89 protein-coding genes and 2 pseudogenes (2 of these 91 only partly in view) are annotated in these 115,343 nt (G+C 73.7%); 41 read left to right on the top strand and 50 right to left on the bottom strand.

Features of this window, described 5'->3' with window-relative positions; genetic code table 11:
* Both ACWCHM_RS12605 and ACWCHM_RS12600 read right to left on the bottom strand, forming a co-directional pair.
* On the bottom strand, window positions 1-914 hold the 5' portion of the coding sequence (locus ACWCHM_RS12605) for a M14 family zinc carboxypeptidase (RefSeq protein ID WP_454222525.1). 1,906 nt of this gene lie to the left of the window's left edge; 914 of the gene's 2,820 nt are visible here — the first part of the coding sequence; its start codon is at window positions 912-914; its stop codon lies off the left edge, out of view.
* Between the two features lie 275 nt (window positions 915-1,189).
* Window positions 1,190-2,695 carry a CehA/McbA family metallohydrolase domain-containing protein gene (locus tag ACWCHM_RS12600; RefSeq protein WP_281897765.1) on the bottom strand — a complete coding sequence of 502 codons (1,506 nt, stop codon included), beginning with the start codon at window positions 2,693-2,695 and terminating at the stop codon, window positions 1,190-1,192.
* Between the two features lie 527 nt (window positions 2,696-3,222).
* Here ACWCHM_RS12600 and ACWCHM_RS12595 point away from each other — a divergent pair.
* Window positions 3,223-4,860 carry a hypothetical protein gene (locus ACWCHM_RS12595; RefSeq protein WP_454222524.1) on the top strand — a complete coding sequence of 546 codons (1,638 nt, stop codon included), beginning with the start codon at window positions 3,223-3,225 and terminating at the stop codon, window positions 4,858-4,860.
* Window positions 4,861-5,012: 152 nt separating this feature from the next.
* Here ACWCHM_RS12595 and ACWCHM_RS12590 read toward each other — a convergent pair whose 3' ends face one another.
* The 6 genes and pseudogenes from ACWCHM_RS12590 to ACWCHM_RS12565 form a co-directional block, all read right to left on the bottom strand.
* Window positions 5,013-7,832 (bottom strand): DUF5682 family protein, encoded by a 2,820-nt coding sequence (locus tag ACWCHM_RS12590; RefSeq protein WP_204960330.1) that lies wholly within the window; start codon window positions 7,830-7,832, stop codon window positions 5,013-5,015.
* A gap of 59 nt (window positions 7,833-7,891) precedes the next feature.
* Window positions 7,892-9,004 (bottom strand): ATP-binding protein, encoded by a 1,113-nt coding sequence (locus ACWCHM_RS12585; RefSeq protein WP_204959939.1) that lies wholly within the window; start codon window positions 9,002-9,004, stop codon window positions 7,892-7,894.
* 14 nt (window positions 9,005-9,018) lie between these two features.
* On the bottom strand, window positions 9,019-10,527 hold the full coding sequence (locus tag ACWCHM_RS12580) for a VWA domain-containing protein (RefSeq protein ID WP_281897759.1): 1,509 nt from the start codon (window positions 10,525-10,527) through the stop codon (window positions 9,019-9,021).
* Window positions 10,524-11,921: a hypothetical protein gene (locus tag ACWCHM_RS12575; RefSeq protein WP_454222523.1), complete on the bottom strand. Its 1,398-nt coding sequence runs from the start codon at window positions 11,919-11,921 to the stop codon at window positions 10,524-10,526. The genes ACWCHM_RS12580 and ACWCHM_RS12575 overlap by 4 nt, the downstream gene beginning before the upstream one ends.
* Window positions 11,921-12,388, bottom strand: a complete 468-nt coding sequence (locus tag ACWCHM_RS12570) for a hypothetical protein (RefSeq protein WP_204960329.1) — start codon at window positions 12,386-12,388, stop codon at window positions 11,921-11,923. Before ACWCHM_RS12570 ends, ACWCHM_RS12575 begins: the two co-directional genes overlap by 1 nt.
* Before the next feature lie 370 nt (window positions 12,389-12,758).
* Window positions 12,759-13,316, bottom strand: a pseudogene (locus ACWCHM_RS12565) (GyrI-like domain-containing protein); the annotation flags it as partial.
* Between the two features lie 135 nt (window positions 13,317-13,451).
* Between ACWCHM_RS12565 and ACWCHM_RS12560 the strand changes: the two are divergent.
* The gene (locus tag ACWCHM_RS12560) at window positions 13,452-13,949 is read left to right on the top strand and encodes a DinB family protein (protein ID WP_454222522.1); all 498 of its coding nucleotides are present in this window, start codon (window positions 13,452-13,454) and stop codon (window positions 13,947-13,949) included.
* A gap of 31 nt (window positions 13,950-13,980) precedes the next feature.
* On the opposite strand, the gene ACWCHM_RS12555 is transcribed toward ACWCHM_RS12560, so the two are convergent.
* Window positions 13,981-14,208: a hypothetical protein gene (locus ACWCHM_RS12555; RefSeq protein WP_454222521.1), complete on the bottom strand. Its 228-nt coding sequence runs from the start codon at window positions 14,206-14,208 to the stop codon at window positions 13,981-13,983.
* A gap of 338 nt (window positions 14,209-14,546) precedes the next feature.
* Between ACWCHM_RS12555 and ACWCHM_RS12550 the strand changes: the two genes are divergently transcribed.
* Window positions 14,547-15,146: a hypothetical protein gene (locus ACWCHM_RS12550; protein WP_281897749.1), complete on the top strand. Its 600-nt coding sequence runs from the start codon at window positions 14,547-14,549 to the stop codon at window positions 15,144-15,146.
* 54 nt (window positions 15,147-15,200) lie between these two features.
* Here ACWCHM_RS12550 and ACWCHM_RS12545 read toward each other — a convergent pair whose 3' ends face one another.
* Together ACWCHM_RS12545 and ACWCHM_RS12540 are read right to left on the bottom strand one after the other, a co-directional pair.
* Entirely contained in the window at window positions 15,201-15,761 is a 561-nt protein-coding gene (locus ACWCHM_RS12545; protein ID WP_454223069.1) for a GNAT family N-acetyltransferase, read from the bottom strand.
* A 6-nt stretch (window positions 15,762-15,767) separates the two neighbouring features.
* Window positions 15,768-17,813, bottom strand: a pseudogene (locus ACWCHM_RS12540) (penicillin acylase family protein); the annotation flags it as partial.
* A 106-nt stretch (window positions 17,814-17,919) separates the two neighbouring features.
* Between ACWCHM_RS12540 and ACWCHM_RS12535 the strand changes: the two are divergent.
* From ACWCHM_RS12535 to ACWCHM_RS12505, 7 genes are all read left to right on the top strand, one after another.
* On the top strand, window positions 17,920-18,630 hold the full coding sequence (locus tag ACWCHM_RS12535) for a siderophore-interacting protein (RefSeq protein WP_454222520.1): 711 nt from the start codon (window positions 17,920-17,922) through the stop codon (window positions 18,628-18,630).
* Window positions 18,627-19,871 carry an MFS transporter gene (locus tag ACWCHM_RS12530; protein ID WP_204959923.1) on the top strand — a complete coding sequence of 415 codons (1,245 nt, stop codon included), beginning with the start codon at window positions 18,627-18,629 and terminating at the stop codon, window positions 19,869-19,871. Before ACWCHM_RS12535 ends, ACWCHM_RS12530 begins: the two co-directional genes overlap by 4 nt.
* Before the next feature lie 145 nt (window positions 19,872-20,016).
* Window positions 20,017-21,546: a pyridoxal phosphate-dependent decarboxylase family protein gene (locus ACWCHM_RS12525; protein WP_454222519.1), complete on the top strand. Its 1,530-nt coding sequence runs from the start codon at window positions 20,017-20,019 to the stop codon at window positions 21,544-21,546.
* Between the two features lie 46 nt (window positions 21,547-21,592).
* The gene (locus ACWCHM_RS12520) at window positions 21,593-22,885 is read left to right on the top strand and encodes a lysine N(6)-hydroxylase/L-ornithine N(5)-oxygenase family protein (RefSeq protein WP_454222518.1); all 1,293 of its coding nucleotides are present in this window, start codon (window positions 21,593-21,595) and stop codon (window positions 22,883-22,885) included.
* Entirely contained in the window at window positions 22,882-23,457 is a 576-nt protein-coding gene (locus ACWCHM_RS12515) for a GNAT family N-acetyltransferase (protein ID WP_454222517.1), read from the top strand. Before ACWCHM_RS12520 ends, ACWCHM_RS12515 begins: the two co-directional genes overlap by 4 nt.
* Complete coding sequence (locus tag ACWCHM_RS12510; protein ID WP_421488433.1) at window positions 23,454-25,238, top strand: IucA/IucC family protein; 1,785 nt, start codon at window positions 23,454-23,456, stop codon at window positions 25,236-25,238. Before ACWCHM_RS12515 ends, ACWCHM_RS12510 begins: the two co-directional genes overlap by 4 nt.
* Complete coding sequence (locus ACWCHM_RS12505) at window positions 25,235-26,725, top strand: MFS transporter (RefSeq protein WP_204959913.1); 1,491 nt, start codon at window positions 25,235-25,237, stop codon at window positions 26,723-26,725. The genes ACWCHM_RS12510 and ACWCHM_RS12505 overlap by 4 nt, the downstream gene beginning before the upstream one ends.
* Before the next feature lie 13 nt (window positions 26,726-26,738).
* Here the strand turns inward: ACWCHM_RS12505 and ACWCHM_RS12500 are convergent, their stop codons facing one another.
* From ACWCHM_RS12500 to ACWCHM_RS12475, 6 genes are read right to left on the bottom strand one after another with little or no spacing between them, the layout of a single operon-like run.
* Window positions 26,739-27,728, bottom strand: coding sequence for an STM4011 family radical SAM protein (locus ACWCHM_RS12500; RefSeq protein ID WP_281897736.1), 990 nt, complete (start codon window positions 27,726-27,728; stop codon window positions 26,739-26,741).
* On the bottom strand, window positions 27,725-29,050 hold the full coding sequence (locus tag ACWCHM_RS12495) for an STM4012 family radical SAM protein (RefSeq protein WP_454222516.1): 1,326 nt from the start codon (window positions 29,048-29,050) through the stop codon (window positions 27,725-27,727). Before ACWCHM_RS12495 ends, ACWCHM_RS12500 begins: the two co-directional genes overlap by 4 nt.
* A complete protein-coding gene (locus ACWCHM_RS12490; protein ID WP_281897731.1) occupies window positions 29,047-29,850 on the bottom strand; it encodes an STM4013/SEN3800 family hydrolase in 804 nt (267 codons plus the stop codon). The genes ACWCHM_RS12495 and ACWCHM_RS12490 overlap by 4 nt, the downstream gene beginning before the upstream one ends.
* A complete protein-coding gene (locus ACWCHM_RS12485) occupies window positions 29,838-30,914 on the bottom strand; it encodes an STM4014 family protein (RefSeq protein ID WP_454222515.1) in 1,077 nt (358 codons plus the stop codon). The genes ACWCHM_RS12490 and ACWCHM_RS12485 overlap by 13 nt, the downstream gene beginning before the upstream one ends.
* Before the next feature lies 1 nt (window position 30,915).
* Window positions 30,916-31,866, bottom strand: coding sequence for an STM4015 family protein (locus ACWCHM_RS12480; RefSeq protein WP_454222513.1), 951 nt, complete (start codon window positions 31,864-31,866; stop codon window positions 30,916-30,918).
* A gap of 6 nt (window positions 31,867-31,872) precedes the next feature.
* Window positions 31,873-32,805, bottom strand: a complete 933-nt coding sequence (locus ACWCHM_RS12475) for an STM4015 family protein (protein ID WP_281897725.1) — start codon at window positions 32,803-32,805, stop codon at window positions 31,873-31,875.
* Between the two features lie 202 nt (window positions 32,806-33,007).
* On the opposite strand from ACWCHM_RS12475, the gene ACWCHM_RS12470 reads away from it, so the two are divergent.
* Together ACWCHM_RS12470 and ACWCHM_RS12465 are read left to right on the top strand one after the other, a co-directional pair.
* Window positions 33,008-34,468: a pectinesterase family protein gene (locus tag ACWCHM_RS12470; protein WP_454222512.1), complete on the top strand. Its 1,461-nt coding sequence runs from the start codon at window positions 33,008-33,010 to the stop codon at window positions 34,466-34,468.
* A 350-nt stretch (window positions 34,469-34,818) separates the two neighbouring features.
* Window positions 34,819-37,011 (top strand): carbohydrate-binding module family 20 domain-containing protein, encoded by a 2,193-nt coding sequence (locus ACWCHM_RS12465; protein WP_454222511.1) that lies wholly within the window; start codon window positions 34,819-34,821, stop codon window positions 37,009-37,011.
* 117 nt (window positions 37,012-37,128) lie between these two features.
* Here ACWCHM_RS12465 and ACWCHM_RS12460 read toward each other — a convergent pair whose 3' ends face one another.
* From ACWCHM_RS12460 to ACWCHM_RS12435, 6 genes are read right to left on the bottom strand one after another with little or no spacing between them, the layout of a single operon-like run.
* The gene (locus ACWCHM_RS12460) at window positions 37,129-37,749 is read right to left on the bottom strand and encodes an SET domain-containing protein (protein ID WP_372446002.1); all 621 of its coding nucleotides are present in this window, start codon (window positions 37,747-37,749) and stop codon (window positions 37,129-37,131) included.
* Between the two features lie 2 nt (window positions 37,750-37,751).
* On the bottom strand, window positions 37,752-39,026 hold the full coding sequence (locus ACWCHM_RS12455; RefSeq protein ID WP_421488426.1) for a preATP grasp domain-containing protein: 1,275 nt from the start codon (window positions 39,024-39,026) through the stop codon (window positions 37,752-37,754).
* On the bottom strand, window positions 39,019-39,753 hold the full coding sequence (locus tag ACWCHM_RS12450; RefSeq protein ID WP_421488425.1) for a class I SAM-dependent methyltransferase: 735 nt from the start codon (window positions 39,751-39,753) through the stop codon (window positions 39,019-39,021). Before ACWCHM_RS12450 ends, ACWCHM_RS12455 begins: the two co-directional genes overlap by 8 nt.
* The gene (locus ACWCHM_RS12445) at window positions 39,750-40,601 is read right to left on the bottom strand and encodes an alpha/beta fold hydrolase (protein ID WP_421488424.1); all 852 of its coding nucleotides are present in this window, start codon (window positions 40,599-40,601) and stop codon (window positions 39,750-39,752) included. The genes ACWCHM_RS12450 and ACWCHM_RS12445 overlap by 4 nt, the downstream gene beginning before the upstream one ends.
* On the bottom strand, window positions 40,598-41,857 hold the full coding sequence (locus ACWCHM_RS12440; RefSeq protein ID WP_204959888.1) for an MFS transporter: 1,260 nt from the start codon (window positions 41,855-41,857) through the stop codon (window positions 40,598-40,600). Before ACWCHM_RS12440 ends, ACWCHM_RS12445 begins: the two co-directional genes overlap by 4 nt.
* Entirely contained in the window at window positions 41,854-43,482 is a 1,629-nt protein-coding gene (locus ACWCHM_RS12435) for a hypothetical protein (RefSeq protein WP_421488423.1), read from the bottom strand. Before ACWCHM_RS12435 ends, ACWCHM_RS12440 begins: the two co-directional genes overlap by 4 nt.
* Window positions 43,483-44,162: 680 nt before the next feature.
* Here ACWCHM_RS12435 and ACWCHM_RS12430 point away from each other — a divergent pair.
* Entirely contained in the window at window positions 44,163-45,269 is a 1,107-nt protein-coding gene (locus ACWCHM_RS12430) for a GNAT family N-acetyltransferase (protein WP_421488422.1), read from the top strand.
* A gap of 61 nt (window positions 45,270-45,330) precedes the next feature.
* Here the strand turns inward: ACWCHM_RS12430 and ACWCHM_RS12425 are convergent, their stop codons facing one another.
* The 8 genes from ACWCHM_RS12425 to ACWCHM_RS12390 form a co-directional block, all read right to left on the bottom strand.
* Window positions 45,331-46,710, bottom strand: a complete 1,380-nt coding sequence (locus ACWCHM_RS12425; protein ID WP_421488421.1) for a carbohydrate-binding protein — start codon at window positions 46,708-46,710, stop codon at window positions 45,331-45,333.
* A gap of 149 nt (window positions 46,711-46,859) precedes the next feature.
* Window positions 46,860-48,536: a pectinesterase family protein gene (locus tag ACWCHM_RS12420; protein WP_421488420.1), complete on the bottom strand. Its 1,677-nt coding sequence runs from the start codon at window positions 48,534-48,536 to the stop codon at window positions 46,860-46,862.
* 91 nt (window positions 48,537-48,627) lie between these two features.
* Entirely contained in the window at window positions 48,628-48,780 is a 153-nt protein-coding gene (locus ACWCHM_RS12415; RefSeq protein ID WP_421488419.1) for a hypothetical protein, read from the bottom strand.
* Window positions 48,781-48,844: 64 nt separating this feature from the next.
* On the bottom strand, window positions 48,845-49,012 hold the full coding sequence (locus ACWCHM_RS12410) for a hypothetical protein (protein WP_204960353.1): 168 nt from the start codon (window positions 49,010-49,012) through the stop codon (window positions 48,845-48,847).
* A 145-nt stretch (window positions 49,013-49,157) separates the two neighbouring features.
* Window positions 49,158-50,723, bottom strand: coding sequence for a Na+/H+ antiporter (locus ACWCHM_RS12405; protein ID WP_421488418.1), 1,566 nt, complete (start codon window positions 50,721-50,723; stop codon window positions 49,158-49,160).
* 80 nt (window positions 50,724-50,803) lie between these two features.
* Window positions 50,804-52,057 carry a kynureninase gene (gene kynU, locus ACWCHM_RS12400; RefSeq protein ID WP_421488417.1) on the bottom strand — a complete coding sequence of 418 codons (1,254 nt, stop codon included), beginning with the start codon at window positions 52,055-52,057 and terminating at the stop codon, window positions 50,804-50,806.
* 114 nt (window positions 52,058-52,171) lie between these two features.
* Window positions 52,172-53,806 (bottom strand): copper resistance CopC/CopD family protein, encoded by a 1,635-nt coding sequence (locus tag ACWCHM_RS12395; RefSeq protein WP_421488416.1) that lies wholly within the window; start codon window positions 53,804-53,806, stop codon window positions 52,172-52,174.
* A gap of 32 nt (window positions 53,807-53,838) precedes the next feature.
* Window positions 53,839-55,083 (bottom strand): PucR family transcriptional regulator, encoded by a 1,245-nt coding sequence (locus ACWCHM_RS12390; RefSeq protein ID WP_454222510.1) that lies wholly within the window; start codon window positions 55,081-55,083, stop codon window positions 53,839-53,841.
* A gap of 96 nt (window positions 55,084-55,179) precedes the next feature.
* Between ACWCHM_RS12390 and ACWCHM_RS12385 the strand changes: the two genes are divergently transcribed.
* Both ACWCHM_RS12385 and ACWCHM_RS12380 read left to right on the top strand, forming a co-directional pair.
* Window positions 55,180-56,838 carry an FAD-binding dehydrogenase gene (locus ACWCHM_RS12385; protein WP_454222509.1) on the top strand — a complete coding sequence of 553 codons (1,659 nt, stop codon included), beginning with the start codon at window positions 55,180-55,182 and terminating at the stop codon, window positions 56,836-56,838.
* Between the two features lie 59 nt (window positions 56,839-56,897).
* Window positions 56,898-57,548, top strand: a complete 651-nt coding sequence (locus tag ACWCHM_RS12380) for a formylglycine-generating enzyme family protein (protein WP_454223068.1) — start codon at window positions 56,898-56,900, stop codon at window positions 57,546-57,548.
* 69 nt (window positions 57,549-57,617) lie between these two features.
* On the opposite strand, the gene ACWCHM_RS12375 is transcribed toward ACWCHM_RS12380, so the two are convergent.
* Window positions 57,618-58,634, bottom strand: coding sequence for a LacI family DNA-binding transcriptional regulator (locus ACWCHM_RS12375; protein ID WP_454222508.1), 1,017 nt, complete (start codon window positions 58,632-58,634; stop codon window positions 57,618-57,620).
* Window positions 58,635-58,996: 362 nt separating this feature from the next.
* Between ACWCHM_RS12375 and ACWCHM_RS12370 the strand changes: the two genes are divergently transcribed.
* The 5 genes from ACWCHM_RS12370 to ACWCHM_RS12350 all read left to right on the top strand — a co-directional run bounded on the left by ACWCHM_RS12370 (window position 58,997) and on the right by ACWCHM_RS12350 (window position 68,066).
* A complete protein-coding gene (locus tag ACWCHM_RS12370; RefSeq protein ID WP_454222507.1) occupies window positions 58,997-63,106 on the top strand; it encodes a SpoIIE family protein phosphatase in 4,110 nt (1,369 codons plus the stop codon).
* Window positions 63,103-63,402 (top strand): STAS domain-containing protein, encoded by a 300-nt coding sequence (locus ACWCHM_RS12365; protein ID WP_204959871.1) that lies wholly within the window; start codon window positions 63,103-63,105, stop codon window positions 63,400-63,402. The genes ACWCHM_RS12370 and ACWCHM_RS12365 overlap by 4 nt, the downstream gene beginning before the upstream one ends.
* A 170-nt stretch (window positions 63,403-63,572) precedes the next feature.
* Window positions 63,573-66,620, top strand: a complete 3,048-nt coding sequence (locus ACWCHM_RS12360) for a M48 family metalloprotease (RefSeq protein ID WP_454222506.1) — start codon at window positions 63,573-63,575, stop codon at window positions 66,618-66,620.
* Window positions 66,621-66,702: 82 nt separating this feature from the next.
* Window positions 66,703-67,179 (top strand): hypothetical protein, encoded by a 477-nt coding sequence (locus tag ACWCHM_RS12355; protein ID WP_454222505.1) that lies wholly within the window; start codon window positions 66,703-66,705, stop codon window positions 67,177-67,179.
* Window positions 67,176-68,066 (top strand): hypothetical protein, encoded by an 891-nt coding sequence (locus ACWCHM_RS12350; protein ID WP_454222504.1) that lies wholly within the window; start codon window positions 67,176-67,178, stop codon window positions 68,064-68,066. Before ACWCHM_RS12355 ends, ACWCHM_RS12350 begins: the two co-directional genes overlap by 4 nt.
* 29 nt (window positions 68,067-68,095) lie before the next feature.
* Here ACWCHM_RS12350 and ACWCHM_RS12345 read toward each other — a convergent pair whose 3' ends face one another.
* The 3 genes from ACWCHM_RS12345 to ACWCHM_RS12335 form a co-directional block, all read right to left on the bottom strand.
* The gene (locus tag ACWCHM_RS12345; protein WP_454222503.1) at window positions 68,096-68,803 is read right to left on the bottom strand and encodes a VOC family protein; all 708 of its coding nucleotides are present in this window, start codon (window positions 68,801-68,803) and stop codon (window positions 68,096-68,098) included.
* Between the two features lie 254 nt (window positions 68,804-69,057).
* Complete coding sequence (locus tag ACWCHM_RS12340; protein ID WP_454222502.1) at window positions 69,058-70,791, bottom strand: ABC transporter ATP-binding protein; 1,734 nt, start codon at window positions 70,789-70,791, stop codon at window positions 69,058-69,060.
* Window positions 70,788-72,530, bottom strand: a complete 1,743-nt coding sequence (locus ACWCHM_RS12335; protein WP_454222500.1) for an ABC transporter ATP-binding protein — start codon at window positions 72,528-72,530, stop codon at window positions 70,788-70,790. Before ACWCHM_RS12335 ends, ACWCHM_RS12340 begins: the two co-directional genes overlap by 4 nt.
* Window positions 72,531-72,706: 176 nt before the next feature.
* Between ACWCHM_RS12335 and ACWCHM_RS12330 the strand changes: the two genes are divergently transcribed.
* Together ACWCHM_RS12330 and ACWCHM_RS12325 are read left to right on the top strand one after the other, a co-directional pair.
* A complete protein-coding gene (locus tag ACWCHM_RS12330) occupies window positions 72,707-73,861 on the top strand; it encodes a hypothetical protein (RefSeq protein WP_454222499.1) in 1,155 nt (384 codons plus the stop codon).
* A gap of 14 nt (window positions 73,862-73,875) precedes the next feature.
* Window positions 73,876-77,085, top strand: a complete 3,210-nt coding sequence (locus tag ACWCHM_RS12325) for a BTAD domain-containing putative transcriptional regulator (protein WP_454222497.1) — start codon at window positions 73,876-73,878, stop codon at window positions 77,083-77,085.
* Here the strand turns inward: ACWCHM_RS12325 and ACWCHM_RS12320 are convergent.
* Together ACWCHM_RS12320 and ACWCHM_RS12315 are read right to left on the bottom strand one after the other, a co-directional pair.
* Complete coding sequence (locus tag ACWCHM_RS12320; protein ID WP_204959863.1) at window positions 77,045-77,872, bottom strand: ABC transporter permease; 828 nt, start codon at window positions 77,870-77,872, stop codon at window positions 77,045-77,047. The two genes, ACWCHM_RS12325 and ACWCHM_RS12320, sit on opposite strands and share 41 nt — an antisense overlap.
* Window positions 77,869-78,846, bottom strand: coding sequence for an ATP-binding cassette domain-containing protein (locus ACWCHM_RS12315; protein WP_204959862.1), 978 nt, complete (start codon window positions 78,844-78,846; stop codon window positions 77,869-77,871). Before ACWCHM_RS12315 ends, ACWCHM_RS12320 begins: the two co-directional genes overlap by 4 nt.
* Before the next feature lie 203 nt (window positions 78,847-79,049).
* On the opposite strand from ACWCHM_RS12315, the gene ACWCHM_RS12310 reads away from it, so the two are divergent.
* Entirely contained in the window at window positions 79,050-79,697 is a 648-nt protein-coding gene (locus tag ACWCHM_RS12310; RefSeq protein ID WP_454222496.1) for a DUF2238 domain-containing protein, read from the top strand.
* Window positions 79,698-79,801: 104 nt separating this feature from the next.
* Here the strand turns inward: ACWCHM_RS12310 and ACWCHM_RS12305 are convergent, their stop codons facing one another.
* Window positions 79,802-80,941: a CaiB/BaiF CoA transferase family protein gene (locus ACWCHM_RS12305; RefSeq protein WP_454222495.1), complete on the bottom strand. Its 1,140-nt coding sequence runs from the start codon at window positions 80,939-80,941 to the stop codon at window positions 79,802-79,804.
* Window positions 80,931-82,097, bottom strand: coding sequence for an acyl-CoA dehydrogenase family protein (locus ACWCHM_RS12300; RefSeq protein WP_204959859.1), 1,167 nt, complete (start codon window positions 82,095-82,097; stop codon window positions 80,931-80,933). Before ACWCHM_RS12300 ends, ACWCHM_RS12305 begins: the two co-directional genes overlap by 11 nt.
* Window positions 82,098-82,237: 140 nt before the next feature.
* On the opposite strand from ACWCHM_RS12300, the gene ACWCHM_RS12295 reads away from it, so the two are divergent.
* Window positions 82,238-82,936, top strand: coding sequence for a TetR/AcrR family transcriptional regulator (locus tag ACWCHM_RS12295; protein WP_454222494.1), 699 nt, complete (start codon window positions 82,238-82,240; stop codon window positions 82,934-82,936).
* Here the strand turns inward: ACWCHM_RS12295 and ACWCHM_RS12290 are convergent.
* Together ACWCHM_RS12290 and ACWCHM_RS12285 are read right to left on the bottom strand one after the other, a co-directional pair.
* Complete coding sequence (locus tag ACWCHM_RS12290; protein ID WP_454222493.1) at window positions 82,867-83,685, bottom strand: IclR family transcriptional regulator domain-containing protein; 819 nt, start codon at window positions 83,683-83,685, stop codon at window positions 82,867-82,869. The two genes, ACWCHM_RS12295 and ACWCHM_RS12290, sit on opposite strands and share 70 nt — an antisense overlap.
* Window positions 83,686-83,747: 62 nt before the next feature.
* Window positions 83,748-85,208: an amidohydrolase family protein gene (locus ACWCHM_RS12285; protein WP_454222491.1), complete on the bottom strand. Its 1,461-nt coding sequence runs from the start codon at window positions 85,206-85,208 to the stop codon at window positions 83,748-83,750.
* A gap of 249 nt (window positions 85,209-85,457) precedes the next feature.
* Between ACWCHM_RS12285 and ACWCHM_RS12280 the strand changes: the two genes are divergently transcribed.
* From ACWCHM_RS12280 to ACWCHM_RS12245, 8 genes are all read left to right on the top strand, one after another.
* Window positions 85,458-86,618 carry a CaiB/BaiF CoA transferase family protein gene (locus ACWCHM_RS12280; protein ID WP_204959855.1) on the top strand — a complete coding sequence of 387 codons (1,161 nt, stop codon included), beginning with the start codon at window positions 85,458-85,460 and terminating at the stop codon, window positions 86,616-86,618.
* Window positions 86,600-87,397: a citryl-CoA lyase gene (locus ACWCHM_RS12275; RefSeq protein ID WP_204959854.1), complete on the top strand. Its 798-nt coding sequence runs from the start codon at window positions 86,600-86,602 to the stop codon at window positions 87,395-87,397. Before ACWCHM_RS12280 ends, ACWCHM_RS12275 begins: the two co-directional genes overlap by 19 nt.
* 38 nt (window positions 87,398-87,435) lie before the next feature.
* Window positions 87,436-88,299 (top strand): DODA-type extradiol aromatic ring-opening family dioxygenase, encoded by an 864-nt coding sequence (locus ACWCHM_RS12270; protein ID WP_204959853.1) that lies wholly within the window; start codon window positions 87,436-87,438, stop codon window positions 88,297-88,299.
* Window positions 88,296-88,658, top strand: coding sequence for a hypothetical protein (locus ACWCHM_RS12265; RefSeq protein WP_281897661.1), 363 nt, complete (start codon window positions 88,296-88,298; stop codon window positions 88,656-88,658). The genes ACWCHM_RS12270 and ACWCHM_RS12265 overlap by 4 nt, the downstream gene beginning before the upstream one ends.
* Window positions 88,659-89,055: 397 nt before the next feature.
* Window positions 89,056-91,179 carry a transporter substrate-binding domain-containing protein gene (locus tag ACWCHM_RS12260; protein ID WP_454222490.1) on the top strand — a complete coding sequence of 708 codons (2,124 nt, stop codon included), beginning with the start codon at window positions 89,056-89,058 and terminating at the stop codon, window positions 91,177-91,179.
* A 218-nt stretch (window positions 91,180-91,397) separates the two neighbouring features.
* Entirely contained in the window at window positions 91,398-92,168 is a 771-nt protein-coding gene (locus ACWCHM_RS12255) for a lytic polysaccharide monooxygenase (RefSeq protein ID WP_454222489.1), read from the top strand.
* Window positions 92,169-92,281: 113 nt separating this feature from the next.
* On the top strand, window positions 92,282-92,821 hold the full coding sequence (locus ACWCHM_RS12250) for a DUF305 domain-containing protein (protein WP_454222488.1): 540 nt from the start codon (window positions 92,282-92,284) through the stop codon (window positions 92,819-92,821).
* Between the two features lie 177 nt (window positions 92,822-92,998).
* Window positions 92,999-95,842 carry an ATP-binding protein gene (locus tag ACWCHM_RS12245; RefSeq protein ID WP_281897649.1) on the top strand — a complete coding sequence of 948 codons (2,844 nt, stop codon included), beginning with the start codon at window positions 92,999-93,001 and terminating at the stop codon, window positions 95,840-95,842.
* 25 nt (window positions 95,843-95,867) lie between these two features.
* Here the strand turns inward: ACWCHM_RS12245 and ACWCHM_RS12240 are convergent, their stop codons facing one another.
* From ACWCHM_RS12240 to ACWCHM_RS12230, 3 genes are all read right to left on the bottom strand, one after another.
* A complete protein-coding gene (locus ACWCHM_RS12240; protein ID WP_204959847.1) occupies window positions 95,868-96,623 on the bottom strand; it encodes a MerR family transcriptional regulator in 756 nt (251 codons plus the stop codon).
* A gap of 199 nt (window positions 96,624-96,822) precedes the next feature.
* Entirely contained in the window at window positions 96,823-98,274 is a 1,452-nt protein-coding gene (locus tag ACWCHM_RS12235; protein ID WP_454222487.1) for an ATP-binding protein, read from the bottom strand.
* The gene (locus tag ACWCHM_RS12230) at window positions 98,271-99,929 is read right to left on the bottom strand and encodes an FAD-dependent oxidoreductase (RefSeq protein WP_281897644.1); all 1,659 of its coding nucleotides are present in this window, start codon (window positions 99,927-99,929) and stop codon (window positions 98,271-98,273) included. Before ACWCHM_RS12230 ends, ACWCHM_RS12235 begins: the two co-directional genes overlap by 4 nt.
* 313 nt (window positions 99,930-100,242) lie before the next feature.
* Between ACWCHM_RS12230 and ACWCHM_RS12225 the strand changes: the two genes are divergently transcribed.
* The gene (locus tag ACWCHM_RS12225; protein ID WP_204959844.1) at window positions 100,243-100,566 is read left to right on the top strand and encodes a TraR/DksA family transcriptional regulator; all 324 of its coding nucleotides are present in this window, start codon (window positions 100,243-100,245) and stop codon (window positions 100,564-100,566) included.
* Window positions 100,567-101,048: 482 nt separating this feature from the next.
* On the opposite strand, the gene ACWCHM_RS12220 is transcribed toward ACWCHM_RS12225, so the two are convergent.
* A complete protein-coding gene (locus ACWCHM_RS12220) occupies window positions 101,049-101,882 on the bottom strand; it encodes an MmyB family transcriptional regulator (protein WP_454222485.1) in 834 nt (277 codons plus the stop codon).
* 102 nt (window positions 101,883-101,984) lie between these two features.
* Between ACWCHM_RS12220 and ACWCHM_RS12215 the strand changes: the two genes are divergently transcribed.
* Window positions 101,985-102,863 (top strand): oxidoreductase, encoded by an 879-nt coding sequence (locus ACWCHM_RS12215; protein WP_421488402.1) that lies wholly within the window; start codon window positions 101,985-101,987, stop codon window positions 102,861-102,863.
* Window positions 102,864-102,947: 84 nt separating this feature from the next.
* A complete protein-coding gene (locus ACWCHM_RS12210; RefSeq protein WP_204959841.1) occupies window positions 102,948-103,874 on the top strand; it encodes a diacylglycerol kinase family protein in 927 nt (308 codons plus the stop codon).
* Here the strand turns inward: ACWCHM_RS12210 and ACWCHM_RS12205 are convergent.
* Window positions 103,837-104,754: an EamA family transporter gene (locus tag ACWCHM_RS12205; RefSeq protein WP_281897634.1), complete on the bottom strand. Its 918-nt coding sequence runs from the start codon at window positions 104,752-104,754 to the stop codon at window positions 103,837-103,839. The two genes, ACWCHM_RS12210 and ACWCHM_RS12205, sit on opposite strands and share 38 nt — an antisense overlap.
* Window positions 104,751-105,518, bottom strand: coding sequence for an HAD family hydrolase (locus tag ACWCHM_RS12200; RefSeq protein ID WP_281897632.1), 768 nt, complete (start codon window positions 105,516-105,518; stop codon window positions 104,751-104,753). The genes ACWCHM_RS12205 and ACWCHM_RS12200 overlap by 4 nt, the downstream gene beginning before the upstream one ends.
* 85 nt (window positions 105,519-105,603) lie before the next feature.
* On the opposite strand from ACWCHM_RS12200, the gene ACWCHM_RS12195 reads away from it, so the two are divergent.
* The gene (locus ACWCHM_RS12195) at window positions 105,604-108,399 is read left to right on the top strand and encodes a DEAD/DEAH box helicase (protein ID WP_281897630.1); all 2,796 of its coding nucleotides are present in this window, start codon (window positions 105,604-105,606) and stop codon (window positions 108,397-108,399) included.
* Between the two features lie 167 nt (window positions 108,400-108,566).
* Window positions 108,567-109,454 (top strand): MHYT domain-containing protein, encoded by an 888-nt coding sequence (locus tag ACWCHM_RS12190; RefSeq protein WP_204959838.1) that lies wholly within the window; start codon window positions 108,567-108,569, stop codon window positions 109,452-109,454.
* A gap of 22 nt (window positions 109,455-109,476) precedes the next feature.
* Here ACWCHM_RS12190 and ACWCHM_RS12185 read toward each other — a convergent pair whose 3' ends face one another.
* Complete coding sequence (locus ACWCHM_RS12185) at window positions 109,477-110,397, bottom strand: 5'-3' exonuclease (protein WP_204959837.1); 921 nt, start codon at window positions 110,395-110,397, stop codon at window positions 109,477-109,479.
* Between the two features lie 173 nt (window positions 110,398-110,570).
* On the opposite strand from ACWCHM_RS12185, the gene ACWCHM_RS12180 reads away from it, so the two are divergent.
* Window positions 110,571-111,641, top strand: coding sequence for a DUF4037 domain-containing protein (locus ACWCHM_RS12180; protein ID WP_454222483.1), 1,071 nt, complete (start codon window positions 110,571-110,573; stop codon window positions 111,639-111,641).
* Window positions 111,642-111,657: 16 nt separating this feature from the next.
* Here ACWCHM_RS12180 and ACWCHM_RS12175 read toward each other — a convergent pair whose 3' ends face one another.
* The gene (locus tag ACWCHM_RS12175; protein WP_454222482.1) at window positions 111,658-112,794 is read right to left on the bottom strand and encodes a glycoside hydrolase family 5 protein; all 1,137 of its coding nucleotides are present in this window, start codon (window positions 112,792-112,794) and stop codon (window positions 111,658-111,660) included.
* 187 nt (window positions 112,795-112,981) lie between these two features.
* Between ACWCHM_RS12175 and ACWCHM_RS12170 the strand changes: the two genes are divergently transcribed.
* The 3 genes from ACWCHM_RS12170 to ACWCHM_RS12160 are packed head-to-tail and all read left to right on the top strand — an operon-like array spanning window position 112,982 to window position 114,900.
* Complete coding sequence (locus ACWCHM_RS12170) at window positions 112,982-114,124, top strand: acyl-CoA dehydrogenase family protein (RefSeq protein WP_204959834.1); 1,143 nt, start codon at window positions 112,982-112,984, stop codon at window positions 114,122-114,124.
* 9 nt (window positions 114,125-114,133) lie between these two features.
* Window positions 114,134-114,349 carry a DUF433 domain-containing protein gene (locus tag ACWCHM_RS12165; RefSeq protein WP_088647100.1) on the top strand — a complete coding sequence of 72 codons (216 nt, stop codon included), beginning with the start codon at window positions 114,134-114,136 and terminating at the stop codon, window positions 114,347-114,349.
* Between the two features lie 59 nt (window positions 114,350-114,408).
* Window positions 114,409-114,900: an Lrp/AsnC family transcriptional regulator gene (locus tag ACWCHM_RS12160; RefSeq protein ID WP_204959833.1), complete on the top strand. Its 492-nt coding sequence runs from the start codon at window positions 114,409-114,411 to the stop codon at window positions 114,898-114,900.
* A 16-nt stretch (window positions 114,901-114,916) separates the two neighbouring features.
* On the opposite strand, the gene ACWCHM_RS12155 is transcribed toward ACWCHM_RS12160, so the two are convergent.
* Window positions 114,917-115,343, bottom strand: partial view of a histidine phosphatase family protein gene (locus ACWCHM_RS12155; RefSeq protein WP_454222479.1) — the 3' portion only. The gene runs 140 nt beyond the window's last position; the window shows 427 of its 567 coding nt (coding positions 141-567); its start codon lies off the right edge, out of view; the stop codon is at window positions 114,917-114,919.

Here is a 115,343-nt window from a genome sequence, read left to right as displayed (position 1 = left end):
CACTCGGTGGTCACCGTCGCGTCGCACGCGCCGTTGTAGCCGAAGCCGGCCTTGTTGGCCTCGCCGATCCGGTTGATCCAGTCGACCGCCTCGCCGGAGATCTCGTGGTGGATCGGGTCGGCGTTGGGCGGGAAGAAGTACTGCCGGCCGCCCATCTCGTGCGCGTCGATGAAGACCTGCGGCGGATACTTCCGCATCAGTTCGAGCTTGCCGTCGGTCTCCTGCTGGGTGCGGGCGAACCAGTCCCGGTTCATGTCGAAGCCGTACTCGTTCTGCCGGCGGCTGGCGTCGCGGCCGTCCGGGTTCTGCGTCGGCACGATGACGGTGATCAGGTTGTCGTTGCGCTGCTCGACCTCGCAGGAGAGCCCGGCGGCCAGCTCGTACAGGGTCTTGAGGGCGGCATCGGTGCCACTCTTCTCGCCGCCGTGCACGTTGGCCGTCACCCAGACGATGGCCGGGGCCGCCTCGGCGATCTCACCGGCCTGCTGCTGGTTGACCGTCCGGGGGTCGCGCAGCGAGCGGACGTCCTCGGCGATGCCCTTGAGCACGGCCGGCCGGACGTTGCGCTCGTTGGACACGATCGCGTACGGCAGCGGCTGGCCGAGCACGCTGGTGCCCATGACGCCGGTGACGACCCGCTTCGAGGCGGTGTCGACGGCGTCGAGGTAGCCCCGCACCTCCTCGTTGGTGACCACCCGTTCCTGGCCGGTGCCGAGCGGGAAGCCGAGGAAGCTCTCCGGGCTGGGCACCGAGGCCAGGCGGTCGGCGGGATCGGTGCTACACGTCGTCGGGGGTGCGGCGGAGGCGGACGGGCCGACCACCAGGGGGGTGATTCCGGCCAGGAGGACGATGGCGGTGGCGCTGGCCAACCGCTGGCGGGAAAGCGAGGCGGAGCGGATTATCGGCGTTCGCATGAGGCGTTTCGTTTCCCTTCCCGGGAAATGAATCAAGGGTGCCCGGAGCGTATGACCTGCGCTTTCGGGTGGTCAAGATTCACAACCCGGGGCCGGTACGCGATTCGCCAATTGCCCCACACCCGCTCGAATGCGGGCGTTTGGTGGCGAGTTCCGGCGTCCACCGTGGACCATCGTCTGCCGGGTTGGCCTTCGTCGTACCCCTGATCATATTCAACGTCGTCGACCCGGTGCGGGCGGTCCCGGCCCGCCGACGGCGGGCCGGGACCGGACGGTCAACGCACCCGGACGAACACCGGGTTGGAGTAGAACCACAGGTCGTTCCACGGGCTCTCCAGCCCGTCGGCCAGCGGCTCGGCCTCGTCGGTGCTGGTGCCGCGCACCCGCAGGTAGCTGTCGACCCCGACGTCGCGCAGGGTGTGCCGGATGACGTACTGCGCGCCCTGCTGCCGCCAGTCGCGCGGACCGAACCGGGCCACCACGGCGGTGGTGGGGTTGGTGTCGGCGTCCCGGTCGACGCTCGGACCGGTCACCCGGCCGACGATCAGGTCGACCCGGCGGACCTGCGGCCGGTCGCCGTTGGCGTTCGTGCCGGCCGGCGGCCGGAACCTGATCTCGACGTCCACGTCGGTACGGTCGCGGCGGCTGACCGTGAGGGTCTCTCCCGATCCGGCCGAGCGCCCCTGGCTGCCGACGGTGACGTCGAGCCGGGTGATCAGGTCACCGGTGGTGACGAAGATCCGCCCGTGCCGCAGCCCGTCCATGATGTCGTGGTATTCCTGTCGGGCCAGCACGTAGGTCTTGCTGTACTCACCCGGCCAGAAGTCGGTGCCGCCCCGGGTCCAGTGCACGTGTGAGTCGGAGGTCGCGGTGATCCACCAGCGTCGCCCCTCGCCGAGCAGCGCGTCCCACAGCCCGCCGACCCGGGCGGTCGCCTGGTCGTAGCCGCCGTAGGTGGGGTGGTTGCCGTAGCCGCCCCGGGCGCTGCCGTTGAGCGGCCCCGCCTGGTGGCCCGGGGCGCCCTCGAAGCCGACGTACACGTCCGGGGCCGCGTCGTTGCCGTTGCGGAACTCGTGCGGGAGGTCCTGCCCGTACACTCCGAGCCCGGTCGCCGAGCGGGAGGTGTGGTGGGCGATCACCAGCGGCTTGTGCGGCATGGTCCGGGCCACCCGGAGGAACTCCACCATCTTGGCCTCGGTGTCGCGGCCCGGGTCGGCCGGGAACGGGTCCCGCTTGGCGAACCGGCTCTCCAGCTCGAAGAGCTGCTTCGCCTCGTCGGCGTGCCGGGGGATCATCAGGGTGTGGTGGTCCATCGCCGGGGCGTCGAACTCCATCCCCCAGAACTGCAGCACCTCGGGCACCAGCCGGCGGGACCGCAGCAGATCGGGGTACGCCTGCTCCAGGTTCACCTTGGAGTGCGTCGGTCCCCCGTGGTCGGTGCACATCGCCCAGGTCAGCCCGAAGTTCTTCGCCATGATCGCATTGGTGACGATCGGGTAGACCGCGTCGGCGCCCTTGCGGAACGTCGGCGGGTTCGTCGAGGTGTCGAAGTCCCCGCTGTACTCGGAGTGGATGTGGTGGTCGCCGGCCCGCCAGCTCCGGTTGTCGGCCCGATCTGATCCGGCCGTCGCCTGATCCTGCCGGTCCGGATCGGCGTGGGCCGCCTCGACGCCCACGAACGGGCCGGCGGCGGCGAGCGTCGCGCCGACGCCCGCGTACTTCACCAGCTGGCGGCGGGACAGCTGACCGCCTGTGGCGTCCTCGGAATCCCTGTGCTGCACTGCGGAGCCCTCCACGTGATCCGGATGTCGACCGTGTCGGTGACGAAGCCTCCGCAAGGAGGGTGAACAGCCGCTGCACGGTGCACGGGGTGGGAGTGAACGACGGCCGGCCAGCGCTGCCGCGCGCCCGGCCCGGCCGGTGGCCGGGCCACCACCTGTCGTGGCCCCGGCTGCCGTCCCGGGTCGCCTCCCACGCGTGGGATATCTATGCGGTTGTATTACGGTTCATTGGTGAGAAAGAGGTCTCATTGACCGCTTGCTATGCCGCAACTAGTATTCGGTTCGCAGAAGGCCAACGGGGAGTGGTCGGCGGCATCCGCATCGAATGCTATTCCGGTGTCGTCCGGCCTGTTCGTCAAGCTTCTGGCGAATCCATTTCGGAGCCATTCCCCGCCACTTATTCCACGACCCGGTCCCGGGAAGCACCGGGCGGGTCGTCATGTCGCGTGCGCGGGGGTCACCGGGAGGTGACATCGGCTCCCGGCACGCACCGGACAGGACCGACCACGCCGAGAGGAACCCACTCCATGCGCGCTGACCCGATCCGCCGCCGCCCTGCGGGCACGGCACTGCCCCTGCTCGCCGCGGTGGCCGCGATCGTCCTGCTCCTCGCGGGGACCCCGAGCCATCTGGCCGGGGTCCACCTCGCCGCCGCGGTGGACATCACCGACACCCCCGGCACGATCACCGACCAGTGGTCGACCACCGGCGACGAGGGCATCGAGAAGGTCATCGACAACACGCCCTACCGCAAGTACTTCACCTACAGCGGTGCCGGCTGGATCCAATTCGAGGCGACCACGGCGGCCGTGGTGACCAGCTACGCCGTCACCTCCGCCAACGACTGGCCCGACCGCAACCCGCGCAACTGGGTCTTCGAGGCCTCCACCACCGGCGGCAGCTGGACGCCGCTGGACACCCAGAGCAACCAGACGTTCGTCACCGGCTTCCACCGCAACACCTACTCGTTCAGCAACACCACCGCCTACCGCTACTACCGGCTGCGGGTGACCGCCACCAACGGGTCGGTCAACATGCAGATCGGCGAGTGGCAGATCTACGGGACCACCACCGCCACCACCCCGGCACCGGCCGCACCCACCGGCCTGCTCGCCACCGCGGCCACCGACCAGATCCGGCTCACCTGGACCGACAACACCCGGTGGGAGACGGCCTACCGGCTGGAACGCTCCACCAACGGCACCACCTGGAGCACCGCGTACGTGCTGCCGGCCAGCACCACGAAGTTCCACAACCTGAAACTGCCGGCGGGCACCCACTACTACTACCGGCTGCGGGCCGAGGGGGTGGCCGGCAACTCCGGCTACGCCACCGCCGACACCACCACCCTCAGCGCCACCCCGGCCACCACCTGGACCGAGACCTGGCACGCCCCCAACGAGACGCTCACCCGCTACTACTACGACGCCAACGTGGCCGTCTACCGCGACCCGGGACTGGCCTCGACCGACCTGACCTGGGTGAAGGACTACGCCAAACAGATCTGGGAGTACGTCCAGGCCAACTACGGCAACCTCAGCGGCCAGCGGCTGTACGAGGTGCTGCACGACGACGCGGGATCGGGCGGGTTCGCGCTGAGCCAGTTCGACCCCAACACGGCATTCCGCGACGTCAACGACATGAGCGGCGGCGGCTGGGGAAACACCGACCTCAACGAGGACGTCATCTCCCACGAGATGAACCACACCGTCGAGTTCACCGCGTTCGGCGTGAACGGCTCACCCGCGTACGGCATCTGGGGCGACAGCAAGTGGGCCGAGATCTTCCAGTACGACTGCTACGTCGGCACCGGCCGGACCACCGACGCCACCCGCTGGAAGAACGCGAAGCTGCTCACCTCGGACAACTTCCCCGTCGCCAACACGTACTGGTTCCGGGACTGGTTCTACCCGATCTACCAGAACTACGGCGGCAAAGTCGTGCTCAACAAGTTCTTCCAGCTGCTGTCCCAGCACTTCCACCAGTTCGACGGCGTCTACGCCCGGGATCTGAACTGGGGGGAGTTCGTGCACTTCTGGAGCGGCGCGGCCGGCGTGAGCCTCAAGCCGCTGGCCACCACCGCATTCGGCGGCTGGCCCGCCGACTGGCAGGCGCAGTTCGTCCAGGCGCAGGCCGACTACCCGGGCGTGACGTACACGCCGTGACCCGGCCCTGACCACCCACCCCGGCGATCCGGCGACGACCCCCACCCGGTGACCCGGCCGTGGGGTGCCGCCACCACACCTGCGGTGGCGGCACCCCACGGGTGACCGGCGGGCGCCCGGGCCAGCAGCCACCTCGGCACACCCGCCGGCCCTCAGCCGAGCAGCACCGACACCGCCTCCACCGTGTCCGGATGGGCGAGCAGCAGCGTCGCCGCCGCCGACCCCGCCGGGGTGTCGACCGGCTCCGACCAGCCGCCGTCGCAGCCCAGCAGCCCGGCGACCGCGTCCACCGCCACCGGATGCGCCGTGAGCAGGGCGTGCACCTGACCCGTCGGTGCGCCCGGCCGGGTCACCGGGGCGGGCCCGGCCGGCGGTCCCATCCAGGGCGGCACCCAGGCGTCCAACTCGGGCAGCGTCCCCGGGAAGGTGCGTGCCGCCTCCCGCACCAGCAGCGGCACCAGCTCTGGGCCGTGCTCGCGCAGGGTGGTGATCAGCGTGGGCAGCCAGGGCAGCAGCACCGGGTCGGGCAACCGGGCGAACGCGGTGGACATCGTCTCCACCACGAACGGCGCGAGCCCCGGCACCGGTTCCAGCGCGTGCACGAAACCGGAGAGGTACCTCGGGAACGCCGGCACCACCAGCGGGTTACCCAGCAGGTCGGCGCAGCGCTGCCGCAACTCGGCCAGCGGCAGCAGGCCGAGCTGGTGCCGGGCCGCCCAGAGCAGGGCGACCTTGGCCGGGCTCTCCGGATGCGACTGGGCCACCGCGAGTTCGAGCTGGGACCGGTCGCAGCCCAGCGACAGCGCCAGGCTCTCCATGCTGAACAGGAAGCCGAGCATCGCCCCGACCTGCCGGACCCCGGTCTCCTCCTCGACGAACGCGGTCGGCAGCAGGGTGCAGTAGTGCGCGTACCCGGTCGTCACGAACGCCTCGCACCAGGCCGGCAGGGTCGGCGCGGTGGCCCGGTGGTGGGCCAGCAACCGGCGGATGCGCCGCAGCACCTCCGGGGCGTCGTCCACCGTGCGTTCGGTGGACAGCAGTTCCACGGCCCGCGCGCCCAACTCGTCGACCAGTCGGGGGCTGTCCAGCAACCGGATGGCGTCCTCCACCGCGGCGAGGGCGCCGGCGGCCGTCGCGTCGGGGCCCCGGACCGAGCGCCGCAGCCGCTGCTCCAGCACCTGCTCGACGGTCACTCCCTCGTAGCCCAGCTCGATCAGCGCCCGCTGGTGCCGGCCCAACGCCAGATCCCAGCTCTCCTGGATCGACCGGTGCCCCAACCGGCGCTCACCCATGATCGGGCGGACCGCGTCGGCGGGCAGCAGGTGCCGCAGCATCCACAGCAGATCCGAGCAGCCGGCCAGCGCCGGGGTGGCGTGCAGGTCGAGCAGGGCCCGTTGGATGGTGCGTTTCTCCAGGTCCAGGCCGAGGGGTTGGAGCCGGTCGAGCACGTCGCGGGCCAGCGGCGGCAGGGCGTCGTAGCCGACCTGCCCGATCCGGTCCCCGCCGAGCAGGATCTCGCAGAGCCGCCGCACGTCCCGCCGCCCCGGCACGACGTCCTTCTCGATGCAGGTCACCGCCGCGTCGGCGAAGTCGTACGGGGTGGGCCGGGCCCGGTTGCGCAACCCGGCCAGCAGGATCGAGGTCTCGAACACCGCGATCGCGTCGGCCGTGCTGGCCAGGTACCCGTTGCGGCGGGCCAACCGGACGATGTCCACGCACCACCCGCGCAGCTCCGCCTCGTCCAGCCCGTCCAGCGCCGGAGGCGCGGCGAGGAAGCCGGTGAGCCGGTCGGCGACCGGGCCGGCCGGCGCGGCGACCGGCGGGGCGGCCTTGCGCCTGCCCCGGCCGCCCTTGCCGCCCCGTTGGCCGTCGAGCCGGTACGGCGTCAGACCCGACCGGCCGACCGCCCGCGTCCAGTTGGCGGCGGCAATCGACACCGACCCCGGTGCCAGTCCGAACTGCGCCTCGATGGCCGAGTGGCTCGACGGGATCAGCCCGTACCGCCAGCGGGTGCCGGTGCGGGGGGTGATCGCGAAATCCGGGGCGGGGGAGTCCAGGCCGAACTGTTCGACCCGGCTGGCGGCGTGGAACGCGCCGCACACGTAGAGACAGTCCGCCGGGTCGGCCCCGGACGCGGCGAGGTGCTCCCGCATCCGGGTCCACATGTAGCGCTCCCGGTCCTCGTCGCGCTCGGTACGGTCCGACCCGGCCGGCCGCAGCCGGCGGAACAGGCTGCCGATCAGCACCATCACCTGCCGGTAGGTGTCGTGGTCGGCGTCGGCGAGGGGCCGTTCGACGTACTGGTCCCACCACTCCGACCAGTGCCGCACCTTGCCGTGGTGCAGCAGGTACGCCTCCAGCTCGGCGAACCGGGGCCGCAGGTCGCCGATCTCCACGCCGACCGCGTCGCCGTGCAGGGCCGTCTGCTCACCGGCCTCGCCGCCCGCCACCTCCGGCACGGTGTCGGCCGGCGCATCGGTGCCCGCCCCGGCGTCGCCGCGCGGTGACCACTGGAAGACGTGGTCGGTGGAGCGGTCCACCAGCACCAGCTCCACCCCGGGTGTCTCCAGCGCGTACGCGATCGCCTGGTACTCGGCGGACGCCTCGGTGACCGGGGCGACGACGCTCAGCGGCCCCCACTCGGCGGGGAAACCGTCCAGCTCGGAGGCGAACGCCTGCACCGCCACCGGCAGCCGGCAGTTGCGCAGCTCACCCAGGAGCGGCTGGAGATCCTCGCACAGCTCCAGGTAGATCACCTTGGGCTGCTTGTGCCGCAGCCGGCGGACCATCGCCAGCGCCGAGGCCGGCGAGTGGTGACAGACCGGGAAGATCTCCAACCGCTCGCCCAGCGCCCGGTCGACGTCGTCGACGATGCCGGCGAGGATGCCGGCCAGCGCGTCGGCGGAACCGGCGAACGTGGCCGCCGCGTCGGTGAGCTGCTCGCGCAGCGCCCCGAACGGCCCGGTGGTCACCCCGCCGGCTGCGGCCCCGGCGACGCCGGGCGGCGCGGCGGTGCCGGTGTCGGCGGTGGTCACGACAGCGAAGCGATCGCCTGGCGACCGCCGTCGAGGAAGCCGGCCCAGCCCTCGCCGTTCTTCTTGGCCCGGGGCTCCACCACGCCGTGCAGGTACTTGTTGAGGATCGCCAGGTCCTCCGGGCTGCGTCGGGCCAGCGACCCCACCAGCGAGGAGGCCAGCGTCTCCACCCGCAGGGCCCGGTCGCCGAAGAACTGGCTGTGCAGGATGGCGTCCTCCAGCACCCCGATCTGCTCGGCGGTGGACAGCGCCGACTCCAGCTTCTCGTCGTCGCTGGTCGCCGACGCGGCGGCGGCCCGCAGGTCGGCGAAGCTCTGCAACAGGATGTCCAGCAGGGTGGGCGGCACGTCCAGTTCGATGCGGTGCCGGCGCAGCAGTTCCTCGGTGCGGAACCGGACGATCTCCGCCTCGCTGCGCTTGTTGGTGACCACCGGGATGCGGACGAAGTTGAACCGGCGCTTCAACGCCGAGGACAGGTCGTTGACGCCCCGGTCGCGGCTGTTCGCGGTGGCGATGATCGAGAAACCGGGCTGGGCGAAGACGATGTTGTCGTCGTTCAGCTCGGGGATGGAGACGTACTTCTCCGACAGGATGGAGATCAGCGCGTCCTGCACGTCGCTGGTGGAACGGGTCAGCTCCTCGAAGCGGCCCACCACGCCCTGCTCCATCGCCGTCATGATCGGCGACGGAATCATCGACTCGCGGGACTGGCCCTTGGCGATGACCATCGAGACGTTCCACGAGTACTTGATGTGGTCCTCGGTGGTGCCGGCGGTGCCCTGCACCACCAGCGTCGAGTTGCGGCAGATCGCGGCGGACAGCAGCTCGGCCAGCCAGCTCTTGCCGGTGCCGGGGTCGCCGATGAGCAGCAGACCCCGGTCCGACGCCAGGGTCACGATGCTGCGTTCGACGAAACTGCGGTCACCGAACCACTTCTGCGGGATCTCCCGATCCAGCCCGTCGGCCCGTTCCGAGCCGAGGACGAACAGCCGCACCATGCGCGGGCTCAACCGCCACGAGAACGGCTTGGGGCCGGTGTCGACCGACTCCAGGTAGTCGAGTTCGTCGGCGTACTTGACCTCGGCGGGGGCACGCAACATCTCGGACATGAGGGGTGATTCTCCTAGGTGAGGAAGCTCTTGAGCTCGAAGACGAGTTTGCGGATGTGACCGGAGAGCACCGGGGTGCCCAGGTCCTTGAGGCGCTGCCGGAACCAGGGGTTGACGCTCTGCTGGCCGGAGCTGCTGACCGAGCCGACCGGGATGAACCGCACCCCGGAGCGGTGCACCGCCTCGATGCCGTCGAACAACGGCTGGGATCGGTCGAACTCGTAGAAGTCCGAGATCCACACCATGACCGTGTTGCGCGGCTCGACGATCTTGGGGCGGGCCATCGCCATCGCCACCGGCCCGTCGTTGCCGCCACCGAGCTTGGTGCGCAGCAGCACCTCGAACGGGTCGTGCACCCACGGGGTCAGGTCCAACGCCCGGGTGTCGTACGCGATCAGGTGCACGTCCACCTTGGGCAGCCCGGCGAAGATCGAGGCGAGGATGGTGCAGTTGACCATCGAGTCGACCATCGACCCGGACTGGTCCACCACCACGATCAGCCGGGACGGGGTGGTCTTGCGGGCGGTCTGCCGGTAGTAGAGCCGGTCGACGTAGAGGCGCTCGTCCTCCGGGCTCCAGTTGGTGAGGTTCTGCCAGATGGTGCGGTCGAGGTCGAGGTTGCGGTAGACCCGCTTCGGCGGCACCGACCGGTCGATCGTGCCGACGGTGGTCTGCTCGACCTGGGTCCGCAGCACCTCGGCGACCTCGTCGACGTACCGCCGGATCAGTGACTTCGCGTTCGCCAGCGCCACCCCGGACAGGTTGGACTTGTCCCGCAGCAGCTGCTCGATCAGCGACATGCTGGGGGTGAGCTGGGCGGCCAGCTTCGGATCGGCGAGCACCTCCCGCAGGTGCATCCGGCGGACCAGGTCGCCCTCCAGGCCGGTGAGGGTGGCGCCCAACCCGCCGGCCTGCCGACGCAGCTCGCCCGGAGGGCAGCCGAGCGCCTGCTCGAACCAGCCGGCGTCGGCCTGCCACCGGGCCAACTGGCCGGCGCTGACCGGTCCGGACCCGGTGCCGAAGACGTTGAGCAGCAGCTTCGACACCAGCGCGGCCCGGCGTACCTCGGCCTCACCGGGCCGGTGGCCCCCGCCGTCGGCAGGGTCACCCCCGCCCGGCGCGCCTGCGCCGTCGGTGGTCGCCTCCGTCGCCGGGACCTGCGGGACCACGGCGTCGGTGGCGGTGTCGTCGCCCGGCCGATCGTCGATGGAGCCGGCCGGTTCGGCGGGTCGGTCGCCGGCCGGGTCGGGGGCGAGCAGGCCCCGCAGTTCGTCGGCGAGCGCGGGGAAGCGCTGCACCACCGTGTCCACCGACACGGTCGGGTCCAGCAGGGCGGCGGGCAGGCCGAGGTCGTCGACCACGGCCACGCTCGCCGACTCCAGCGTGGGCTGCTCGTCGGGGTCGAAGAGCCGCCCCAGCAGCCGCCAGTAGAGCACCTGCCGGCGGTTGGCGGCGGCGAGGTCGCCCGGTGTCACGGCGTCGCCCGGTGTCACGGCATCGGTCGGCGGGATCGGCTCGCTCATCGGCGCAGCAACCGTCCCGCGCGTTCGCGCAGCACGGCCACGGCGTCGCCCGCCCTGGCCTCGGCCTTCGCCACCTTCGGGTCGGTCACCCCGTCGGCCCAGTCGCCGTTGTGCGCCTCGACCGGTCGGCGCTTGACGGTGGCCTGCACCGCCAGTGGCTGCACCAGCCACCGGCCGCCGTCGAAACGGGCCAGGCCCAGGCAGGACGACGAGGCGGCGACCAGCGCCGGGGTGAGCGGCCCACCGGCGGGCAGCCGGTCCAGGGCGACCGCGAGGCGCTGCCCGCCGAGGTCGACGGTCGACCCGGCGTCGTGCACGGTGTAACCCTCCAGCAGCACCGGCTCGGCGATCGCCGCCGGGTGCCGGTCCAGCGGCGGGGTGGCCGCCGCCGTCGCCGTGCCGAGCAGCACCCGGGCGGTGGCGAACGGGTCGGCGGGCTCGCCGGCCTGCGCCTGCTCGTCGACCCAGTGCAGGTCGCCGCCGTACGCGGGCAGGTCGGTCACGGTCAGCGCCCGCCGCTGCGCGATCGCGGTGAGCAGCACGGGGTACGCCGACAGCAGCCGCCACACCGCCGGCCCACCGATCGTGGCGACCTTGGCCGCGCCCACCGTGACCCGGACCAGCCGGGGCGTGCCGGCGTCGGCCGGTTCGAGGATCGCGTGCAGCTGCACCTGGACGGCGGTCTCGTGCTCGTGGATGTCGACCCCGAGCGGCAGCAGGCGACCGCTGACCAGGGTGGTGCCGGTTGTCGGGTCGGGGACCGGCCCGTCCTGGGCCAGCAGCACGCCACGGGACCACAGGTCCGCCCAGCGGCGTACCGGCGGCTGCGCCATGGTGGCCACCGGCATCCCGGCCCGCAGCTCGGCGGCGAGCCCGTCGAGCAGCACCGCCAGCCGGCGCGACTGCGGCTCGGCCAGCGCCGCCTCGACCGGCGTGCCGACGGCGGAGAGCAGTTCGTGGTCGATGCCCCGCCATCCGGCCAGCGCCGTCTCGTGCAGCCAGGACCGGGCGGCGGCGCGGGCGGGGGAGCCGTCGGCAGGCTCACCGGCGGGTGCCGTCCACGCCGTGCGTTCCCGCCCGAGGGCGGTGTCGAACCGGGCGGTCAGGGCGTCGTGGTTCGCGCCCAGCAGCGCCGTACGGGCTCCGGCCAGGGCGGCCAGGTGCTCCTGACCGCCGGACCCGGCGGTCACCTTGCCCACCGCCTCGGCCACCCGCTCACGAAGCGGCGTGCCCGCGACCGCGCCGGCCAGTGCGGTCAGCGCGAGGGTGTCCGCCTCACCGACCCGGGCGAAGCCCCGCAGCAGGGCCTCGTCGAATCCGGCGACCACGTCGTCGGCGTCGGCCAGCCCGGTGGGGGCGTCGCCGTGCAGCTGCGCCAGCTGTGTGCCGAGCATCAGCGACCTGCCCCGGTTGACGGGAACCAGTGCAGCTCGGGCAGTGCCGTGGCGCTGGCCGGGAGTTCGAGGTAGGCCAGGTGGCGCAGGAACCGGCTGAACACCACGGCGGCGGAGGTCGGCTCGTGCCGGGCGTCCAGCCGGGACAGCAGCTCGACCCCGGTCTGCGTACCGTCGCCGGCGTCCACCCGCAGGTAGCGGGCGACCCGGTCGACGCCGTACTGGAGGACGGCCTCGTCGGCGAGGGCCTCCAGGTGCTTGCAGGGCGCGCCGCGCAGCCCGCCGCAGGGCCGGTTGTTGTTGGTGCTGCAGTGGTAGGCGTGGTCACCGGCGGTCACCGACGAGACGTAGACCCGCTCGATGTCGGAACCGCTGGACACCACTCCCTGTAACCGCCCGTCGGCCAGCTCGACGAAGGGCACCTTGGCCAGCTTGCGGGGCCGGGCCGGCGGCACCACCGCCACCACGCTCCGCCGCCGCCGCGCGGCCTCGTCAGCGTCCGTCACCGCTCGTCCTCCCACCCGCCGGAAACCCGGCGTCGACCATGGTTGATGGCGTGCGCCGGCCGGGCCGGCGTCGCCGTGACCACAAGATCATGGCCCACGGGTACGACACTTCCACGGCCTCCCGCCGTACCGTCCCGCGGTCCGGTCCGACCGGCGGCACCGACCGGCCGTTCCGTCACTCTCCGGGGTCCGGACGCCACCCCTGGCGGCCGGCCTCGCGCACGCGCTCCCCAACGGTGTGCGCAGCCAGCACGGAAAGTGATATCGGATCCCGTCACTTTCCGTGGTTCGTGTCGGGTCGCGGACCGTGGGCGCACCCCAGGGGTCTGCGCTACCGCGTCGGCTGGCCGCTGCCGTCGGCGGTCGCTCCGCGACGCTCCCCGACGGCCCGGGTGTCGGCGGCGACCGGTTGCCGCAGGATGGTGCGCCTGCGGTCGGGCGCGACCCTACGGAAGTCGCTCAGGTAGATCTCGTGATGGGTGCCGGTCAGTCGCAGTCCGTGGGTGGGGACGAACTCGTGATGCAGGCGGGCCAGCACGGCGGTCTCGTCGTCGAAGGAACCGACGTGCAGGGTCTGCACGCACCGTCCCTCGGCCAGCCGCTCCAGCCGGACGTCGTCGAGCCGACCGGGTGGCCGCTTCGCCCCGGCCAGCGCGACGGCGGCGGTGACCATGCCCGGCGCGATCCAGTCGGGGACCATGAGCATCAGCGTCCAACGCCACCGCGACGTGTCCCGCGCGCTGGTGAAGGACGTCATGTCCTCGGCCCACCACAGGCCCTCCAGCGGCGGAACCACGTAGTCCCGCCCGAGTTCCCGCCTGCTGGCGAACTTCATCCGGTAGGCCACCGGATAGAGCGCCTCGACCGCCCCGGTGAAGGCCGGAGCGGACCGGACACCTGGTCATCTCCCGGCCCTCCTTCCGGCGGTCCTTCGGCCACCACGTGCCCGGGCGGGTCCGACCGACACTATGTCAGGAGGATTCCCGGGCAGTCGACGGCCGGCGAGTCTGGGATGCTGTCCCGCATGCCCGCCTTTCCGCCGACCTTCGCCGAAGCCGTCGTCGCCCAGCCGCTGCCTGCGCAGTTCGAGACGTTCCTCGACGAGCATCGCGCCGCGCTCGACGGCTGCCTGGAGGGGCTGACCGAGGAACAGGCCCGCCGCTCGCTGGTGGCCTCCCGGACCACGCTGCTGGGCCTGGTGAAACACGCGACCTTCGTGGAACGGGTCTGGTTCGACGAGGCCGTCACCGGCCGGTCGCGCGCCGAGCTGGGCATCCCCGTCGCGTCGGAGGAGTCGTTCGTGCTCGACGACGGCGACACGATCGCCAGCGTGCGGCACACGTACCGGGCGGTCTGCGCGGCGTCCCGCCGGGCGACCGCGACGCTGGGCCTGGACGACGTCCTGTCCGGGCACCGGATGGGACCGGTCCCGCTGCGGTGGGTGTATCTGCACGTGCTCCGCGAACTCGCCCAGCACTGCGGGCACGCCGACATCCTCCGCGAGCAGATCGTCGACGGCTGACGGTCCCGGTCCGGGACGGGTGTGCGCAGGGTCAGCGGTTCCGGTTGCGGGGGTGCCGTTTGGCGGTCCGTTCGTTGCCGTGCCGGTAGTTGCCGGTGAGGCGGGCCATCAGCTCCTGCGGGTCGTCGCTGTCCACGACGGTCAGGAACCGGGCTGCGGCGACGCCCCGCAGCACGGTGGCGAGGCGGCCGTGGTGCAGCAGTTCCACGTCCCCGTTCTTGCGTAGGCGGTAGGTGAACCCCTCGGGTGTGCCGGACATCGCCACATCGTCCCGGCCGGCCGGTCGGGACGCGACCCGATTACGCCGCGCCGTTTGGACGTCCGTCGCCGGCGGGCGTACGTGAGCCGCGTTGCCGCCCTCGACCACGGTCGAACGGTGACTACCGGTGACTTCACGGGTACCCGCGCGCCGGGTGGAGTGCCGCACTGGCACACGGTGCGGCGGGGTCAGGTGAGCTTTTGTCGCCTTCGGGACAGTTCGTGGCCTTGGTGGACATCGAAACCGGTGCTTGTATTGACCGCAGGTCGAGATTCCGGCGAATCGCCCAGCGATCGTCGGCTGTCCCGCACCTCCGAGGTCGTGCGCCGAGTCGCGGAGTGAGTGCCATGGCGTGGAGTTGGAACAGGAAGAACCTGGCGGTTGCGATCTGCGGGGTGCTGGCGACCGTCCTCTTCGGTGTGGTGGCGTGCCTGCAGTCCGAGCAGGGCGAAGGGCACGGCGACAGCCAGTCCCAGACCGGTGGCACCGGCAACAAGCAGGCGCAGAACGGTGGCCAGGCCGCCGATGTCATCAACAATGCCAACATCTTCCAGAACGGCGCCAGGGAACTCACCCGCGAAGAGGCACTGGAGCGGGCCGAGAGTTACGCGGACGTTCCGCCCCCGGCAGGTGATCTGGCACCGTACCTCGTCGTCGCTCCCGGCCACCTGTTCGTCCGCACGTCGCCGGGGCCGGAGGGCAGGCGGGCCGGTGCGGCATGGGACAAGACCCTGGTCTACGCCGGCTGTTCGACCACCTCGAGCTTCGATCCGGTCCTGGACGACGAGGTCGCGGGCGTCTGGATCAAGATCCGTTGGCCACGACTCGATCCCGGGGACGACATGCGCTCGTCCCAGTCGTCCGACCCGTTGCAGGGATGGGTATACGCGGGACGACTGGTGCCGGCCGGCCACAACGGCCGGATCCGTACGTGTTGACCTGCCTGCCTGCCCGTCCGGCACAGCCGCTCGACGGGCGGCGGGCCGGGCGGCTCAGGCCGGGACGGGGTGGTCCGCCTCGAACCGCTCCCGGGTGAGGAACGCCAACTGCGCGCGCTTGTCGGGCATGTCGATCTCGTCGGCGAAGGTGAACCCCTCGCGTTCCAGCCGGCGCAGCGCGAACCGGTTGCGCACGTCGGGTTCGACTACGATCCGCAGCCGGGTGGGGTCGCGGAACAGGAACCGGGCCAGCGCCGGGCCGACCGCGTCGGTGAGCCCGCGCGGGGGCCGCCGGCCCGGGGCGAGCAGCAGGTGCATGCCGATGTCGCCGGGGCGTACCCGGTAGCGTTCCCCGACCGGGTCGGCCTCCGGCTGGTAGGTCTGGAACAGACCCACCGGCGTGCCGTCCAACCCGACCACGTATGCGTGGTGGGTGCTCAGGCCGTCGATGAACGTGTAGACCTCGCGTACCTCCTCGACGGTGTACGACCCCATGCCCCAGAACGTCGCGCGGGGCTCGGTCACCCAGCCGTGCAGCAGCGTGGCGTGGGCGTCCGGGTCGACCACGGTGAGGGTCAGCTCACCGAAGCCGGGGATCTGCTCCTGGTAGGTCACGGGGTCCTCGTCTCGGGGTGCGGTCAGGGTGTGCCAGTCGGTGCCGACGGGGATCAGCCCACCGGTGGCCCACAGCGGCAACTGGTCGGCGAAGTGCGGGTCGTCGGGGCGGCCGGAGACGCCGAAGGGGACGATCCAGCGGCTCGCCGCCCGGTCGGTGAGGTCCCACACGTAGCGGGCGACCGGCCCGCGCCAGCACGCGTCGGAGACTCCGGGGACGCTGGAGGTGGCCAGCACGCAGTCGGTGTCACCGCCGAGCACGGTGGCCGCCTGCATCGCGGCGACCCGTTCGGTGACCGCGTCGGACACCCCGAGGTGCAGCGGGTGCAGCAGGTGCCGCCGTCCCCAGGTCCCGGCCGGCTCGTCGTCGGCGACGTCCTCCAGGGCGGCGGCGGCGAGTGGTTCGACCGCGCCGCCGAGGCGGGGCAGCCCGGCGACCACCCCCTCCACGGCGTGCCCGATGCGGGCCAGCGGGTCGGTCCATGGCGCGAAGAGGGGGTCGAAGCCGCCGGGGGAGTGCAGCGGCCCCAGCGCGGGGTGCGCGGCCAGCCGATGGACCAGCGCGGCCCGCCAGGCGGCGAACGCCCCGGCGTCGACGCTGTCGGCGGCCATCCGACCGTCCCATCCGGTCAGCCGGTCACGGAGTTGTCGGGCCGGCGCGCTCAGCGGGGCCGGGTCGAGCCGGGCGAGCAGGTCCCGCAGGACCGTCGACCCACGCCGGGTGTCCAGGTGGACGTCGGGGGCGGCGACGCCGTCGGCGAGCAGGGCACGGATGCGGCGGGCCCGGTGCGGCGGGGCGAAGTCGACACCGAGCGCGGCGGTGTCGTCGCGCCTGTCGTTGGCGCAGACCACCGGCTCGCCGACCTCGACGGGCTTGGGCATGGCGTAGTCGCCGCGCCACCGGTAGCGGGGGTCCCAGCCGGGCACCGGTTCCCGCCGGCACCTGTCGTCGCGTTCGGGCACCAGTCCGGCGACGAGCTGGTGCACCGTGCCGTGCCGGTCGGCGACGAGCACGCTGTTGACCGGTTCGACCCAGCCGCGCAGCGCGTCGGCGACGTCGTCGGCGGTGCGGGCCCGCAGCAGCGGCAGCAGCGCCTCGAAGCCGAGGTTCCCGGTCACCCGGGTCGGGGTGCGCAGGCTGAGCGCCTCGCCGGTGTGCCGGTCGTGGTCGATCACCGGCCCGCGCGGGGTCTCGATCACCTCGACGGTCTCGGTCGCGCCGCCGCGTACCTCGATCCGCTCGATGTGCCGGTGGGCCGGCACCCAGCCGTCGGCGTCGCGGACCAGCACCCGGTCGCCGTCGCGGCGCAGCTGTTCGCGGTAGAGGTCCTGGTAGTCGGCCATCGCGTTGGTGACCGCCCAGGCGACGTCACCGGCGTGCCCGAAGTGCGGCAGCCCCGGCACGCCGGGGAAGGCCAGCCCGACCACGTCGAACTCGGGGCAGGCGAGCCGGATCTGCTGGTAGATGCCGGGCAGTTCGAGCAGCCGGTGCGGGTCACCGGCGATGACCGGCGCGCGGCCGGTCACCGGGTCGGCGGGCAACGCCCAGGCGTTGCTGCCGGAGCCGCCGGGCCCCTCGACGGCGAACAGGTCGCGGGCGTGCGGGCCGAGGGTGGCGGCGACGTGGGCGTGCCACAGCTTCTGCGGGAAGGTGCCGAACAGGATGTGCTGGACCAGGAACACGCCCAGCGGCGACCAGGGTCGCCACCGGCCGGGCGTGCTGCCGGTGGCGGCGAACTCCGGGGCTGCCGCCGCGCCGGCCGGCAACGCGTCGTTGACCCCGTCGGCGTACGCGGCGACCCAGCGCCGGGTGGCCGGGGTGAGCTGTTCGAAACAGCGTCGGGCGGTGTCGTCGAGACGGGCCCGCCGGGCGAACCGGTCCCAGCCGAGCTCGCCGGGGCCGACGTGGGCGGCGAGCCGGCCCTCGGCCCGCCACCGTTCGACCTCCAGCTGCCAGCCCCGGTCGGTGGCGGTGACCCGGCCCTGCCATCGGGCCAGCTCGTCGACGGTGTCGGCCCACAGGTGCGGTACGCCCCACCGGTCGCGGTGCACGCCGGTGGCCGGACGACCGTCCGGTTCGGTGCCGGTCCCACTCTCCACAGGACTCCCCAGGTAAGTTACCCTCGCCTAACTTAGGCGGACCTTACCTGGAGGGCGTGTGAAACGGAACTGGGAGGCCCTGGTGCTCAAGGCCATGGGCGGCCGGGACTTCCGGCTGACCGTGCGCGGCACCGAGCCGGTCGGCGAGCACTACCAGCGGCTGCTGATGGACGACGGCGGCCTGCTGGCGGCGGCCAAGGTGCACCCCACCATGTGGATCCGGCTCTGGTTCGACGACGCCGGCCGCCCGCACCAGCGGGCGTACACCCTGGTCGACCCGGACCCGGCAGCCGGCCGGTTCAGCCTCGAGTTCGCCCTGCACGACGGCTGTGCGGCCCGCTGGGCGGCCGGCGCGCAGGTCGGTGACACCATCGTGGCCACCCTCCAGGGCAGCGCCTTCGCTTTGCCCGACCCGGCCCCCGCGCACCTCTACCTGGTCGGTGACGCCGCCTCGCTGCCGGCGGTGAACAGCCTGCTCGACGCCGCCGCCGACATTCCCGCCACGGTCTGGCTGGAGTACGCCCACCCCGGGGAGCAGGCGCTCACCCCGCGCGCCGGGGACCAGCACCGGGTCACCTGGGTGCCGCGCGGGCAGGACGGGCAGCAGCTCGTCGACACCGTCCGGGCGGAACTGCCGGCCACCCCGGACGCCCACTACTGGCTGGCCTGCGAGGCGGGCAGCACCCGGACGCTCACCCGGCACGTGCGGCGCACCCTCGGCGTGGGCAAGCAGCAGCTCACCGCGCTGGGTTACTGGAGCGCGCGGTGACCGGACGCCTCGGCACGCTCACCACGCTCTACGTCACGCAGTACCTCGGCATCGGGTTCATCACCGTCGGGTTGACCGCCATCCTGCGTGACGGCGGCACCTCGCTGGACACCCTGGCCCTGCTCCAGTTCGTCGGCCTGGTCTGGCCGCTGAAGTTCCTCTGGGCCCCGCTGATCGACAGGTACGGCTCACGCCGGCTCGGGCACTACCGGTCCTGGCTGCTGCCGTTGCAGGCCGGTCTGGTGCTGACCCTGCTGGCGCTGCTGCCGTTCGCCGACCCGACCCGGCAGCTCGGCCCGGTGGTGGCGATCTGCGCCGCCTACGTCTTCCTCTCCGCCACCCAGGACATCGCCGTCGACGCGGTCGCCGTCCGGGTGCTGTCGGAGGGGACCCGGGGCGCCGGCAACGGCATCCAGGTCGCCGCGAGCTACCTGGGCAACCTGCTCGGCGGCGGCGCGTGCGTGCTGGTCTACGACCGGTTCGGCTGGCTGCCGGCGATCGGTCTGCTGGCCGCGTTGACCGCCGTCGGCCTGCTGGTGGTGTGGCGGCTGCGGGAACCGGACCGGGTGGCCCGGGTGGCCGGCGCCGGACAGGCGTACCGGGCGCTGCTGTCGGTGTTCGGGCAGCCCGGCTGCCGCTGGTGGACCTTCGGCGTGGTGCCGCTGGTCTACACCGGAGCCGGGGCGGCCTATGCCCTGGTCACCCCGGCGCTGGTCGACGCGGGCTGGTCGCTTTCCCGCATCGGCGTGGTCACCGGTGTGGTGATCAGCGCCCCGGCGATCGTCGCCGGGCTGCTCGCCGGGGTCGGGGTGGACCGGTTCGGCCGGGCACGGCTGCTCGTCGTCGGGGGAGCGGCCCTCGCGGTCTCCACCGTCATGCTGCTGCCGTTGCTGAACGGGCGGGCGCCGCTGGGGCCGACGGTGGCCGCGCTGTGCTGCTTCATGGCCGCCTACACGGTGGCCAACGTCGTGCTCTACGTGGTCAACATGGACTATTCCCGGCCGGGCACCGGGGGCACCGACTTCACCGTGCTGTCGTCGTTCGGGCTGATCTGTTCGTTCCTGGCGGCCTCGGTCGGGTTGGCCGCCGCCGGTCGGGTCGGGTATCCCGCCGTGGCGCTCGCCTCGGTGGTGCTGGTCGCCGTCGGCGTCCTGGTCGGGTTGGGCCACCAGCGCCGGTTCCGGGCCGGCACGATCCGGCCGGCCGAGCCGGCGGTTCCGGACGTCACCCCGGTCGGCTGAACCGGTGCTCGGGGGGCGGGGTGTCAGCATTGACAAGCATTTAGGTTAGGATAACCTAACTAGGCGAGATCAACTGGGCCGCCGGGACGACCTGACCCGCTCCCGTCCCGCCCGCGCCCCCGTCACCGACCGTCGAGGACTGCTCATGAGCCTGCCCGGATCCACAATCGAGGCCCCCGTGACCGGGACGCGTCCCACCCCACCCCGCGCCCACCTGTTCACCGCCGGCACCGTCGAGGACTACCGCCGGGCCGTCACCGAGGGCATCGACCGGGTCGCGGCCCGGGTGGCCGGCGTCGACCGGCCGGGCACCGGCATCACCCCCGACGAGATGGCCCCCCGCGTCGCCGGCATCGACCTGGACCGACCGCTCGGCGACACCACCGCCGCCCTCGACGAACTGCACGACGTCTACCTGCGCGACGCGGTCTACTTCCACCACCCCCGCTACCTGGCCCACCTCAACTGCCCGGTCGTCATCCCCGCCCTGCTCGGCGAGGCGGTGCTCAGCGCGGTCAACTCCTCCCTGGACACCTGGGACCAGAGCGCCGGCGGCACCCTGATCGAACGCCGGCTGGTCGACTGGACCGCCGGGCGGATCGGCTTCGGCCCGGCCGCCGACGGCATCTTCACCAGCGGCGGCACCCAGTCCAACCTCCAGGCGCTGCTGCTGGCCCGGGAGGAGGCGTACGCCCGGATCGTCGGCGGCGGCCCTGACCGGCCCAGCCGGCCCGAGGTGCTGTCCCGGCTGCGGATCATCACCTCCACCGCCGGGCACTTCAGCGTCCAGAAGGCCGCCAAGCTGCTCGGCCTCGCCGCCGACGCGGTGCTCACCATCGCCACCGACGCCGGCCGGCGGATGCGTACCGACGAACTGGCCGAGACCCTCGACCGGTGCCGCCGCGACGGCCAGACCGTGCTCGCCGTGGTCGCCACCGCCGGCACCACCGACTTCGGCACCATCGACCCGCTGGACCGGATCGCCGAGATCTGCACCGCCGCCGGGGTCTGGCTGCACGTCGACGCCGCGTACGGCTGCGGTCTGCTGGTCTCGCCCACCCGGCGGCACCTGCTGACCGGCATCGAACGGGCCGACTCGGTCACCGTCGACTACCACAAGTCGTTCTTCCAGCCGGTCAGCTCCAGCGCCCTGGTCGTCCGCGACCGGCGGGTACTGCGCCACGCCACCTGGCACGCCGACTACCTCAACCCGGCCCGGATGGTCGAGCGGCGCATCCCCAACCAGGTCGACAAGAGCCTGCAGACCACCCGCCGGTTCGACGCCCTCAAGCTCTGGCTCACCCTGCGCATCATGGGCCCCGACGCCATCGGCAGCCTCTTCGACGAGGTGGTCGACCTTGCCGCCGCCGCCTGGCGGCTGCTCGCCGACGACCCCCGCTTCGAGGTGGTCACCCGCTCACAGTTGAGCACGGTGGTGTTCCGCTACCTGCCCCCCGGTGCCGGCCGCGACGTCGTCGACGACGCCAACCTGTACGCCCGGGAGGCGCTGGCCGCCTCCGGCGCGGCGCTGGTCGCCGGCACCAAGGTCGACGGTGCCCACCACCTCAAACTCACCCTGCTCAACCCCGAGACCACCCTGGACGACATCGCCCACGTGTGCGACCTGATCGCCGAACACGCCGGCTGGTACGCCCGCACCCGCGCCACCGCCTAGCTGCCCAGCCCCGTCGGCTGACCACCCCGCCCTGGAGAAAACCCCTGTGTCGACCCACGACTTCATCGCCGTCGGGCTGGGCCCGTACAACCTCGGGCTGGCCTGCCTGACCGCGCCGCTCGACGACCTCGACGGGCTGTTCCTCGAAGCCCGCGACGAGTTCGACTGGCACCCCGGCATGCTGCTGGACGCCACCCGGTTGCAGACGCCGTTCATCGCCGACCTGGTCACCCTGGCCGACCCGACCTCGCCGTACTCCTTCCTGAACCACCTCAAGGAGGTCGGCCGGCTCTACCCGTTCTACATCCGGGAGAGCTTCTTCCCGCTGCGCCACGAGTACAACGAGTACTGCCGCTGGGCGGCGGCGAAGCTGTCCTCGGTGCGCTTCGGCCACCGGGTCACCTCGGTCGAGTACGACCCCGCCGACGAGCGGTACGTGGTGCACGCCGTGGTGAACGGCGAACCGGTCACCCACCGGGCCCGGCACCTGGTGCTGGGCACCGGCACCCCGCCGTACGTCCCGGACGCCTGCCGGGACCTCGGCGGCGACGTCATCCACAACTCCCGCTACCGGGAGCACCGGGCGGCGCTGCGGGCCAAGCGCAGCATCACCGTCGTCGGCAGCGGCCAGAGCGCCGCCGAGATCTACCACGACCTGCTCACCGACCTCGGCACCCACGGCTACCAGCTCAACTGGGTCACCCGGTCGCCGCGCTTCTTCCCCCTCGAATACACCAAGCTCACCCTGGAGATGACCTCGCCGGACTACGTGGACTACTTCCACGCCCTGCCCGAGGTGACCCGTTACCGGCTGGAGGGCACCCAGAAGAGCCTGTTCAAGGGGATCAACGCCGACCTGATCAACGACATCTTCGACCTGCTCTACGCCCACCGGGTGCACGGGCCGGTGCCGACCCGGCTGCTGACCAACACCGAACTCACCAGCGTCCGCTACGACGGGGCCACCGGCCGCTACACCCTCGGGCTGCGCCAGATCGAACAGGAACGGGACCTCACCCTCGACACCGAGGGGCTGGTGCTGGCCACCGGCTACCACTACCGGGTGCCGCAGTTCCTCGACCCGATCCGCGACCGGCTGCGCTTCGACGCCCACGGCCGCTTCGACGTGGCCCGCAACTACAGCATCGACCACACCGGCCGGGAGGTGTTCCTGCAGAACGCCGGCACCCACACCCACAGCATCACCTCACCCGACCTGGGCATGGGCCCGTACCGCAACTCCTGGATCATCCGGGAGCTGACCGGACGCGAGCACTACCCGATCGAGCAGCGGATCGCCTTCCAGGAGTTCGGCGTCCCGGCCGGCGGCACCCGGTGACCCCCGTCGTGCACCGCCGGCACGACCCGGCCCTCGGCGAGTTCACCCTGCGCACCCTCGACCCGGAGGGCGATGCCGGGCTGCTGCACCGTTGGGTCACCCACCCGAAGTCGGCGTTCTGGCTGATGCAGGACGCCGACGTCGACCGGGTCGCCCGGGAGTACCGGGCGATCGCCGACCACCCGCACCACGACGCGTACCTCGGCTGCTGGCGCGGGGAACCGACGTTCCTGGCCGAACGCTACGACCCGGCCCGGGTCGAACTGGTCGGCCTCTATCCGCCGGTTGACGGCGACGTGGGCATGCACTTCCTCTGCGCCCCCACCGACCGGCCGGTGCACGGCTTCACCCGGGCCGTCATCACCACCGTGCTGGACTGGCTGTTCGCCGACCCGGCCACCCGACGGGTGGTCGTCGAACCCGACGTGCGCAACACCGCCGTGCACGCCCTCAACGCCGCCGTCGGCTTCACCGTCGTCGGACCGATCCGCAAACCGGAGAAGGACGCCCTGCTCAGCGTCTGCACCCGCGACCAGTTCCTGGCCGCCACCCGAGGAGACGTGCCCGCGTGAACCCCGCCGCATCCGTGGCCCACCTGACCCCCGCCACCTGGGCCCAGGCCAACCGGCTGCTCGTCGCCAAGGCGCTTGCCGAATTCGCCCACGAACGCCTGATCGAGCCCGCCGCCACCGGGGACGACCGGTGGGCCGTCCGTACCGACGACGGCACGGTCGAGTACCGCTTCACCGCCCGCCGGTTCACCCTCGACCACTGGCAGATCGACCCGGAGAGCATCACCCGGCGGCGCGGCGACGAGGACCTGCCGCTCGACGCCGTCGACCTCTGCCTCGAACTACGCGGCGCGCTCGGCCTCAGCGACCAGGTGCTCCCCGTCTACCTGGAGGAGATCACCTCCACTCTGGCCGGCACGGCGTTCAAGCTGACCCGGCCGGCGGTGGACGCCGACGAACTGGCCCGCGCCGACTTCCAGGCCATCGAGACCGGGATGACCGAGGGCCATCCGTGCTTCGTGGCCAACAACGGCCGGATCGGCTTCGGTATCGGCGAATACCACGCGTACGCCCCGGAGGCCGGCCGGCCGGTGCGGCTGGTCTGGGTCGCCGCGCACCGCGACCACGCCACCTTCAGCAGTGCCGCCGACCTCGACTACGCCACCCTGCTGCACACCGAACTCGGCCCGGACACCCTGGCCCGGTTCACCGCCACCCTGACCGACGCCGGCGTCGACCCCGACGACTACCTGCTCATCCCGGTACACCCGTGGCAGTGGTGGAACCGCCTCGCCGTCACCTTCGCCGGCGAGGTCGCCCGCCGACGGCTGGTCTGCCTCGGCGAGGCCCCCGACGAGTACCTGCCGCAGCAGTCCATCCGGACCTTCTTCAACGTCACCGAGCCGCGCCGGCACTACGTCAAGACCGCGCTGTCCGTGCTGAACATGGGCTTCCTGCGCGGCCTGTCGGCGGCCTACATGGAGGCCACCCCGGCGATCAACGACTGGCTTCTCGACCTGGTCACCGGCGACCCGGTGCTCGCCGGAACCGGGCTGACCATCCTGCGCGAGCGGGCCGCCGTCGGCTACCGCCACCCGCAGTACGAGGCGGCCACCGACCGCTACTCGCCGTACCGCAAGATGCTGGCGGCACTGTGGCGGGAGAGCCCGGTGCCCGGCCTGGCCCCCGGCCGGCGACTGTCCACCATGGCCGCCCTGCTGCACACCGACCGCGAGGGACGGTCGCTGGCCGCCGCCCTGATCACCGAGTCCGGCCTGCCCGCACGGCAGTGGCTGCGCCGCTACCTCGACGCCTACCTGGTGCCGCTGCTGCACAGCTTCTACGCGCACCGGCTGGCCTTCATGCCGCACGGCGAGAACGTCATCCTGGTGCTGCACGACGGCGTGGTGGAGCGGGTCATCTTCAAGGACATCGCCGAGGAGATCGTGGTGATGGACCCCGACGCCGACCTGCCACCGCTGGTGCGCCGGGTCCGCGCCGCCATCCCCGACGACGAGCAGCTGCTGACCATCTTCACCGACGTCTTCGACTGCTTCTTCCGCCACCTCAACGCCGTGCTGGCCGGGGCCGGGGTGCTCGACGAGGACGACTTCTGGCGTACCGTCGCCGACTGCGCGAGCGACTACGCCGCCCGGGTGCCGCACCTGGCCGACCGGCTGCGCCGGCACGACCTGTTCGCCCCGGAGTTCACCCTGTCCTGCCTCAACCGGCTGCAACTGCGCAACAACCAGCAGATGGTCGACCTCGCCGACCCGTCGGCGGCGCTCCAGTTCGCCGGCACCCTGACCAATCCGCTCGCCCGCTACGCCCCGCCCCGATGACCACCGCGCTGCCCGCCGCGCCCCCCGGCCCGGCGACGCCGCTGCGGTCGCGCTGGCTGATCCTGGCGGTGCTCTGCCTCGCCCAGCTGACCGTGGTGCTGGACAACACCGTGCTCACCGTGGCGGTGCCGGTGCTCACCACCGAACTGGACGCCAGCACCACCGACATCCAGTGGATGATCAACGCGTACGCGCTGGTGCAGTGCGGGCTGCTGCTCACCGCGGGCAGCGCCGCCGACCGCTACGGCCGCCGCCGGATGCTCGTCGCCGGCCTGGTGCTGTTCGGCGTCGGCTCGCTGGCCGCCGGGCTGGCCCGCTCCGGTGACCAGCTGATCGCCGCCCGCGCCGGCATGGGGGTCGGCGGGGCGCTGCTGGTCACCGCCACCCTCGCCGTCGCCATGCAGGTCTTCGACGGGGCCGAACGCTCCCGGGCGATCGGCATCTGGGCGGCCACCAGCGCTCTCGGCTACGCCGCCGGCCCGCCGATCGGCGGGATCATCCTCGCCCACCTGCCCTGGGGGGCGATCTTCCTGGTCAACGTGCCCATCGTGCTGGTCTGCCTGGTGGCCGGCCTGGCGTTGGTGCCGGAATCCCGCGACCCGGTCGGCGGCCGGCCCGACATCGGCGGGGTGCTGCTGTCCACCGCCGGCCTCACCGGCGTGGTCTGGGCCATCATCGACGGCCCCGAGCGCGGCTGGACCGCACCGCCGGTGCTCGGCGCGGCCGGTGTCGGCGTGCTGCTGCTGGCCGCGTTCGTCTGGTGGGAACGGCGGATCGCCGCTCCCATGCTGGACATGCACTTCTTCACCGACCGGCGGTTCGTCGGCGCGGTCACCGGCGTCGTCCTGATCACCTTCGGGTCCACCGGCGCGCTGTTCCTGCTCACCCAGGACCTCCAGTTCGTCCGCGGCTACCCGGCCTGGGAGGCGGGGCTACGGATGGTGCCGTTCGCACTGTCCATCGTGCTGCTCAACCTCGGCGGGGTCGCCACCCGCCTGATCCGCCGGCTCGGGGTGCCCGGGGCCATCGCGCTGGGCATGGTGCTGCTCTCCGCCGGCCTCACCCTGGTCACCCACGTCCGCACCGACGGCTACGCCGTGCTGCTGACCGGGTTGCTGGTGATGGGCTTCGGTTGCGCCCTGGCCAACCCGGCCATCGTGGAGGCGGTGATGAGTTCCATCCCCCCGGCCAAGGCCGGCGTCGGCGCCGGGATCGACGGCACCATGGCCGAGGTGGGCGGCAGCCTCGGCATCGCCGTACTCGGCGCGGTGCTCAACGCCCGGTTCGCCGCGCTCGCGCCGGTCGCGGTGGCCGGCGCCGGGTCGTACCCGGCCGCGCTGGCCGCCGCAGGCGATACCGAACGCGGTCGGGTCACCGACGCCTTCTCATCGGCGCTGGTCACCGGGCAGACCGCCGGGGCGGTGGCGGTCCTGGCCGGTGGGCTGCTCGCCGCCGGGCTGCTGCGCCGCGCCGAACGCACCCGCTGACCGGCCGGGCCACTCAGCGTTCGGGGCCCGGTGCCGGCCAGGCCGCCGGAATGCGCTCCAGCAGCCCACCGGCGAACACGTCGCGCAACCCGAGCGGCTTGAGGTGGACGTACCCGATGTGGCAGTCGCAGAGCGCGGCGTCGCACGCCCGGGGTTTCAGTGCGGCCCGCCACGACCCGTCGTAGAGGTTGCCGATCGGCGTGGGCCGGAAGTGGCAGCGGCGCACGGTGCCGTCGCCCGCGACGGAGATCGCTGTCTCCCCGGCGTGGCAGGGCCGGTCGAGCGACGGGTGCGGACGGACGCTCCAGCCGAACAGCGGGTCCAGCGCCGTCCAGGTCGCCTCCTGCCCGGCGGTGTAGTGGTGCCCGTCGGCGGCATTGACCCACAGGTACACCTCGCCGGGCAGGGCGGCGCGCAGTGCCCGCGCCTCGGCCAGGTGCTCGGGCAGGCCGACCACCCCCACCGAGTAGCGCACGCCCAGCTCGGACAGCCGGGCGCAGCGGGCGAGGAACCGCCCCCGGGTGACCTGCCCCGGGTGGTACGTCGTCCACAGCGCCGCCGTCGCCAGGTCGGCGTCGGCCAGCCAGTCCACCCGGGCGGCCAGGTTGGTCTGGATGACCACCCGGTCGACGTGCGGCAGGTGCGACAGCGTCACCATGGCGTCGCGGTACCAGCTGCGGGTCAGCCCCTCGCCCCACGGGGTGAACAGCACCGACAGCCGCCGGTCGGTGGTGGCCGCCACCCAGCCGGTGAACCGGTCCAGCGCCGCCCGGTCGGCGCGCAGCAGCTCCGGCGGGTCGATCCGCTTGGCGAACGGGCAGTACGGACAGTCGTAGTTGCAGCTCGCCAACGGCCCCCGGTAGAGCACCGCCAGCTCCATCCCGACGTCGGCACCCCCGGCACCCGAACAGCCCGGCTGCGCCGCCCGGGGCGTGACGGGGTGCAGCGGCAGCGCCGTGCGGGACGTGCCGGCGTGTGGCGGCAGCAGCGGCCGGCCGGTCACCGGGGCACGTACCCGGTCATCGCCTGCCGGACCCGGGCGGAGGTCAGCCACGGGCCGATCGCGTCGGAGCGGGCCAGCCCGGCCGGGGTGAGCCGCAGCCCGTCGGCGTCCGCCCAGCCCCGGTCGGCCAGGCGTCCCAGCTCGGGGAAGTCCTCGCCCGGCGGCCGGCCGAACCGGGCGGCGTAGGCCGTCGCGTCGACCCCCTCGGCGCGCAGCAGCGACTTGAGCAGCCACCGGCGGCGCTGCTCGGCGCCGTCGAGGGCGAACCCGAACTCGGCGTACCGGAAGTCGTCCGCCGGCCGGCCCAGGTAGTCGTCCAGCACCGCCCGGACCTGCGACACCGCGACCGCGTAGTCGAACGAGTAGTGCAGCGCGGTGGTGTAGGAGCGCGCCCCGCAGCCGAGGCCGACCATGCCGTCGTCCTGGCAGCAGTAGTCCGGCCCATCGGGGGCGGGCACGTCGGCCCGGCGGAACTGCCGCATCGACTCCTGCCGGTAGCCGGCCGCGCCGAGGACCTGCACCGCCTGCTCGTAGAGGGCCAGCCGGTGGGCGTCCCAGTCGGCCCGGCCGTGTGCCCGCCGACCCAGCCCGGTCAACGGCCGCACGTAGAGCGGGTAGAGGTAGAGCTCCTCCGGCCGCCAGGCCAGCGCCGCGTCCAGGCTCTCCTGCCAGGCCGCCGCCGTCTGCCCGTCGATGCCGTAGATCAGGTCGATGTTCAGCACCGGGACCGCCGCGGCCCGGATCGCGCCGAGCGCCGTCTCCACCTCCGCGCGACGCTGCGGCCGGCCGGCGGCCCGCGCCTCGACGTCGAGGAAGCTCTGCACGCCGATGCTCACCCGGTGCACCCCGTGCGCCGTCAGCACCGCCAGCCGGTCCGGCGTCGCGGTGGCCGGCGAGGTCTCCACCGCCAGCGGTACGCCCGGCAGCCGCGCCCCGGAGGTGCCGGTGACGATGTCGAACAGCTCGGTCAGCTCGTCGGCGGTCAGGTAGGTGGGGGTGCCCCCGCCGAACGCCACCCGGGCGTACCCGGCGTCGTCGCCGAGCGCGTCGGCGACCCGCCCGGCCTGTCGGCGCAGTTGCCGCAGGTAGGCCGTCACCTGCTCCTGCGGGGCGTTGGCCCGGGTGAACAGGTTGCAGAAGCCGCAGCGCATCTCGCAGAACGGCAGGTGCACGTAGAGGAAGAGCGCGTCGCGGGCCTCGGCCCGCCACACGTCGGCCAGCAGCGGCCGGGGCCGCAGCGCCCGGTAGGAGGTCTTGTGCGGGTACGCGTAGAGGTACTGCTGGTACGGCGAGCCGTCGAGGCCCGTGTCGGTGCTGGTCACCATTCCCCCGGTCGCAGAGTGAAGTGGGCGTACGGGACGGTCCAGACCACGTCGTGGCCGATCCGGTGGCCGGTGTGCCCGTCCTCGCCGTACGCCGTGCCGTGGTCGGAGCAGATGATCGTGAACACCGGCCGTCCCCGCCCGGTGAGCAGGGCGAACAGCCGGTCGACCCGGGAGTCGACGTACTCCAGGGCGGCAGCGTGGCTGTCCCGGCTGTCGTGCGCCGCGCCGGGCAGGTGGTGCCGGTTGGGTTGGTGCAGGGCGGCGACGTTGAGGAAGGTGAACACCGGCCGGTCGGCGGGCTGGCCGGGCAGCACCTCGGCCAGCCGGTCGAGCTGCGCGTCCAGGCAGGTGGGGGAGGTGACGCCGAACTCCGGTTCCCAGTGCGCCTCGGCGAACAGGTCCGGCAGCACCGACCCGAGCGGGCTGCGCCGGTTGAAGAAGCCCACCCCGCCCAGGCAGAGGGTGTGGTAACCGGCTGCGGCCAGCGCCGTCGGCAGGTCGGGGGCGTCGAAGACCCAGGTGTCGTCCCCGGCGGTCTCGCTGCCCGGGAACGCCGCCGCATAGAGCCGTTCGTGCCGGCCCGGCCCGACCGGGGTGGGCAGGAAACCGGCGAAGAAGGCGTGGTGTGCGGCGTAGGTGAAGCTGGCGGGGGAGTGCCGCCGGTCCCACCGCCCGCCCGGCAGCACCCGGGCCAGCCGGGGTGTCCGACCGGCCCCGGCCAACTCGTCGGCCACGTCGAAACGCAGCGTGTCCAGGGTGACCAGGCAGATGTCGTGACTGCCGATCAGCGTGCGCATCCGACCTCCTCCCGCCACCTGTCCCACCGGCCGCTGGTCAGCGCGTGCACCTGCTCGGCGTAGGTGTCCCGGCCGTCGGCCAGCACCCCGGGCAGCAGGTCGCCGAACGCGTTGACCTCGGCCACCGCGTGCCGCTGCCAGCCCACCAGGAACATCAGGTCGACCCCGACGTGCAGCGACCGGGGAAAGCAGGCCGCCGCCTGTTCGCAGGTCCGCATCGCCGCCGCCCAGGCCGTCGGGCCGGCCGCCGCCCGCAGCGCGTCCAGGTCGCCACGGGCGTTGCCCAGGTGCAGGTTGGTCAGCGGCCCCCGGGCGGCCCGGACCACGGCGTGGGTGGCCCGGCCGGCGACCACCACCACCCGCAGGTCGACCACCCGGTCGGCCAACCCGGCCTTGGGCAGCCACCGCTCCACGTGCAGGCCCTCCGGGGCGAGCCGGTCGACCAGGGCCGCGACGGTCGCCTCGTCGTCGTAGCGGCGCAGCCGCAGCGAGTTGAACAGCCCGTCCGGGGTCACCTCGATCGGGGTGACGGCCTGCACCCGGCGCGGCCCGACCGCGAGGGCGATCACGCCGGCCGCCGACGAGCCGTGCGCCGGCTTGACGAACACCCGGTGCCAGCCGGCCGCCGTCATCGCCGCCCGCAACTGCGGATAGCCGTCGACCGGCGGGAGCGCCGCCGGCACCGGCACCCCGGCGGCCGACAGCAGCGCGTGGCAGCGGCGCTTGTCGCACAGCGCCGCCACGTCGTCGGGGTGGTTGAGCAGCGTCGCGCCCCCGGCGGCCACCCGGCCCATCCCGGCCACCAGCCCGGCGTACGTGTCGGCCAGGCCGATCAGCTCCCCGTGCCGGGCGGGGGTGGCCGCGCCACGCAGCAGCCGGTCCACCTCGGCGTCCTCGCCGGGGGAGTCGACCCGGACCAGGGCGTCGGCGTCCGGCGGGGTCGCCCCGGTGAGCACCCGCGCCCAGGGCAGCACCGCCGGGTCGGGCAACCCCGCCTCGCGTACGGCCCGCCGGAACAGCGCGACCCGCCGGTTGTCGGGGTTGCCCACCACGGTCAGTCGCATGTCACTCCGACACCGCCGTGTAGCGGTAGGTCTCCCCGTCGTCCTCGTCCGGTTCCTGCGGTTCGGAGACGTCCACCTCGACGCCGGGCAACGCGGCGACCACCCGGTCGGCGGCCTCTTCGGACAGGTAGTGGTGGTGCAGGTCGAGGGCGGCCAGCTGGGTCAGCGGCTGCCCGGCGAGCAGCGCGGCCAGCCCGTCGTCGGACAGGGTGCCCAGCGACAGGTCGAGCCGCTCCAACCGGGGCACCACGGCGGCGGTGGCGAGCGCGGCGGCCAACTCGTCGGTGATGACGGAGTTGCGCAGCCCGAGCCGGCGCAGCGCCGGGAAGAGCTTGCCGGCCAGCAGCGCGTCCAGGTCGGCCACGGTGGTGTCGCCGCCGTAGTCGTCGGTACCCAGCCACAGGTCCAGGTGGTGCAGCGCGGGCAGCTCCGAGGCGAGCACCGCGGCGACGAACTCCCGGGACAGGCCGCCGCTCTGCACGGACAGCGTCCGCAGCCGCCCGTGCCGCACCGGGGAGAAGCTGAAGTCCTCACCGCCGCGTACCCGCAGCACCTCAAGCTGCGGGTAGGCCGTCAGCAACGGGCTGACGTCGCCGACCCGCATCCAGGAGACCTCGCACTCCTCGACGACCATGTCGCCGAGGAACAGGGCCCGCAGCCGAGGCAGCCGGGGAGCCGCCGCGCAGAGCTGGGCGATCGGGGCGTGGTGGAACGCCGCGTATCCCCAGGCCCCGACGACGAGCGCCTCGACCCGGTCACCGATCTGTTCGACGAACCTGTCGAACCGGTCCCGGAACTGCTCCGACAGGATGTCCTGCCGGGTGTCGCCGTCGAAGTGCCAGTCGGCGATCCGCCAGCAGACCGGACCGTCCACGGCGGGCGGCGGACCGTCGGCGGGGAACTCGACCACTGGCAGCCCGGCGAACGTCTGCGCGTGGGAACCGAACGTCATCGTCGCTCACTCCCCGACCGCGGTGAACCGGTAGACCGTGCCGTGGTATTCGTCGGGGGTCTGCGGGTCGTCCAGGTCGACCTGGACGCCGGGCAGCGCGTCGGTCAGCCGCTGTGCCACCTCGGGGGAGAGGAAGTGGTGGTGCAGGTCGAGGCGACGCAGGTGGGTCAGCGACTGCCCGGCCAGCAGCGCCTCGGCACCCGGGTCGGTGAGCACCCCCATCGACAGGTCGAGCACCTCCAGCCGGGACACCACCGGGGCGGTGGCCACCGCCTTCGCGACGTGGTCGGCGAACTCGGCGTTGCAGACCGCCAGGTGCCGCAGCGCGGGCAGCCGGTCGCCGGACAGGATGACGGCCAGGTCGTCGACGCCGGTGTCGCCGCCGTAGTCCTGCCGGCCGAGCCACAGGTCGAGCCGGCGCAGGGCGGGCAGGTCGCAGTCACCCACCGCGCGGGTCACCGCACCGGGCAGGCCGCCGGTCTGGAAGCCCAGCTCCCGCAGGCCGGTGTGGCGCACCGGTTGCAGGGTCAGCTCGTTGGCCCCGCGTACCCACAGGGTCTCCAGCTCCGGGTAGGCGGCCAGCAGCGGGGTGAGGTCGCCGTGGGTGAGCCAGGAGATCTCGCACTGCTCGCTGACCAGGTCGGCCAGGAACACCGCGCGCAGGGCGGTCCAGTCCTTCGCGGCGTCGGCCAGCAGGTCGACCGGGAGGGCCCGCTCGTACGCCGAGCCCCACTCCCCGATCACCAGGGCGCGGACCGCCTCGCCTGGCACCTCGGCCCGCAGCGCCGTGACCAGGCCGGCGAACTCCTCCGGCTCGGCCTCGAAGTCCTCGACCTCCAGCCGCCAGGCGACGGCCGACGGGTCGTCGGGCAGGGTCATCCCCGGTGTGAAGGCAACCACCGGCATTCCGGCGAACGACGACATGTGCGAACGGATCACGCCTACCTCCGGCTCACTGGTGTGACAGCGGCGCGACCGTAACAGGCCCGACCGACAGGATGATCAGCCGCCGGTTGGCCGGTCCGACCCGCGCCTACCGGGGGTGCCTGGCCGGTGACGCTTTACAGCGGAAGTCGGGTGTGCGAGGCTCAGGAAAGCGCTCCCACGGCTGTCCGTGTCGGATACCCCTGGGAGTTCGCTCGTGAGAAATCGCACCCGGCGGGCGGCGTCGATCGTCGCCACCGCCGTCACCACCACCCTCGTCGCCGGTGTCGTCACCGCCGTCTCGGCGCAGGCCGCCGCCGGCTGTCAGGTCACCTACCAGGTCGGCGCCCAGTGGGACGGCGGCTTCACCGCCGCCATCTCGATCAGGAACCTGGGCGACCCCGTCAACGGCTGGCGGCTCGGCTGGACCTTCCCGGCCGGGCAGACCATCACCAGCGCGTGGGGCTTCACCGCCAGCCCGGCCAGCGGCACCGTGGTCGCCACCAACCTCGACTACAACGCCGCCATCGTCACCGGTGGTGTCGTGGACGTCGGGTTCAACGGCACCTGGACCGGCAGCAACCCCGACCCGGCCGGCTTCACGCTCAACGGCACGGCCTGCACCGGGACGACCACCCCCACCACCGCCGCGCCGACCACCCCGCCACCGCCGACCACCCCGCCACCCACCACCCCGCCGCCGACGACGCCGCCACCCACCACGCCTCCGCCGCCGACCACCCCGCCGCCGACGACGCCGCCACCGACCAGCGGGACGCCGACTGTCGCCTCGGACGGCACCGGCAGGTACCGCACGGTCCAGGCCGCCATCGACGCGGTGCCGGCGAACAGTTCCAGCCGCACCACCATCACCATCAAGCCCGGCACCTACCGCGAGGTCGTCCGGGTGGCGTCGAACAAGACCAACGTCACCCTGCGGGGGCTCGGCTCGTCGCCGTCGAACGTCGTGCTCGTCTACAACAACTCGGCCGGCACCCGTAAGCCGGACGGCACCACCTACGGCACCTTCAACAGCGCGAGCATGTTCGTCGACGGGGCGAACTTCGTCGCCGAGAACCTGACCATCGCCAACGACTTCGTGGAGAACACCTCGGGGGTCGACCAGCAGGCGGTGGCGCTGCACCTGAACGCCGACCGGGCGGTGCTGCGCAACGTGCGGCTCCTCGGCGACCAGGACACCTTCCTGGTCAACGACAAGACCCGGGCGTACGTGGTGGGCTCCTACGTGGAGGGCACCGTCGACTTCATCTTCGGCGGCGGCACGATCGTCATCGACGGCAGTTCGCTCTACGAGAAGCGGTCGACCGGTGGACCGATCACCGCCGCCCGGACGGCGGCCAGCAAGACGTACGGGATGCTGATCTACCGGTCGACGATCACCGGGGCGACCAACAACACCACCCAGCTCGGTCGCCCGTGGGGGCCGGACGCCCAGGTCCTCTACCGGGAGTCGACGCTGAGTGCGACCCTGAAGACCGCCCAGCCCTGGACCGACATGTCCGGCAACGTGTGGCAGAACGCGCGGTTCCGCGAGTACCGCAACACCGGGCCCGGCGCCGGCACGAACGGCAACCGTCCGCAGCTCAGCGACGCGCAGGCGGCCACCTACACGCCGCAGCGCTACCTTGCCGGCAGCGACGGCTGGAACCCGATGTGAGCGCCCGGACGCCGGGACGCTGACCGGCGGTGATCCGCCGGCCCGGCCGTGCGCGTCGGTACCGACGCGCACGCCCGGGCCGGTCAGGAGACTGCCCGGGCGGGTACGCAGGACGCCGGGTTCCCGTCGCGACCTCGGGCTGACCTCCCCGACGCGGGGGGTGATGGCGACGCAGGGTGAGCCGGCCGCGCCGAAGGGTGCAAGGTCTTGCGGATCATTGCCGGCAGATGTCGAAAACTTTGCCGCAAGGTCTTGCAAAACCTTTCATCGATGCCGCATCGTCTTCTCCACCGGACGGCCGTCCACACCCACCAGTGCCTCTTCGACCCCCGGAAGCAGGTCCACTCCTGATGTCCACACCCCGCGTCCCCCGGGGAACCCGTCTGCGACGGGGCCTCCTCGCCCTCGCTGTCACCGCCTCCTCCCTCGCCGCGTTGAGCGCGCTGCCGGCCACCGCCCCCGCGACCGCCGCCACGGCCCTCAACGACAGCGAGGTCACCGCCAACCTCTGGGAATGGAACTGGCGCTCCGTCGCCGCCGCGTGCACCGACCACCTCGGCCCGGCCGGCTACGGCGCGGTCCAGGTCGCCCCGCCGCAGGAGTCGGTCAGCCTGCCGAGCAGCGCCGACGGCGTCCACCCGTGGTACGAGGTGTACCAGCCGGTCTCCTACCGGCTGGAGAGCCGGTTCGGCACCCGGCAGCAGTTCGCCGACATGGTCACCACCTGCCACAACGCCGGCGTACGGGTGTACGTCGACGCGGTGGTCAACCACATGGCCGGCGCCAACAACCCCGAGTCGGTCGTCGGGTACGCCGGCACCGACTTCTCCGGCCCCGGCTACAGCTTCCCGGCCGTGCCCTACGGCTCCGGCGACTTCCACCGCCCGGGTGACAACTGCCCGACCTCCGGTGCGATCAACGACTGGAACAACGAGGCCCAGGTGACCAGCTGCGAGCTGCTGTCCCTGACCGACCTCTACACCGAGAAGGACAGCGTCCGCACCAAGATCGCCGGGTTCCTCAACGACCTGGTCGGCCTCGGCGTCGACGGGTTCCGGGTGGACGCGGTCAAGCACGTCAAGAAGGACGACTTCGCCGCGATCCTCGGCAAGGTGCGCAACACCACCGCCGAGAACAAGCGTCCGTACGTCGCCCAGGAGATCTTCGACGGGGCCAGCAACGACGCCCTCAAGGCCCGCGCCTTCATCGGCAACGGCGACGTGCTCGACTTCGGGTACGCCAAGGGCCTGAAGTCGGCGTTCCAGGGCTCGATCGCCAACCTGGCCAACGTCGGGAGCTGGAACCTCGACGCGCCGGGCGCCAACGTGTTCGCCATGGTCACCAACCACGACCTGGAGCGCGACGGGGTGGTGCTGTCCTACCGCGACGGCAGCGACTACGTCCTGGCCAACTACTTCGCGTTGGCCTACCCGCACGGCAAGCCGTCGGTCTACGACAGCTTCACCTGGTCCAACCGTAACCAGTCGCCGCCCGCCGACGGCAACGGGTACGTCACCGACACCGTCTGCGGCAACAGCTGGAACTGCCTGACCCGGTCCACCGGGATCAAGGGCATGGTCGGCTGGGCGAACACCGCGAAGTCGGTCAAGACCGTCTCCGACTTCACCGTGGTCAACAGCAACGTCATCGGCTTCCACCGGGGCGACCGGGCCTGGATCGGGATCAACGACTCCGGGTCCGCCAGCACCGCCACCTTCACCACCGGCCTGGCCGACGGGTCGTACTGCGACGTGATCTCCGGGGCGCGCGGCACGTCCGGCTGCACCGGCACCACGGTGACCGTCAACGGCGGCCGGGCCACCGTGCAGATCCCCGCCAACGGCGCGGTGGCGCTGCACGTCAACGCGAAGGGCGGCCCGGCGACCACGCCCACCGCCACCCCGACACCCACGGCCAGCGCCACGCCGACGCCGACCGCGCCGGCCGGCACGGTCGCCACCACCTTCACCGTCACCGCGTCCCTCGCCGGTGGTCAGGACGCCTACGTCGTCGGCAGTGTGCCGGCGCTGGGTTCCTGGGCTCCGGCCGCCGCGGTCAAGCTGACCGCGCTGGGCGGGGGGACGTACCGGGCGGTGGTCAACCTGCCGGCGGCCACGGCGGTGGAGTTCAAGTTCCTCAAGAAGACCACCGCCGGCGTGGTGACCTGGGAGTCGGGGAGCAACCGGACGTTGACCACACCGGGCAGCGGCACCGCGTCGGTCACCGACACCTTCCGGGGTGACCCGGCCGGCACCCAGGGGGCGTCGTTCGCCGTCACCGCCACCACCTCGTACGGGCAGAATGTCTTCGTGGTGGGCAGCGTCGCGGCGCTGGGCTCGTGGAACCCGGCCAACGCGGTGGCGCTCTCCTCGGCGGCGTACCCGTCGTGGCGGGCCACGGTCGCCCTGCCGGCGAACACCACGTTCGAGTACAAGTACCTCAAGAAGAACCCTGACGGCACAGTGACCTGGGAGTCCGGTGGCAACCGCAGCGCCACCGTCGGGTCGGGCGGCTCGTGGAGCACCAACGACACCTGGCGGTGACGCCCCGGCGGCGGCCGGTCCCCTCGTGGGGCCGGCCGCCGCGTCGTGCGGCGGACCCGACCGTCGGACTTCCCGCGCGTCCTGCCGGTCCACCGGCCGCAGGGTCAGCCGCTGCGGTTACGAGCGCATCGCCAGGAATCCCGGCCGTACGATCGAGTGGCCCGATGACGCCTGGCCGAGCGAGGTCACCCCGGCCAGGACACGACGCCAGGTCTCGCTCCACGTCTCCAGCAGCGGGCCGAGAGGCTGCGGCACGGTGGACGCCGACCGCAGCGCCTCGTCGATCTGCTCGGTCCATCGTCGGCGCAGGTCCGTGCGTGTGTAGTCGGCGACCGCGACGACTTCCCGGCAGTCGGGCGTGCCGCAGTCGCAGCGCATCGACCAGCCCTCGTCGGCGAAGAAGGTCGAATAGTCACAGGTGACCTCGGTGTCCACGGGAATGTCGGCGACCGCTATCCCGAAGTCCAGGCCGAAGTCGAGGACGTTCGCCGCGCAGGAGTGGTTCATCATGGCCGCGCCCGCGCACGGCACCAGCAGCGAACCGTCCCCGAGCAGGTGCCCCCAGGTGTCCAGCCGCCGGTCGACGTCGGCGGGGAGCAGCGTGCGCTGCGCCGGCGTCCAGGTCGGACAGTTGACGCAGGGGAACCACACCACCGTCCCCGCCGGAATCTCCACCGTCGAGCGCAGACCGACGTGGTGCGTCGTGCTCGCATGCGGCTGTATGCCTCCGTGCAGCACGGTCAGCCCAACTCGAGGATGTTGTTGAGTTGCTTCTCGATCCGGCCGACGTGGTCGTGGTCGGCGCCGACGATCAGGAACCGCCACTTGCGGTCCAGCGCCCGGGTGTCGGCGGTCAGCACCACGCCGGTGCCGTCGGTGAAGGCGATGCCCGCCGACTGGAGGGCCTTGACCGCCTGGGCGAAGCTCAGTTCCCGCGAGCCGACGCGTGAGTCGGCGAGCCACACCACCTGCCGGTCGTCCGGGACGAGCCGGCGCACCAGGAACTCCAGGTAGGTGGTGCCGGTGCGACGTACGTTCGTCTCGGTGACGAACAGCCGGCCGGCCGAGGTGATCGCGTCGAGGTCGAACGGGCCACGGTAACCCGCGGCGTGCAGTCGGGCGCCCCAGGCCAGGCCGTGCGCAGACAGCTCGTCGAGGTGACCGGTCCACCGGGACGGCGGGGTGAGCTGCCCGCTGAAGCTGCCGTTCGGCGTGTTCATCTGCCCGGTGTGCACCACCACCGGGCCGTCCTGGGCCGACCACATCTCGACGGTGAGCACCTCGTCCACCTGCAGCAGCTCCTCCACCAGCCACCCCTCCGGTTGCCCGGCCAGCGACCGGAGCTGCGCGTCGAGCAGGTCGTCCAGCTCGGGGCGCTGGTGGGGATGGACGAACAGCAGCCCGAAGCCGTTGGAGCTGCGGTCGAGCTTGACCACGGCGCCCTTGCCGGCACCGAGGAGGCGGTCGAGCGCCGCGCGCAGCTCCGTCCGGTCGGCGCAGAACACCCCCGGCACGGTGGGAATGTGCAACCGCTCGGCCAGGTCGTGGAACCCGGACTTGGTGTTGAGCCGGTAGGCGGTCTCCACCGCCGCGTCCGGCACGCCGTCGGCGTAACCGTCCACGTCGAGACCGAGTTCGGCGAAGAGCTCCAGCGTCGGGCGGTCGAGTGCGAACGGCAGGCCACGCACGCCCGGCCGCGTGGCCAGCAGCCCACGTAGCGACTCCACCAGGTCGAGGTCGCGCAGCCGGTGGGCCAGGGGGCGCAGCGGGGTCGAGTCAGCGACCAGCAGCTCCACGTCACCGGGCTGTAGGCCGAGCGTCTCGTGGGCGTACTCCCAGAACTGCCGGGGTGGCTCCACGGGGAGAACCACGACGTCACCGGGTCGGGTGAGCCAGATCTTCCGCGGTGACACGGCGATCAGGGCACGGGCGTGCCGTTCGTCGGGCACCCGCACCATGAGTTCGTTGACCAGGTTGGCGAACAGGCACAGTGGATACGACCGGGTCTCAGCCATCGCGCCCGCTCCGCTGCTTGGTGCCGCCGTATATGGCGTGGCCCGCCTTCATCCAGTAGACGTCCACGTCGGTGAAGCCCACGTCATCGAGCCAGCGGAGATGGTCGGGCAGCGGGGACGGCTTGTCCAGCTCGTCCGGGTACTCGAAGCAGCTCCACTCGAGAGCGTGGAACGCCCGGTAGGGCTCGTCGCCCAGGCCGGTGCGGTCGGCGTTGTCCCGCACCCACTCGTCCCACATCCGGCGGGCCAGTTCCCGGGAGCGGGGGCCGACCGGTTCGACGAGGTCGGCGATCACGAGCGAGCCGCCGGGGGCGAGCATGTCGTACACGTCCCGGTAGAGCTGCTGCTTCTCCTTCCCGGTGAGGTGGTGGACGGCCAACGACGACACCACCGCCGCGGGCGCGACGTCGCGCCGTCGCCAGTCGGGGGCGCCCAGCTCGAATCGCTCGACGCCGAACCTGTCGCCGAACCCGGCCAGTTCCCGGGACGCTTCGGTGAGCATCGCGTCGCTGGCGTCGAGACCCACCACGCGGCAGGCGGGGTGGTCGACCAGGAGCCGACGGCTGAGCGCGCCGGGCCCACTGCACAGGTCCAGCGCCACACCGTCACCGAGCGGACCCACCATCGCACTGATGACGGCCATCTGCTCGGCACGGTCGGGGACGAAGTGTTCGGCGAAGCGGATGAACGACGCGGAATCGTCCTCGCTCCACAGCGCGGTTGTCATGCTGGGCCTTTCTCGTGTTCGATCAGAAACGTGGTGACCAGGTCGGTGATGTGGTCGATGCGGTCGACGTGGCACATGTGTCCACAGCGGTCGAGAATCCCCGTCCGCACGTTCGGGCCGCACCCGGCGAGCCGGGCCAGATGCGCAGGCCCGGCCCAACCGTCGAGGTCCCCGGCGAGGGCCAGCACGGGGCAGTCGACCCGGGCCAGGTCGGCGGTGACCGCGTCGAGGTCGGGGAAGACGTGTTCCTCGAAGTAGCGCATGGCGTGCAGGTTGACCGGCTGCTCGGCGACCCGGGCCTGCCACCGCCTGGCGTGCGCGGTCATCGGGGCCACCCACAGCGGGATGATGGCGGCGATGAACCGGCCCAGGTCGCGTTCCGGTGGGTACCCGTCGCCCTGCTCGGCCAGTGCCTGCCGGGCCGCTGCGCACTCCGGTTCCGCCGCCCGCGCGGCCTGTAGCGCCTCCGCTTCGGCCTCGGCGCGGTCGCCGCCGTAGGCGGGGGTGCCGAGCAGGACGAGCGTGCGGACCAGGTCGGGACGCGCGGCGGCGACCCGGGTCGCCACCACGCCCCCGTGGGAGTGGCCGAGCAGATGCACCGGTGCGTCGCCGCACGCCTCGATCCACGCGACGGCGTCGGCGACGTACTCGTCCACCGAGTAGGCGTCCGGGCGCGTCGGCCGGGGGCTGCTGCCGGTGCCGCGCGGATGCAGCAGCGCGACCTCGTGGCGGTCGGCGAGCGTGTAGACCGCGTCGAGGTAGTCCGGATGCATTCCGGGGCCGCCCGGGTGGCAGACCAGCAGCGGTCCGTCGCCCCGCCGGGACGCGGCGAGCGGGACCGGCTTCACCATGCCTCCCGCCCGGCCGCCTCCCGGGGGATGACCAGGGCACCCCACAGCGCCGCGAGGAGCGCGAAGCCCGCCGCGACCGCGTACGCGAGCGCCCCGGAACGCTCGACCAGAACGCCGCCGAGTGCGGTGCCGACCGGGAACCCGATCAGGTTGATGCTGATGGAGACCGTCATGACCCGGCCCAGCCGCGCGGGATCGGTCCGCCGTTGCCGCAGCGACAGCACGCTCACGTTGAGGGCGCCCTCCAGCAGACCGAATAGCGCCAGCCCGACCGCCAGGGTGGCGAGCATCGCGATGGCGCCCAGCGGGTAGACCGCGAAGGCGGAGAGCACCGTGGTGACGATCAGCAGCAGCCGTTCCCGACCGGCCCGCAGCAGTTTGCCCGCGGTCAGCGCACCGACCGCACCACACAGACCCACCAGGCTCCAGAGCGCGCCGGCGTACTGCTCGGTGGGTCCTGCGCCGTCGACCCGCTGGGCCACCGAGACCGGCACCGCCACGACGAGGACCCCGAAGGTGACCTGGTAGCAGGAGTAGGACAGGGCGAGCCCGCGCAGGGTGGGGTTGCGGACGAGGTAGGTGATGCCTTCCCACGCCTCGCGCAGCAGGTGCCGGCGTTCCGGCCGGGGCGGCTCAGCCGCTGACCCCCGGAGCAGCAGCAGGCTCAGCGCGGCCAGCACGTACATCGCGACCACCAGGACCAGCGCCGGGTCGGGGCCGATCAGCGCGATCACGGCACCACCGACCAGCGGACCGACGACCTCGATGACCGAGTAGGTGCTGAGGTCCAGCGCGTTGGCCTTGTCGTAGGCGTCGTCGGGCACGAACCGGGGGAACAGCGTCCGGATCCCGCCCGCGCTGAGCGGGCTGGTCAGCGAGTACAGACCCAGCAGGGTCAGCAGCACGGCGGGGGTGAGCCAGTCACCCACGGAGGCCAGCGCGATCAGGCCGATGAGGAGGGCGCTGACGAGGTTGTCCAGGATGACCGCGCGGGCGGCGCCCACCCGGTCGAGCAGCGCGCCGGCCATCGGGCTGACCAGGAAGCCGGGCAGGGTCAGGAAGAACCCGCTCAACCCGGCCAGGACCGGGGAACGGAACTGCGCGAGCACGTAGAGCACGACGACGAACAACAGCATCTCGGACGCCAGCCGGGACAACGAGGCCGACAGCAGGAGCTGAGGCACGTTGCGGGTGGTGAGCACCTGCCGGTAGGTCATCGGTGGTGCCGGCGTCAGCACGGGGTCGGCCGTCATTGCGGGGATGCTCCGGCCAGCAGACCGGCGGCGAGCGGGTACGGGCGCATCCGCTGCCAGCCGCGCGACTCGTACCACGTCTTGTCGAACCCGCCGACCGGTCGTACCGGGAACGCGTCGCGCTCCACGCCGTCGGCCAGGGTGCGCCACAGCACGTCGACGAGTGAGCAGTGCTCGACGGCCGTCCGCAGTTCCGACATCGTGTACGCCGGCCCTTCCATACGCACCAGTCTGATGTCGTAACAACCACGGTATCCGTGCCCGAATATCTCGAACGGCGGTCGCCACACCTGCGCGCCGGGGGCCCGAATCGAGAACCGGACCCGGGAGGCCACATGCCCGCCGTGGTGGTGTTCCGCGTGCTCGGCGATGTCGGGCACCTGCGGCGGAAAGAAGTAGTGGCGTTGCTGCGGTATCACCGCACGGTCGAACTCGCCGGGCGCGAAGTGCCAACGGTTGTACATCATCCGTTGCGCGGCACGCCACAGGATGGGCACCGTCTCTTCCTCGGTGGCGAGCGGACGCATTCGGGTGGGATGTGGCAGGCAGCAGCAGAAGAAGTTGGCTTTCTTCAACGCCAGCGTGCCGTCCGGGGCACCCGGCCGGGCGCCGCGCAGGCGGGCCAGATCGCGCACGGCGCTGCTCATTCCGTAGTCCGAGTCGGTCGCCGTGACCGCGGACAGGACGATCGCGCCCAGCAGTTCCCCGATCGCGCCGCCGTCGTCGGCGTCCGGCCCGGCACTCGCCGCGTCCAGGGCCGCTGCGGCCATGGTCATCGCCCGGAGGTCGGCGCGGACGTCGCCGGACAGGGACACCGCGAGGTTGACCCGGCCGTGCTCCGCCACCAGCTCGGGCACCGTCGCCGGATCGCGCGGCAACGGGATGTCCGCCAGGTACTCGTTCTTGACGAAGGTCAGCCCGTTGATGCGGCGGTAGCGCATCCACGGTGAGTGGTCGACCTCCACCATCAGGGCCCGCACCCGTTCGGCGAGCTCCGTCAGGGACAGCCGGTGCAGGTCGGACGGCTCGTGACCCGTTGCCGTGCAGTAGGTGGCATAGCGGTCGGTGAGGTAGTCGCGTAGCGCGGTCGCCGAGAGCTGCCGGGCGTTGAACTCCTCGAACCGGACCGACCGGCCACTGGTGAACAGGCAGTGCGCGGCGACCACGAACAGCCGGTCGGCGCTGCGCCACTGCTCGGGCGGCCGGTTGCGTAGTTTCTCCAGCAGCGCGTCGCGGGTCAACGTGTTGGAGCCCGCGTCGGACTTGGAGAAGACCTCCCGCCCGACGAGCACGTACACCGTCTCGACCCGTTCCACCCGGTCGGCCAGCTCGACCAGTCGACGGTCGAGTTCTCCGGTGGCGACCCAGTCACGCAGGACGGCATCGACGGCGAGGAGTTCGGCGTCCTCCCGGGCCTGCCGCACCCGGGTCTCCTCGGCCGCCATCTCCAGCACCTCGGGGGGTAGCCGCAACCAGCCCAGCGTCTCGGCGTGCTCGGGCGGCTCCTCCTCGGCGGGCCAGAAGGCGAGTCCGGACAGCACCGCCGTGGTGACCCGGACCGACGGGCCGGTGGTCGGCCGCTCGTGCACGACCTCGACGTCGGGGCGACCGAGGACCTGCTGCACGAGAATCGATTCCCACAAGGTCAGCCGTGAACAGGCCAGCCGGAATGACAGTCGCCCCCCGTTGGTGAGTTTATCCAATAGCCAGTGAGAAGCTTCGTGGGCAGGCGACATCGCGGACGCCACGGCATTCACAGTCACGAACCACCTTCATGAAGTGCGGCCTGGGAGTTGTGCTCCCGAGGACCGAAGTCATGGCCAGTCACTGCCGTGAATGTACACCAACCGCATGTTCGGGGGGCTCCCGAACGCCGGTTGCCCTAATGACTGTCCGAAGGGGACGATACCATCGCTGGCCCCGCGATAGGGGGTGGCGTCTATCGACCATGGTCTTGTTAAACTGCGCGCTCGGTGCCGGCTTGTCCGCGATCCGCCGGACCAGGCGGAATGGGGATCGGGCCAGCGGAATCAGGACGAGGCGTGCGGACTGTCAGGAGCTGGCATGGCGATTGTGACACCAGTGTGAACGCAAGGGTGTCGACTTATCCCGCACCATCGGCGGACCGCGTGCTGCCCGGCGGTGCGCCGCAGCCGGTCACCGCCACGTCGGGCGGGCCGCCGCCGGCTGCCACGACGCCGTCGGTCACCCGGCCGCCCTGCTGCGGTCCGGTGAACCCGCGCCCGCCCGCGGCCGACGGGTGGTTCGTCTGCGCGGTGCGGGTGAGCACGATGGAGGCTGCGGCGTGACCGGGGTCCGGCTGCTGCGGTTGGACGAGGCGGCCGCCATGACGGCGTGGGCCGAACTGTGTGGGTCCGCCGACCTGTTCAACGCCCCCGCCTGGCTCGCCGTCGAGCGGGAGGCCGTCGGCCCCTGGGTGCCCAGGGCGAACGGCTGCCTGGTCCGGGCCGAGGGCGAGACGGTCCTGGCCGGCGTGACGGTCCAGCAGTTCGGCCTGGACGTCGACGACGAGACCGTCCGGCTGGACAAGATGTTCCCGGCGGACTCGCCGGTGCTGGGGCACCCTGCCGAGGTGCTCGCCGGGGCGCTCCAGCCGTCCCTCATGTGCGGCACCTGGTTCAACTCGTCGATACTCACCCCGCCGCACGCCCCTGCCGGGCGGACCGACCGCGCCCGGCAGGAGCTGGTCGACGCCGTGGTCGACCTGGCCGATGACTGGGGCAGTGCGGCGGTGTTCTTCCCGTTCGTCGACGCGGCCGACACCGGGCTGCGGCGTACGCTGCGGGAAGCGGGCTTCGTCGAGTTCGCCGCCCCGGCCCGGCACATCTTCGAGTGCGGTCACGGCGACTACGACGAGTTCGTCGCGTCGCTGCCGTCACGGAAGCGGAACAGGCTGCGCAGGGAGTTCGCGGCCGTCGAACGGGCCGGCGTGCGGACTGCGGTCGAGCCGCTCGACGCAGCCACCGTGGATCACGCCGCCCGGCTGGCCCACCTGCTCGAACAGAAGTACGGGCAGTGCTCCAGCTACGAGCAGTTCCAGGCGTGGTTCGACGCGATCGCCAGGCACACCGACGCGCTGGTGTTCACCGCGGCCAGGGACGCCGGTCCCCCGGTGGCGATGAGCATGTGGATCCACCACCAGGGACGGCTGTACGGCTTCCATGCCGGGTTCGACTACGAGCGTTGCCAGGGCCTGCCCATGTACTCGTTGGTCGGTTACCACCTGCCGATGCGCTACGGCTTCGCCGACGCCGGCACCTCGGTGCTGGAGTACGGCGTGGGCTCGGACGAGGCCAAACGCCTGCGGGGCACCACCGCCCTGCCGCAGGTGCTGTGCGTCAAGGCGCTGTCCCGTCGGGCCCGGCTGGTCCTCGACGACGTCACCGCCTAGCTGCGGGCGGGTCGCCGTCCGGTCGGGGCCGCCGCGGTGGGCGGGGCCCCGACCCGTGGGTTCAGCGCCCCTGGAGGGTGCGGACGTTGTCGCCGAACGTCCAGCCCTTGGACCCGTCCCAGTTCACCGACCAGGTCATCAGCCCCTTGAGGCCGCCCCGGTAGGTGTTCCACGCCTGCGCCACCGACGCCGGCGCGAGGTAGCCACCGCCGGCGCCGGGCTGCGCGGGCAGGCCGGGCACCTGCCTGTCGTACGGAACCCGGATGGTGGTGCCCTGGACGACCAGGCCGGCGTTGAGGCAGTCGGTCTGGGCGGTGAAGCCCGCCACCGTCCCGGCCGGGTACGAGTCACCGGCGCAGCCGTACATGCTGCCGTTGTAGTACTGCATGTTGAGCCACCAGAGCCGGCCGTTGTCGACGTACCGTTTGATGACCGGCAGGTACGCGCCCCAGATGGAGCCGTAGGTGACGCTGCCGCCTGTCACGTACGCGGTCTCCGGGGCCATGGTCAGGCCGAAGCCGGCAGGCATCTGGGCCAGCACGCCGTCGATGATGCGGATCAGGTTGGCCTGTGAGGTGGACGGGCGGGTGATGTCGCCGCTGCCGGTGAGCCCGGTCTCGATGTCGATGTCGATGCCGTCGAAGTGGTAGCGCTTGAGGATCGGCACGACGGTGGCGACGAACCGGTCGGCGACGGTGGTCGAGCCGAGGTCGATGCCGGCGGTGGCCCCGCCGATCGACAGCAGCAGGGTCAGCCCGGCGGCCTTGGCCTGGCACATCTCGGTCGGGGTGGGCACCTTGACGGTGGCGTCCATGCCGTCCTCCCAGAGCACCGTGCCGTCGGAGCGGATCACCGGGAAGGCGGCGGTGACCACGTTGTAGCCGTGCCCGGTGATCCGGGCGTCGGTGATCGGTATCCAGCCCAGCGGCGGGTGGACGCCGTTGGCCGCGCCGTCCCAGTTCTCCCAGTAGCCCTGAAGCACCTTGCCTGTCGGCCGGGCCTTCAGCGCGCAGCCCGTGCCGTCCGGCGGCGGTGTCGTCGTGCCGGGGGTGGGTGTCGGGGTCGGGGTGCGGGTCGGGGTGGGTGTCGGGGTCGGGGGCCGGGTGGGCGTGGCGGTGGGGCTCGGCGTCAGGGTGGGGGAGGGGGTGCCGGTGCAGACGCCGAGGTCCCGCCAGAGGGCCGGCACGGCTGCCGGGTTCCAGCCGGCGCCGGCCGGCGGGGTGTGGGCCACCAGCGACTCGTAGAGCCGGCCGAGGTAGCTGACCCGGGTGCCGACGGGGTAGCTGACGCCCTCGGCCCAGGCCGGTGCGGAACAGGCCGCCAGGGCGCTGGCGGCACCCGTGGCGGTGGTCGGCGCGGCGAAACCGTTCGCGGCGGGCAGTGCGGCGGCGAGCAGCACCGCACCGGCCAGCCAGGCTGTCGTCCCGGGTCGAAGTCGCATGACATACCTCCTCGTCGATGGCCGGGAGGCTATCAGTTAACTTTGTTTAATGTAAATGCCTGCGCGTGGGCGTGCCGCCCGCCTGGGCTGGGCCGGGCGGCCGGCGGCCCGACCCGACGTCGGGTCGGGCCGCCGGGGCGGGACCGTCGTCAGGGGATCGGGTTCCAGCCGTCGGTGCCGGCCAGGTAGCGCTGCGGGGTGTGGGTCGGGGCCTGCTCGTCGGTCAACTGTGGCCGGTCGGCGGTGACCGTCGACCCCGGACCACTGTTGCGGTATTCGGCGAACCGGGCGTCGCGCCACGAGAAACCGGACATGTCGGTCCAGGGGGAGTCCTTCACGTGTGCGCCGAGCACGCTGTCGCGGAACACCACCTGCCCGATCGCGTTGACGTCCCCGCTCGGGTGCCACGGCCGGCCGAGGTGCACGCTCTGCGCCGCCGCCGCGTCGGTGGTCAGGGTGCAACCGGTGAAGAGCAGACCGTACGGGTTGGCGATCATCGTGGAGGCCGCCGTGACGTACCCGTTGTTGCTGGTGGAGCCCCGGTCGAGCGACCGGATCTCGCAACCGTCGAAGACCCCGGTGCCCCGGCCGAAGATGAAGTCGACGTCGCCCTCGACGTAGCAGTCCCGGAAGTACGCCCGGCCGACAGCGTCGACCGAGGCGCTGTTGTGGTAGAGCGTGTCCTGGTTGCCCAGGAACCGCACGTCGTCGAAGACCAGCCGGTCCGCCCGGGTCAGTACGGCCACCGCCTGCTCGGCGCTGTAGTCGTGCGCCGCCTCGTCGAAGTCGTTGGCGAAGGTCAGGTGCCTGGCGGTGAAGTCGTTGCCGTCGATGGTCACCGAGGCGCTGCCCGACGTGCCGTACGTGCCACCGCCCGGCTTCGGGGTGCCCGAGGCGTTGTCGTAGACGATCACCACGTCCCGGGCGTTCCCGGTCGACCCGACGAACGACACGTACGGCTTGCCGGCCGGGACCGTCACCGTCTCCCGGTAGGTGCCCGGCCGGATGGTGATGGTGTACCGGCTCGCGTTGCCCGCCGGCACCGCGTCCACCGCCGCCTGCACGCTGGTGAAGTCCCCGCTGCCGTCCGGGGCGACCACCGAGGATCCCTCGGCCGGCCCGGTGGGCGTGGGCGTCGGGCCGGTGGGCGGTGGGGTGTCCGACGGGGTGGCGGTGGGGCTCGGTGGCGCACTGGTCGGCGCGGGTTCGCCCCGGGTCACCAGCACGTCGTCGAAGCGGGCGGTGGCGCTGCCGGTCTGCACGCCGATCCGGCCGGTCGCGGTCAGGGTTGCGGTGCCGGAGCCGACCGGGACACCGTTGACCCAGCCGCGGACCACCGTCCCGGCGACCTCGATCCGCAGCGTGTGCCAGCCGCCGACCGTCACCGGGTGGGACACCGCGCCCAGCGGGGTGACCCGGCCGCTGCGTACCGCCTCCAGCCGGACCTGGTCGCCGGCGTGCAGGGCCAGCCGGTAGTAGCTGGTCGCGCCGCTGGCGCGGGCCAGCAGCGCGACCATGCCGTTGCCGGGCAGGGTCAGCGGCTTCACCCGGGCCTGCACGGCCTGGTCGGCCCACGACGCGCTGCCGGCAAACAGCCGTGCGTCGCCGGTGTCGGCCCTGGCCTGCTGTAACGCCGGGCTGTCGTCGGCGGCCACCGACCAGGTGCCGCCGGACCTCGACCAGCCGGCGAGGTCGCCGTCGGTGAAGTCGTCGCTGAACAGGGTGGCGGCATGGGCGACCTGCGCGCCGCCGAGCGGGGTGAGGGCGAGCAGCGCGGCGGCGAGCGCCGTGGCGGCGACGACGAGCGGGCGGCGGTTTCTGCGCATGGCGGATGAACCTCCGGGGACGGGGTGGAGGCGGGCGACGGTGCGTGAAAGCGCTTTCCTGGCGCACCGTAACCCCGCCCATGCGCGACTGTCAATGCAAGCCGACCCGGCCGAGCAGTGCCGCCGGGTCGATCCGCGGCACGGCGGCGATGTCCTGGACGGTGGACACCCGGTCCAGGGTTCCGACCACCCGCTCGACCTTGTCCGCCCGGCTCTTCGACCTGCCCGACCGGTCGGCGAACACCCGCTGTGACAGGTTGCGCCGCCCCCATCAGTACGCCTCCCGCCTGCCCACCGGCAACGGCTCGCTACTGTCCATGACGCCACCGCCGGTCCGGCAGCGCCCGGGTCGTCTCCTCCGCCGGTATCCGTTCGGCCTCGGCCTGCGCGAGAAGCCGTTGCCGCGCAGCCTCGTGTTCCGCGGCCTGGATCTGCTCACCCCGACTCGGGGCCGGTTCGTCCTGCACGCTGTCCACCCGATCCTCCTTTACGGTCGAGGTCTGGGAAGTTCGCCAGCTACGTGCGGACAATGCGCAGACAGCAGCTTCCGCCTGCTCAACGAGGCTGATCGTCCTGGTGACGTGCTTGTCCGACGTGGCGTGCGCACCACCGCAGAAACGCTCAGTCCTCGGTCTGCGGGCCGAGCAGGCGGATCTCCTCGATGTCCAGCGCCGCCTGCACCTCGCGCAGCACGCTGTCGTCGATCTCGTTGTTGTCGCGCAGCCGGGTCACCTCGCGGCGCTTGTGTTCCAGCACCCCCAGCCGCAGCCGGGTGTCCAACTCCTGGGCCCGGTCGGCCTCCCGTCCGCCACCGGACTCCGTCACCAGGTCCAGGTGGCGCTGGTAGTCGGTGCGTAACCGGTCCACCGCCGCCCCGTCGACGTCGAGGTTGGCGGCGACGTCCGGCAGCGCCGCCAACGCCACCTCGGTGGCCCGGCGGCGGGCGTGCCGGACCTCGTCCCCGCGCGCCTCGTCGCCGCGCAGGCCGGCCCAGCGGGCCACCGCCGGCAGGGTGATGCCCTGCACCAGCATGATCGACACGATCGCCACGGCGGTGCAGAAGATGATCAGATCACGCTCCGGCACCGGCTGGTGCGTGGTGGCCGTGGTGACCGGCACCGCGAGGGCGGCGGCCAGCGACACCGCCCCCCGGAACCCCGCCCAGCCGGCCGCCACCCGGACCCGCCGGCTCACCCCGGCACCCCGACCCACCACCGGCAGACCGTAGGAGAACAGTTGTAACCACACCAGCCGGACCACCACCACCATCAGCGTGACCGAGGCGGCGATCGCCACCGACCGCACCAGCGAGGTGCTGGTCACGTGGTTCACCGCCCGGGGAATCTGCATGCCCAGCAGCACGAAGAGCGCGCCGTTGATCAGGAAGGTGGACAGGTCCCAGAAGGCGTACGCCAACACCCGGGACCGGGCCCGGATGATCCTCGGGCTGAAGTACGACAGCAGCAGCCCGGCCACCACGACGGCGAGCACCCCGCTCGCGTGCACCACCTCGGCCAGCAGAAACGCGGCGAACGGGGTGAGCACGCTCAGCGCGCCCTCCCGCAGCGGGTCGTCCAACCGGCGTCGGATCAGCACCACCACCAGGCCGACGACCAGCCCGGCGACGATCCCGCCGCCGGCCGAGCCGACGAACCGGCCCAGGAAGCCGAACACCCCCGGCGCGGTGCCACCGACGATCAACCCGACCGTCACCGAGAACAGCACCAGCGCGGTGCCGTCGTTGACCAGGCTCTCCGCCCGCAGGGTGGTCAGGATCCGGCGGGGCATCCGCTTCGCCAGGCCGGCCACCGCCGCCGCGTCGGTGGGGGCGAGCACCGCGCCCAGGACCCAGGCCGCCTGCGGGGTCATCCCGAGCCCTTTGGCGACCAGCGCCACCGCCACCATGGTCACCACCACCAGCGCCACCGCCAGCGAGGTGATCACCAGCAGGTTCGCCCGGATCTCCCGCAGGCTGATCACCAGGCTCTCCCGGTAGAGCACGGCCGGCAGGAAGAGCAGCAGCACCACCTCGGGTTCGAGCACCACGTCCGACAGCGGGGGCAGCAGCGCCAGCAGGCCACCCATGGTGATCAGCAGCACCGGCGGGGCGACCCGGTACCGGCCGCCGATGGTGGTGCCGACCAGCACGGTGGTGGCTAGCACCACGATCAGGACCAGGACGTCCACGGCACCCCCCGCCTCCACCCGACATGCTGGTACGAAGTCGACGGCGAGGCGGGGAGAATCCGGGATCTGCCCGGATCGGCTCAGGTGACCCGGGACGGCTCCGCCGGCACCCCGGTCCAGGCCCGCCGCTCGGCGATGTCCCGCAGCCGGTCCATCGCGTCCCACACGTCGACGTGGCGGGTGTAGAGCGCCGCCGGGCCGAGCCGCAGCCGGTCCGGCACCCGGTAGTCGCCGACCACCCCGGCGTCGACCAGGGCCCGGGAGATCCGCAGCGCCTCCGGGTGGTACAGCGACACGTGCCCGCCGCGCCGGTCCGGGTCGCGCGGGGAGGCGAGCCGGAAACCGTGCGGGACGAGCCAGACGTCGGCCAACTCGATGATCAGCTCGCCGAGCCGCAGCGACTTCTCCCGGACCCGGTCCATCCCGGCGTCGGCCAGCACGTCCAGGGCCGGGTCGAGGGCGGCCATCCCGAGCACCGGCGGGGTGCCCACCAGGAACCGCTCCGGGCCGGGCGCGGGATCGTAGCCGGCACCCATCCGGAACTGGTCGCGCTGGCCGAACCAGCCCCAGATCGGCTGGCGCAGCGACTCCTGCAACTCCCGCCGCACGTAGAGGAAGGCCGGTGCGCCGGGGCCGCCGTTGAGGTACTTGTAGGTGCAGCCGACCGCGAGGTCGGCCCCGGCGGCGGTCAGGTCCAGCGGCACCGAGCCGACCGCGTGCGACAGGTCCCACAGCACCAGCGCGCCGACCCGACGGGCCGCCTCGGTCACCGCCGCGACGTCCAGCAGCGCCCCGCAGCGGTACGACACCGCCGAGAGCACCACCAGCGCCACGTCCTCGGTGAGCGCCTCGGTCAGGGTGGCCTGGTCCAGCCCCTCGTCCAGGTCGGAGGGGAGCAGCCGCAGGGCGAGCCCCCGCTGGGCGGCCAACCCCTCCAGCAGGTAACGGTCGGTGGGGAACTCCTGGGCGTCGGCCAGGATCGTGCCCCGACCGGGCCGGGCGTCCAGGGCGGCGGCGGCCAGCTTGTAGAGGTTGACCGAGGTCGAGTCGGAGACGATCACCTCGCCGTCGCGGGCGCCCAGCGCGTGGGCGGCGATCCGGTCACCGATGCGGCGCGGCCACTCGATCCAGGTCGGCCAGCTCCGGACCAATTCGGTGCCCCAGCCGTCGCGGACCAGGTCGGCCAGGTGGTCGCCGGTGGCGGCCGGCAGCCGGCCCAGCGAGTTGCCGTCGAGGTAGAGCAGGTCGTCCACCACGAACCGGTCCCGCAGGCCGGCCAGCGGATCGGTGGCGTCCCGCTCCTGCGCGACGTGTCGGGATGTCGGTGTGGTCATGGTGTCCTCCCTCCGCCCGGGGACACCCGGGCCGATGCAGGCTAGCCGATCGGCCCGGCGACCCGTAAGGGCCGGTGGACCAGTCACCCCGTACCCTGTCGGGTCGGCCGCGGGTCAGCCGACCGGGACGGTGGCGGTGACGGTGGCCTGGTCGATGTCGCTGGTGCGGACGGTGAACCGGATCGTCCAGTCCCCGCGCGCCGGCAGGCTGATCTCGGCGCTGCCGTGGTGCGGCTCCGGGCTCTCCACCGGCACCGTCATCGGTTCGATCCCGGCGGCCGGCAGGGCGAGGCTGACCGTCCACTGGGCCACCGGCAGCGGCTGCCCCTGCGGGGTGTAGACGTAGGCGTGCAGCGAGTTCGGCACCCCCACCCGGACCGGGTAGATGTCGAACTGGAGGGTGTAGCCGGCGCTGGTGAGAGTCTGCGCGACACCCTCGCGGGTGGCGCGGGCGGCCTGCGTGTCGGCGGTCCGGCCGGGCGGGGTCTGCACCAGCACGGCGGTCAGCGCCAGCACCACCGCCGTGGCAGCGAGTTCCACCCCGGCGGCCCGCGCCACCCGGCCCGGCCGGTCGGCGGCCCGGCCGTCGCGCACCATCCGCCGCTGCCAGGCCGCGACGCCGAGCACGGCGGCCAGCAGCGCCGCCTTGGCGCAGAGCAGTCGACCGTACGTGGTGCCGACCAGCGCGCCGGGCCGGCCGAGTTCGATCGCGGCCTGCCCGACGCCGGAGGCGACCAGCCACCCCACCGCGACGGTCGCCCACCGCGACCAGGCCGGCAGGATGCGGCCCAGCACCCGCCGGTGGGTGCCGGGCAGCACGAACACCGCCAGGGTGACCAGCCCGCCCAGCCACACGCTCATCCCGGCCAGGTGCACCAGGTCGGCGAGGATGCTCACCGGCGGCAGCGGCGAGGCCACCGGATGCCCGGCCAGCGGCCAGGTCACCAGCCCGGCCAGACCCACCACCGCCAGCGCGGTCCGCCGGCCACGCCCGGCCCGCCCGCCGGCCACCGCCGACAGCAGCCCGGCGGCGATTCCGGCCAGCGCCAGCCGCGCGCCGAGCACCGGGCCGACGTCGCTGCCCGCGACCGCCGTCAGGTCGCCGCGCGTCAGGCCGCCGACCGGCACCCCGACCATGTCGGCGGCCTGCGCCACCCACGTCCCGGCGGTGCCCACGGCCACCAGCGCCAGGCCGACGTACCCGGTGGTGGTCACCGCTCGGCGGCGGCGACGGGGCCAGCGTGCCGCGCCCAGCAGCGTGGGGCCGACCGCCAGCACCAGACCCAGGTAACCGACGTAGCGGGCGGCGGGGGTCCACCCGCCGGAGGGTCGCTCGTCCACGCTCACCGGCTCCGGCGGCGTCGCCGACGGCGCACCGGCCGAGTAGGCGAAGCTGCCGGCGACCGGGTGGCTGTCGGCCGAGATCACCCGGTAGCTGACCAGGTAGGTGCCGAGCGGCCGGTTCGACACCCGCACCGGGATGCGCAGCGTGGCGCCGTCCGCGACCGGCTCGCCGGCGGTGACCCGCCGCCCGTCCGGGCCGAGCACCTGCACCCGGCCGACGACCGGGGAGACCGACTCGCTGAAGACCAGCACCACCTCCCAGGGCGGGGTGCCGATCACCGCGTCGCGGACCGGGCTCGTCGCGACCAGCGCGGCGTGCGCCGCGGCCGGGGTCGCCGGGGTCAGCGGTACGGACAGCAGCGCGAGGAGGAACCCCAGCAGGACGGCGGAACGGGTGGTACGCACGCACAGTAGTTCGTATTTCGTGATCACATGGTTCAACCGTCACCGGAACGATCCGGCTCACCCGTCGGGTGCAGGTGCAGGGCGAGGGTCAGCAGGAGACGGGCGTCCGGGTCGTCGAGGGCCGGGCCGAACAGGCCGCGCAGCTGCCGCATCCGGTAGCGGACCGTCTGCGGGTGGGTGTGCAGGTCCGCGGCGACCGCCACCACCTGCCCCTGCCGGCGCAGCCAGCCGCGCAGCGTCTCGGCCAGCGCCCGGCGGGTGGTCGGCCGCAACCCGGCCAGCGGGGCCAGCACCGTGCCGGCGAGGTGCCCGGCCAGGCCGGGTTCCCACGCGGTGAGCAGGGTGAGCAGATGGTCGTCGCAGGACACCACCGGGTCCGGGCCGAGCGCGCCGTGCTGGTGCAGGGTCAGCGCCCGGCGGGAAAGCCGGTACGACAGCCGCGCCCGCTGCCGCCGTACCGTCGGCCCGAGCGCGGCCCGCCGCCCGACCAGCGCCTGCCGGGCCCGGTCCAGGCGTCCCGGCGTACCGGGGTCGGGCAGCACCACCCGGATGGCGTCGCCGACGACGGCGGCCAGCGCGCCCGCGCCGATGCCCCGGGCCACGTGCTCGGCGTCGGTGCCGTCGACGCTGAACACGGCCACGGTCGCCGGCAACGGCCAGCGGGCCGCGTCGGCGGCGGCGTGCAGCACCGCCCCGGTCGGCGGGTCGGGCTGCACGAGGAGGGTGACCAGCCGGCGTCGGGTGGTGGCCCAGTCCTGGGCGGTGTCGCGCTGCTCGGCGAGGAACCCCTCGGCGGCGGCCCCGGCCAGCGCGTCGACGTAGCCGAACAGCGCCCCGGCGATCACGTACAGGTCGGCCGGCGCCGGGGCGGCCGGCGCGGTGGCCTGGCTGCCGGGTCCGCCCGGGGCGGTGGCGTGTTCCACCAGGAAGGCCCAGATGTCGCGGGCCCCGAGGGTGAGCACGGTCCGCAGCGCGTCCACCCGGTGCCCCTCGCGGTACTCGGTGCGGCCCAGGGCATGGAACACCTCCCGGGTCCCGGTCAGCTCCCGGGCCGGGTCGGCGACCGCGTCGACGAAGGTGTCGACGGCGGTCTGCACGCCCAGCGCCAAGCCCTGCCCCTGCCCACCGGTCAGCGACCGGCCCTGGGCGGCCATCGCGGCCCGGACGGTGCCGAGGATCCGCTCGTGCAGCGGCCCGCGCAACCCCCGCAGGTGGTCGCCGACCGACGGCGCGAGACCGGCGAGACCGGGCTCGATGTCGAGCAGGGCGTCCGACACGATCGGCCATCCTTTGTCATCGGGGTGATAATTCCGGCGGTGAATACTGCGCCCCGGCACGGATCATTTTGGCACCGCGCTACCTAGGGTCGGCGCATGGAGACGGATGTCATCGTGATCGGCGCCGGCCTGGCCGGCCTGGTCGCCGCCGCCGAGGCCGCCGACGCGGGCCGCCGGGTGCTGCTGGTGGACCAGGAGTCGGAGCACAACCTCGGCGGGCAGGCGTTCTGGTCGTTCGGCGGGCTGTTCTTCGTCGACTCGCCCGAGCAGCGGCGGATGGGCATCCGCGACTCGGTCGAGCTGGCCTGGCAGGACTGGACCGGCAGCGCCGCCTTCGACCGGCCCGAGGACCACTGGCCGCGCCAGTGGGCGCAGGCGTACGTGCACTTCGCCGCCGGGGAGAAGCGGGCCTGGCTGCGGTCGATGGGGCACCGGGTGTTCCCCGTGGTGAGCTGGGCCGAGCGGGGTGGGGGAGCGGCCCACGGGCACGGCAACTCGGTGCCCCGGTTCCACGTCACCTGGGGCACCGGCCCCGGCGTGGTCGAGCCGTTCGCCAGGCGGGTACACCGGGCCGTCGAGCAGGGCCGGGTGACGCTGCTGTTCCGGCACCGGGTCGACGAACTCGTCACCACCGGGGGCGTCGTCACCGGGGTACGCGGCGCGCTGCTCGCCCCCGACGACGGGCCCCGGGGACGCAGCAGCTCCCGGGAGGTCGTCGGCGACTTCCAGCACGACGCCCAGGCCGTGATCATCACCTCGGGCGGCATCGGCGGCAACCACGACCTCGTCCGGCGGGCCTGGCCGGCCCGGCTCGGCACCCCGCCCACCCGGATGGTCACCGGCGTCCCCGCCCACGTCGACGGCCGGATGCTCGCCATCACCGAGACCGCCGGCGGGCAGGTGATCAACCCGGACCGGATGTGGCACTACACCGAGGGGCTGCGCAACTGGGACCCGATCTGGCCCCAGCACGGCATCCGCATCCTGCCCGGCCCGTCCTCGCTCTGGCTCGACGCCACCGGGGCGCGGCTGCCGGCGCCGCTGTTCCCCGGCTTCGACACCCTGGCCACCCTGCGGCACCTGCGTGCCACCGGGCACGACTACAGCTGGTTCCTGCTCACCCAGAAGATCATCGAGAAGGAGTTCGCGCTGTCGGGCTCCGAGCAGAACCCCGACCTCACCGACCGCAGCGTCCGGCAGGTGCTGCAACGGGTCCGGCCAGGGGCACCCGGCCCGGTCGAGGCGTTCAAGCGGAACGGGGCCGACTTCGTTGTCGCCGACACCCTGCCCGAGCTGGTGGCCGGGATGAACAAGCTGGCCGCCGAGACCGACGGGCCGCAGCTCGACCCCGTCGCACTGACCGCGCTGGTCGAGGCCCGGGACCGGGAGATCGCCCACCCGTTCGGCAAGGACGCCCAGCTCGCCGCGATCCGGGGGGCCCGCCGCTACCGGGGTGACCGGCTGATCCGGGTCGCCACCCCGCACCGGCTGCTCGACCCGGCGGCCGGACCACTGATCGCGGTGCAACTGCACGTGCTCACCCGTAAGAGCCTCGGCGGGCTGCACACCGACCTGTCCGCCCGGGTGCTGCGCCCCGACGGCGAACCACTGGGCGGGGTGTACGCGGCAGGCGAGGTCGCCGGCTTCGGGGGTGGGGGCATGCACGGCTACAGCGCCCTGGAGGGCACCTTCCTCGGCGGCTGCCTGTTCTCCGGCCGCACCGCCGGCCGCGCCGCTGCGGCGGCCGTCGGCTGACCGGCCCGGTCGGGTCCTCGGTAGGCTCGGCTGCCGTGGACGACGACGCGCTGACCGCGATGGTGACCGTCGCGGCGGGGCAGGTGACCCTGTCCGACCGCCGCACCGAGCGCCGCTGGTCGGTCGAGGTGTCGGCGTACCGGCTCGGCGTCGTCCCGGTCACCCAGGGCTGGTACGCCCGGGTGACCGGGGAACGGCCGAGCACCGTCGCGGGCGACCGGCTGCCCGTGGAGGGGGTGTCCTGGGCGGACGCCGTCCGGTTCTGCATCGCGCTCTCCCTTCGGGAGGGGCTGACGCCCGCCTACCGGCTGCACGACGACGGCGAGGGAGCCGACTGGGACTCCACCGCCGACGGCTACCGGCTGCCGACCGAGGCCGAGTGGGAGTACGCCTGCCGGGCCGGCACCACCGGTCCGCGCTACGGCCCGCTCGACGAGATTGCCTGGCACCGGGGCAACTCCGGCGAACGGCCGCACCCGGTGGCCGGGCGCACCGCCAACCCGTGGGGCCTGTACGACCTGCTCGGCAACGTCTGGGAGTGGTGCTTCGACGTCTACGACGCCGAGGTGTACGGCGGCTACCGGGTGCTGCGCGGGGGCGGCTGGTTCGACGAGCACTGGAGCTGCCGCGCCTCGGTACGCCGCCGCAGCCACCCGACGTTGCGGATCGACGACGTCGGTTTCCGGCTGGCCCGTTCCCTGCCCCGTTGACCCCGCTCCCGCACGGCCCCGCTCCCGCGTCGGCGGGGGAGGTGCCGGGCGGCGGGGAGGGGCCGTCGGTCAGGTCAGCCGGCGGGTGCTGTGCCGCACGATCAGCGGGGTGGCCAATTCGATCCGGTGGCTGTCCAGCCCCTCCCCGGCGACCAGGGAGAGCAGCATCCGGGTCGCCATGCCGGCCATCTCGGCCAGCGGCTGACGCACGGTGGTCAGCGGCGGGGCCGCCCAGCGGGCCGAGTCGAGGTCGTCGAAGCCGACGATGCTGATGTCGTCGGGGACCCGGGCGCCGCGCTCGTAGAGCGCCTCGTAGGCGCCCAACGCCATCTCGTCGGCGCAGGCGAACACGGCGGTGGGGGGCTGGGCGAGGTCCAGCAGGGCGTTCATCTCCCGGTAGCCCGACGGGGAGGTGAAGTCGCCGTGCCGGACGTACCCGGCGGGGATCTTGCGGTTGGCCGCGTTCATCGCGGCCCGGTACCCGTCGACCCGGGCGCGGCTGCACGGCACCGTCGGCGGGCCGCCGATCACCGCGATCCGGTGGTGACCCAGGTCGAGCAGGTGTTCGGCGGCGGCCACCCCACCGGACCAGTTCGTCGCCCCCACCGACGGGATGCCCGCGCCGGGCTGGCCGGCCGGGTCGATGATGACCACCGGGATGCCCAGTTCTTCGAGCTGGCCCTGCTGGCTGGGGGACAGGTCGGAGAGCACGAGCAGCACCCCGTCGCAGCGGCGCTTGGAGAGCTGTTCGATCCACCGCCGGTCGGGGCGGCTGCGGCTGCGCCCGTGCACGGCGGAGACGACCACGCCGACGCCCGCCCGGTAGGCCAGATCCTCGACACCGTCGAGGATCTGCATCGCCCAGGGACTGCCGAGATCCCGGAAGACCAGGTCGATGAGGCCGGCGGCACCGGGCATCGCGGGCGCCCTGCGGGCGGTGTACGACCGCCGGTCGAGCAGGTCCTGGATCCGGCGTCGGGTCGCCGGGGCGACGTCGGGTCGACCGTTGAGCACCTTCGAGACGGTGGGCACGGACACCCCCGCGGCGGTCGCGATCTCCGACAGCGTCGCCCGGTCCTCCGCCATGCCCATCTCCTCCACAGTCGTGCGCCCGTCGGCAGCATAGCCCGAAAGTTTCGGAGGTCGGGTGACGCCCTGGTCGTCGCGGCGATGCGACCGCCCGGAGCCGGCCGGTCGGGGAGCACCTACCCTGGTGCCGGCCCGAGTGACGGTGGGCCGTCGACAAACCGAAACTTTCCCGAAACCGACTTGTCCGGTGCGGTGGGTCGGACCGGGAGACGCCGGACCTTCGCGTCCCGTCCGATTTCTGCTGCGGCGACGCATACGGCATGCTGTGCCGCAACGGCAGGAGACTCTGCCGGTGGCCGGCGACGAACCGCGGACACGCGGTCGTCCCTGCGCGAGACGTGCGGGAGGGCGGGGCGGTGATGGCCGAGGCTGAGGCGGGGCGTTCCGTGTTCACCGGTGCCAGCGAGATGGCGGCCCGGATGCGCGCCTTCGACTGGCCCGCCACCTCGCTGGGCGCGGTCGACGACTGGCCGGCGAGCCTGCGCACCGCCACCCGGATCTGCCTGACCTCCCGGTTCCCCATGATCGTCTGGTGGGGCCCGGAGCTGCGCTTTCTCTACAACGACGCCTACGGCCCGCTGCTCGGCAGCAAACACCCGGCCCTCGGCAAGCCCGGCGACCAGGTGTGGGGCGAGATCTGGCACATCATCGGGCCGATGCTGCGCGGCGTGGTGCAGACCGGCGAGGCGACCTGGTCGGAGGACCTGCTGCTGCCGATGAACCGGCACGGCTACTGGGAGGAGACCTACTGGACGTACTCCTACAGCCCGCTGCACGACGACGACGGTGTGGTGCGCGGCGTGTTCACCGCCGTCAGCGACACCACCGAACGGGTCATCGGCCAGCGGCGGCTCGCCGCGTTGCAGGACCTCGGGGCCCAGGCCGGCACCGCCCGCACCGTCGGTGAGGCGTGCGAGCTGGTCGCCGGGTCGCTCGGCCGGGCCGGGGCCGACGTGCCGTACGCGGCGGTCTACCTGCGGGGGCGCGACGGCGGCCTGCGGCTGACCGCCAGCACCCGCGCCGGCGAGGTCGACCGCGCGGGCGGGGCCACCGCTGCGGTGTGGCCGGTGGCGCAGGTGCTCGCCGACGGTCGCCCGGCGCACGTCACCGACCTGCTCGACCGGGCCGGCGAACTGCCGGCCGGCGGCTGGCAGACCGCACCGACCGAGGCGATGGTGCTGCCGCTGCACGGCGAGACCGGCGCCGAGGACATCGGCGTCGTCGTGCTGGCCGCCAGCGCCGGCCGGGCGCTCGACGACGGCTACCGCACCTTCTTCGACCTGGTGGCCCAGCAGAGCGCCGCCCTGATCAACGGCGCGGTCGCCTACGAGGTGCAGCAGCAGCGGGCCGAGGAACTCGTCGAGCTGGACCGGGCCAAGACGGCGTTCTTCTCCAACATCAGCCACGAGTTCCGCACCCCGCTGACGCTGATCAGCGGCCCGTTGCAGGAGCTGCGGGCCCGGCTGGGCGACGGGGACGCGCAGGTCCGCGACGAGCTGGACGTCATGCACCGCAACGCGTTGCGGCTGGGCAAGCTGGTCACCGCGCTGCTGGACTTCTCCCGCATCGAGGCCGGCCGGATGCAGGCCAGCTACGAGCCCGTCGACCTGTCCCGGTTCACCGCCGAGCTGGCCAGCGTGTTCCGGGCGGCCGTCGAACGCGCCGGCCTCACCCTCGACGTGGACTGCCCGCCGCTGTCCGGGCCGGTGCACGTCGACCGGGCGATGTGGGAGAAGGTGGTGCTCAACCTGCTCAGCAACGCCCTCAAGTTCACCTTCCACGGCGGCATCCGGGTCACCGTGGCCGACCGCGACGGCACCCCGACGGTGCAGGTCGCCGACACCGGCATCGGGGTGCCGGCCGACGAGATCCCCCGGCTGTTCGAGCGCTTCCACCGGGTGCCGCAGGCCCGCTCCCGGTCCCACGAGGGCAGCGGCATCGGCCTGGCCCTGGTCCGGGAACTGGTCGGCCTGCACGGCGGCACGATCACCGTGGACAGCACCCCGGACGTCGGCACCACCTTCACCGTACGGCTGCCGTACGGTGTCGCCCACCTGCCCGCCGAACACGTCGTCACCGGCGTCGGCGCGCCGGTGCCGTCGGACAGCGCCGAACCGTTCGTCGCCGAGGCGCTGCGCTGGCTGCCGGCCGCCGGCACCGACGTCCGGCCGACGCCGCAGCCGTCGCCCGCCGACCTGCCGGGCGCGGACCGACCCCGGGTGCTGATCGCCGACGACAACGCCGACATGCGCGAGTACCTGCACCGGCTGCTGCGGTCCCGCTACGACGTCACCGCCGTCGGCGACGGGCTCGCCGCGCTGGCCCAGGCCCGCACCGCACCGCCCGACCTGATCGTCAGCGACGTGATGATGCCCGGCCTGGACGGGCTCGAACTGGTCGCCGCGCTGCGCGCCGAACCCCGCACCATGGGGGTGCCGGTGCTGCTGCTGTCGGCCCGCGCCGGCGGGGAGGCCGCCGTCGAGGGGTTGGAGGCCGGCGCCGACGACTACCTGGTCAAACCCTTCTCCGCCGAGGAGCTGCTGGCCCGGGTCCGGGCCAACGTCGACCTGGCCCGGTTGCGTAACCACCACGCCAACTGGCGGACCGCGATGATCAACTCGTTGCAGGAGGGGTTCTTCGTCCTCGACGCCGACGGCGCGCTGGTCGAGATGAACACCGCCTTCGCCGAGCTGTTCGGCTACGGCCCCGAGGGCCTGCCCTACCGACCCCGCTACCCGTGGTGGCCCGACGACGTCGCCGACGCCTCGGCCAACCGGCTGGTGGCCGACGCGTTCGCCCAGGCGATGACCGTCGCCCACGGATCGTTCGTGGTGCCGCTGCGGCACCGCGACGGGCACCGCCTCTGGACGGCGGTCGCCTTCAACGCGGTCACCGACGACCAGGGCCGGCGGATGGTCGTCGGCACTATCCGCGACGTCACCGCCGAACGTTACGCGGTGCAGCGGGAAACCGCCCTGAGCACCCTCAACCAGCGGCTGTCCCGGGCCGCCAGCACCAGCGAGGCGTTGCGCGCCGGCGTCGAGGAGCTACGGCAGCTCTGGCAGGCCCACCGGACGGTCGCCACCCTCTGGGCACCCGACGGCACACCGGCGGTGACCGCCACCCCCGGCACCGACTGGGGGCAACTGCCCGACCCGGTCCGCGAGACGGTCACCGCGCTGCGGGCGCAGCCGCCGCTGCGGATCACCATCGACGCCGCCACCGGGGCCCGGCCCGCAGGCGTCGGCACCACTGTCGACTCGCCGCAGGGTCCGCTGGTGATCTGGCTCGAACTCGACCCGGCACGCGGCTTCGGCACCGAGGACCAGATGCTCCTGTTGCTGCTGTGCGGGGCGCTCGGGCAGGCGTTGCACCGGGCCCACGCCGCCGACCAGCAACGGGAGGTGGCGGTCGCCCTGCAACGCTCCATCCTCGGCCCGGCCGAACTGCCCGCCGGGTTCGCCGTCCGCTACGAGCCGGCGACCCGCCCCCTGGAGGTCGGCGGCGACTGGTACGACGCGGTGGACCTGCCCGACGGCCGGATCGGCATCGTCGTCGGCGACTGCGTCGGCCGGGGCCTGCCCGCCGCCGCCGTGATGGGCCAACTGCGCAGCGCCTGCCGGGCGCTGCTGCTGGAGGCGTCCGGCCCGGCGCAGGTGCTCACCGCCCTGGACCGGTTCGCCCGGATGCTGCCCGGTGCGGCCTGCACCACCGTGTTCTGCGGCATCCTCGACCCGGAGAGCGGGAAGCTGACCTACAGCAGCGCCGGGCATCCACCGGCGATCCTCACCCACCCCGACGGCCACACCGAGTTGCTGGCCGCCGGCCGGGGCAGCCCGCTGGGCATCCCGTCGCGCGGTGGCCGCCCCGACGCGGCAGCCGTCGTGCCGCCCCGGGCCGTGCTGCTGCTCTACACCGACGGCCTGGTGGAACGCCGCCGCCAGTCGCTCGACACCGGCATCGCGCAGGCCGCCTCCGCCGTCCGGGAGGACCACACCGCCGGGGTGGAGCAGCTCGCCGACCGGGTGATGCAACGGATGACCCCGCAGGGCGGGTACGACGACATCGCCCTGCTGCTCTACCGTCACCCGGCACCGTTGGAGCTGTCGTTCCCCGCCGACCGGTCGCAGATGGCCCCGGTGCGTTCCACCCTGCGCCAGTGGTTGCGCCGCACCGGTGCCGACCCGCACCTGGCCCAGGACGTGCTGGTGGCCACCGGTGAGGCCTGCGCCAACGCGGTCGAGCATGGTCACCGCGACGCCCGTCCCGGGCTGATCCGGCTGCTCGCGGTGGCCGCGGGCACCGACCTGTTCGTCACGGTGGTCGACTCCGGACGGTGGAAGGTGCCCGAGATTGACCACGACCGGGGACGCGGCATCAACCTGATGCGCGCGTTGATGTCGCACGTGCACATCCGGACCACCGACGCCGGCACCACCGTCGAGCTGCACACGAGGATTCCCGTATGAACACGCCCCTGGACCTGGCCACCGGCCGGCAGCCCGACGGCGCCCCGCTGGTGACCGTCGCCGGTGAGATCGACATGAGCAACGCCGACCGGTTCCGGGCGGCGATCGCCGACGCGCTGGTCGACGGGCACCTGCTGACCGTGGACCTGACCGGGGTGGAGTACCTCGACAGCGCCGCGCTCGCCGCGTTGTTCGCCCACGTCGACCGGTTGCGGGTGGTGGCGAACCCGTTGCTGGCCAGCGTCCTGACCATCTCCGGCCTGGCCGAGCTGACCACGGTGACCTTCGCCGACTGACCCCGCCCGGCTGCCGGCCGCGCCGGACGGCCCACCCGACGGCGACACCCGGCTGCCGCGACCCCGCCGCTTCGGGTGGTGTGTCAGGCGACGATCGGAGATCCGACAGCCCTGCGGTGACCGGCACCCTACGCTCGCCCTGCCTCCGCCGAGCGGGAAGCGGGTGACGCATGGGCAGCACCGACCACCGTCCACTCCCGACCGATGCGCAAGCCCCGGCCGATGCCGCCCCACCCGCCGTCCGCGCCGATGCCGCCCCACCGGCGGGTACCCCGTCCGGTGCCGCGGCGGTGCCGGGTCCGCCGCCGGCCGGCCTGCCGCGTCGCCGCCGGCCCACCCGGCTGCGCTGGCTGCACCTGCTGATGTTGCTCTGCCTGGCCGGGGTGGGGGTGGCGGCCGGCGACGCCGTCTTCGTCGTGCACGACCTGGGCCGCTGGGGCGAGGTCCAGGCGTGCGCGGCACTCGACGACCTCCCGCCGGACGGCGGGGAGGCCGCCCGGTTACTCGGTCGGGGCGCGCGGTACGACCGGTGCGCCGCGGGTTTCGAGCTGGTCCGGGGGTTGGCCCAGCTCGGCGGGGCGGTGGGGGTGCTCGGGCTCGCCGGGGTGGCCGTGCTGCTCGACGGCCTGTCCGCGCGCCACGCCGTGTGGCGTCGGGTCCGCCGTCGCCCGGCCGGTGAACGGGGTGTCGCGGTGGTGCGGGAACGCTTCGAGCACTGGTGCGACACGCTCGGGCTCGACCGGCGTCGGCCCCGGCTCGTCGTCGCGCCGGTCGGCGTCCGGCAGGCGTACACCACGGCGGTGCCGTTCGGCCGGCCGCTGGTGGTGGTGCCGGTGGCCCACGCGTACGGCCGCCCGGACCTGCTCGACCTGGTGCTGCTGCACGAGTTGGCGCACGTGCGGGCCCGGGATGTGGCGTGGGCGTCGGCGACCCGGTGGACCGGTGGGCTCATCCTGCCGGTCCTGGTGCTGGTGGTGACGCCGGTGCTGGTCGATCCGGGGCCGGCGACCCGGTACTACGTGCTGACCCTGCCGGTCACCGCGCTGTTCGCGGCCGGGACGCTGCTGTCGCGGGCGGCGGTGCTGCGCCGCCGTGAGCACGCCGCCGACCGGTTCGCGGTCGACCACGCCGACCTGCGCGACACCCTGGCCGCCGCCGGTGGTGACGACGACCCGCCCCGTCGGGCGCGGTGGTGGTGGCCGGGCCGCTGGCTGGCCCGCCATCCGACGGGCGTGCAGCGGGTCCGGGCGCTCGACCGGGAACCGCGCTGGGAGGACGGCTTCACCGTCGCGGTGGTGGCCGGCCTGGTGGCGATGTTCGGCTTCCAGTCGCTGCTGCGGCCACTGACGCACGGGGTCGGCGCGGTTGCGCCGGGCGACGCCGGTGACGTCGCGATGGCCGTCGCGGCCCTGTGCTGGGCCGTGGTCGTGGTGCCGCTGTGGTCCCGCCGCCCCGCGTCGGTACGTCGGCGGTGGTCCCGGATGCTCGGCTCCGGGCTCGGGCTGGCCGGCGGATACCTCCTGCCCGGCTTCGGGGCGACCAGCCCGGTGTACGCGGTGTTCCTCGCCGGCTTCCACCTCGGTGCGTTCGCCGCGCTGCTGCCGGTGCTGGTCGGGGTCGGCGCGGTGGCCGTCGGGTTCGCCGAGGCGGTGGCGCGGGTGCCGTCGGGGATCCGCCGGAGGGTGACCCTGGTGGTCACGGTGCTCGCGGTGGCGGCCCTGCTGACGGCGGTCCTGACCACCGCCACCCTGCTGGTGTTCGGCCACTGGGCCTGGCACAGCGGGCCGATCGACCGGGCCCTGTGGAGCACCCCCGGTTTCGCCGCCCGGGTGGCCCTACCGGCGGTGCCGCTGGCCGCCCTGCTGCTGGTACGTCGGCCGACCCGTGCCCGCCGGCCACCGCGCCCGGCGGCCTCCCCGCCGGACGCGCCGCCCGCGCCGGTCGCCGCCGGCCCCCGGCGGCTGATCGCGCTGATCCTGCTGACCGGCGGTACGGCGGTCGTCGCCGGCCTCGCCGCGACCGAGCTGGTCGCCGGCCGGACCGCCGGTGGGGACGCCTTCTTCCTGCTGTTCCTCCGCTGGTGGCTGTGCGCGTCGGCCGGCTGGTGGGTCGCGTCGGTGGTGCTGCTCGCCCGGGGGGTCCGGGGCATCGCCGTGGCCTGGACGGCCGGGGTCGGGGTCACCGTCGCCGCCGGGTCCGTCCAGTTCGCCCGGGACGTCGTCGCCGGCGTCGGCCCGGCGCCGGCGCACCTGCTCGCCTTCCTCGAACGGCCGGCGTGGCTGCTGCTCGCCGCGCTGGTGGTCACGTCGCCCCCGGTGCTGCTCCTGCGTGAGCTGTGGACCGGGTGCCGGGCGTGGGCCCGCCGCCGCCGGCCGGCGCGCCGCCACGGTCCCTGGGCGTCCTGGCCGCCGCCGGTGCTCGCGGCGCTGGTGGCCGTGGCGGTGGCCGGTGGGGTGGCGGCGGGTTGGACCGCGCCGGTGACCGGGCGGGCCGGCGACTGGGATCTGCTACGGTCGGCCCGGGTGGAACCCGCCGCGCCGGACGACGGACGTCCTCGACCGGCAGCCCGGGACCCGGGCCGGCCGCTGGACCGGGCCGCGGTCGACGCCGCCCTGGCCGAGGCGCGACGCAGCCTGCCGGCGGACTGGACTCCCGCGCCGGGGCTCAGCCCGTTCGGGGTGACCGACCCGGCGGGGGTGCGGCCGTCGGCCTGCGCCGACCGGTTCGCCGCCGACGCCCGCGCCGAGCGGGCCCGGCCGGCGTCGGCCGAGGGCACGGTCGTCCTGGCGGTGCCGGCCACCACGTTGCCGCCGCTGGGCGCGACCTTCCAGCTGCGGCTGACGTCGTACCCGTCGGCCGACGCGGCGGCCCGGGTGCTCGCGGCGGCCCGGCAGGCCGTCACCGCCTGCCCCCGCTGGTCGTACCCGTCGGCGCTGGCCGACGGTGGCGTCGCGCACCGGTGGACGGTGGCCATGCCCCGCGCCGACCTGCCGTACGACAGCCTGCGGGTCAGGATCACCGACTCGTCGACGGTGGGCGGGTTGCCCGCCGTCGCCGGTGGGACGCGGGTCGTCGTCGCGGTGGGGCGCACCGTGCTGTCCGCCGAGATCGCCCTCGGTATCCCGTTCCGCGACCAGTTGGAGCCGAAGGAGCGACTGCTCCTGGACGACCTGGCGGTGGTCGGTGCCCGTCTGGTCGTGCACGCCCTCGATTCCTGACCGCGACCCGCCGGTACCCGACCCGCTGGCGGCGACCCTCCACCATCGACCTACCGACCCTGCGACCGATCGGCGGTGCACCATGACGGATCTGACGGCCCGGCCGGGGCCGATGCTGCTCAGCGACCTCGCGCGGGAGGTGGTGCTGGCCGCCGCGCCGCAGGAGTCGGCGCTGCTGCCCGAGGTGACCGCCGCCTGGCTCGCCGGTGAGCTGGGAACACCGGGGCGGGGCGGGCGGTGGCACGGTGGACGGATCGGCGTCGGGCTGGATGACGGCCTGCTCGTGACGGTGGTCTACCCGGTGCTGGCGACGGCGCTGACCCAGGTGCTGGCACCCGCCGCCGAGCGGGGCTGGCGACGCCTGTGGCGACGGTGGCGACCGCGCTCCCGCCGTACCGATGTGGTGGTCTCCCCGGAGGTGCTGGCCCAGGCCGAGGCGGTCCGCGACGCGATCCTCACCGCCGGATCCGCCCTCGGGGTGTCCCGCCGGCGCTGCCAGCTGATCGCCGAGGCCGCGTACGCCGCCCTGCTGCGCCGCCAGCTCGGGGACGGGTCGTGACCGGGCCGAGCCGCCGCCGGCTGCTGGGGTTGGCGGGGCTCACCCTGGGCGGACTGCTGGTCGGCTGTGCCGGGCCCGGCGACCCCCGACCGTCGGCTGCCGGGCCGTCGACGCCCACGCCCGGCTCGTCGCCGACGGGTGGTCTGCCGGCCGCCGACGTCCTGGTCGACCGGCTGGCCGGCTACCCGAGCGCCTTCCGGTTCACCCCGACGAACACCACGACCAGCGACGAGGCGGCGGTGGCCCGGGCGCGGGTGGCGATGCGCACCGAGTTGGTGGCCTTCCTCGCCTGGGCCGGGACCAACGGGCACCCCGATCTGCGGGCGGCGTTGCCGGCCGACCCGGGCTGCGAGGGGTACCTGCTGGACCCGCTGGTCGGCAACGACGAGACCCTGGACACGGTGCCGCTGGCCGGCGCCCGGGAGCCGTTCGGGCGGCTGATTCCCGACAACGAGACGGTCAAGAGCTACCTGGGCACCCGGCAGGCCGGGTTCGCGCTGGTGATGCTGAAGGTGATGATGTCCCGGGCGGCGTACGCCGGGCTGGTCACCAACTCCCCGCTGGTCCGGGTGGCGGCCGGCAAGAACGTGGTCACCATCTATCCGGTGACCGCGCCCGAGCCGCCGGGCGGCGATAGCTACCTGTCGCTGCTGCCGGGCCTGCGTGAGGCGTTCCGGGCCGATCCGGCGCGGCGGTGGCTGGTGGCCAACCCGGGGCAGAACCTGTCCGCGGCGAACCAGCGGCGGCTGCTCGACGGCGGCGGCACGCTGCACACCGCCGACGGCTACCGGGTGGTGTACGTGGACAGCGCCCGCGCCGGCTACGTCCCGGCCGCCGTGGCGCGCGCCCTGTACGACGGGCTGCGGGAGGCGGCCGCGCCCCGGTAGGCGGGCGGACCCGCCCCGAGGGGTGGGGGTCAGCCCACGGTCACCCCGAACGCGTTGCCGTCCGGGTCGGCCAGCAGGACGACCCCGTCGGCGGTGGCGTCGAGCCGGGTGGCTCCGAGGGCGACCAACCGGTCGACCTCCGTGCGGGGGTCGGTGCCGGCGGTGGCGAGGTCGAACCGTTGCGGATTGCGGCCCCGCTGCGGGGCGACGGGCGGCCCGCCCCAGGCGACCTTCGTGCCGCCGTGCGGTGCCTGGACGGCGGTCTCCTGGTCCTGGTCCCACACCAGCGGCCAGCCCAGCGCCCGGCTCCAGAAGAGGCCGACCTCGCGGGTGCCGTCGCAGGCGACCTCCCCGAGCCGGCCGCATCCGGCGAGGAAGGTGTTGCCCGGCCCGATGACGCAGAACTCGTTGCCCTCGGGGTCGGCCAGCACGACGTGCGTCTCCTCGGGGCGCTGCCCGACGTCGAGGTGGCTGCCGCCGAGGGCGATCGCCCGTGCGACCTGTAGCCGCTGGTCGTCGGGGCTGTCGCTGGTCAGGTGCAGGTGCATCCGGTGGGGTCCGGTGCGGTGCGGCTGGCCCGGCACGAACCGCAGGTCGGGTCGGGTGTCGGTGCCGGGCAGGCGGACCCCGTCGGTGCCGTCTGCGACGGTGTCCTGGCCGAGCAGGTCGGCCCAGAACCGGGCCAGTCGGGTGGGGTGCCGCGCGTCCAGGGTCAACGTCAGGTGTCGCGGGAGCATCCCGGCACCGTAGCGACCTCCGCCGGTGGGCGACAACGGTTTTACGGCGCGCGGCCACCGGGTGGCGGCAGGGGTCCGGGCGGGGGACGGGCGTTGCCGCCCGGACCTGCCTGCCGACGACGGGGGCCACCGTCCACCACATCGACCGTGATGACTTTACGGAAATGTTTCGGAAACTTCAAGTGGTCCTGGGCGTCGAACCCCTGCCCATGGGCTACATAGGCAGGGAAAACTTTCGAACTGGTGGTGGCCGGTCAGTGGCCGTGCCAGGAACGCCAGAGGGAGGCGTAGACGCCGTCGGCGGCGACCAGGTCGTCGTGCCGGCCGATCTCGGTGATCCGGCCGTCCTCCAGCACCGCAACCCGGTCGGCGTCGTGCGCGGTGTTGAGCCGGTGCGCGATGGCGATCACCGTACGGCCGGCCAGCACCGCACCGAGCGCCCGTTCGGTGCGCCTGGCGGTCGTCGGGTCCAACGCGGCGGTCGCCTCGTCGAGGATCAGGATGTCCGGGTCGGCCAGCACGAGCCGGGCCAGCGCCACCTGCTGGGCCTCGGCCGGGCCCAGGTCGCGCACCCCGGCCCCGAGCGGGGTGTCGAGACCGTCCGGCAGGTCGGCGTACCAGTCGGCCCCCACCGCGGCCAGGGCCGCCCGCAACTGCGCGTCGGTGCCGCCCGGCGCGGCGAACGCCAGGTTGTCCCGCAGCGTACCGAGGAAGACGTGGTGTTCCTGGGTGACCAGGGCGATCCGGCGGCGGCGTTCGGCCGGGTCGAGGTCGGTGACCGCGACCCCGCCGAGGCTCACCATCCCCCGGGCGGGCACGTCGATGCCGGCGAGCAACCGGGCCAGGGTGGACTTGCCCGCCCCGGAGGGGCCGACCACGGCCAGCCGTTCCCCCGCCGCGACCGTCAGGTCGATGCCGTGCAGCACCTGCGGGCCGTCCGCGTACCGGAACGTCGCCCCGCGCACCTGCACCACGCGCCCGGTGGGCAGGGCCGCCCGGCCCCGGGGTTCCGGCGGCACCTGCCCCACCCCGAGCACCCGGGCGTACGAGGCGATGCCGCGCTGCGCCTGCTCCACCCACAGCAACAGCCGGTCCAGCGGGTCGACCGCCTGTTGCAGGTAGAGCGCGGCGGCGACCACCTCACCCAGACTGACCCGCCCCCGCGACAGCAGCACACCCCCGGTGATCAGCACGGCGGCGATCGGGATCGGATAGCTGCCCTCCACCACCGGGAAGAACACCGACCGCAGGGCGAGGGTGGCCCGCCGGGTGGTCCACACCGCGCCGATCCGGGCGGTGCCGTGGGCGACCCGGTCGCCGCCCAACCGCAGCGCTTCGATGGTCCGCGCGCCCTCGGCGGTCGTGGTGAGCGCCTCGGTCAGCTCCGCCGTCGCCGCCCCCTCGGCCAGGTAGGCCGGGGCGGCCCGGCGCAGGTACCAGCGCACCACCATCGCGATCGACGGGAGCCCGGCGAGCGCGGCCAGGCCGAGCAGCGGGTCCAGCAGGAACACCGCGCCGAACAGCAGCGTCAACTGGGTCCCCGCGATGACCACCACCGGCACCACGTCGCGCAGCATGGTGCCCACCGTGGACACGTCCACCGAGCTGCGGGTGGCCAGGTCACCGGTGCCGGCGTGCTCGACCACCGAGACGGGCAGGCCCAGCAGCCGGGTCACGAAGTCCTCGCGGAGCCGGGCGACCGCCCGCTCACCGAACCGGTGCCCGGCGTACTGGGCGTAGCGGGCGAGCAGCCCCTGCGCCAGCACGCAACCGCCGATGGCCAGCGCCGACCGGTCCACCGCGCCCGCCCCGGCTCCGGCCGTGACCTGGTCGACGATCCGCCCGATCAGCCACGGCGCGGCCAGCCCGGCGAGGGCGGCGGCGCTGTGCAACGCCAGCACCCCGACGACCGCCCACCGGTCGCCCGCGAGCATGTCACGGGCGGCCCGCCGGACCACCGTCGGGCCCGCGACCGGCAGCTTCGTCATCGGCCGGTCCGCCCCGCAGGCGTGTCGTCGGTGCCGCTGGTGCGGGAGACCAGCCGCCGGTAGTCCGGGTCGGCGGCCAGCAGCGCGGCGTGCGTCCCGGTGCCGGTGACCCGGCCACCGCGCAGGTGGACGACCATGTCGGCGTGCCCGAGCAGCACCGGTGAGGTGCTCAGCAACACCGTCGTGCGTCCCGTACGGGCCTGCCGCAGGCGCTGCGCCACCCGGGCCTCGGTGTGCGCGTCCACCGCCGATGTCGGGTCGACCAGGATCAGCACCTCCGGGTCGGCGAGCAGGGCACGGGCCAGCCGGACCCGCTGCCGCTGACCGCCGGAGAGGGTACGGGCCCGTTCGCCGACCGGGGCGTCGAGGCCGTCGGGCAGCCCCTCGACGATGTCGCGGGCCGACGCCACGTGCAACGCCGCGTCGATCCGGGCGTCGTCGACGGTGCCGTGCGGGCCGGCGAGGACCTGCCGCAGGGTCCCGGCGAACAGGTATCCGTCGTGGTCGGCGACGAGGATGCGGGAGCGCACCTCGTCGAGGTCGACGGCCGTCAGCGCAACTCCGCCCCAGGTGACCGCGCCGGTGACGTACCGGCCCAGCCGGTCGGCCAGGGCCACCGCGTCGGCCGGGTCGTCGGCGGCGACGCCGACCAGCCGGCCCACCGGGACGGTCAGCCCGCTGTCCGGGTCATGCAGCGGGGCCGGGCCGGCCGGGGCGGGACATGTCGCCGGGCCGCCCACCGGGTCGGGGTCGAGCCGGAGCAGGTCGACGATCCGCCGGGCCGCGACCCGGCCCTGGATCAGCTGGTAACTGCCCTCCAGCAGGAACCAGACCGGCACGATGAGCACGGCCACGTAGCCGTAGACGGCCACCAGTTGCCCGACGGTGATCCCGCCCGCCACGGCGGTGCGGGCGGCCAACCACACCACCACGGCGAGGAACACGCCCGGGATGACCGTGGTCAGCGCGTCGACCCAGCTGAGCACCGCGCCGACCCGGTAACCCTCGGCCCGCAGCCGTTGCGACCGGGCGGCGTACCGGCGGGCGAACAGGTGCCGGCCGCCGACCCCGGCGAGCACCCGCAGGCCGGCGACGATGTCGTCGGCCCGGGTGGTCAGCTCGCCCTGCTGCTGCCGGTAGACCGCCTCGGCCCGCTCCAGGCGGCGCAGCAGCGGGCCGACGACCAACGCGACCACCGGCACCCCGAGCAGCGTCACCAGCGCCAGCACCGGGTCGATCGACCAGAGGACCACGGCCGCCACCGCGTACGCCAGCACCGCCCCCACCCCCGGGCCGGTCAGGGTGAGCACCTGCGAGGTGCGCACGATGTCGTACCCGCCGACGGTGGCGACGTCACCGGCGGCGAGCCGGCGGGGGAGAACCGCGCCGACCCGGGCGAGCTGCCGCAGCAGCACGGCCGCCGAGCGGGCGCTGGCGTCCTCGCGGATGAACGTCATCGTCCGGTGCCGCATGATGCCCAGCCAGGCCAACACCGCCCCGGCGGCCACGATCGCGGCGACCCAGCCGAGCAACGCCCGTAGGTCGCCGGTGCGCAGCCCGTCGTCGACGGCGCGGGCGACCAGGAACGGCCGCACCGACAGCCCCACCATCCAGGCCGTGCCGAACAGCGAGCCGCGCAGCACCCGCCACGGCTGGCAGCGGACCAGCCACCAGATGTACCGCAGCGGCCCCGCCGTGTCCGGGGTGCCCGGGTCCGGATGGGGCAGGCGTGGAGGCACCGACCCAGGCTAGTCACCGGCCGCCGGCCGCACCGGCCCGTCCGGGGCCACCGCGCGGTGGCGTACACCTCAGTGCCCGGCCCGGTGGCGGCGTTGACGCGGCGTACGACGACCGGCAAGCTCCTGTGTTCGGATCGTCGGCGGCGGGCGTCGCCGGCCACGGCGGGGGAGGGTCGATGGCGTGGCGGACGGCCACCCGCGGGTCGGCGCTGCTCACCGCGCTGCTCGTGGTCGGCACGGCGACGGTGGCCGTCTCCGGCCCGGCCCGCGCGGCGACGCCGACCACGGTGTGCCGGATCCGCGACGGGCGGCTGACCGAGATCTCCGGGATGGTGGCCACCGACTCCGGGTTCGTGATGGTCAACGACGGTGCCGACGAGGCGTCCCACCGACGCATCTTCTTCCTCGACACCCGGTGCGCGGTGGTGCGGACGGTGGCCTACCCGTCGCGGCCCCGCGACACCGAGGACCTGGCGGTCGGCCCGGACGGCACGGTCTGGGTCGCCGACATCGGCGACAACGACCGGACCCGGTCGACGGTGGCGCTGTGGACACTGCCGCCCGGAGCCCGCCGGCCGGTGCTGCACCGCCTGACCTACCCCGACGGGGCGCACGACGCGGAGGCGCTGCTGCTCGACGGGGCCGGCCGGCCGGTGGTGGTGACCAAGCAGGGCGGCAGCGCCGGCGTCTACCTGCCGGCCGGGCCGCTGCGGGCCGGCGCGACGGTGCCGTTGACGCTGGCCGGGCAGGTCCGGTTGCCGCTCACCACCACCCCGAACCCGTACTCGTTCTTCGGCCGCCGGCTGGTCACCGGCGGGGCCGTCGCCCCGGACGGCCGTGCGGTGGTGCTGCGCAGCTACGCCGACGCCTTCGAGTACGAGGTCACCGACGGCGACGTGGTGGCCGCGCTGACCGGCGGCACGCCCCGGATCGTGGCGCTGCCCGACGAGCCGCAGGGCGAGTCGGTCAGCTACAGCCGCGACGGCCGCTTCCTGCTCACCGTCTCCGAGACCGCCGGCCAGCCGCCCGGCACCCGGCCGACGGTGCTGCGCTACGCCCGCCCGGCGGCCCGCACACCGGCCGCGTCGTCCCCGCCCGCCCCGACGGCATCCGACCGGGCACCGGCAGCGTCCAGCGCGTCCCCGACGGCGGTGTCCCCGGGCGCGGCCCCCGCCGCCGGTCCCCGGGCGGCCGTCGGCGGGACCCGGTCACTGCTGCTGGGGGTCGGGGTGATCGTCGCCGGCCTGCTGCTGGCGGTGCTGGTCGGGGTCGTCCGGGCGCGGTGGGCCCACCGCTGGCCCGGGGACGACGACGCAGCGGCATCCCGGTGAGGGATGCTGGACCCGTGCAGATCAGCATCCTCGGCCCGCTCACTGTCGACGGCCGGCCGATCCGGGGCGAACGGCTCGCCGCCGTGATCCGCACGCTGGTCGACGCGCGGGGCCGGGCGGTCTCCACCCCGCTGCTGGTGGACGCGGTGTGGGACGGCACGCCGCCGGACGACGCGACCGGCGCGGTGCAGGCCCTGGTCTCCCGGGTCCGCCGGCTCGGGCTCCCGGTGCTCGCCGTGCCGGGTGGCTACCGATTGCCCGCCGAGCAGGTCACCGTCGACGCGGTCGCGGCCCGGTCGTTGCTGGAGCGGGGCCGGGCCGCTCTGCGCGACGGTGCCGGCCCGGCCGCCCGGGACGCCGCCGAGGCGGCCCGGGCGCTGTTCCCCGAGGTGCCGCAGTGGGACACCGGGGAGACCAGCCGGCTGTTCGCCGACGTCGTCGCGTTACGCGCCGAGGCGGCGCTGACCGGCCCCGGCCCGTACGACGACGGCGACCTGCGGCGGCTGGTGGCGCGGACCCCGCCGGACGAGCCGTCGGCCGCCCTGCTGGTCCGGATGCTCGCCGCCCAGGGGCGCGACGCCGAGGCCCTGGAGGTGCTCGCGCGGTTGCGCACCGAACTGGCCGACCGCTACGGCACCGACCCGTCGCCGGTGATCAGCGAGGTCCACCTGGCGTTGCTGCGGGGTGAACTGAGCCCCCCGGCCGCCCCGGCGTCGCCGGCCCGGACGGCCCTGCCGGCGGCATGGCGGCGGCCGGTGACCGCGCTCGTCGGCCGGGAGCACGATGTCGAGGCGGTGCAGGCGGCGCTCACCGAGGCGGCCCTGGTGACCGTCGTGGCCACCGGCGGCGCGGGCAAGACCCGGCTCGCCGCCGAGGTGGTACGCCGGGCGGTGGTGACCGGACGACCGGCCCGGGTGATCGAACTGGCCGGCCTGCGGGCCGCCGAGGAGGTGCTGCCCGCCGTCCTGGCGACCCTTGGCGGGGCGGACACCACGACGGCCGGCGGCACCCTGGGCCTCGACCGCCGGGTACTCACCCCGCAGGAGCGGCTGCGTGCCCTGGCGCCGGATCTCGACGGTCTGGTGGTGCTGGACAACTGTGAACACCTCCTGGACCCGGTGGCGGCGGTCGTCGCGGACCTGCTTGCGGTGAGCCCACCGGAGGTGGCCGTGCTGGCGACCAGCCGGGCGCCGCTGGGCCTGGCCGGGGAGCGGGTCCACCGGTTGGCCGTGCTGCCCGACGCCGACGCGGTGGCGCTTGTCGAGTCCCGGGCCCGCGCCGGGGGTGCGGTGCCCACCTGGGACACCGACCGGGCGTTGGCGCTGTGCCACCGGCTGGACAACCTGCCGCTGGCCCTCGAACTGGCCGCCGCCCGGCTGCGGCACATGCCGATCGACGACGTGCTCGCCGGGCTGACCGACCGGTTCGCGCTGCTCGACGCCGCGCTGCGCGGCCTGCCGGAGCGGCACGCGAGCCTGTGGGCGATGGTCGACTGGAGCCGGGAACTGCTCGCCCCCGCCGACCGGGACCTGCTTCAGCGGGTCGCGGTGGTCCCCGCCCCGTTCACCGCCGACCTCGCCGCCGCCGTCGCCGGCCTCCCCGACGTCCGGCGTGGGCTGGCGCGGCTGGTCGAACAGTCCCTGCTGACCCTCGTCGAGAGCGACGGCCCACCCCGCTACCGGATGCTGGAGACCGTCCGCGAGTACGGCGAGGCCCGGCTCGACGCCGCCGGTGACCGTGCCCCGGCCATGGCCGGCCTGGTCGGCTGGGCCCGGTGGCAGGCGGTCGGGCTGCTCGACCGGTTCATCGGTCCCGACCAGCTCGACGCGTTCGACCGGTGCGCCGCCGAGCAGGACAATCTCGTCGCCGGCCTGCGGTGGGCGGCCGGGCACGACGACGAACCGGCGGTGGTGGACATCGCCACCCCGCTGTTCCACCTGTGGGCGGTGCGGGGCCTGCACCTGGAGGTCTCCGGCTGGTCCCGGGGCCTGCTGCACCTCGACGCCCCCGAGCGGCGGGGCGGCTCGGCGATCGTCTCCGGCCGGGCCAGCGGCCGGTCGTTGCCCAACGCCGACCGGCTGGCCTGGATGTGCCTGCTGGTGGTGGTCAACGCCGGCATCACCGGCCCGCTGCGGCTCGCCGTGCTCGCCCGCCGGGCCCTGCGCCGGCTGCTGGCCGAGCGGCCCCGGGAGGTCTCCTCCCGGCACGCGGTGCTCGCCTCGGTGCTGCCGGCGTTCGACCAGCTCGACCCGGAGCAGGCGCTGCCGGGCACCACCACCCTGATCGAGCATCCCGACCCGTACGTGCAGGGCTTCGGCCTGTTCGCCCGCGCGGCGATCGGGGACAGCGGGGGTCTGCCGACGGCCTCGGTGGCCGACGCCGAGCAGGCGTACCGCCGGTTCGAGACGGCCGGCGACCACTGGGGGATGGCGATGGCGGCGCAGGTCGTCGGGCACGGCCTGACCCCCACCGACGGCGGGTCCACCGAGTGGCTGGCGCGCGGCGTGCACCACATGGAACTGATCGGCGCCACCCAGGACGTCCGCGCCGCCCGGGTGGTGCTGGATGTGCAGCTCGCGCTGCGCGGTGACCCGGCGGCCGAGCGGCGGTTGGTCGAGACGGCGACCCCCGGCCGGGGGGAGGAGGTGGAGACCGCGCAGGCGGGCCTGGGGTTGGCCCGCCTCGCCTGGCAGCGCGGGCGGCACGCCGAGGCGCTCGACCACGCCGACGCGGTGGTCCGCTCGCTGGCCGGCTGGACCGGCCCGCCGCCGCAGCCCCGGGTGGTGCTGCGGGTCGCGGTGGCGGTGCTGCGCCTGCGGATCGCCGAGGTGTGGCCGGCCGCCCGGCGCGACGTCGACCTCCGCGCCACCGAGCTGCTGGCCACCGCCGGCGCGGAGGCGCTGTCGTCGCGGGACCTGCCGGTGATCGGGACCTGGGCGTTGGGCGGTGCCGAACTCGCCGCCTGGCGCGACGACGTCGGGACCGCCCGGGAGCTGTTCGCGCTCGGCACCCGGCTGGGCAGCAACTCGGCGGCGTTCTTCCCGTCGGGCATCGGGGAACGGCTCACCGCCGCCCTCGGTGACGAGGCGCGGCGGGAGCCGTTGCTGGCCGGGTGGCGGGCGCGGCCGGCCCCCGCGGCCGTCGCCCGCATCGGCGAGCTGATGGACGACCTGCTCGGCCGGATCAGACCCGCCGACGGTACGCGCGCAGCGCCAGTGGCATGAACACCGCTACGAAGCCGGCGCACCACAGCAGCGTCCACCACACGTGGTTGCCGACCGGGGTGCCGAGGAACAGTCCGCGCATCGCCGTCACCAGGTGGGTCAGCGGGTTGACCGTCACCACCGCCTGCATCCAGCCGGGCAGGGTGCCGGCGTCGACGAACACGTTGGACGCGAAGCTCAACGGCATGATCAGCGCGAACATCACCCCCTGCACCGCGCCCGGCGTGCGGACCTTCATCCCGACGTAGACCGGCAGCCAGCTCAGGCAGAGCGCGAACAGCACCGCGAGCAGGCACCCGGCGAGGGCCCGCACCGGGCCGGACTCGACCCGGAAGCCGAGCAGGTAGCCGATCCCCAGGGTCGAGACGGTCACGATCACGTACCGCACCACGTCGCCGAACACCGCGCCGACCAGGGGCGCGGACCGGGGGACGGGCAGCGACCGGAACCGGTCGAAGATGCCCTTGGCGATGTCGGTGTTGAGGTTGACGCCGATCGCGATGCACCCGGTGGCGATGGTCTGCGCCAGGATGCCCGGCAGCAGGTACTGGAGGTAGTCGTGGGTGGAGCCGGCGACCGCGCCGCCGAAGACGTACACGAAGATGACCAGGAACAGCACCGGTTGCAGGGTGACGTCGATCAACGCCTCCGGGGTGCGCCAGGTCTTGATCAGGCTGCGTTTGGCCAACGCCAGCGAGTGCCGCAGCAGGCGCAGCGGCCGGGGGTGCGCCACGACGGTGGACAGCGTCGGCCCGGTGCGCGGCGGGGTGCCGGTCAGGGTGCTCATGCGGCGACCTCCGTACGGGTGGTGTCGTCGTCGGCCGCGGTACGGCCGGTGAGGGTGAAGAAGACCTCGTCGAGGCTCGGCAGGTGCAGCGAGAGTTCGGTGACCGCGATGCCGGCGGCGGCCAGCCGGGCGACGCTCGCGGTCAGCGCGGAGTCGTCGGTGACCGGCACCGCGAGCACACCCCTGCGGATCTCGTCGGCGGGTGCGCCGGAGCCCACCGCGGACAGGATCGCCGCCGTCGGGGCCAGCTGTGCCGGGTCGGTCGGGCGCACTTCCAGGGTCTGCCCGCCGACGACCCGCTTGAGCCCGTCCGGGGTGTCGTGGGCGATGACCCGGCCGTGGTCGATCACCGTGATCGCGTCGGCCAGCGCGTCGGCCTCCTCCAGGTACTGCGTGGTGAGTAGCACGGTCGCCCCGTTGGCCACCAGCGACCGGACCACGTCCCACATGTCCTCGCGCTTGGCCGGGTCGAGGCCGGTCGTCGGCTCGTCCAGGAAGATCACCTCCGGCGAGCCGACCAGGCTGGCGGCCAGGTCCAGCCGGCGGCGCATCCCACCGGAGTAGGTCTTGGCCGGCCGGTTCGCGGCGGCGGTCAGGTCGAACCAGTCGAGCAGTTCGGCGGCCCGCCGCCGCGCGCCGGCCCGGCCGAGTTCCAGCAGCGTCCCGAACAGTTCCAGGTTCTGCCGCCCGGTCAGGTCCTCGTCGACCGAGGCGTACTGGCCGGTGAGGCCGATGGACTGCCGGACCCGCTCGGCCTGGCGTACCACGTCGAGGCCGTTGATCCGGGCGGTGCCGGCGTCCGGGGTCAGCAGCGTGGACAGGATGCGCACGGCGGTGGTCTTGCCGGCCCCGTTGGGGCCGAGCACCCCGAGCACGGTGCCCCGGGGAACGGCGAGGTCCACCCCCTGCAACGCCCGGGTGCGGCCGAAGGACTTGACCAGGCCCTCGGCTTCGATCATCAACTCAGCTGTCATGCCAGCCAGCGTGCGCCGGCCGGCTGACACCGCGCCGACATGCCACCGACACGCCGCTGACGCCCCGCCCGGGGGTCAGCAGCGGACGGGTCAGGGCCGGCGGGGAGCATCCGGCCCGGCGACCGCGACCGGGTGCGGGCGCTGTTATCGTCGGCGGCCGGGCGGCGACTGGGCGGCCCCCACGCATCGAACAGGTGGTCGCCGTGACCCGGGCCCGTACCCTCGTCCCGCCGGTGCTGCTGGGTCTCGTCGTCGTGGTGCTGGTGCTGTCCGGCATTCGGCCGTACGACCGGCTGACCTGGCTGCTGGAGACGGTCTGGGTGCTCGTCGGCGTGCCGGTGGTGCTGCTGGTGTGGCGGCGGTTCCCGCTGACCACCCTGCTGTGCTGCCTGCTGGCGGCGCACGCGCTGGTCCTCGTCGTCGGCGGCCACTGGACGTACGCGCGGGTCCCGCTGGGCGACTGGGTACGCGACGCGCTCGACCTGTCCCGCAACCCGTACGACCGGCTCGGGCACTTCGTGCAGGGCTTCGTCCCGGCGATCCTGGTCCGCGAGATCCTCGTCCGGCGCTCCCCGTTGCGCGGCAGCCGGTGGCTCGCCCCGCTGGTGGTCTGCGCCTGCCTGGCCTTCAGCGCCTTCTTCGAGATGATCGAGTGGTGGTCCTCGGTGGCCGGTGGCGCCGCCGCCGACGACTTCCTCGGCACCCAGGGCGACGTCTGGGACACCCAGTGGGACATGTTCCTCGCGCTGGTCGGGGCGGTCACCTCGCTGGCCCTGCTCAGCCGGTGGCACGACCGCCAGCTACCGGCCGCCACCCCCGCCCGCCCGGCTCCCGCCGTCCCGGTGGGCTGACCGGCCCGGTCCGTCGCCGCTCCGGCTCGACTGCCCGCCGGTCGCCCACCGCCACACCCGGTCGGGCCCCGGACCGGTGGTCGCCGGCCGGCCGGGTCGGCAGGTCACGGTCGGTCGGCCCAGGTGTCGAGGACCGTGGCGACGTCCAGCGGCTCGGCCGGGTCCGGCGCGGGTCGGGGCGGCGGCGCGGGGGTCCGGGCGAACCGGGGCGCGGGGGCCGGCTGCACAGCGCCGTCCACCTCGACGAACGTCCCCCGGGCGGCGTTGTGCGGATGGCGGTGCGCCTCGGTGGGGGCGAGCACCGGCGCGACACAGGCGTCGAGGTCGGCGAAGACAGCCGTCCACTCATCGCGGGTGCGTCCGGCGAACCGGGCGGTGAACCGCCGCCGCAGCTCCGGCCAGCCGGCCGGGTCGTACTGGGCGGGCAGCGTCGGGTCGTCGGCCAGGCCGAGGCCGGTCAGCAGCGCGGTGTAGAAGGCCGGTTCCAGCGCGCCCACCGCCACGAACCGGTCGTCGGCGGTGCGGTAGGTGTCGTAGAACGGTGCGCCGCCGTCGAGCAGGTTGCCGCCCCGGGGCGCGGTCCACCGGCCCGCGCCGAGCATCCCGTGCAGGAACGCGGTGAGCAGCGCCGACCCGTCGACCATCGCGGCGTCGACCACCTGCCCGAGGCCGGAGCGTTCCCGTTCCAGCAGCGCGGCCAGCACCCCGGTCGCGAGCAGCATCCCACCCCCGGCGAAGTCGCCGAGCAGGTTCAGCGGGGCGTGCGGGCGGTGGCCGGGGCGGCCCAGCGGCTCCAGCGCGCCGGCCAGCGCGATGTAGTCGATGTCGTGCCCGGCGCGGGCGGCCAGCGGGCCGTCCTGCCCCCAGCCGGTCATCCGGGCGTACACCAGGCGGGGGTTGCGGTCCCGGCAGGTCGCCGGCCCGAAACCGAGCCGCTCGGCCACCCCCGGCCGGTACGCCTCGACCAGCACGTCGGCCCGGTCGACCAGGCGCAGCAGGTCGGCCACCCCGGCGGGGGTCTTCAGGTCCAGCGTGGTGACCCGCCGCCCCCGGTGCAGCGGGCCGGTCGCCGGGACACTGAGCCGTCCCGGGCCGACGCCGCCCGGCCGGTCGACGCGCACCACGTCCGCGCCGAGGTCGGCCAGCACCATGCAGCCGAACGGGGCCGGGGCCAGGCTCGCCAGCTCCACGACCCGTACCCCGGCGAGCGGTCCGCCGGTGGGCGCGTCGGGGTCACAGGGCACGGGCGATCAGCTCCTTCATGATCTCGTTGGTGCCGCCGTAGATCTTCTGCACCCGGGCGTCGGCGTACATCCGGGCGATCGGGTACTCGGTGGTGTAGCCGTAGCCGCCGAACAGTTGCAGACACCTGTCGACCACCTCGCACTGTCCCTCGGTGAGCCAGGCCTTCGCCATCGCCGCGGTGGCCACGTCCAGCTCGCCACGGTCGTGCCGGCCGATGCAGTCGTCGAGGAACACCCGGCTGACCCGGGTCCGGGTGGCGCACTCGGCGAGCACCATCCGGGTGTTCTGGTGGCCGATCAGCGGTTTGCCGAAGGCGGTGCGTTCCTTGACGTACGCGGTGGTCAGCTCGACGGCCCGCTGCATCGCCGCCACCGCGCCGATGCCGATGACCAGGCGTTCCTGGGGGAGCTGCCGCATCATCTGGCCGAACCCGAGCCCTTCGGCCCCGCCGAGCAGGTTTGCCGCCGGCACCCGCAGCCCGTCGAAGAACAGCTCGGCGGTGTCGTTGCCGTGCAGCCCGATCTTGGACAGCAGCCGGCCCCGCCGGAATCCCTCGGGCTCTGCGTCGACCTCGCAGACCAGCAGGGAGATGCCGGCGGCGCCCTGCGTCGGGTCGGTCTTGACGGCCAGGATGACCAGGTCGGCGAGGCCGCCGTTGCTGATGAACGTCTTGGCCCCGGTGACCAGGTAGTCGTCGCCGTCGCGCACGGCCCGGGTCCGCATCGCCTGGAGGTCGGAGCCGCCGTCGGGTTCGGTCATCGCGATCGCCCCGACGAGTTCCCCCCGGCACAGTCCGGGCAGCCAGCGCCGTTTCTGCTCGGCGCTGCCGTAGGCGACCAGGTAGCCGGTGACGATGCCGCTGTGCACGGCCAGCCCGAGGGTGCTCTCCCCGACGTGCGTCTGCTCGTGCAGCAGGACGGCCTCGTGGGTGAAGCCGCCGCCGCCCCCGCCGTACTCCTCGGGCACGGACAGGCCGAGCAGGCCCAGCTCGCCGGCGCGCCGGTAGTGGTCACGGTCGGGGTGGCCCTGCGCCAGCAGCCGTTCGGTGTGCGGCAGTACCTCCCGGGTGAAGAAGTCCCGGGCGAGGTCGGCGAGGTCGTCGTGTTCGGGCGCGCGCCACGGCGGGGTGTAGGTGTCGAGTCCAGGCGTCGGCATGGTTCCACCCTCACGCCCTGTTGGCGACGTGTCAACAATCCTTGATCATCGTCCGTCGTCGGCCCGGTCGCCGCCCGGGTGACGGGCCCGGCCCACCGACCCGGGACACGCCGTGCCGACCTGCCGATAGGGTTCGGCGGATGAGCGTTGACACCGACCCCCGGCGACGACGGCTGGAGCCCGACGCCAGGCGGGGACAGATCCTCGCCTGCGCGGTACGGCTGTTCGGCGCGCGCCCGTACGCGGACGTGTCGACCACCGACGTCGCCCGCGAGGCCGGGGTGGCCCGGGGCCTGATCAACCACTACTTCGGCACCAAGAAGCAGCTCTACCTGGAGGTCGTCCGGGTGATGGTGATGGTGCCCGGGGTCGCCGTCGAACGGCTGCCCGACGGCGACCTGCGCACCCGGGTCGACGCCAGCGTCACCTGGTTCCTCGACGTGGTCTCCCGGCACCGGGACTCCTGGCTGGCCGCCGTGACCGCCGGCGACATGGGCCACGACGCCGACGTCGCCCGGGTGCTCACCGAGGCCGAGGAGGTCGCGGCGGACAGCGTGCTCGTCGCGGTGGGGCTGGCCGACGCCACGACCTGCCGGGCCGAGCTGCGCGGCATGATCCGGGCGTACGGCGGGCTGGCCATCTCGACCGCCAGGGAGTGGCTCCAGCGGGGCGCGCTGGACCGTGACCAGGTGCACCTGCTGTTGACCGCCACCCTGCTGACCATCGTGGAGCAGGTCTATCCGGCGATCGTCGGCTCGGCGCGGGCGGCTCAGGCCGGCGGGACCGGCTCGGGTCGTTTCACCGCCATCGGCACGGTGTCGAGCCGGGCCCAGTCCTGACTGATCGCGGCGGCGGTGCGCAGCAGGCGGGGCAGGTGGTCGTCGGTGAGCCGCTCCAGTGAGGTCTCGGCGGCGTGCACGGTGACGTTGAGCGCGGCCACCACCCGGCCGTCGCCGTCGCGTACCCCGGTGGCGACCGACCGGATGCCGGCAGCCAGGTCCTGGTCGGCCAGGGCCCAGCCGCGCGCCCGCACCTCACGCAGTTCCCGGTCCAGCTCGTCGCGGTCGGGCTGCCAGCGGGCGGCGATGCCGGAGCGGCTCGGCACGGCCAGCACGGCGGTGAGTTCCGCCGGGGTGAGGGCGGCCAGCAGCACCTTGCCCATCGAGGTGGCCACGGCCGGGAACCGGGTGCCGATGGTCACCGCGAGTGTGACGATCTTGGGCACCGCCACCCGGGACACGTAGACGATGTCGCTGCCGTCGAGCTGGGCCAGTGAGGTCGACTCGTCGGTCTCGGTCACCAGCTGCCGCATGTGCGGGCGGGCGACGTCCCAGATGCTCAGCGAGTTGACGTACGCCACGCCCAGCTCCAGCACCCGGGGGGTGAGCGCGAAGCCCCGGTCGGCGGCCCGCACGTAGCCCAGTTCCTCCAGGGTGAGCAGGATGCGGCGGACGGTGGGGCGGGCCAGCCCGGTCACCGCGGCGATCTCGCTGAGCGTCATCGTCGGCTGGCCCGGCCGGAAGCAGCGCAGCACGTCGAGGCCGCGCGCCAGCGCCTCGATGAAGTCGGTTCCGGTCTCGCGCCCCATGGAGTCCCTTCGCTGGCTGCCCCGCACCCGGCGGGCGGTCACCCGCCGGGTGCGTCGGATGGCTAATGTTTCCACTGTGCCGAGCCGGCGTCCCACTCGGTGTAGGTGTAGGGGTTGTCCAGCACCGCCGTCTCGGGGACGTCCGGGTTCATCCCCTTCTCCCAGGCGTCGACGCCCATGGCGTCGGTGAGGTGCTCGACGGTGCGTTCCACGGCGGCGCGGGCGGCGGCGAGGTCGACGTCGACCAGCCGGTGCTCGTGCTTGACCACCCGACCGTCGACCAGCACGGTGTGCACGTCGCCGCGTTGGGCCTGGAACACCACGTGGCCGTACGGGTGCAGGATCGGGAACATCACCGGCGACCGGTCGTTCTTGATCAGCACCACGTCCGCCCGGCGGCCCGGGGTGAGGGCGCCGACGAGGTGGTCGAGGCCGAGCGCCCGGGCACCGCCCCGGGTGGCCCACTCCACCACCTGCTCGGCGCGCAGGTGGCAGTGGGTGACGGTCTCCTGTCGACCGTGCGCCTCGAGGTGCTCCCGGGAGCGGTCGGCGCTGAGCGTGGCGCGCATCGCGGAGAACAGGTCGCCGCTCCACCAGACGCTGGTGTCCATGGACAGCGAGACCGGGATGTCGTGGTGGCGCAGCTGCCAGGTGGGCGGGTAGCCCTGGCCGGCGCTCTGCTCGCTCTCGGTGGACACCGAGACCGAGCCGCCGGTGGCCGCGATCCGGTGGTACGAGTCGCGGTTGAGGGTGGCGGCGTGCACGTAGACGGTCGACTCGGTCATGAACCCGTGCTCGTGCATGAGCCGGATGCCGTCGTCGTTGGTGGCCCCCCATACCCCGGCGTGGGTGGTGACCGGCACGCCGAGGTCCCGGGCGACCTCGAAGGCGGCCCGCTCGGGGAAGGCCGGGTCGCCGGTGACGTCGAAGGCCATCTGGAAGCCGAGCCGGTCGCCCCGGCCGTGGATGCGGCGGGTGACGAAGTCGCGGAACTCGGGGGTGGTGGCCCACTGCCACGGCCCCTGTTGCAGGTTGCCGTAGGCGAGCACGAACCGGCCCGGCACCGCCTCCAGGGCGTCGACGGCGGCGTCGGCGTGCTGCGGGGTCTGCAGGCCGTGTGACCAGTCCACGGTGGTGGTGACCCCGGCGTCGATCGCTTCGATGGCGGCGAGCAGGTTGCCGGCGTGGACGTCCTCGGGGCGGAACAGCTTGCCGGATTCCAGGTAGTACCAGACGAAGTACTGGGTCAGTGTCCAGTCGGCGCCGTAGCCGCGCATCGCGGTCTGCCACATGTGCCGGTGGGTGTCGATCATGCCGGGCATGACGATGCCGCCGGCCGCGTCGATCTCCCAGGTGCCCTCGGGCACGGCCAGTTCCGGGCCGACGGCGGCGATCCGGTCGTCGATCACCAGCACGTCGGCGCGGGGGAGCACCGTGCGGGCGTCGTCCATGGTCAGCACCAGGCCGTTGCGGAACACCACCGGCTGGCCCGCCGCCGGTGTCCGCCCCTCGTTCGCGCTCATCGCCGCCACTTCCGTTCGGGGTGCTTGCGGACGCTTGTCCGCTGTGCGGTCAGTTCAGGTTTCGCCAGTGTGTTACCGGTCACCGGCCATGTCAAGGGCACGTTACCGTCGCATGTCTGGTCGTTTACCAGGGCGTAGAGCTGGGAGTTTCCCGAGAATTCCTTCGGGGTGGTTGACGTTCCACGGGCTCGTCGGGAAACTGGCTCAGCGGACATTCGTCCGCCTGGCGGCCAGCGTGAGGGGTGGGGTATGGCAGAGGAGACACCGGGCCGGACCGGTCCGCTGCACGGCGTCGTGGTGGCCGACTTCTCCCGCATCCTCGCCGGGCCGTACGCCACCATGCTGCTGGCCGACCTCGGCGCCGAGGTGATCAAGGTGGAGGGGCCCGGCGGCGACGACACCCGCACCTGGATGCCCCCGGTCCGCGACGACGTCTCCACCTACTACCTCGGCATCAACCGCAACAAACGGTCCATCGCGCTCGACCTCAAGGACCCCGACGACCTGGCCGTGGCGCACAAGCTGGCCGCCCGCGCCGACGTGCTGATCGAGAACTTCAAGCCCGGCGGGCTGCGCCGCTTCGCCCTGGACTACGACACCGTGGCCGCCGGCAACCCGCGGGTGGTCTACGCCTCGATCAGCGGCTTCGGCACCGGCGCGGGCGCGGCCTACCCGGGTTACGACCTGATGGTGCAGGCGATCTCCGGACTGATGAGCCTCACCGGTGACCCGGACGGCCCGCCCTACCGGGCCGGCATCTCCGTGTTCGACGTGATGGCCGGGCTGCACGCGTCGATCGGCATCCTCGCCGCCCTGCACCACCGGCACGACTCCGGGCGCGGCCAGCACGTCGAGGTCAACCTGCTCTCCTCGGCGCTGTCCGGCCTGGTCAACCACAGCAGCGGCTACGTCGCGGGCGGAGTGGTGCCCTTCCGGATGGGCAACGCCCACCCCAGCCTCTTCCCGTACGAGCCGCTGCCGGTCGCCGACGGCGAGCTGATCGTCATCGCCGGCAACGACGGGCAGTTCCGCCGGCTCTGCCAGGTGCTCGACCTGCCGGAGCTGGTCGACGACCCCCGGTTCACCCGCAACCAGGACCGCACCGCCAACCGGGAGGAGCTGCGCCCGCTGCTGGTCGAACGGCTGCGCCGGCGCACCCGCGACGAGTGGTTCACCGACCTGATGGCCGCCGGGGTGCCCTGCGCCCCGATCAACACCATCGACGGCGGGGTCGCCCTCGCCGAACGCCTCGGGCTGGACCCGGTGGTCACCGTCGGCGAGGGCGCCGCCGCGGTGCCCGGCATCCGGCACCCGATCACCCTTTCGGACACCCCCGCGCGGTACGGCACCCCGCCGCCCGCGCTCGACGAACACGGCGAGGAGATCCGCGCGTGGCTGACCGGCAGCTAGACTTCCCGACCTCGATCGGCACCTCCGACCCGACCACCATCCGGCTGCTCGGTCAGGACCTGGCCGGCGACCTGATGGGCCGGGTGGGCTTCGGTGAACTGGCCTTCTGGCTGGTCGCCGGGCGTCGCCCCGGCCCCGGCGAGGTACGCGTCTTCGAGACCGTCCTGGTCGCCCTGGCCGACCACGGCTTCACCCCCACGGCGATCGCCGCCCGGCTGACGTACCTCAGCGCGCCGGAGGCGTTGCAGGGCGCGATCGCCGCCGGCCTGCTCGGCGGCGGCTCCCGCTTCCTCGGCGTCACCGAGGACTGCGGCAGGTTCCTCGCCGACACCCTCGCCGGTCTCACCGACCCGCCCACCGACGACGCCGGCTGGGACGCCGTCGCCCTGGACGCGGTGCGCGCCGCCCGCGCCGCCCGGCGTCTGGTGCCGGGGCTCGGCCACCCGGTGCACAAGGAGACCGACCCGCGCACCCCGGTGCTGATCGCGATCGCTGAGCAGGAGGGGCTGCGCGGGCCGCACCTGCGGCTGTTCGAGGCGATCGGCCGGGTCCACCCGCAGGTGCTCGGCCGCACCCTGCCGCTCAACGGCGCGGGGGTGTGCGGCGCGGCCCTGGCCGACCTCGGCCTGCCGATCGACCTGCTACGCGGCTTCGCCCTGCTGGCCCGCACCGCCGGTCTGCTCGGCCACCTCGCCGAGGAGCGCCGCCGCCCGCTCGGCATGGACATCTACCACACCGTCGACCGCAACGCCCGGTACGTGCCGGACGACGCCGACTGATCCCCCCACCACCTTTACCGTCTGCGAGAGGAGCGGCCATGGCCCAGGTCGTCGCGGTCATCGCCTCCACCCACCATCCGTTCTACTACCGCGCCACCACGGCCACCGGCGAGGACCGGCCCCCGTTCGCCGACGAGTGGGCCCGCAAGATCCTTGCCTTCCGGGAGACCCTCACCCGGGCCAGGCCGGACGTGCTGGTGATGGTCGGCTCCGACCACTTCCACCAGCTCTGGCTGGACAACATGCCGCAGTTCCTGGTCGGCAAGGCCCCGTTCTACGACGCCAACTGGTACAACGAGGAACGCGAGTTCGGCCTGCCCAAGATGCTGCTGCGCGGCCAGGAGGACCTGTCGGCCCACGTGCTGCGCGCCGGCCTGGACGCCGGGTTCGACCTGGCCTTCAGCAACGAGCTAAGGATCGACCACAGCATCACCTGCCCGATCATCACGCTGCGGCCCGAGGCGGACCTGCCGATCGTGCCGATCTACACCAACATCTTCGCCCCGCCGCTGCCGCAGCCGAAACGGTTCGTCCAGCTCGGCGCGGCCATCCGGGAGATCGTCGAGAGCTGGCCCAGCCACCTGCGGGTGGCCGTCATCGGCACCGGCCACCTGTCGCTGGAGCTGGGCGGGCCGCGCCAGTTCGGCCCGCAGGGCCCGGACCCGGAGTTCGACCGCCGGGCGGTGGAGTGGATCGCCAACGGCGACCTCGACGGCTGCCTGTCCGAGGTGACCCTGGACAGCCTGCACGCCCCCGGCAACGCCACCCACGGCTTCATGGACTTCATGCTGATGATGGGGGTGGCCGGCGCGGGCGCCAAGGCCGACCACGTGGACACCCTGGACCTGTTCCACACCATGGAGGCGTACTTCACCTGGTACCCGAACGGAGCGCCGGCATGAGCCGCTACCTGGTCGACAAGTTCCTCTACACCGTCGACCGCGATCCGGAGCTGGTCGAGCGTTACCGCACCGACCCGCTGGGCACGGTGACCTGGTGGGAGACCGAACGGGCCAACGCCGTCCTCAACTGCCACGCCGGTGAGGCGAGCACCTGGCTGCGCTTCACCGACGAGGAACGCGACGCGCTGGCCAGCCACGACCACGTGAGGCTCTTCGCCCTCGGTGCGCACCCGTTCCTCACCCTGACCCTGTTCATCGCCATGTTCGAGCGGGACCACCCCGAGCCGATGGCCTACCAGAAGCAGTACGGCCTGCGGCTGGCCCACTTCTCGCTGCCCTACCCCGACATCGCCACCTGACGCCAGCCGAAGGGCCGGTCGGCGCTGCCGGCGTCCCGGGTCACCCGACCGGTCACCCCCGAGGGCGACGACCGGATCGAGCCTGCCGGGTGCCTCCCGCTGGCCCGCAGCCGGTACCTCGACCGGCTCCGCCCGGGGGAACGCGCCCGCGGCGAGGCCAGGCACGCCACCCCGCCCGGCCGGGCTCCGGCCCTGACCGGCCACCCGACGGCGCTGTCGTCGGGGAGGGCAGGCACCCCGCACGGTCCGGGTCCGGTTACCGACAGCCGGCCTGGCCGACCGGGGGATGCGGGCCGGTCGACAGGCTGGTGATCTGAGTACGACTCCGATGTGGACCCGGCCGGGGAACGGGACGAGGCCGGGCCGCTGCCGCTCGTCACCCGTCGGGATGGTGCCCATGCTTGCGCGCGTCCGCCGCCTGCCCGGCCGGGTACCTCTGCGGGCGGACCCGTGGCGCGGGAGCGGCCCGTTCCTGGCGCTGGCGCTGGTGGCCGTGTCCACCGCCGCGTTCTCCCTGGTCGCGTCGAAGAGCCCGACCATCGCGGACTACCTGCGGCGCTCCTCGATCGCCGGCCGCGCGCTGCGGGCGGGCGTGCTGGCCGACCAACCCCTGCTGAGCACCCGGATCGACACCCCGAACGTCGAGGACCCGAAAGCCAAGGTCCGGTTTACCGGCTTCGACGCCAGCCTGGCCACCTATCTGGGTCGGTCGATCGGGGTGCCCGTCGAATTCGTGCCGCTGGAGCCGACAGAACGGTTGGACGCGTTGGCCTCGGGCCGGGTCGACGTCGCCTTCGCCGGTCTGGTGATCACCGCGGAGCGGCAACGCGTCGTCGAGTTCGCCGGCCCCTACCTGATCGGCTATACCGTGTTGGCCACCCGCGGCAACCGGCCAACCGGCCCGGGGCGGGATCGGCTGTGCGTGGTGCCGGGGTCCGGCGCCGCGGCCGACGCCACCCGGCTGGGAAACCCCCTGCTGCTCGCCCGGGATCTGCGGCAGTGCTTCGCGGCCGTACGCGCCGGCCGGGCCGACGGGGTGGCCGGTGACGAGATCCTGCTGCGTGGCCTGGTCTGGGCCGCGGAACCGGGGTGGAGGATAGACGATATTCCCGGCACCGCGTCGGCCGCGTACGGCATCGGGGTGGCCCGGGACGATCCCGCGCTGAAGGCCCTGGTCGACTCGTTCCTGGTGGCCAGCTGGCGGAAGGGCAAGCGCGGAGCCTGGGAGAGGGCGATGGAGGACACCCTGCGCAGGGCGGGGTTCACCGGTTCGCAACCGTACGCGCCGGGGCGGCTGCTGCGCGACGGCAGCGACGGGCAGGACGGAACGGGTGGGATCGTCGGTCTGCCGGCGGTGGTGCCACCCGTGGTGGCGGCGCGTCGGGGTCGGACGGTGGCGCACCGGCGACGACGCCGGACGCTGGGGCGGGTGGTGACCCGCCGGCCGGTCGCCGCCGCGCCCACCCCGTCGGGCGAGCCGGAACCGGGCGGTGCTCCGTCGGGGGTGTGGTCGCTGCTGGTCGGCGTGCCGGTCGCGGTGTCCGCGCTGTACCTGTGGATCCAGTCCGGTGGGGACCGCCAGTTCACCCTGATGCTGGCCCAGAGCGTCAACCCGATCAACTTCCTGGCCGCGGTCAGCCTGTCCGTGGTGTGGGTCTTCCCCGCTCTGCCCGCCCTGGTCTTCACTATCGGCGCGGTGGTGCTCGGCGCGGCGGTCGACGATGCCGACCGGCGGCGGCTGCGGGACCGGTACGCGGTGGCGCGCTGGACGGCCCGGGCACCGGGATGGGTGGTGTGGGGCAGCATCCTGGCCGCCGCCGCCAGCACCCCGTTGGTGTTCGCCCCGGCCTGGGCGTTGGCGCTGCGGGTCGTCGGTCGACGCGGGGCCGACGGGCGCAACGGCGGGTTCCTACCGGCTCGCGGCTGGGCGTTGGCGGGCCTGCTGCTCTGCGTCGCGATCGTCGGGGCGGCCGTCGCGGCGGCCCTCGTCGAGGGGGAGGAGGCGCTCGCCCTGATCGCCGGCTGGCCGGCCGTGCTGCTGCTGACCGGTGCCGACGGGCCGTTGCGTCCGGGTCGGGTGGCGGCCTTCGTCCGGACCGCCGCCGTGCTGGCCGTCCTACTCACGATGGGCGTGCTGCACACGGTGGTGAGCACGCCGATCCTGCCGTCCACCGCGATCCAGGTGGCGGTGCCGACGGCCGCGCCGCCCACCCCCGGCCCGTCGGGGTCACCGGCCGCGGGCGATCCGGACACCGACCCGCCGACCCGCCAGTTGCGCGGGTACGTCGTCTCGACGGACGACGAGTCGACCACCGTGCTGTCCGACCGGGGCGGGGTGGAGATCGTCGCCAACGACCAGATCAGGTCGCGGGTGTCCTGCCCCAGCCTGGTCGATCTGCCGGGCGACTCGGCGGAACTCTTCGGGCTGCCGCTGCGGGAGTCGTTGCTCAAGGCGTTGGCCCGTCGGCAGCGGCCGACGACGGTGCAGGACCCGCGCTGCCTGCTGCGCCTCGACGGCTAGGCTCGGCCGCCCTCGCGGACGGTCGGCTCCGCGGCGTCCACCGGCCGAGCGGAGAAAAATCGTAAGGACGCTTTACTGTTAACAATCTTTAATTTACCGTGATGACAGTCGTCCCGAGGTGGATCCGATCCGACCGGGTGCGGGGTCGCCGGACGGCCCGGGTCCACCCGAGGTCCACCGAGCCCGCCCGGACCGGCTCGACCGTCGAGGAGTGCGTCATGCGTCGAACCATCACCGTCCCCCTGGTGGCGACAGGTGCCGTCGTCACCTCCCTGGGCCTCGCCGCGCCCGCCCAGGCCCACGGCTACGTCTCCGCCCCACCCAGCCGCCAGGCCCTCTGCGCCCAGGGCAAGGTGCCCGACTGCGGTCAGATCCGCTACGAGCCGCAGAGCGTCGAAGGCGTCAAGGGGCTGCGCAGTTGCAGCGCCGGGATCACCCAGTTCGACGTCCTGAACGACGACAACCGGGGCTGGCCGGCCACCCCGGTCGGCAGCACCGTGACCTTCACCTGGGTGAACACCGCCCGGCACGCCACCAGCAACTGGGAGTACTTCATCGGCGGCACCCGGGTCGGCGTCGTCGACGGCGGCGGCCGGCAACCCGACGCCACCGTCTCGCACACCGTCAACCTCGGCGGCTTCACCGGCCGGCAGAAGATCCTGGCGGTCTGGAACATCGCCGACACCGCCAACGCCTTCTACTCCTGCGTGGACGTGCAGATCGGCGGGACCGGCCCCACCCCCACCCCCACCCCCACCCCGGGCCCGTCGCCGACCCGCACCCCGGGCCCCACGCCGACCCCGACCCGTACGCCTACCCCCACCCCCACCGCGCCGCCGACCGCCGGTGGCAGTTGGACGGCCGGCCGCAGCTACCAGGTCGGCGACGTGGTCACCTACCAGGCGGTGAGCTACCGGTGCCGGCAGGCGCACACCGCCCTGCCGGGCTGGGAGCCGCCGTACGTGCCCGCCCTGTGGACCCGGATCTGACCCGGCCGCCGACCATGCCGCCGCGTCGACCGGGCGTCGCGCCCCCACCCGCCGCCGGCCCCCGATCAGCCGGCGGCGGGCCCGGCCGCCGACGCCTGGGTGCCGTGGCCGCCGTGACGGCCCTGCTGCTCGCCGGATGCGCGCCCGCCGGGTCCCCGGCCGCCCCCGCGCCGACGCCGTCGGGCACGACCACCGTGGTCGACGGCCTAGACCTGGTGTTCCTGCACGCCATGACGGCCCACCAGGAGCGGACCCTGGCCATCGTCCGGGCCGCGCCGCAGCGGATCCGGGAACCCCGGTTGCGCATCCTCGTCGCGGCGATCGACGCCACCGAGACCGACGAGGTGGCCCAGGCCCGCCGGTGGATCGCCACCGCCGGCCCGGACACCGGCCAGCACCGGCACAACCACCCCGACCCGGGCGGCACCGGCGACCCGATGGCGCTGCTGCGCGGCACCCCGGAAGCCGGCTACGACGCCGCCCTGGTGGCGGTGCTGGTGCCCCAGCAACGGCAGGCCGCCGCGCTGGCCCGGGCGCACCTGGCGGTGGCGGTCGCCCCGGCCGTCCGCGACCTGGCCCGGCGCATCGACGAGTCCCGTACCGCGCAGCTGCGACTGATCGCCGCGCTGCCGGTCGCCCCGCCCACCGGCTGAGCACCGACCGGCGATGCGACGCCGACGCCACGGCGGAACGGCCGGTTCCCCCACCCGTACGGTCAGCAGGCCGAACCGTTCGGTCGCCCCCGCGACATCGATGTTCCTCGTGTTTCCGACCACCGGTATAGTCCCGGCAATCCCCATTGGAGTGTCGCAGGGAAAACCGTGATCTGCGTGACGGCAGCTGGGCTGGAGGATGCGCTGTCCGGCTCACCATTCGTCGGACGGCGGCCGGAGATCGCCCGCATCCGCGCCGCCCACGCCGACAGCGTCCGCACCGGCACCCAGGTGGTGTGCGAGGTGGTCGGCGACCCGGGGATCGGCAAGACCCGGCTCGTCCACGCCGCGCTGGACGGCTGCGTGCCGGCCCTGCCCCGGGCGGTCGGCACCTGCGTGGAGGCCGAACGGGACATCCCGTTCCACGTCTTCCGGCACGCCTTCGGCGCCCCCCACCCCGTGAGCATCGACCCGCAGCACCCCACCGACGTATCCGACGGCCTGCCGACCGTGCCCGGCGTCGGCCCGCTCGACGGACGCCAGTTCCGCACCTACCAGCTGGCCCGCCGGCTGCTCACCCTCGCCGCCCGGGACGGGCTGGCCCTGGTCCTGGACGACCTGCACTGGGCCGACAGCTCGTCCACCGGGCTCGTCACCCACCTGCTGCGCTACCCGGTGCCCGCGCCGCTGCTGCTGATCCTGGTCTACCGGCCGCGCCAGCTCGACACCGCGATGCCGTTCGGCCCGCCCGACGACGGTGTCCCCGGCGGCCGGCGTCGGGAACGGATCGAACTGGGACCGCTCAGCCTCGCCGACACCGTCGAGCTGTACCCGCACGACGACCCCACCGACCTGGGCCGCCGCCACGACCAGGCCGCCGGGAACCCCGGCTACCTCGCCGCGCTGGACGGCGTCGGGTCGGCCGACGGCGACCAGGACTCCCCGTCAACCACCGGGCCCCGACTCACCGACCGGGCCGTGGCCACCCTGCGCGCCGAGTGGGCCGGCCTGTCCCCGGTCGACGCGACCTGCCTGCGTGCCGCGGCCGTGTGCGGCACACCCTGCGCAGTGGACCTGCTCGCCGAGGTCGCCGGCCTGCCGGCCCCGCAGGTGACCGAGTCCGCCTGGCGACTGGTCCGCCGGGACCTGCTGCGGGTCGTCCCGGCCACCGCACGGTTCACCTTCCGGCACCCGGTGCTGCGGGTGGCGGTCGTGCAGGACACCGACCCGGCCTGGCGGGCGGAGGCACACCACCGGGCGTTGACCGTGCTGCTCGCCCGGCAGGCCCCGCCGGCCGAGCGGGTGGCGCAGGCCGAACACCTGCTCGGCCTGCCCCACGGCCGGCCGGTCGGACCCTACGTCGACGTGCTCTGCCGGGCCGCCGAGCAGATCCGCGGCGACGCCCCGGAACTGGCCGTCCGCTGGCTGCGGACGGCACTGCGCGCGGTACGCCCCCCGGCCGGCTCCCCGGACTGCCGGCACGACGTCACCCTGCTGCTGGCCCGGATCACCGGCGAGATGGGCAACCTCGCCGAGAGCCGCACCCTGCTGCGGGAGGTCGTGCCCGAGCTGCCCGTCGACCCGACCGGCCGCCGGGTCGCCGCCGTCGCCCAGTGGGTACGGGTGGAACGCCTGCTCGGCAACTATGCCGAGGCCGCCGCGATCAGCCGCCGGGAACTGGTCGGCACACCCACGCCGACCGCCGGGGCGTACCAGCTTGCCACCGAACTCGGCGCGATCGGCATCCTGTCCGGCCACCCGTCACCGGTGCCCGGCGGCGCACCCGACGGTGCGGCCAGCGGCATCGACCGGGCCGGCCTGCTCGCCGTACGCGGACTCGCCGCCGCCCACGACGGCGAGGTGCAGATCGCCCGGGAGCTGCTCGCCGCCGGCGCGCCGATCGTCGACGCGCTGCCCGACCGGGACCTGCGCGAGCGTCCCGACTGCCTGCTGGCGTTCGGGCTGGCCGAGCTGTTCCTGGAACGCCCCGCCGATGCCACCCGGCACCTCGACCGGGGGATCGCCCTGGTCCGCGACGCCCACCGCGACGACGGCCTGTGCCAACTGCTGCTCGGCCGCAGCCAGGTCGCCTACCACCGGGGCCAGCTCGGCGCCGTGATCGGGCTGACCACCGAGGCCGGCGGCATCGCCCGCCGGATCGGCAGCCGTTCCCTGCTCAGCTTCGCCCTCGCCTTCGAGGCACAGGCCACCGCGTGGCGGGGCGGCCCACGCGACGACGACCGGGCGGTGGCCCTGGCCCGCACCGCCGTGGACCTCGCCAACGACCTCGACAGCTGGTCGGGACGGACCGCGGCGACCGCGCTGGCCACCGCGACGCTGCTCGCCGGGGACCCCGCCACCTGTGTGGAGATGCTCACCGACGCCGGTGGCGACAGCCGGCTCACCCGCCTGCAGGCCTCCCTGCGACCGATGTGGCACGAACTGCTCTGCGCCGCCGCCCTGGCCGCCGGGGACCTGCCGGAGGCGTACCGGCGGGCCCGCGCCGCGTTGGCCGACGCCGACCTGCTCGGCCTGCCCGGCCAGCACGCCTTCGCCGAATCGGCGTACGGGGAGGTGCTGCTCGCCCGGGGCGAGGTGCTGACGGCGCTGCCGTACCTGCGCACCGCGGCGGACCGGTTCCGGGCCGCCGGCATGACGCTGCGGCACAGCCTCGCCCTGGTCGCCATCGCCCGCGCCTCCGAGGCGGTGGACCAGCACGGCCCCGCCGTGCGGGCCCGCCGCCGGGCAGAGGAACTGGCCGCCCGGTGCGGCACCGAACGGGTCGGCCTGCGTCTGGCCCGGCCGGTGCGGGCGCTCGCCGAGACCGCCCTGACCGACCGGGAGTGGCACATCGCCCGGCTGGCCAGCACCGGCGTCACCAACCGGCTGATCGGCCGTCAGCTGCACATCAGCCCCCGTACCGTGGAGGCGCACCTGACCCGGATCTACCGCAAGGCGGGTGTGGAGTCCCGGTCCGGTCTGGTCGCCTGGGTGTCCCGTTTCGACGACACCGACCGCTGAGGCCCGCATCCCGGTCCGGGCGGCGTCAGCCCTTGTCGACCAGAGCGCCGTTCCCGACCGGCCCGGCCTGCGGGCCGTTGTTGTCCAGCAGGCCCGCGATGTGCGCCTCGGCCTGGTGCTCCACCGCCAGCCGGAACGCCTCGGTGAGCACGTTGACCACCCCCTGGGTCAGCAGGATCGTCTCCCGGTCCCCGTCGGACCACGACGGCCGGGACCCGCCGCCACCCAGTTCGGGGGCGAGGGTCAACATCCGGGCGGTGACCGCCGCGACCAGTTCGTCGGCGAGGGGCTGGACGCTGTCGAGCACCTCACTGAGCGCCTGCAACGCCGGCACCGTGCCCATCCGGACCCGGTGCAGGTCCAACGCGGCACGCAACGGCCGGGGCCGCACCGTGCGCACCGTCCCGTCCGGCGCCCGCCCGATCACCCCGTGCCGGGTCAGCGCGTGGGTCAACGCGGGCCGTTCGGCAGCCAGCCGTTGCAGCATCGCGGTCATCCCGTCGGGGGTGTCGTCCCCGGCCCGGACACCGAGCATCGCCTCGATGGAGACCAGGTTGAAGCCCTGCCGTTGCAGGGTCAGGATGGCCTCCAGCCGGCGGACGTGGGAGTCGTCGTAGAGCGCTACCCGACCCCGGCGTACCGGGGGTGCCAGCAGTCGGCGGGCCTGGTGGGCACGGATGTTCCGCGCCGACATGCCCACCTTGCGGGCGAGTTCCTCCACGGTGTAGCCGACCGGGGTACCGGCGGTCGCCGGCCCGGTCGTCAACCGGTCGATGGTCACGGTGGCCTCCGCCTGCGTCGGGGACGGGGTACGGCGACCTACCGGCCGGTTGCGGCGGACGGCAGACCCCCCGGGCCGAGCGTATGGCCGGGCCTCTCCCGCGCGACATAAGGGGAACCACTACTTGCCCCCACCGGCGACCAACCATTATCCTCCGTGACCGCGCGATCACGCAGGCCCTGGACGGAACGGTTCGCTGTCAGCGTCCCGGGGCGTCGGTGGCGCGGGCCGGCGCGGTGAACGGCAGCAGCACCCGGAACACGGTCGCCCCCGGCGCACTCTCCACCCGGATGTCGCCGTGGTGCTTGTTGACCACGATCCGGTACGAGATGTCGAGTCCCAGCCCGGTGCCCTCACCGACGGCCTTGGTGGTGAAGAACGGTTCGAAGATACGCGGCCGGACTGCCTCGGGAATCCCCGGTCCCGTGTCGACGATCTCGACGGCCAGCAGGTCGCCGGCTCGACCGGTGCGCAGCGTCAGGGTGCCCGCAGGGCCCATCGCCGACAGGGCGTTGTCGATCAGGTTCGTCCACACCTGGTTCAGTTCGGCCGCGTACGCCGGGACGGGTGGCAGGTCCCGGTCGTACTCCCGGACGACCCGGACCCCCGGCGGGACCTTGGCCTTGAACATGACCAGGGTGGCGTCGAGCAGGTCGTGCACGTCCACCACCTGGTGCGGGGCGCGGTCCAGTTGCGAGTACTGCTTGGCCGCGCCGACCAGGGTGGAGATCCGGGTGACCGCGTCGTCGATCTCGGCCATCAACTGCTCGGTGTCCAGCGTGTACGACAGCCATCGCACCGCCGACTCCAGGTCCTGCTGGCCGACCACCTCGCGGACCTGCTCCAGCCACGCGGTGTCCAGACCGGCGGCGACCAGCGTCGGCGCCAGGTCCCAGCCGGCGGTGACCCGCTGTTCGTCCAGCCAGTCGGCCAACGCGTCCTCGGCGTCGCTGGCCGCCATCGGGGACAGCTGCGGCGCGCGGGCGGCCCGCTTCACCGCCTCCTCCTGCAACTCCACCAGGGTGTGCAGCCGGCTGCCGTCGAGCCGGCCGTCGGCGATCATCGCCAGCTTGTGCCGCATCCCGGCGACCCGGTCGCGCAGCGCCGAGGTGGCCCGCACCGCCGCGCCGGCCGGGTTGTTCAGCTCGTGGGTGAGCCCGGCCGACAGCGAACCCAGGGCGAGCAGCCGTTCCCGCTCGCCGATGATGGTCTGGGTGTCGCGCATGCCGAAGAACAGCCCCTCCAGCAGGTGCATGGCCATCGGGAACCAGGTACGCACCGCGTGGGCGAACGTCTCGGCGGGCAGCACCAGGAACGCGGCGTCGGTGACCGCCCGCAGCGTGTTCAGGTAGACCTGGTCGACCTGCCCGCCGAGGTATGCCTGGGTGGCCCCGCCGTACACGCCGCGCTGGTCGGTGCGGGTGACCTCCAGGTCGTCGCCGTGTACCCGTCGGCTCATCGACACGGTGCCGGACAGCAGGGTGAAGAAGCAGGTCGCCGGCTCGCCCTCGGCGTAGACGACGGTGCCGCCGGCCCGGTGCTCGACCCGGCCGTGTTCGGCCAACCAGTCGAGCTGGCCGGCGTCGAGGGCGGCGAACAGGAACAGCTCGCGCAGGTGCTCCGGGGTGAGTCGTTCGTCGGAGTCGCTCACTGTGCCTCCAGATAACGGTGTACCAGCGAGACGGCCATCGCACCCTCACCGACCGCCGAGGCGACCCGCTTGACCGAGGCGGCCCGCACGTCACCGGCGGCGAACACCCCCGGCAGGCTCGACTCCAGGTGGTACGGGTCACGGGCGAGGGTCCACCCTGGTGGTTTCCGGCCACCCGCCGTCAGGTCGGGGCCGGCGACGATGAAGCCCCGCCCGTCGCGGACCAGCACCCCGTCCAGCCATTCGGTGCGTGGCTCCGCGCCGATGAAGATGAACAGCCACGAGGCGTCCACCTCGTGGACGTCGCCGCTGCGGGTGTCCCGCAGTCGTAGCCGTTCCAGGTGGTCGTCGCCCTCGCCACCGACCACCTCGGTGTGCGGGTGCACCACGATCCGGTCGTTGCGGTCCAACTGCTGGATCAGGTACGACGACATCGACGCGGTGAGGTCCGCGCCCCGGATCAGCAGGTGCACCCGGCTGGCGTACCGGGAGAAGTGCACCGCCGCCTGGCCTGCGGAGTTGGCCCCGCCGACGATCCAGACGTCCTGGTCGACGCAGCTGGGCGCCTCGGTCGACGCCGCGCCGTAGAACACCCCGCGCCCGGTCAGGTCGGCCAGGCCCGGCGCGTCGAGCACCCGGTAGGAGACCCCGGTGGCCAGCACCACCGTGTGCGCGGCGATCGTGCTGCCGTCGCCGAAGTGCAGCAGCCGGGCCGCCCCGGCGCTCTCCAGCCCCACCACCTCGCGGGTGCTGAGCAGCTCCGCGCCGAACTTCAGCGCCTGCCGGCGGGCCCGGTCGGTGAGCTGGGCGCCGGAGACCCCGTCGGGGAATCCGAGGTAGTTCTCGATCCGGCTGCTCTGCCCGGCCTGGCCGCCGGTGGCCCGCCGCTCCACCAGCACGGTGCGCAGCCCCTCCGACGCCCCGTAGACGGCCGCGCCGAGCCCGGCCGGGCCGCCGCCGACGACCACCAGGTCGTAGAAGTCGGCGGACGGGGCGACGGTGAGCCCGGCCACCGCCGCCAGTTCCGCCTCCGTCGGGGCGACCAGCGCCTTGCCGTCCGGGGTGACCACCAGCGGTACGTCGGTGGCGGCGGCCCCGGCGGCGGCGAGCAGCCGACCGCCCTCCGGGTCGTCGGTGAGCAGCCAGCGGTAGGGCACCAGATTGCGGGCGAGGAAGTCGCGGACCGCGAACGACGGGGCCGACCAGCGGTGCCCGACCACCCGGATCTCGTCGCTGGCCTGGTCGGGGCTGGTCGCCCAGGCCTCCAGCAGGGTGTCCACCACCGGGTAGAGCTTCTCCTCCGGCGGGTGCCACGGCTTGAGCAGGTAGTGGTCCAGGTCGACCACGTTGATCGCGTCGATCGCCGCCTCGGTGTCGGCGTACGCGGTCAGCAGCACCCGGCGGGCGGCGGGGAAGAGATCCATCGCGGCCTCCAGGAACTGGATGCCGTTCATCTCGGGCATCCGGTAGTCGGCCAGCATCACCGCCACCCGTTCGCCCCGCAGCTTGATCTCCCGCAGCGCCTCCAACCCGCCGGTGCCGGAGTCGGCCCGGACCACCCGGTAGCGGTCGCCGTAGCGGCGGCGGATGTCACGGGCGACCGCCCGGGAGACGGCGGGGTCGTCGTCGATGGTGAGGATCACCGGCTGTGCCATGGTGCCCATGTAAGCACAGCCGTCGGGCCGGTCGTCCGGGCCGCCGACGGCGGCCCTGGAGTGGGCGGTCCGACGGTGGTTATCCGTTGGTTTTCTCCCGGACACGGCCTATGGTGGGCCGCATGTTCCCGGCCGTCAGCCCCCGCCCGACCGCCACCGGTTCCCCGGTGGCGGTGGTCGTGGTCGGCCGGGGGCGGCCGAGCCCGATCCCCGCCGGGCGTGGCCCACCCGGAGACCGCGCATTCTCCGCAACGGCCACCAGGGCGAAGCCAGCAGGCTTCGGCCCTTTTTCTTTTTCCGAAGGGACCCGTCCATGAGCACCGATCTGCACGACCAGGCCGACCAGCGCCGGCTGACCATGCTCCGGCAGAGCCTCACCGACCAGTTCGCGTCGCAGACCGCCCGGTTGACCGAGTTGACCGCCGACACCGGCGACCCGGCCGAGGCGCACACCCGGGGCGCGCTGATCGCGGCCACCCGGCAGAGCCTGGACCACCTGGCCGGCGCGCTGCGCAGGATCGCCGAGGGGAGCTACGGGCGCTGCGAACGCTGCCAGGTGGCGATCCCGGCCGAACGGCTGGAGGTGTTGCCGCAGGCCCGCTTCTGCGTCCCCTGCCAGCAGAAGGCCCACGGCTGACCCGTCCGACCCGGACCGGGCGCGGCGGTGGCGTGCGCCACCGCCGGCTCCGGCCGGCGGGGTGGTCGGTCGGTGTGGTGGTCGGCCGGTGTGGGGCTCCTGCGGCGACGGGGAGCAGACGGTGGGCCCGGACCGGCGGGCGGGACCGGTGGGTGGTTCGCGTCCTTTCGAGCTGATGACGTCGACGCATCACCCGCCGCAACGCGTCCACCCGCCGCCGGCGTCCCAACCGTCCGTGCCGGACGACGTCGGCGGACCGGAACTGAGTCGTTGACGTCGTCAGATCGAAAGGACGCGCACCGACCATCCTTGCCCCGTACGTTCCGTCGGTGAGGAATCGCGGAACGAATGGTGACGCCGAGGATGATCTCGGCGTTCCTGTCGTTCGACGCACGTGCGGAGGACCCCGGCCAACGTGGCCGGGGCGGTGGCGGACCGACTGTCCGGCGTGACGTCGCTGACGCCGATCGCCCGGACCCGCCTCACGGCCCGACCGTGTGCACCGCGCCGACCCGCAGGAAATCCAGGCGCTCGGCGGCGGCGCTGCCGGCCGCCGCGGTGTAGACGGTGATCCGCAGGTCGGAGCCGGTGACGCTCAGCACGTCACAGTCCAGCTCCAGCTCACCGACCAGCCGGTGGCGCACCGTCTTGCGGGAACTGACATGCCGTCCGGCCGCACCCGATTGCCACAGGCGCCGGAAGCGCGGGCTGGCCGCGCAGACCTCGGCCACGAGGGCACGCAGCGCCTCGTCCTGCGGATAGGTGGTGACGGCCTGACGCAGGTCGGCGACCAGCGCCCGGTCGATCTCCTCGTCCGGCCCGTGGATGTTCGCCCAGTTCGGGGCAGCGCAGAAGGTCGCCCGGATCACGTTGCGGTCGGCGGGTGGACTGCCCGCCGGGTCACCGTACAGAGCGCTCCACATGGTGTTCCAGGTGATCAGGCTCCAGTCCGCCGCGTAGACCGCCACCGGGTAGTCGGTCATCCGGGTGACCAGCCGCTGGACCCCTGGTGGAATGTGCACCGGCACCACCCGCCCGGTCGGCACCGGCAGCCCGGCGGCCTGGTGCAGAAGGGCGTTCTCTGCCTCGTCGAGGTGCAGCGCGCGGGCCAGCGCGGCCACGACCGGCTGACTGGGCCGCCGTGACCGGCCCTGCTCCAGGCGGACCAGATAGTCGACGCTCACCCCGGCCAGACCGGCCAGTTCCTCACGGCGCAGCCCCTGCGCCCGGCGTCGCCCGTGCCCGGACAGGCCCACGTCGGCGGGGGAACACCGGTCCCGCCACGCCCGCAGAAGACTGCCGAGATCGTTCGTCATGGCCCCATGATGGCCGGGCTCCCGGCGGGTTGCCTGGTAACGCCGTTCCTACCGTAGCGGCGGGCCCTGGCTACCCGACCGGCACCGGACGACCCTCGACGTATGACACCATCTCTCGCCGGACGTACCGTCGTGATCACCGGAGCCAACAGCGGCATCGGCCGCGCCACCGCCCGTACCCTGGCCGCCCGGGGCGCCCGGGTCGTCCTCGCGGTCCGCGACCTGGGCCGGGGCCGTGCCGCCGCCGCCGACCTGCCCGGCGGGGCCGAGGTGCGGCGTCTCGACCTGGCCGACCTGTCCTCGGTCCGCGCGTTCGCGGCGGCCTGGACCGAACCGGTCGACGTGCTGATCAACAACGCGGGAGTGATGATGCCACCGCCGGGTCTGACGGTCGACGGCTTCGAACCGCACTTCGGCATCAACCACCTGGGTCACTTCGCCCTCACCAACCTCCTGCTGCCGCGGATCACCGGCCGGGTCGTCACCGTGTCCGCCGGCGGGCACCAGGCCGGCACCCTGGACCTGGACGATCCGCACTGGAGGAGCCGCCCCTACCGGCCGTTCTCGGCGTATGCCCAGTCCAAGCTCGCCAACCTGCTCTTCACCGCCGAACTCCAGCGTCGCCTCACCGCGTCCGGCTCGGCCGTGCTCGCCACCGCCGCCAACCCCGGCCTGGCCGCCACCAACCTGCTCAGCCACGGCGGCAGCCGGGCGGTCCGCTGGACGAACGCCCTGCTACGCCCGCTGTCCCAGTCCGACGCCGGCGGTGCCCGAACCACCGTGCACGCCGCCACCGCCGACCTGCCCGGCAACAGCTACATCTCACCGAGCGGCGTGACCCAGTCCCGGGGCCGACCCAGGGTCACCACCCCGTCGAAGGCAGCCCGCGACCCCGAACGTGCCCGCCAGCTCTGGATTCTCTCCGAGAACATGACAGCCACCACGTTCCCCCTGCCCCGGTCGCCCCACCTAGCAGCCTAGGATGCCTTAGGGGTAGTGGCCCGGTCCGCACGACCCGTCGAGAGGGGTCGGGGGCCAGCCGACGGGGAGCCTCGAGTCGGTACGGTGCTCGCCGTGACCGCAGACGATCTCCGCACTGCCGGCCCGGTCGCCGTGCTCGCCAACCCCGTCGCCGGCCGGGGCCGGCACCGGGCGTTGCTGCCCCGGGTTCTCGACGGCCTCGCCGCCGCCGGCCGCCCGGTGGAGCTGCTCACCGCGCACGACCCCGCCGGGGCGGAGGAGGCCTGCCGCACGGCGGTCGCCGCCGGGGCGTCCGCGCTGGTCGCGGTCGGTGGCGACGGCACGGTCCACCGTGCCCTGCAGGCCGTCGCCGGTACGGCGGTGCCGTTCGCCCCGGTGCCGGTCGGCACCGGCAACGACTTCGCCGCCGACGCGGGTTTCCCGACCGATCCGCTCGCCGCCGTCGCGGTGATCGCCGCCGCGCTGCGGGCCGGCCGTACCCACCCGGTCGATCTGGCCCGGATGACCGGCGGCGACGGCACCGACCGCTGGTACGGGGCGGTTCTCGCCGCCGGCTTCGACGCGATCGTCAACGAGCGGGCCAACCGGATGCGCTGGCCGCGCGGCCCCCGCCGCTATGACCTGGCGATCCTGGTCGAGTTGGCCCGGTTGCGTCCGCGCCGTTACACGTTGCGCCTCGACGGCGTCGGGCACGAGGTGGACGCGGTCCTGGTGGCGGTGGGCAACGGCTCCCGGTACGGGGGCGGCATGCGGATCTGCCCCGCCGCCGACCTCACCGACGGGCTGCTGGACGTGGTGGTCGGTGGCCGCTTCGACAGGCGCACCCTGATCCGCGTCAAACCGCGCATCTACGCCGGCACCCACGTGACGCATCCGCTGGCGAGCAGCTTCCGGGCCCGCACGGTGGAACTGGCCGCCGAGGGCATCACCACGTACGCCGACGGCGAACGGTCCCTCGACCTGCCGGTGCGGATCAGCGCGGTGCCCCGGGCGGTACGTCTGTTGCGCTGAGCGGCGTATCCGGCCGTGGCGTCGCCCCACCGGCGCGGGGGACGGCGGCCCGGACCGCACCGATGCTGGCGACGACCACCAGGCCGATCGCCAGCACCTCGACCGGGTGCAGGGCCTGACCGAGGATCAGCCAGCCGGCGAGCGCGGCGAGCGCCGGACCGAGGCTCATCAGCACGGCGAACGTCGAGGTGGCCAGCCGGCGCAGCGCCAGCAGCTCCAGGGTGTACGGCAGCACCGAGGCGAGCAGCGCCAGCCCGGCCCCGAGGGCCAGCACCCCCGGGTGCCACAGCCGAGCCCCCGCGTCGGCCAGCCCGAACGGCAGGGTGACCACGGCGGCCAGGGCCAGGGCCAGGGCCAGCCCGTCGGCGCGGGGGAACCGGCCGCCGACCCACGCCGAACAGACGATGTACGCGGCCCACAGCGCGCCCGCCGCGAGCGCGAGGGCGACGCCGACGGGGTCCAGCCGGTCGAAGCCGCCGCGGCCGAGCAGCGCCACCCCGGCCAGCGCGAGACCCGCCCAGCACCAGGCCGTCCAGCGACGGGCGGTCAGCACCGACAGGGTGAGCGGCCCGAGCACCTCCAGGGTCACCGCCGGCCCGAGCGGGATCCGTTCGATGGCCTGGTAGAAGACCGAGTTCATGCCGGCCAGGGCGAGCCCGAACGCGCCGACGGCGAGCCAGTCGGCCCGGCCGTGTCCGCGCAGCCGGGGCCGGCACACCAGGAGCATCAGCACCGCCCCGATGGCCAGTCGCAGGGTGACCGTGCCGGGGACGCCGACCCGGGGGAAGAGCAGCGCGGCGACGGCGGAGCCGAAGTGCACCGACAACGCCCCGCCGAGCACCAGCCCGACCGCCGTCGCCCGGCCGGACGTGCCGGTCACGGGGAGGGCAGGGCCAGGTCGAGCACGGTGCCGAGGCCGCTGGGGCGGCCGGGTCCGGCGGCCGGCAGCACCAGCACCCCGCAGCCGGCGGCGACCGCCCCGGCGTCGGCCGGGGTGTCACCGACCATCAGGGTCCGTTCCGGGTCGACCCGCAGCATCCCGCAGGCGCGCAGGAAGATGCCCGGGTCCGGCTTGCACCGCCCCACCTCGTACGACAGCGCGTACGCGTCGACCAGGTCGGCCAGGCCCCAGGCGGCGAAGAGCGGGCGGATGTCGAAGCCGATGTTGCTGACCACCGCCACCGGGATCCCGGCGTCGCGGAGCGCGGTGAGCACGGGCGCGGTGTCCGGGTAGGGTACCCAGCCCTCCGGGGCCAGCACCCGCTCGTAGAGCGCCTCGGCGAAGCCCTCGATCCCGGCGTCCACCGTCTCGGCCAGCCCGGTGTAGGCGGCCCGGTGGGCATGTTCGTAGAGGTCCCGGTCGGCCCAGAGCTCGGCCAACCGGGGCGGTACCCGGGCCGGCAGCGGGCCGCCGGCCCGGCCGGCGGTGAGCAGCCGGTCGGCAAGCGCGGTGGCCCGCATCCGTTCCAGCTCCACCCCGCATGTCGCGGCGGCGGCGACCACCCAGTCGTGGGCCGGTTCGACCTGGGCGAGGGTGCCGTGGAAGTCGACGAGCACCGCCTGGACGCGATGGCGGGACGCGCCCGCCCGGGTGGCGTGCGTGACGCCGTTCGGGGTCGGGGACGGTTCGGCATGATCCGGCACGTCGTGCACCCTACCGACCCGCCCCGACGCCCGTGCCGGACGGCCTTGGCGGTGGGTGTCGGTGGCACCGATTAATCTTGCTGGCATGTCGAGCCCCGCCGAGCGGTACGCCGAGGCACGTCGCCGGGCTGCCCAGGCCGCCCAGTTCCCGGCCCTGGAAGAGTTCGCCCTCGACCTGGGGTTCGATCTCGACGATTTCCAGCGCGAGGCGTGCCAGTCGCTGGAGCGGGGCAGCGGGGTGCTGGTCTGCGCCCCGACCGGGGCGGGCAAGACGGTGGTCGGCGAGTTCGCGGTGCACCTGGCGCTGCGGGGCACGCCCACGGCGGCGGCCGACGGGTCGTCGACCCCGCCGGCCCGGCGCAAGTGCTTCTACACCACGCCGATCAAGGCGCTGTCCAACCAGAAATACCACGACCTGGTGCAGCGTTACGGTGCCGCGCAGGTGGGGTTGCTCACCGGTGACAACGCGATCAACGGGGACGCCCCGGTGGTGGTGATGACCACCGAGGTGCTGCGCAACATGCTCTACGCCGGGTCGAGCGCCCTGACCGGCCTGGCGTACGTGGTGATGGACGAGGTGCACTACCTGGCCGACCGGTTCCGGGGCGGGGTCTGGGAAGAGGTGATCATCCACCTGCCCTCCTCGGTGACCCTGGTGTCGCTGTCGGCGACGGTCTCCAACGCCGAGGAGTTCGCCGACTGGCTGGTCACCGTGCGCGGTGAGACGGCGGTGGTGGTCAGCGAGCACCGGCCGGTGCCGCTGTGGCAGCACATGCTGGTCGGCAGGCGGATGTTCGACCTGTTCCACGACGCCGACGCGGCCCGCAAGCACGACGTGCACCCGGAACTGCTGCGCTACACCCGGGAGCAGACCCGCCGGCTGGAACTGGGGGAGGGGCGCAGCACGGGCCCCGGCGGCGGTCGGCGGGGGCCGCGCTGGCGGGGGCCGTTGCGTCCGGACATCGTCGACCGGCTCGACCGGGAGGGGCTGCTCCCGGCGATTCTGTTCATCTTCAGCCGGGCCGGCTGCGCCGCCGCCGTGCAGCAGTGCCTGGCGGCCGGTCTGCGGCTGACCTCGGTGGAGGAACGCGCCGAGATCCGTCGGGTGGTGGAGTCCCGGGTCACCGCCATCCCCGGCGAGGACCTCAGCGTGCTGGGTTACTGGGAGTGGCTCGACGGGTTGGAGCGTGGCCTGGCCGCCCACCACGCCGGGATGTTGCCGGTGTTCAAGGAGGTCGTCGAGGAGTTGTTCGTCCGGGGGCTGGTCAAGGCGGTCTTCGCCACCGAGACCCTGGCCTTGGGGATCAACATGCCGGCCCGGTGCGTGGTGCTGGAGCGGCTGGTCAAGTTCAACGGCGAGGCCCACGTCGATCTCACCCCGGGGGAGTACACGCAGCTGACCGGGCGGGCCGGTCGACGGGGTATCGACGTCGAGGGGCACGCGGTGGTGGTGTGGTCACCCGAGACCGACCCTCGGCACGTGGCGGGCCTGGCCTCCACCCGTACCTATCCGTTGCGGTCGAGCTTCCGTCCGTCGTACAACATGGCGGTCAACCTGGTCGGCAGCGTGGGGGCGGAGCCGGCGCGGGCGCTGCTGGAGTCGTCGTTCGCCCAGTTCCAGGCGGACCGGTCGGTGGTCGGGCTGGCCCGTCAGGTGCAGCGCAACACCGAGACCATCGACGCGTACGGCGCGGAGGCGGCCTGCCATCAGGGTGATTTCGACGAGTACTTCGCGCTGCGGGTGGCCATCGCCGACCGGGAGCGGGCGATCGCCAGGCAGGGGCAGACCCAGCGTAAGGCCGCCGCGGTGGCGGCGTTGGAGCGGTTGCGGGTCGGTGACGTGATCCGGGTGCCGTCGGGGCGGCGGGCCGGGCTCGCGGTCGTCCTCGATCCGGCGACCGGGGGGTTCGGTGAGCCCCGGCCGCTGGTGCTGACCCAGGACCGCTGGGCGGGTCGGGTCAGTCCCGGCGACTTCACCACCCCGGCCGAGGTGCTGGCCCGGATCCGGGTGCCCAAGCACTTCAACCACCGGTCGCCTGCCGCCCGGCGGGATCTGGCCGCCGAGGTCAGCGGCACCGGGCTGGATCGGCACGGTGGCCGGCGGGGTGGCCGGTCCCGGCAGGCCGTCGGTGAGGACCACCGGCTCAGCCAGCTCCGCACCGAGTTGCGGCGGCATCCCTGTCACGCCTGCCCGGAGCGGGAGGACCACGCCCGGTGGGCGGAGCGGCGACGGCGGTTGGAGAAGGACACCGACGAGTTGCGGCAGCGGGTGTCGGGGCGGACGGGCTCGTTGGCCCGGACCTTCGACCGGATCGTCGCCCTGCTGACGGCCCGGGGTTACCTGTCGGCCGACGGTGGGGTGACCGACGCCGGTCGGATGCTCGGCCGGATCTGGACGGAGGCCGACCTGCTGGTCGCCGAGTGTCTGCGGCGGGGTGTCTGGGACGGCCTGTCCCCGGCGGAGCTGGCCGCCGCCGTGTCGGTGGTGGTGTTCGAGGCCCGGCGGGACGTCGACGAGCGGGCGTCGCTGCCGCGTGGGCCGGTCGCCGACGCGGTCGACGAGACGCTCACGTTGTGGGGCGAGATCGAGGCCGACGAGGCGCAGCGGGGCCTGACCGCGACCCGGGAGCCGGATCTCGGGTTCGCCTGGCCGATCTACCGGTGGGCACGGGGGGAGACCCTGGCCAAGGTGCTCGCCAGTGGCCACCAGTTCGACGGCGAGATGCCGGCGGGGGATTTCGTCCGCTGGGCCCGGCAGGTCGCCGACCTGCTCGGTCAACTATCCGACTCCGGCGGGGCGTCGACGGAGCTGCGGGCGACCGCCCGGCAGGCGATCGCCGCCGTGAACCGGGGCGTACTGGCCCATTACACCTCCGCCTGATCATCACTTTCGGTCACCGTTGGGGGGTGAACCGACGCATCGCACGGTCACCGTGACGACACCCCCCGGATTGCCGAGGGGGCACTGTTGCGCCTGCTCGGAGCCTCCCCGATCATTGCTCCGGCGCGGTCGCCTACGCGCCGGTAACGAGTGGGGGGAAGACCGCCGTGGCGGAGATCAATCACTTTGAGTACGGGTGGATAACACCGGCGCTGAGTTACGCGCTGTCGGTGCTCGGTTCGTTCCTCGGTCTGGTGTGTGCCGGGCGGATCCGTACCGCCACCGGTTCCGGTCAGCGCTTCTGGTGGGGCCTGCTGGCCGCCTGGGCGATCGGTGGCACCGCGATCTGGGCGATGCACTTCATGGCCATGCTCGGGTTCGCGGTCACCGGCACCCGCATCCGGTACGACGTGCCGCTGACCGCCGCGAGCACGGTGATCGCCGTCACCGCCGTCGGGATCGGCCTGGCCATCGTCGGTACTGGCCGGCTCGGCGCGGCGAAGGTCCTCGGCGGTGGCCTGTTCACCGGGATCGGCGTCGCGGCCATGCACTACACCGGGATGGCCGCGATGCGGCTCAACGGTGACCTGAACTACGACGCCACCCGGGTCGGGCTGTCGGTGGCCATCGCCATCGTCGCGGCCACCGTGGCGCTGTGGCTGGCGATGACCGTCCGCCGGGGCCTGGCGATCGCCGGTTCCGCCCTGGTGATGGGGGTGGCGGTCAACGGTATGCACTTCACCGGGATGAGCGCGCTGTCGGTGCACCTGCACGGGCAGCGCGGCGAGGTGACCGGCGCGGGGGTGAGCACCCTGCTGGTGCCGATCGTCCTCGCGGTGATCTTCGTGGTGGTGGGGTTGGTCTACGCGCTGCTTGCCGCGCCCACCGACGACGACCGGGCCGCCGCCGCCTACCTGCAGGCCCGGCAGGTAGGCGCGCCGGTCGTCGAACCGCAGGCGGCCCCGGACCCGGTGGGCCTGCGCGCCCGGTCGACCACTCTGGGCCGGCCGGGCACCCCGTTCCCGTCCCGCCGGGACGCCCCGCCGCCCCGCTGACCGGGGTCGGGGTGCCGGGGTCTCAGGGCCGCGCGGCGAGGGCGTCGACGAGTCGCCGGCACGAGCCGGCCAGGTTCCACCGCTTCGCCAGCTCCAACAGCCGGTCGGGGTCGGCGGGGGCCGCCGGCAGCGCGGTCGGCAGCGCCGGCAGCGGGACGTCGGTGGCGACCCGGACCACCTTCGGGGCGACCGCCAGATAGTCGCGGGCACCGTCGAGCTTGGCGCGCAGCCCCGGGGCGAACCCGGAGCCGGGGTCGTCGAGCGCGGCGAGGATGCCGGGCAGGCCACCGTAGCGGTCGATCAGCCGGGCGGCCGTCTTCTCGCCCACCCCGGGCACCCCGGGCAGCCCGTCGCTCGGGTCACCGCGCAGGGCGGCGAAGTCGGCGTACCGGTCGGCGGGGACGCCGTAGCGGGCCCGGACGGCGGCGTCGTCGCAGTCGTCGAGCTTGGCCACCCCGCGACCGATGTAGAGCAGCCGGACCCGGCGGTCGTCGTCGACGAGTTGGAACAGGTCCCGGTCGCCGGAGACCACCTCGACCGGGCCGGGCTGGGTGACCGACAGGGTGCCCAGCACGTCGTCGGCCTCGTAGCCGGTCGCGCCGACGGCGGTGATGCCGATCGCGGCCAACACGTCGAGGATCACCGGCACCTGCGGGGAGAGGGTGTCCGGCACCTCCTCGCCGCCCTCGGCTGCGACCCGGTGTGCCTTGTACGACGGCAGCAGCTCCACCCGCCAGGCGGGCCGCCAGTCGTGGTCGAGCGCGCAGACCATCCGGTCGGGCCGGCGGGTGCGGACCAGTTGGGCGAGCATGTCGAGGAACCCGCGCACCGCGTTGACCGGCTGGCCGTCGTCGGTCCGTGCCGCCGACTCGGGCACCCCGAAGTAGGCCCGGAAGTAGAGGCTGGGGGCGTCGATCAGCAGGATCGGCTGTTGGTCTGCCACGCCGACAGCCTGGCACACCCCACCGACGAGATGGGGGACGCCCACCGGCCGTACCGGCCACGGCAGCGGCGCGGTGCCCGGGACCGTGCCGCTGCCGTCCGGCGGCCACCCGGTGGTCGTGCCGTCGGGAAACCGGGGTGACGGCCCGGTGCCCGCCGGGTGAGACTGCGGGCATGGACTTCGTGCCCGGTCTGGTGCTGTGCCGGCGTTTCCACGACGAGGTCGTCGGACCGCTGCTGGCACAGCGTCTGCCGGGCCTGCGGTACTCCGCCGGGCTGCTCGACGGCGGTTCGGAGCTGCTGGGTCGGGACACCGAGCGTTCCACCGACCACGACTGGGGGCCCCGCGCGCAGGTCTTCCTGGCCGACGCGGCCGAGGTGGGGTCGGTGCGGGCGGCGCTGGCCGACCTGCCGTCGCGCTTCCTGGGCCGGCCGACCCGGTTCCTCAGCTGGCCGACCGCCCGGCTGGGGGTGCCGGACGTCGCCGGGGACCGCAGCGGGGTGCAGGTGTTCCCCTGGCGGGACTGGCTTCGGGACCGGTTGGGGTTCGACCCGGCAGTCGCGGTCACCACCGTCGACTGGCTGACCCTGCCGACCCAGCGGCTGGCCGAGGTGACCGGCGGGGCGGTGTTCCACGACGGCCTGCCCGGCGGCGCGGTCGGCGCGGTCCGGGCCGCCCTGGCCTGGTATCCGGACGACGTGTGGCGGCACGTGCTGGCCGCCGGATGGACCCGGGTGGGGCAGGCCGAGCACCTGGTCGGCCGGTGCGCCGAGGTGGGTGACGCGCTGGGCAGCCGGCTGGTGGCCGCCCGGGTGGCCCGGGACCTGATGCGGCTGGGGCTGCTGGCCCGTCGGCGTTGGCCGCCGTACGACAAGTGGCTCGGCAGCGTGTTCGCCGCGCTGCCGGACGCCGGCCCGGTGGTGGCGGCGCTGGCGGACGCGCTCGGGCCGGGTGACTGGCCGCACCGGCAGGTGGGGCTGGTGCGGGCGCTGGAGACGGTCGCCGGGTGGACCAACGACACCGGGCTGGCCGGGCCGGTCGACGTCGCGGCCCGGCCCTTCCACGGGCGGCCCTTCCTGGTGCTGGACGCGCCGCGCCTGGCCACCGCGCTGCGGGCCGCGATCGTCGACCCGGCGCTGCGGGACCGGCCGCTGGTCGGCGCGGTGGACCAGTACGTCGACAGCGTGGACGTGCTGACCCACGCCGAGCGGGTCCGCCGGGTCGGCGTCGCCGTCACCGGCTGACGGACCCGGCGGTCGGTCAGCCCCGCAGCCGGGTGCGGATGAACTGCCCGGACTCGGTCAGCACGGCGGTGCCGGTGAAGTCGGTGCCGGCGCAGGTGCCTCGCCGGAACACCGAGTTGCTCTCCGGACCGTCGGAGTAGCTCCACATCGAGTAGCTGATCTTCAGGCGTTGCAGCAGGTCCAGCCAGGTGGTGGCGCTGTCCAGGTCGTTGGGGCCGTCACCGGTGAAGGTCTGGGTGCCGAACTCGCTGACGAACAGCGGCAGGCTCCGGGCGGCCCGGGCCACCGTGTCGCGTTGCAGGTCCCGGTGGGACGCGGCATAGAAGTGGAAGGTGTACATGATGTTCCCGGCGTCGACCGGGTCGTCGGTCACCTCGGTCTCGTCGGCGCCCTCGGACACGCCGAGGGAGGAGAAGCCCCGGGTGCCGACCAGCACCACGCTGTCCGGGTCGGCGGCCCGGATCACCGGGATGACCTGCTCGGCGTAGCTCTTGATGGTGGCCCAGTCGACCCCGTTGGGCTCGTTGGCGATCTCCCAGAGCACGTTGGTCCGGCCGGCGTGCCGGGTGGCGACGTCGGCGAAGAACGACCGGGCGCGGTCCAGGTTGACCAGCGGGTCGCCGGGGGTCAGGACGTGGAAGTCGACCACCACGTAGAGGCCGAGCGCGCTGGCGGTCTCCACCGCCTCGTCGACCCGGCTGGTGAAGCCGGCCGGGTCGGTCTCGAACCCGCCCTCCTGGACGTACATCGCCACCCGGACGAAGTCGGCACGCCAGTCGGTGCGCAGCGCGGCCAGCGAGTCGGGGTTGAGGCAGTCCGGGAAGAACTGGAGGCCGTGACTGCTCATCCCGCGTAACTGGACCGGCTCGCCGGCCGCGTCGCACAGGTGCACCCCGCACACCCGCAGCCGGCCGTGCCGGTCCACAGGTGACCCGGCGGGCGCGGCGGCCGGTTGTCCGGCGGCGGGTTCGCGGGTGGCCGGTGCCGGGTCGGGCGTCCCGCTGCCGGCGGGGCTGGTGGGCGTCGGGCTGGTGGCGGCCGGTGGCGCGGCGTCGGTGTCGGCGTTGGCGGTGGGGACGGTCAGGGCCGCCCAGCCGGCGACGAGCGCGGCGAGGGCCACCCCCGTCGAGGTCAGTGCTGCGCGTCGGTGCATGGGAACTCCGGTCGGGCTCGTCGGGACCGGGGAAGGCGTCAGGTGGTACGTGGCCGTGGCGGGCGCGGTTCACCGCGGCGGCGGCCCCCGCCGGACTGGGCCCCGACCCGAACGACCGTTAAGCTGGCGGGGTGACGCCCGGCGGACGGCGGGCGGCGGCTCACCCACCTCTGGAGCTCATCGCGCTATGACTGTCGACCGCATCCTTCCCACCGACGAGGCCCACGACCTGCTCGACCTCGCCACCGAACTGGCCGACCGGGAACTCGCGCCCCGGGCCGCCGGTTTCGAGGAGCGGGCCGAGTTCCCCCGGGAGGTGCTGCGCACCCTGGGCCGGGCCGGCCTGCTGGGCCTGCCGTATGCCGAGGAGCACGGCGGCGCGGCCCAGCCGTACGAGGTCTACCTGCAGGTGCTGGAGGTCCTCGCCGGTCGGTGGTTGGCGGTCGCCGAGGCGGTCAGCGTGCACACCCTGTCCTGCTATCCGCTTGCCGCGTTCGGCACCGACGCCCAACGTAAGCTGCTGCCGGAGCTGGTGGGTGGGGAACTGCTCGGGGCGTACTGCCTGTCGGAGCCGCAGGGCGGCTCGGACGCCGCCGGGTTGACCACCCGGGCTGTCCGCGACGGCGACGACTACCGGGTCACCGGGGTCAAGGCGTGGATCACGCACGCGCAGGTGGCGGACTTCTACAACGTGTTCTGCCGCACCGGAGGGCCGGGCCCGAAGGGCATCTCCTGCCTGCTGGCCGACCGGGGCACGGCGGGCATCGTGCCGCAGGCGGCCGAGCGGACGATGGGGCTGCGCTCGTCGCCGGTGGCGCAGATCGCCTTCGACGACGCCCGGGTGCCGGCCGAGCGGCTGATCGGCGGGGAGGGCGCGGGCTTCACCATCGCGATGTCCGCACTGGACTCGGGGCGGCTGGGCATCGCCGCCTGCGCGGTCGGTCTGGCCCAGGCGGCGTTGGACTACGCCGTCGGCTACGCCCGGCAGCGGCAGCAGTTCGGTCGGGCCATCGTCGACTTCCAGGGGGTGGGTTTCCTGCTGGCCGACGCGGCCACCCAGATCTCCGCCGCGCGGGCGTTGACCCTGGCGGCGGCCCGGTTGCGCGACGCCGGCCGGCCGTACTCGATCGAGGCGGCCAAGGCGAAGCTGTTCGCCACCGACGTGGCGATGCGGGTGACCACCGACGCGGTGCAGGTGCTCGGTGGGGCGGGTTACGTGGCCGATCACCCGGTCGAGCGGTACATGCGGGAGGCGAAGGTGCTCCAGATCGTCGAGGGCACCAACCAGATCCAGCGGCTGGTGATCTCGCGGGCGCTGGCGAGGGACTAGCCTGTGCCGGTGACGTTTCCCCGGATCACCATCGACCCCGAGGTGATGGGCGGCGCGCCCTGCGTGCGGCAGTCCCGTGTCCCGGTGGCGACCCTGCTGGCGATGATGGCGGAGGGGATGTCGGTGACGGACATCCTCACCGATCTGCCCTTCCTCGACGAGGAGGATCTGGCCGAGGTGCTCAACTTCGCGGCCGACGCGGTGCGCGACCGGGCGGCCCGCTGAGCGTCACATCGGGCGGGACGTCGTCGCCAGGGGAGCGCTCCACCGGGTAGGTTGCACGGGTGGAGGAGATCGACCGTGCCATCGTCGCCGCGCTGACCGCCGACGGCCGCCTGTCGTACACGGATCTAGCGGAGAGGGTCGGCCTGTCGGTCTCGGCCGTGCACCAGCGGGTCCGCCGGCTGGAACAGCGCGGCGTGATCAACGGGTACACAGCGCGGGTGTCGTTCGAGGCGTTGGACCTGCCGATGACCGCCTTCGTGGCGATCCGGCCGTTCGACCCGTCGCAGCCGGACGACGCGCCGGAGCGGCTGGCCCACCTGCCCGAGATCGACTCCTGCTACTCGGTGGCGGGGGAGGACTTCTACCTGCTCCTGGTGCGGGTGGCCGGGCCGGCCGGCCTGGAACGGGTGCTCCAGGAGATTCGCACCGCCGCCAACGTCACCACCCGTACGACTGTGGTGCTGTCCACCCCGTACGAGGGGCGTCCGCCGAAGGTGGAGGTGGGCGAGCTGCGGGGCCGTGGCCGCAGCGGCGCGGAGGCCCCGGCGTAGCTGCCGCAGCGGCCGCTCAGCGGCCGTTCCAGCGCAGGATGACCGGTCGGCCGTGTTCGTGGCCGAGCACGCTGACGGTGGCGGTGTCCAGGCGTAGTTTGCCGCCGCCTTCGGCGGGCAGGCCGATCCACCGGGCGCCGACGACCCGGAGCAGGTGGGCGTGCCCGACCAGGGCCACGTCGCCCTGGGCCAGCAGCGGCGTGAGCCGGGCCAGCAGCCGGTCGACCCGGTTGCCGACCTGGTCGGGGGACTCCCCGTCGGGGCAGCCGTCGGTCCAGATGTTCCAGTCGGGGCGTTCGGTGTGGATGTCGGCGGTGGTGCGGCCCTCGTACCGGCCGTAGTTCCATTCGGTGAGGTCGTCGTCGGTGCCGTCGACGGTGAGGCCGGCGAGCTGCGCGGTGCGCAGCGCCCGGCGTCGGGGGCTGGCGAGCACGGTGGCGAAG

This window comes from Micromonospora sp. SCSIO 07396 (assembly GCF_053667945.1).
Note: the sequence above shows the minus strand (reverse complement) of the source record. Positions and strands in the feature narration are given on the sequence as shown.

Coding starts and splice junctions, on each gene's coding strand:
- ACWCHM_RS12525 (WP_454222519.1), top strand. CDS start 20,017: ATGAGCCTGCCCGGATCCACAATCGAGGCCCCCGTGACCGGGACGCGT.
- ACWCHM_RS12255 (WP_454222489.1), top strand. CDS start 91,398: ATGCGTCGAACCATCACCGTCCCCCTGGTGGCGACAGGTGCCGTCGTC.
- ACWCHM_RS12315 (WP_204959862.1), bottom strand. CDS start 78,846: ATGACAGCTGAGTTGATGATCGAAGCCGAGGGCCTGGTCAAGTCCTTC.
- ACWCHM_RS12595 (WP_454222524.1), top strand. CDS start 3,223: ATGCGCGCTGACCCGATCCGCCGCCGCCCTGCGGGCACGGCACTGCCC.
- ACWCHM_RS12455 (WP_421488426.1), bottom strand. CDS start 39,026: ATGGCTGAGACCCGGTCGTATCCACTGTGCCTGTTCGCCAACCTGGTC.
- ACWCHM_RS12585 (WP_204959939.1), bottom strand. CDS start 9,004: ATGTCCGAGATGTTGCGTGCCCCCGCCGAGGTCAAGTACGCCGACGAA.
- ACWCHM_RS12195 (WP_281897630.1), top strand. CDS start 105,604: ATGTCGAGCCCCGCCGAGCGGTACGCCGAGGCACGTCGCCGGGCTGCC.
- ACWCHM_RS12345 (WP_454222503.1), bottom strand. CDS start 68,803: ATGCTCCCGCGACACCTGACGTTGACCCTGGACGCGCGGCACCCCACC.
- ACWCHM_RS12385 (WP_454222509.1), top strand. CDS start 55,180: ATGGAGACGGATGTCATCGTGATCGGCGCCGGCCTGGCCGGCCTGGTC.
- ACWCHM_RS12290 (WP_454222493.1), bottom strand. CDS start 83,685: ATGGGGCGCGAGACCGGAACCGACTTCATCGAGGCGCTGGCGCGCGGC.
- ACWCHM_RS12265 (WP_281897661.1), top strand. CDS start 88,296: ATGAGCCGCTACCTGGTCGACAAGTTCCTCTACACCGTCGACCGCGAT.
- ACWCHM_RS12370 (WP_454222507.1), top strand. CDS start 58,997: ATGGCCGAGGCTGAGGCGGGGCGTTCCGTGTTCACCGGTGCCAGCGAG.
- ACWCHM_RS12280 (WP_204959855.1), top strand. CDS start 85,458: ATGGCAGAGGAGACACCGGGCCGGACCGGTCCGCTGCACGGCGTCGTG.
- ACWCHM_RS12375 (WP_454222508.1), bottom strand. CDS start 58,634: ATGGCGGAGGACCGGGCGACGCTGTCGGAGATCGCGACCGCCGCGGGG.
- ACWCHM_RS12580 (WP_281897759.1), bottom strand. CDS start 10,527: ATGAGCGAGCCGATCCCGCCGACCGATGCCGTGACACCGGGCGACGCC.
- ACWCHM_RS12295 (WP_454222494.1), top strand. CDS start 82,238: ATGAGCGTTGACACCGACCCCCGGCGACGACGGCTGGAGCCCGACGCC.
- ACWCHM_RS12285 (WP_454222491.1), bottom strand. CDS start 85,208: ATGAGCGCGAACGAGGGGCGGACACCGGCGGCGGGCCAGCCGGTGGTG.
- ACWCHM_RS12560 (WP_454222522.1), top strand. CDS start 13,452: ATGCCCGCCTTTCCGCCGACCTTCGCCGAAGCCGTCGTCGCCCAGCCG.
- ACWCHM_RS12260 (WP_454222490.1), top strand. CDS start 89,056: ATGCTTGCGCGCGTCCGCCGCCTGCCCGGCCGGGTACCTCTGCGGGCG.
- ACWCHM_RS12365 (WP_204959871.1), top strand. CDS start 63,103: ATGAACACGCCCCTGGACCTGGCCACCGGCCGGCAGCCCGACGGCGCC.
- ACWCHM_RS12440 (WP_204959888.1), bottom strand. CDS start 41,857: ATGACGGCCGACCCCGTGCTGACGCCGGCACCACCGATGACCTACCGG.
- ACWCHM_RS12175 (WP_454222482.1), bottom strand. CDS start 112,794: ATGCACCGACGCGCAGCACTGACCTCGACGGGGGTGGCCCTCGCCGCG.
- ACWCHM_RS12505 (WP_204959913.1), top strand. CDS start 25,235: ATGACCACCGCGCTGCCCGCCGCGCCCCCCGGCCCGGCGACGCCGCTG.
- ACWCHM_RS12225 (WP_204959844.1), top strand. CDS start 100,243: ATGAGCACCGATCTGCACGACCAGGCCGACCAGCGCCGGCTGACCATG.
- ACWCHM_RS12485 (WP_454222515.1), bottom strand. CDS start 30,914: ATGCGACTGACCGTGGTGGGCAACCCCGACAACCGGCGGGTCGCGCTG.
- ACWCHM_RS12450 (WP_421488425.1), bottom strand. CDS start 39,753: ATGACAACCGCGCTGTGGAGCGAGGACGATTCCGCGTCGTTCATCCGC.
- ACWCHM_RS12170 (WP_204959834.1), top strand. CDS start 112,982: ATGACTGTCGACCGCATCCTTCCCACCGACGAGGCCCACGACCTGCTC.
- ACWCHM_RS12575 (WP_454222523.1), bottom strand. CDS start 11,921: ATGCTCGGCACACAGCTGGCGCAGCTGCACGGCGACGCCCCCACCGGG.
- kynU (WP_421488417.1), bottom strand. CDS start 52,057: ATGACCACACCGACATCCCGACACGTCGCGCAGGAGCGGGACGCCACC.
- ACWCHM_RS12300 (WP_204959859.1), bottom strand. CDS start 82,097: ATGCCGACGCCTGGACTCGACACCTACACCCCGCCGTGGCGCGCGCCC.
- ACWCHM_RS12180 (WP_454222483.1), top strand. CDS start 110,571: ATGGACTTCGTGCCCGGTCTGGTGCTGTGCCGGCGTTTCCACGACGAG.
- ACWCHM_RS12220 (WP_454222485.1), bottom strand. CDS start 101,882: ATGACGAACGATCTCGGCAGTCTTCTGCGGGCGTGGCGGGACCGGTGT.
- ACWCHM_RS12355 (WP_454222505.1), top strand. CDS start 66,703: ATGACGGATCTGACGGCCCGGCCGGGGCCGATGCTGCTCAGCGACCTC.
- ACWCHM_RS12555 (WP_454222521.1), bottom strand. CDS start 14,208: ATGTCCGGCACACCCGAGGGGTTCACCTACCGCCTACGCAAGAACGGG.
- ACWCHM_RS12380 (WP_454223068.1), top strand. CDS start 56,898: ATGGTGACCGTCGCGGCGGGGCAGGTGACCCTGTCCGACCGCCGCACC.
- ACWCHM_RS12425 (WP_421488421.1), bottom strand. CDS start 46,710: ATGCGACTTCGACCCGGGACGACAGCCTGGCTGGCCGGTGCGGTGCTG.
- ACWCHM_RS12480 (WP_454222513.1), bottom strand. CDS start 31,866: ATGACGTTCGGTTCCCACGCGCAGACGTTCGCCGGGCTGCCAGTGGTC.
- ACWCHM_RS12340 (WP_454222502.1), bottom strand. CDS start 70,791: ATGACGAAGCTGCCGGTCGCGGGCCCGACGGTGGTCCGGCGGGCCGCC.
- ACWCHM_RS12465 (WP_454222511.1), top strand. CDS start 34,819: ATGTCCACACCCCGCGTCCCCCGGGGAACCCGTCTGCGACGGGGCCTC.
- ACWCHM_RS12270 (WP_204959853.1), top strand. CDS start 87,436: ATGGCCCAGGTCGTCGCGGTCATCGCCTCCACCCACCATCCGTTCTAC.
- ACWCHM_RS12420 (WP_421488420.1), bottom strand. CDS start 48,536: ATGCGCAGAAACCGCCGCCCGCTCGTCGTCGCCGCCACGGCGCTCGCC.
- ACWCHM_RS12490 (WP_281897731.1), bottom strand. CDS start 29,850: ATGCGCACGCTGATCGGCAGTCACGACATCTGCCTGGTCACCCTGGAC.
- ACWCHM_RS12320 (WP_204959863.1), bottom strand. CDS start 77,872: ATGAGCACCCTGACCGGCACCCCGCCGCGCACCGGGCCGACGCTGTCC.
- ACWCHM_RS12215 (WP_421488402.1), top strand. CDS start 101,985: ATGACACCATCTCTCGCCGGACGTACCGTCGTGATCACCGGAGCCAAC.
- ACWCHM_RS12360 (WP_454222506.1), top strand. CDS start 63,573: ATGGGCAGCACCGACCACCGTCCACTCCCGACCGATGCGCAAGCCCCG.
- ACWCHM_RS12230 (WP_281897644.1), bottom strand. CDS start 99,929: ATGGCACAGCCGGTGATCCTCACCATCGACGACGACCCCGCCGTCTCC.
- ACWCHM_RS12330 (WP_454222499.1), top strand. CDS start 72,707: ATGGCGTGGCGGACGGCCACCCGCGGGTCGGCGCTGCTCACCGCGCTG.